The sequence below is a fragment of the Pseudoflavonifractor sp. AF19-9AC genome, assembly GCF_003478995.1.
In the GTDB taxonomy this organism is placed as follows: Bacteria; Bacillota; Clostridia; order Oscillospirales; family Oscillospiraceae; genus Lawsonibacter.
On the sequence record NZ_QUGI01000007.1, the window covers coordinates 56,346 to 168,552 of the forward strand.

The following is a 112,207-nucleotide window of genomic DNA, read 5'->3' on the forward strand; positions in this document are numbered from 1 at the left end:
GGGCCGTCAGACCCGCCCCGACCTGAAGCTGGGCATCTGCGGCGAGCACGGCGGCGATCCCTCCTCCGTGGAGTTCTGCCACAACGCGGGTCTGGACTACGTGTCCTGCTCCCCCTTCCGTGTGCCCATCGCTCGTCTGGCTGCCGCCCAGGCTGCCATCAAGAACCCCCGTAAGTAAGAATTTTGTCCTCTGCCATCGGGTTTGATAAGGCGCAGGCCTTATGAAGTCCATGGTTATCCGGACGACATGATTTGACCTTGGAGGTTCCCATCTAAGCAACAAAACCCCCGCACATTCCCAATTGGGAAATGTGCGGGGGTTTTTGTTTGGGGTGTTCTTCTTCGTCTGGCACCCCTTTATACATTTTTAAAGGGCTTCCCTTCCCTCTTGTGCGCGCAGAAACCGAACCGCCACCAGCTGATGGAAGATCGCTGCGAAGACCAGACCGAAGGTTACCCCCAGAATCGTATCCGCAATACGGAGGATCACAGCACCCTGGATTCCGTATATCCCGGCCGCCAGCATCAACGCTCCAAAACAGTTCATGGCTGTCTTATACCGGTAATCGGTGCAGAAGCCCAGGCACAATCCGCCCAACGGCCCCAGCAGGGAGCGCATCGACTCCGGCACCATCCAATACAAAATAAAAAACAGGGCAGAACCTGCAATTGCACCCACAATCCGCTGCCAGAAGCGGGGAAATCCATTGCCGGAATACGGATATTCCGACAACAGCGATGCGCAGACAAATCCCATCCACATAAACCGCTCCACGCCCAGAACCTGCCCCGCCGTCATGACCAAGCTTACACCAAGCGCCATGCGCAGCTGCCACAGGCAGACCGGCCTGGACAAATGAAACGTTCCCACCACATGGTGAAACCGCACCACTTTATGCTGATGCCGGTGCTTGACAAACAGGACGACACCGCAGATCAAATATCCGGTCAGTGCCAACAGCCCGCGGCGCACCAAAGCCTCTCCCATAACCGGGTTTCCCGTGAGATAGACGTAAGCAAAGCTGTATAGACCACCGTTTCCCATCTCGGGCCTCTGCGTTGTGATGCAAAGGAGTCCCAAAAAGCAGATAAAGTGCATGGGGACCAAAAAAAGCGGCGGAAGGACCGTGGCCGCACTTGGCGCCAGCACCAGAATGGCCAGGGCTGCTGCCAGCGTGAAAAGGGAGTCTCCGACGCAGTACTCAAAATTGACAAAGCGGATACCCAGAAGGATGCAGAATAACACCACCGCCATAGGTGTGTTATCCGAACCAAACAGTCCGGACAGCAGGCTGATGACAACAATGGCAAACGCCACGATCAATATGGAGCGGACAGCCATGGCTCCCCAGTAATACAGCTTGTCCTGCTTAGTACTGCAAGCGGCGATTTTCTGCTTGAGCACCACAGGATCCATCTGCAGCGCATCATAAAATCTCATTTTCAAGCCTGTTTCCTTGTCCTTTCTCCAGATGTCCAGCCAGCTTATCTGCATAATGCATGAACATCTCAAAATCCTCACCCGCACTGCGCCACAGGTCATAAAAGGGCTGCAGAATACATTCATACCCTCTTTTTAGCTCCGCAAGTCCGGTATCGGTCATAAATAGCCGGTAGCTCCGCTCATCCGTGGTGCTGCGCTGTCTCCGGATGCAGCCCTTTTCATAGAGGGCCTTCAGGCAGCGGCTTACCGCCTCTCGCTTCATCCCAGTTCCTTTGCTGAGCAAAACAGGCGTGTTTTCTTCCGGCTGCAAGTAGAGGTGTGCCAATAGCTCACATTCGCTGACCGTCAACACGGAAGTGCGTTCCGGAAGCAGAGAGCGCATCATTTTTTGCATCAGCTGCTGGTAGTGAACCATATCTGTCCATTCCATGGAAATCTCCTCCACATATAGTTAACGTTGTTAATCATATAGCGTAGAGCTGGATTTGTCAACTACACCCACAGAACATTTTCCGCTTTTCCCCAATTGCATAACATCTCCCAGCCTCCTCACTGCCTCCCCTGTGCAAATTCCTTGCATTTCGGGGCCGCGCTGTGCTATGATGTCGGTGCACAACCTGCACCCAGAGCGGGAATTCTCTGGGGTGCCCCATTCAGATCCACAGAGAGGAAGATCATCGCCATGGACCGCGCCATCGTCATTCACCCCCAATTTCAGACCGGACAGCGCATCATCGCCGTCAGCGACATCCACGGCAATCTGCCCTTTTTCCAGGCACTTATGGACCAAATCCAGCTCACCACCCAGGATGCCCTGGTGCTGGTGGGAGACATGCTGGAAAAGGGACGGGACAGTCTGGCTCTTCTGAGGCACCTGATGGAGCTGTCCAAAACCCACCATCTCTACCCCCTGTGCGGCAACTGCGACGGGCTGGTGCTGCGCTTTTTTGAGACGGACGCCCTGGACGACCGCTTCTTTTCCTCCTATCTCCCCCAGCACCCCGAGTCCACCCTGCGGCAGCTGGCCCGTGAGGGAGGCTTTGAGCAGCTGGAGGACCTGCCCAAGCTACGCCAGGATCTGCGGGCGGCCTATCCGGAGATCCGGGCCTGGCTGCAGAAGATGCCCACCATTCTGGAAACGGAGCATCTGGTGTTTGTCCACGGCGGCGTTCCCTCTCTGTCCAACATGGAGGAGCTGGAACGGTGGCGCTGCATGAAAAACGACGATTTTCTCGGCCAGAACCGCTCCTTCGACAAGTGGGTCATCGTGGGCCACTGGCCGGTGACCCTCTACAATCCCAACATTCCCTCTGCCGCCCCCATTCTGCTGCGGGACCGGAAGATTGCCTCCATCGATGGAGGCTGTGTGCTGAAAATGGATGGGCAGCTCAACGCCCTCATCCTCCCCTCAGAGGACTCCCAGGACTTCTCCTGGCAGGCCTGGGACGGTCTCCCGGTGGTGAAGGCGCTGGATCCCCAGGAGGCCTCTGCCGACTCGGTCAACGTCCGCTGGGGCCGCAGCGCTCTGGAGCTTCTGGAGGAGGGGGAGGAGACCTCCCTGTGCCGCCATCTGGAGAGCGGACGGGTCCTGCCCATTCTGAACCGCTACCTGCGCCGGGACCAGCGCGGGCTGTGGTGCGAGGACTCCACCGACTACCGTCTGCCCGTCTCCCCCGGAGACCATTTGTCCCTGGTTCAGACCACAAAGCAGGGTTTTTTGTGCAAAAAAGAGGGGGTTACAGGGTGGTATTATGGTCGAATATCGGATATAATGTAGAGCGACTAAACCAAACGATAAGGATTTTTTACTATGCTGGATTTTCATCCCCTGCAGCTGCAGGATCTCCCCAAACTGCGTCAATTTTTCGATTACAGCGGAAGCCGCATCTGTGACACCACGCCCGGCACCTGCTTCATCTGGCGGGACATGTACAAGACCGAGTGGGCTGTCTATGACGGCTCTCTCTATTTCAAGGTGTACTACCCCGGCCTGGGCTACACCTTCACGCTCCCCCTGGGGGGCGGCCGCAACGAGCACTACCGCCAGATCTCGGACTACTGCTGCCGCCGGAAGCTGCCCATTGCCTTCTACCCCGTCCCCAAGGACGAGCTGGAGCGCATTCAGGAGTTCTTCCCCAACAGCGCCGCCATCCCCGAGCGTGACAACTTCGATTACCTGTACCGGGCGGAAGATCTGAAGTACTTCCGGGGCAAAAAGCTCAGCGGACAGCGCAACCACGTCAACAAGTTCCTGAAAACCTATGGAAACTGGACCTTCCGGGTGATTACTCCCGAGGACATCCCCGTGGTCAAGGCCTTCCTGGACCGGTACGCCAGCCGGGTGGACAAGGCGGCGGCCTCCTTCCACGAGGACATCGCCAAAACCCACGAGGTGCTGGACAATTACACCACCTATGACATGCTGGGCGGCATGCTGCTGGTGGATGGAGAGGTGGTGGGCTTCTCCCTGGGTGAAATCATCGGCGACACCCTGTTCACCCACATTGAGAAGGCCGACCGCACCTATGAGGGCTGCTACCAGATGCTGGTGGCCCAGTTTGCCCAGCAGTTTGCCCATGAGGGCGTCCACTTCATCAACCGCGAGGACGACGCCGGCGATCTGGGCCTGCGCACCAGCAAGCTCTCCTACCATCCGGTGGCGCTGCTGGAAAAGTACACCGTAACGGTGGAGGAGCCCTGCTCCTTCTGCTAAACTAACAAAAAAAGGGACGGCCTATGGCCGTCCCTTTTTCAGAGGTAAAAATCGTGTCCGCCGATGCTGGTGTAGTAGGTGCGGTTATTGACAATCCAGGTCCCTTCGGACAGGGCGGGGGCAAAGAAATAGAGGCTTTTCCCCACCACCTGGGCCCCCTCCAGGGTCATCTTGGCCGCCAGAACAGAGGACTGGGCAGGCTCGTTGTAGACCGTTCCATTGGCCACCGGCTCAAACTGTACCGCGTATTTGGTGTCAAAAATGACGTCCTTAATGGTGTCCGGAAACTGTTTGTCCGCCACCCGGTTCAAAACCACATTGCCCACGGCAATCTGGCCCACCAGAGGCTCCCCCCGGCTCTCCGCCGAGATGATGCGGGAGAGCCAGTAGAGATCCTCCTCATTATAGTTTGCCTGGGGCGCGGATGCGCCGGTCAGCCCCAGGGACGCGGTGGCTGTTTTAGGGTTCCAGCCCAAGGATCCCCCTGTGGCTGCGGCCACCACCCGCAGGGGCAGCGTCAGTTTGCCGTCCACCACCCGTACACCGCCCTCCACATAGAGGGCGCGGTCATTGCTCAATATGTACAGATCCCCTGGCCGGGCGGACAGCTCCAGGTCCTGCCCCTTCAGCCAGGCGCGGCTCCCGTCCCAGCTCAGCTCATAGTCCGAGTGCTGGGCCAGGGCCCGCAGGGTCATATAGCTGGTTCCGTCTTCAATCCATCCTTGTTCGGCGGTGAGAGGCTGACCGTTGGCCTCGACGGACGCTCCCCAGGCCGGAACAGTCAGGGCCGCCGCGGTCATCAGGGCAGCAGCGGCCCCCTTCCATCGTCGGTTCATGTTGTTATTTCCTCCTATGCAGGTTTATAACAAGATTGTAACCGACTGCCCCCCAGAAAGACAAGCTGTAAGTTTTTCCACCTATTTCAACAAAAAATGCCGTTTGGAGCACTCCAAACGGCATTTTTGATTCTTTATTTGCTGCCCACGGCATCCTTGGCGGCCTGGACGTCGTTGGCCACGACCATCAGCACGGTATTGCCCCGCTGCTCCACCCAGGCTCCTTCCAGCTTGGGAATTTCCGCCGGGCGGTAATCGGTATTGGAGGCAATCTGACCCTCCAGATAGGTCTGGAGAGACTGGACGGCAGTCTCCGCCGCCTTCTCGTCGTCAAAAATCAGCACAGCCAGCTCCTCGCAGGTAGCGCCCGCAGACCGGCGGACCAGACCGCCAGTCAAATTCTCCCGGCTCAGTCCCCCGTCCTCCAGCTTATAGAGCAGAAAGGCGGTGTCCAGATCCAGCTCCTCCAGTTCCTCGGAAAAGGCGCCGGAGCTGAGAATCTCCTGCCCGTGCTCCTCGGTCCAGGAGGCCAGGCTCTCCTTCTGGCTGCCACAGCCGACCAGGGCCATGACCAGCATTGCACCGGCCAGCAATAACATCCACTTCTTCATGGTGATCTCCTCCTATGCAAGTTCCGTCTGACCCTGATCCACCGCTCCGCCGGATCCGTTCCCGGAGGGGTACAGGGTCTCATAATCCACCGTGTGGGTCTTTAAGTAAGCCAGCCACTGCCGGCACCAGTCGCCCCGGAGATGGACGCCATCCTTGCTGGCCTCGGCGGGCAGCTCTCCGTTGGCATCCACAAACTCCGAATACAGATCCAGGAACACCACGCCCTCCTCCTGGGCCGCCTTGCGCATCAGGTCGTTGTAGACCCGCAGGTGCTCGTTAGTCAGATAGCGGGACCCGCCTGTCTTCGCGATCACCCCTTCGTTCAGGGGAATGAGCCCCTGGATGTAGATGACCGCGTTGGGCTGCAGCTGGCGAATGGTCTCAATGGCGTCACAGTAGCTGTTGTAAAAGCCCTTGTCGTTGTTGTAGCCCAGCTCATTGACTCCCAGGGAGAGATACACCTTTCCGTACTGCTCCAGGGCCAGGGCCTCCAGAAGAGTGTACTTTTTCCCGTCAATGGTCAGTGCCTTCTTCTCCTTCAGCTTGAAGATGGACAGGCCGTTGGAGGTCAGGTTCTTGCCGTGGCCGATGCCGCTGTAAATCATAAAGCCGTCGGTGCGGGAGTCGCCGATGAAGGCGGCGTCTGCAAAGTAGCTGTTGTCCACCTCCGGACTCTCGGGCACGGGCTGGCTGAAGTCGTAAGAGCTGCCCTCCGTTCCCGGGACCTGTACTTCGCCGTGATCCGCTTTTTGCTCCGGCTTGTCCTGGGCCGCTTCGGTCTCGTGAACTGGGGCGGTTTCCCCCTCCTGCTCCGGCTTGTTCTCCTGGGGCGGCTGGGGCTCCGTCGGCTCAGGACTCTCTGTCCTCTGGGTGGATTCGCCCTCCCCGTCAGGTTCCGTCACATCCGGCGTTTCATTTTGGTTCTCCCGGGATACCGGCGGCTCCACCGCCGTGCTCCCGCTGGTTTCCGCCGAATAGCCTCCGGCGCGGTCAGCCCGTGCACATCCTCCGGCTGCCAGCAGCCCCAGGATGCACAGGGTAAAAAGTGCCGTTCTCCAACGGCTTTGTGTGATACGCATGTGTGTCCTCCGCTTGGAATTGAGTTCTCAGGTCCCTCCCCGGCGGAGATGGGGCAGTAGGGCCCGCAGCACCGAGGTGGTCAGCATGGCTCCCACCGACAGGGCGGCGGCAAAGCCAAAGGTGTGCAGCAGGGTGGACAGGAACAGCTGGGTCTCTCCCTCCACGCAGTACTGCATGGTGTAATAGATGCCCGCCCCCGGCACCAGCGGCAGCAGAGCCACCTGGAGGTAACCCGTCACCGGACAGCGGCGGATGCGGGCCATGACCTCCGAATAAACTCCGATGACAATGGCAGCCAGAAAGGCAGCAAAGATATCTCCCATTCCAAGGCGCACCGTCAGCAAATAGGCCAGCCAGCCCAGCCCAGCCCCAAAGCCGCAGATCAGCACGCCCACGCCCTGGATGTTGAACACCAGGCCGAAGCCCACACAGGCCAAAGAGGCCCACAGGCAGGGCAGTATATAACCCGTCATAATTTCGCCCATTTTCCCAGCCTCCTCACAGATACTGCCCCAAAACCAGGGGGATGGCGGTACCCAGCGCCATGGCTGTGGCCACCAGAAGTACCTCCGCCGTGCGGTTGAGGCCGGAAAAAATGTCCCCCGCCATGATCTCCCGCATGGCGTTGGTCAGGGCCCGTCCGGGTACCAACACCATGAGGGTGCCGATGGTAATGGCCTCCAGATTTTGTCCCACACCGATCCGCACCAGCACCAGGGCCAGAACAGCCGCCACCGCGGCCTGAACCACCGTGCAGAAGAAGATGTTGGACCCGGTCAGCCACTGGCCGTAGAGAATGCAGCCGCCCACCGCCATACCGCACAGCGCGGCGCTGATGCAGTCCCAGAAGCCTCCGCCGAAAAACAGGGCGAAAAATCCCGTGGTCATCATGTAACCCAAAAGCAGAACATAGGAGGGAAACTGCCGGCAGTTTGACAGCTGCTCCATCATCCGCTCCGCCTCCTCCACCGGGGCAGGGTCCCGACACAGCCGGCGGCACAGCTCATTGCACCGCTCCAGCAGTTCGATGTCCGTTCCGTGGGCCGGGATGCGGCACATACGGGTAATGGGGTGACCCTGGGGGGTAGTGACACTGACGATGAGGCAGTTGGGAATGGCAAAGATCTGGGGGTCCAGGCCGTAGGCCTTCAGAAGCCGTTCCACCGACTCCTCCACCCGGTAGATCTCTGCGCCGCTTTCCATCAGCCTGCGGCCCAGCTCCACGCCCAGGTTCAGCAGCTTATCATAATCCATGAAAGGTTCCCCTCTCTTTAGACAGAATATCATGTTTCCCGGAAAAAACAAGGGACAAGGGGGTTACAGTTTCTCCTTTAAAAGTAACAGCTCTGTTACGGGTTGTCCAGTCCCTCGGGCAAAAAAACAGCGCCGGAAATCCGACGCTGTTTGGCCGCTTAAAAAACGGACCGGCGCAGAATTCCCACGCCGATGGGTGTTGGGCCGGTGTGAACGCCGATGGTCACACCAATCTGATAGGGCTCCGAGACAGGTACTTCCCAGCCCCGCTCCCGCAGCCCCGCAAAGAGCTCGGCGGTAAACTGGTCGTATTCCTCCCGGTCCAGTCCAAAGCCGGTGACCACCCGCCACTGCTTCAGGTCCAGCTCCTCCCGCTCCACATAGCGATAAAAGAGCTCCCGCACCCGCTGCAGAGACTTCTTCCGCCCCTGGGCAATGCCGTCTGAGATCAGTCCCCGGTTGTGATAGCCGATGAGGGGCTTCACCTTCAGAAGGGCTCCGGTGGTGGCCGCCGCCTTGCCAATGCGGCCGCCGTGGCGGAGGTAATCCAGGTCATTGGTGGTGAAGAAAATCCGGCCGCTCTCCCGGATGGGCTCCAGAGCCGCCACCGCCTGCTCCAGCGTGCAGCCCTGATCCCGCAGGAGGACGGCCTCCTCCACCAACTGCCCCTGAAGTACGGTGGCCAGCTGGGAGTCCATCACGTAAATCTCCGCCTGAGGATACTCCTCCAGCAACACCTCCCGGGCGTTGCGCGCCCCCTGGATGGAGCCGCTGAAGGGCTCGTTGAGGCAGATGCACAAAACCGGCACGCCCTCCCGCACCGACGGCTCAAAGGCCTCCAGATAGTCCTCCACCGTGGGCATGGAGGTTTTGGGAAAATCCCCCGGGCGCTGGGCCATCATGCGATAAAAGTCCTGACTGGTGATGTCCCGTTCCTCCCGGTAATAGGGCTCTCCCTCAAAAGCCACATAGAAGGACACCAGGGTAATCCCCATTCGGCTGGCCCGCTCCTGACCCAGATCGCAGGAGCTGTCGCTGACAATATGAAACTTCATCGTTCTCTCCTTCGCTGGCATCTGTCGTCCGGCACCTGGGCAAATGGCTCCGTCCGGTTTCCCTTGACCCCTGCCGCCACGGGGGCACCGGCCTTATGATATAGTAAATATGATATACCAAATTTAAAAAATCCACAATAAGATTTCAGAAAGACGAAATTTCTTTTCCTTTTTCTTTTCTTTTTTCACTGTTCTGGCTTATTTATCCCTTTTATGTTATACTGAAGTCCCGGTTTTCAGGGCAATTACAGCTTTAGAGGGTACAATGGTGTCACATCAACGCACCGGGAGGCTTTTTATATGCGCGTTTTAATTATTGAAGACGAGGTCCGCCTGGCCGAGACTCTGCGTCAGCTGATGAAGGAGCTGCTCTATCAGGCCGATGTGGTACACAACGGACAGGATGGGCTGGACTATGGCCTGGCAGGCCAGTACGATCTCATTCTGCTGGACGTGATGCTGCCTGGCCTGGACGGTTTCCAGGTGGCCCGGCAGCTGCGGGCGGCCCGGATCTCCACCCCCATTCTCATGCTCACAGCCCGGGATGAGGTGGCCGACAAAATCAACGGTCTGGACTGCGGCGCCGACGACTATATGACCAAGCCCTTTGACACTGGCGAGCTGCTGGCCCGGGTTCGGGCCCTCACCCGCCGCCAGGGCGAAATTCTCAGCGATGTGCTCACCATGGGCGACCTCTCCCTGGACTGCAACTCCCACGCTCTCTCCTGCGGCGAGCGCTCCTTGCGCCTGGGCTTCAAGGAATATGAGGTCATGCGCCTTCTGCTGGTGAACCAGGGCAGCGTCATTGCAAAGGAGACTCTGATCACCAAGGTCTGGGGTATGGAGTCGGAGGCGGAGGACAACAATGTGGAGGTGTATATCTCCTTCCTGCGGAAAAAGCTCTCCTATCTCAACAGCAAGGTGGTCATCAGCACCATCCGTAAGGCGGGCTACTTTCTGGAAAACAGCCAGCCCCAAGAGGAACCCTCATGCTGAAGAAGCTGCGGCGGAAATTCATTGCCATCAACATGATTCTGGTCAGCCTGGTGCTGATCATCGTCTTCGCCTCCCTGGTATTCTCCACTGCAAAGCAGCTGGAGCAGGATGCCTTCACCGCCCTTGAAATCGCCCTGCGCTGGGAGCGTCCCGACGACCCCAGGCCCTTTACCTTTGGCCTTCCCCCACAGAATTCAGAGGGACGAAGCCGCCTCATCCCCGTGTTCTGCGTCACCGTCTCTCCGGAGGGTGACCTGGACACCCTGACCTTAGGGAACGGTGCCAATGTCTCTGACGAGGTTTTGAAGCAGGCAGTGGAGGAGGCCCTGGCCAGCGGAGAGGAGCGGGGCATTCTGGAGGAGATGGGTCTGCGCTTCCGGGTCCGCACCATCTCCGATGGCAGCCGCATCGCCTTCTCCGACATGAGCTGGGAGCGCTCCTCTCTCACCCGCCTGATTCTCACCTCGCTGCTGACGGGACTGGCTGCCATGGTGTGCTTCTTCCTCATCAGTGTTCTCCTCTCCCGCCTGGCCCTCCGCCCGGTGGAGCGGGCCTGGGAACAGCAGAACCAATTTGTGGCCGACGCCTCCCACGAGCTGAAGACCCCCGTCACCGTCATCCTGGCCAACACGGGAATCGTGCTCTCCCACTCCGACCAGTCGGTGTCCGACAACCAAAAATGGCTGGAATATATCCAGGCGGAGGGGCAGCGGATGAAGGCCTTGGTGGAGGATCTGCTTTTTCTGGCCAAAAACGACGCGGCCGGACTTCCCGCCACCCGAACTATCAATTTCAGCGATCTGACCGAGGGGTGCCTGCTCCGCTTTGAGTCGGTGGCCTTTGAGCAGGGGGTGGAACTCACCAGCCAAGTGACCCCCGGCCTTACTCTGGTTGGGGACAGGGCCAGTCTGGAGCGGCTTGTGATAATCCTGCTGGACAACGCCATCAAATATGCCGGTCGGGGCGGCACAGTCTCCCTTTGTCTGGAGCAACAGCAGGACCGGGGGGTACTGACCATGGTCAATTCCGGTCCCCCCATCCCTGCGGAGCATCTGCCCCACCTGTTTGAGCGCTTTTACCGGGCGGACAGCTCCCGCAGCCGGGACCAGGGCGGCTATGGCCTGGGATTGCCCATTGCTCAGGCAGTGGCCCAGGCCCACCGGGGCTCCATTACGGTAACCAGCAGCGCCGCCCAGGGCACCGTGTTTACCGTAACCCTCCCTTTGACACGCTCCTGATCATTGAGCTATACAGAAAAGCCCCCGCGCTTTGTGGCGCGGGGGCTCTTTCTTATTCCGCAGCGTCAGACAGAGTTCTTACTTCCAAAAGATATCGATGGCTTTCTCGTCCAGCTCGTGGGGCAGCTCCGCTCCCTGGAGGGCCAGCGCCTCGTCCAGCTCGTCCCGCTTCATGCTCTGGGTCACATAGGGACGCAGGTCCTCAGCGGTGTAGTTCTCCTCGGGATCGAGACGCAGGAACACGGTGATGCTGTTCTCATTCTCCAGCACGGAGCAGGCTCCGTACTCCGTGCCCCGGAGCACCTCCATGGCGCCCTCGCTCAGGTTGGCCTCCCAGTTGTCCGGAGTATAGAGGTTGGCGTAGACATAGCTGTCCAGATCGTCCTCCTCCCACTCCCGGCCGGTCAGCGCCAGCACCTGGGGAAGCTCGGCCTTGGCCGCTGCCCGCAGGCTGTTTCTGTCTCCAGCGGCCTGTTGGATCCGCTGGGCGGCACTGAGGGCCTGCTCCCGCACCGAAGCGTCCGTTTCTCCCTCCTCCCCGCTCAGAGGCAGGTAGACGCACACGCCGTAGTAGAGCTGCTCCCGGGCGTAGGACAAAATCTCCTCCTCCGACACCGGCTGCTCTCCGTCCGCTCCATACACCATGGTGAGCAGGTTGTCCTCCCGATAGAGGTTGGCCACATACTCTTCCAGAGTGGCCTCATCCACTCCGTTCTCCTCCATCTCCGCCTGGGACTGCTGCCAGATGGTGGGGGCATACTGGTCCACATAGGCCTGGCCCTCCTCCCCCAGCTCACCGCCCAGCTGCTGGAAGCGTGCCTCCACGGCGGCATAGTGCTCCATCTCCGCCAGCACGGCCTGGCGCAGCTCCTTCTCCCCGGCATCTGGGTTGGCCCGGGTCACATTCAGCTGAAGCAGTCGATAGAGCTTGCCGCTGAAGGTGGTCTCACCAATGGAGCCCACGGTCTCCGGATCGGGCTGAGAGGTTCCGCAGGCGGTAACCGACAGCAGCATCAGGCCGCACAGCATGAGGGATAAAACTCGTTTCATGGTATGCTCTCCTTTTGAACACTGGGGTTAGGCCACCGCATAGGCCGCAATGGCGGCAAACAGGGCCATGGTACAAATGGTATGCGCCGAGAGGGTAGTGGAAATATACTCGCCGTCCTCACCCACATCGGCAAAGAGAGGAATGATGAAAGGCGCGGGCAGGGAATAGAGCACCATCAGAGCCAGCATCAAATCCTTGGAGAAGGGAATGATGCGGAACACCACTGTGCTCACCAGCACCAGCAGGCCGCCCATGACCAGCAGGCGCAGCGCCACCGTGGTGAGCACCGGCCGCAGCAGGCGGCGGCTCAGGTTCAGCTCATAGCCCACCACCAGCAGCACCAGGGCGCTGGTGGGCGCGGTGATCATGGCAATAATCTGCCGCACCAGCTCGCCCAGCTGGCTGGACAGCACCAGGCCGCCCACACCCGTGGCACCCAGAATAATGCCCAGCAGCATACCCAGGAAGCAGCGGTTGCCCGCCATGATTTTCACCATGTCCTTGGGGCTCAATGCGCCGCCGTCTACCGCCTTCAGGGTGCCCAGGAAGGCGGTGTAGGCAAAGACGGTCTGGCCCAGGTCCACGGCGGCAAAGCCGCTCTGCTCACCGGTGAGAAGGCCATACAGGGCATAGCCCAGCATCCCGCCCTCGGCACTGGCCATCAGGAAGGGGAAGAACCGGCCATAGGGCGCCACCAGACGGCGCAGCCCGAAGCCAATGGCCAGAGCAATTCCAAAGCCTGCATAGACTGCCACAAACAGCAGAACCACCGTCATGCTGTACTGGGCGGTGAAAAAGGCGTTGAACAGCACCACTGGCAGAAGAATATCTCCGATGACCGACTTGATGCCCGCCAGGCCCTGCAGGTCAAAGACCTGTGTTCGGTTGCTCCAGCACCCGATCCCCAGCAGAATCAGCACGGGCAAAACCATCTCTGCGACGCGCAGCAGCATATTGCACCTCTCCTTTACCCATTCAAAATGGAAATGGGGGCAGGCCCCATGGCCTGCCCCCTCTGTCTCCAGTGTTATCCGTTGATGCTGTCGAGGTAGAACTCGTAAGCTTCCTTGTCGGTGAAGCCCTCGTGGACAACCTTGTTGACCGCCATGGCCATCTCTACGGGATGCTCGCTCTGGAAAATGTTGCGGCCCATATCGACGCCGCGGGCGCCCTTCTGAATGACCTCGTAGGCCAGAGTCAGAGCGTCAGCCTCAGCCAGCTTCTTGCCGCCGGCCACCACGATGGGCACGGGGCAGGCAGCCACGACCTCTTCAAACTTGTCGCAGTTGTAGGTCTTCACGATCTGGCAGCCCATCTCAGCAATGATGCGGGTGGCCAGCTTGAAGAAGCGATCGGTACGCTCCATGTCCTTGCCCACAGCGCACACGCCCAGGGTGGGAACGCTGTAACGCATACCGGCGTTAATGACCTGGTTCAGGTTGTCCAGGCTGGACATCTGACCGTCGGCGCCGATGAAGGTCTGAACGGCCATGCAGTCGGCGTTCATGCGGATGGAGTCCTCAATGTCCACGGCCACGACCTCGTGGCTCAGGTCATCCTGCAGCATGCTGGAGCCGGAGGTGACGCGCAGCGCAATGGCGTTGGTCAGCTCGGGGGGGCAGCAGGTGCGGATGGCGCCGCGGGTGCCCATGAAGCAGTCAACATAGGGGGCCAGCTTGGGCAGCAGCAGGTCCAGACGCTCCAGACCGGCAGTGCTTCCCATAAAATAGCCGTGGTCAAAGGCAAACATCACAGTGTTGCCGCTCTTGGGATTGAAGATGTTGGCCAGGTGGCGCTTCATGCCCCACTCCAGGCTGTTGGAACCCTTGAGATAAAACCCGTTCTGATTGGCAAACGGTACGTTAACATGATAATCCTTCGCGACCTTCAGGCCCTGCAGATCTGCCATAATAGTTTCCTCCTTTAAACTATGTATCCAATGATACAGTTGGACAAGTAAGCGGAATGCTCCGCTCCCGCAGGCGCACGAACGTCATGCGTCTGCGGCAGCGGAGCACGGCCAGAGGCCGTGCTCCGGAAGAGGTACTCCTCTTCTTATTATGCGCCTTTTTCAGTGCGATTGCAATTAGAAATCGTACTGATCCATGTTCTCAGCGGTGAAGACAACGCGCTCGGGCAGCAGCACCACGCCGTTGTTGGTCTCAGCAGTCTCAGCACCCTCGGAGATGCTGTCGTTGGCCATGACCTCGCACTCGCCGATGCCGGGGATGTCGATCACGTCGCCCACCTTAACGGTGTTACCGGCAGCCAGGTAAGCGGCCAGGTAGCAGCCCATGCCGCCCTGAACAGCGCAGTCCCACAGGCCCCAGTTATACAGAGTGCCGTTGGAGCAGTACTCCTTGATGGAGTTGGGGGTAGCAAAGCCGGTGATGGTGATGGTGTCCTTGTTGTAGCCCTGGTTCTCGGCAGCCTGCAGCTGGCCGGGCAGAGCGGTGGAGTCGTTGCAGATGATCAGGTCGATGTCGGGGTGAGCGGACAGAACGGCCTCGCCGACAGTGATGGCCTGCTCAGCATCCTGGTTGGAGTAGTAGTTGTCAGGAGCAACGTTGGTCCAGTTGGGGTACTTCTCAGCGATGATGGCCTCACCGGCGACCTGCCAGCTGTTCTGGTCGGTCACGGTAGCCTGGGAGTAGTGCCAGCAGTAAGTAACCTCGTCCTTGGTGGGATCCACGCCGCGGGCCTCCAGGCCGGCAACGGCCATGTCGACCAGCATCTGGCCCAGAACCTCAGGAGTGCCCTGGGAAACCATCAGGGTACGGTCAGCAGGATTGGCGTCGGAGTCCCAAGTGGTGACCACAACACCAGCCTCGCTGGCGGACTTCAGAGCATCGGACACGCCGGCGGCGTCCACGGTGGAGATGCAGATAGCGTCGGTGCCGGAAGCAACAGCGGTGTTGATGACCTGAACCTGGTCAGCCACGGCGGCGTTGGCGCTGCCCTGGTAGTCAACGGTGATGCCCCAATCCTTGGCGTACTCCTGGGCGCCGTTGTTGGCCACCTCAAAGAAGGCGTTGCCGGTTACCTTGGGGATAAAGGTGACGGTCTTGCCCTCAACGGACTTGACCTCGCCGCCCGCGGAGCTGCTGGCATCGGTCTGAGAACCGCTGGCAGAGGAACCGCCGGACTGGCTGCCGGAGTCGTTGCTGCTTCCGCAGGCCACCAGAGACAGGCTCATGGCCAGCGCGAGCGCCAGTGCAAGTGCTTTTTTCATTTTCATTACCTCCTGTTTTTATATTAGAACGGAAATTTCCGATCTAATTCAAGAATTACTGGGCCGCTTTGGCCTTAGGCTGAAACTTACCTTTCAGCTTGGCCATAAACACGGCGGTGCCGGGCATATTGAACACGGCGCGGCCCACGACCACCACCACCAGCAGGACACCGATGGGGATGTCCAGATACTGGGTGTTGATCTTGAAGCACAGGGGAAGACCGAAACGCAAAAGGCCAATGATGAGAGAAGCCAGTGCGGTACCGATGGCACTGCCCTTGCCGCCGGTGGACAGAGTGCCGCCCAGCACGCAGGCAGTGATGATGTTCATGGTGAGAGTGCTGCCCAGATCGCTCTTGGCGGTGCCCAGATAGGACGTCAGCACGATGCCGGCAATGGCGGCGCTAATGGCGCTGAGCACATAGGTGGACAGAATAATCAGCCGGGAATTGATGCCGGAGAACTCCGCCGCCTGGGGATTGACGCCCACCAGGAACACCTTGCGGCCATACTTGCTCTTGTGGAGCAGCAGATAGGCGATGAAGGTCATGGCGGCGAAAATCAGCAGCTGAGAGGGAATGACATCAAAGAGCTTGAACTTGGTCAGAGCCTTAAAGCTGTCGGGGAAACCGCTGATGCCCTGATAGCTCTCGGTGGAGCTGAGGGTGGACACCAGCAGGGCCAGGCCGGCATACAGGAAGCTGCCGCCCAGGGTCACCACCATGGCCTGCACGCGGCAGTAGGCGATGAAGAAGCCGGACAGGGCGCCGCACAGAGCGGCGGCCACAATGGCCAGCACCACGGCTCCCCAGATGTTGAAGCCGAAGTCCTGCCAGGCCACACCGATGATGATGGAGGTCAGACCCACGATGGAGCCGGCCTGAATATCGATGCCGCCGGTGATCATGACAAAGGTAACAAACAAGCTGATGAGGCAGATGGCAATAAAGTCATTGACACTGGACAGCAGCAGGGGAATCCGCAGGAACTTGGGATTGGCTGCGCCAAAGATCACAAACTCCAAAATCAGGATAACCACCAGGAAGGTATTCCAGTTTTTCAGCAGGCTGCCCACCTTGCTGTGAGAATGGGAATCTAACTTCTTCACTGGGAATCGCCTCCTTCCATCGCGTTGGCTGTGCGGGCCATCAGGCGCTCGTGGCGGCTGCGCACGGCGCTGCGGTTCTGCATCAGTGCATCAATGACAACGATGGCGATGAGGATGATACCGGTGATGGCGTTATCGTAGTTGGACGAGAAGCCCATAAAGACCAGCAGATAGCTGATGGAGCTCATGATGACTGCGCCGATGGCCGCGCCGATGACGCTGCCCACGCCGCCGCTCAGGCTGATGCCGCCCAGCACGCAGGCGGCCACGGCCTTCATCTCATAGCCGTTGCCGGACAGAGAGGTGACAAAGCCGATACGGCTGCAGAAGAGGATGCCGGCGATGGCGGACATGATGCCGCAGATCACATAGGCCAGCACCTTGGTCTTGGTGGCGGAGATACCCACCAGAGTGGCACCGCCGGCGTTATCGCCCACAGCGGTGAAGTAGCGGCCCCGACGGGTGCGGGTCAGCAGCACATGGATAATCGCTACCACAACCACGCAGGCGCAGAAGTAAACGGTGAGGTCACCCACCAGAGTCTTGGAGGAAAAATCCTTGAAGGACTTGGGCAGGTTCTCCACCCAGGCGCCGCCGGCATACACATACATGCTGCCGCGGAGGATACCGTTGGTACCCAGGGTAAAGATCAGGGAGGGGACCCCCATGACCGCCACGCCCCAGCCGTTGAACAGGCCGATGACGGCGCCAATGAGGATACCCACGGCAAAGGCAACCACCCAGTTGCTGCCGTCACGGAGCATGCTGCCCACGACCGTGGCCACAATGCCCAGAATGGAACCCACAGAAACATCGATCTCACCCACGATGATGGCAAAGGCCATACCGATGGCAATGAGGATGTACACAACCGCGGAGTTAAAGCAGGCGGAAATGTTCTCCGAGGAGGCGAAGGTGGGGTTGATGATGCTGACGATGATAAACAGGGCTACCAGGAACAGAAAGCTGCTCAGCTCCCGGGCCTTCAGAACTTTTTTCAGCGCGCTCATGCCTTTTCCTCCTCCTTTCGGATCAGACCAAAGGCGGCGCTGGTCAGGTTGTCCTGATTGACATCCTCCTTGGCAAATTCACAGTTGACCCGGCCCAGGTAGATGCTCATGGCCCGGTCGCTCAGCTCCACAATTTCTTCCATATCGGAGGAGATGAGCAAAATGGATACGCCCTGATCCCGCAACTGATGGATGATGCTGTACACATCGCCGCGGGCCGCCGCGTCAATGCCGCGGGTGGGCTCGTCCAGAATAACCAGCTTGGGGGCAGTGGAAAGGCTGCGGCCAATGACGATCTTCTGCTGGTTGCCGCCGGACAGGCTGCCGGTGAGCTGATCCTGACCGGTGACCTTGATGCGGAAGTCATCCACATACTGCTGGGTGACCTTCTTCTCCTCCTTACGGTTGAGGAAGAAGCGGCCCATCTTGGGGTTACTCAGCAGAGCGCTGGTGGTGTTGCAGGCCACGTCGCTGATCTTGAACAGGCCGTCTGCGTGACGGTCCTCAGGCACGTAGTTCAGACCGGCCTTGATGACGTCCGCGGTCTTCAGACCGGTGATGTCCTTGCCGTCCAGAATCACGTTACCGCCCAGGACCTTGTCCCGGCCGAAAATGGTCATAGCCATCTCGGTACGACCCGCGCCTACCACGCCGGCCAGGCCCAGGATCTCACCGGGATAGACCTTCAGGGAGATGTCGGTAAAGCCGTAGCCGCTGAAGTTGCGCAGCTCAAAGACAGGGGGTTTGGAGTAATCCACCTTGCTGACCACCTGAGTCTTGCGCTGGCAGGAGTCAGTGGGCAGCAGGCCGCACACCAGGTCGTCCCGGGTGAAGTCGCTCACCGGGCCGTCCAGAGTGATGACACCGTCGCGCATGATGGCCACTGTGGTGGCAATCTCAAAGACCTCGTTGAGGCGGTGGGTGATGTAGATAATGCCGATGCCCTGGCTCTTCAGGTCCTCCACACATTTAAAGAGGCTCTCTACCTCTTTAAAGGTAAGGGCGCTGGTGGGCTCGTCCAGAATCAGCACCTTGGCGTGACGCAGCAGACCGCGGAGGATCTCCACCAGCTGCTGCTCCGCGATGGACAGGCTGCTGGCCTTCCGCTCCAGAGCGATGTGCCAGCCCAGATTGTCCATCCGCTCCACCAGTTCCCGGCGCAGCTCGGCCCGGGGGCGGTCAAAGCCGATGAGGATGTTCTCCTCCACCGTCATATTGGGGAACAGCAGGGGCTCCTGGGGCACCATGTAAACACCGTGCGCCAACGCCTCGGCGGGCTTGCCCACCGTCATTTCCTTACCGTCTACAAAAATCTCGCCGCTGTCATGGCTGTAGATACCCATGATGATCTTCATCAAGGTGCTCTTTCCTGCGCCGTTGCCTCCGATAAGGGCCAAAACCTCGCCCGGAGCCAGGTCCAGGCTGATGCCCTTCAGAACGGCGTTCAGGCCAAATGACTTGTAGACATTGCGAACCGACAGGAGCTTCTCCACGCCGGATGAAGCAGTCATGTTTTCCAAGTCGATACCTCCCACTGTACGCAATCACAAAAGTTAATGCTTCGTATATTTTGTTATGGGCTTAGAATACTGGATTTTTTTCGCTTTGTCAACAGGAAATGTCAAACAGCCCAGTCGTTTCAAGCGAGTTTTTTCGTTGTTCCGCCCTAAAATATCAGAATTTTTTCAGCTTTCCAGGTGAAAAAACACAAATATTTGGCTCATTTGCACATATGTAATCGCATTTATTTGGCTATAACATACAATTTTGGTGTCTATCCTTAACATTTTGAAATACGCATTGACATCCACTACCCCGCAATGCTATACTCATTTAAGTAAACATTTGATTCAAGTTTAAACTTTTGTTCTTTTTTATTCTAGCTTTTTCCCTTCTAAACTGCTCGTATGCCAAGGAGTCGAAACCATGAACGGAGATTTCAATTACGAAGAGATTCTAATGGTAAAAACGGCGTGGTATTACTACATTGAAAACTACACCCAGCAGAAAATTTCCGAGCTTCTTGGCATCAGCCGCATCCGGGTCATTCGGCTTCTGGAAAAGGCCCGGCAAAACGGCATCGTCAGCTTCCGCATCCGTCAGGACAACAACCGGCGCATGCAGGTGGAAAAATCTCTGATCACTCAATTCGGCCTGAACGATGCCTTCGTGATTCCCGTGGGCAGCGACGCCTCTGAGCTCAACGAAAGCCTGGCCCAGGCGGCCGCCATGTACATTGCCGACCGGCTGTCTGACAATACCTTTATTAATATGGGCTACGGCGATACCCCCAGCCGGATCCTCAATCACCTGGCCCGGTCCACAGAGCACCCCATCAACGCGGTGTCCCTCACCGGCGGCGTGAGCTACTACCTGCCCAACACCCAGTCCAGCGTCTTCAACGCCAGGCTGCACCTCATCCCCTCCCCCCTTCTTCTGGGCAGCCCCGAACTGGTCCAGGTCATGTTTCAGGAGGAGTCCGTCCAGCGCATCCAGCAGATGAGCCGGATGGCCAAAATGACGGTAGTGGGCATCGGCAGCATGGGGGCCAACGCCACCATCATCCAAAACGGGATTCTCACCAAGGCCGACTTCCTACTGCTGGAGATGCAGGGAGCCGTGGGCGACATTCTCAGCCACTTCATTGACAAGGACGGCAACCCCATCCAGAGCAGCGTGGAGCAGCGTCTGCTGAGCACCCCGCTGCAGGAGCTGCGCCAGATGAACAACGTCATCGGTGTGGCAGGGGGCGAGGACAAGATAGACGCCATTCACGCGGTGCTGAAGGGCCAGTATCTGGACACCCTCATTACTGATGAGGTCACGGCGGAAGCCCTCCTGGCCCATGGATGATCCAGGTCCAGAACCCCGTCTCCATATTTCTTTCGTGAATCGATCCCCCGGGATTTCTATAGCTTTGAATTTTTATTTTTAAGGAGTTGATGGTTCTTATGTCCAAATATCTGATGGCAATTGACGCCGGAACCGGCAGCGTCCGCGCGGTATTGTTTGACCTGGACGGCAACCAGATTGGCTGCGTTCAGGAGGAGTGGACCCACAAGGAGGACCCCCGCTTCCCCGGCAGCATGGATTTTGACTGGGAATTCAACTGGAACCTGGCCAGCGGCTGCGTCCGCGGCGTACTGAAGGAGACCGGCATCGATCCCGCCGATGTGGCCGCCGTCTCCACCACCTGCATGCGGGAGGGCATCCTCCTCTATGACAAGGAAGGCAAGGAGATTTGGGCCTGCGCCAACGTGGACGCCCGCAGCACCGACGAGGTGGCCCGGCTGATCCAGCAGGACCCCCAGCTGGAGAAGGAGCTCTACGATCAGTCCGGCCAGAGCTACGCCCTCAACGCCATCCCCCGCATCCTGTGGGTGAAGGACAAAATGCCCGAGATTTACGAGAAGACCGCTGTGGTGGGCATGTTCAACGACTGGCTCATCTACAAGCTCACCGGCGTGCTGGCCGTAGAGCCCAGCAACGGCTCCACCACCGGCCTTATGGACCTGCAGAGCCGCACCTGGGATCCCTCCATTGCCCGCCGCTGCGGCCTGCGGGATGATATCTTCCCCGCTGTGCTGGAGTGCGGACAGATTGCCGGCAAGGTGAGCGCTCAGGGCGCCGCCCAGACCGGTCTCGCCGAGGGCACCCCCGTGGTGGTGGGCGGCGGCGACTGCCAGCTGGGCACCATCGGCGTGGGCGCCTGCGACCCCGGCCAGGCGGCCGTGTTCGGCGGCAGCTTCTGGCAGTATGAGTTCAACACCGACAGCGGCAAGACCGACCCCCAGGGCCGGGTCCGTGTCAACTGCCACGCCGTCCCCGGCGTGTGGCAGTATGAGGCTCTGGCCTTCAAGCCCGGTCTGGTGATGCGCTGGTTCCGGGACGGCTTCTGCCAGCTGGAGAAGCAGCAGGGCGCCGCAGAGGGCGTGGATCCCTATGACCTCATGAACCGGGAGGCGGAGAAGATTCCCGCCGGTTCCTATGGCATGATGTGCTGCTTCAGCGACGTGATGAACTTCATCAACTGGAAGCACGCCTCCCCCACCTTCACCAACTTCGAGCTGGAGCCCGAGAAGTTCAACCGCTACACCTTCTACCGCGCCATTCTGGAGAACACCGCCCTCATCGTCAAGGGTCACATCGCCCTGGTGAAGGAGGCTACCGGCAACGAGCCTGAGGAGCTCATCTTCGCCGGCGGCGCCTCCAAGAGCCCCCTGTGGTGTCAGATTCTGGCCGACGTTACCGGCAAGAACGTGCGCACCCCCGTGGTCAAGGAGGCCACCGCTCTGGGTGCCGCCATCCTGGCCGGCTACGGCGTGGGCATCTACTCCAGCATTGCCGAAGGCGCTCAGCGCACTGTGCGCTTTGATCATACTTACGTTCCCAATCCCGACAATTATGCCGTCTACGAGGACATGTACAAGGTTTGGCGCCAGGTTTACGCCGCTCAGCTGGAGCTTTGCGACCGCAAGCTGACCAAAAATATGTGGATTGCCCCCGGCCTGTAAGCCGACAGTCCCAGTATAGAATGGAGAGAGATCAATGTTTGTAATCAACGAAAACGAGAAGGAGTACCGCTTTGGCGACAGCGGTCCCAAGTACCTCATGAAGGGCCCCCGCATGAACTTCGCTCTGGTGCAGTTCATGCCCGGCCAGGACTTCCGCGCCCACTACCACAACGTGATGGAGGAGAATTTCTTCATCCTGGAGGGTAAGATCGACATCGTGGTGGACGGCACCGTCCACACCCTGAGCAAGGGCGACCTCATCCACATCGAGCCCGGCGAGGTTCACTACTGCCGCAACGCCTATGACGTTCCTGTGAAGATGGTCTCCACCCTGGCCCCCTATCAGGAAGTGGACAAGGTGGAAGTGGAAAACCCCGTCTATTAAGTTTTCCCTTTTCCGGACCGGTTTCTTCCGGTCCCCCTCTCATGACTGAAAAAGCACCGGGCGCCATTCCATTGGAATGGCGCCCGGTGCTTTTGTTGTTGGATGAAAAACCTGCCCGCTTAGATGAGGGACAGGGCCTCCTCGTCAGCCACCAGGATAAAGTCGGGGTGGTACTGGAGGATGGAGGCGGGCACCTGGGGGGTCACAGGGCCGAAGAAGGCGTCCTTGATGGCCTGGGCCTTGTTGGCGCCGGAGGCCACCATCACCACACGGCGGGCCTGGAGAATGTCCCGCACGCCCATGGTATAGGCGTGGGTGGGCACCTCGTCAATGGAGGTGAAAAAGCGCTTGTTGGCTTCCCGGGTGCTCTCGGTGAGGGTCACCTTGTGGGTGCCCAGGGAGAAGTGGTCGTCGGGCTCGTTGAAGCCGATATGGCCGTTGACGCCCAGACCCAGCAGCTGCAGGTCGATGCCGCCGAAGTCGGCGATGAGCTTGTCATAGCGCTCGCACTCCCCGTCGCCGTTGACGCCGGAGGGAACATTGGTGTTCTTCTGGTCAATGTTCACGTGGTCAAAGAGGTTGTGGCGCATAAAGTAGGCGTAGCTCTGGTCGTGGTCGGGGGTGAGGCCGGCGTACTCGTCCAGGTTCACCGAGCGCACCTGGGAGAAGTCCAGCTCGCCCGCCTTGTTCCAGGCGATGAGGTTCTGATAGGCACCCACCGGGGAAGAACCGGTGGCGAGGCCCAGCACGCAGTTGGGCTTCAGGGTAATCTGGGCGGCAATCAGCCGGGCGGCGGCGGCGCTCATGGCGTCGTAGTCCTTGGTTCGAATAATTCTCATGGCAGTCATTCCTCCATATTGATATCGTATGATCCGCTCTTTTCGAGCAGTCAGCACGCTTGTTCGCCCTCTACATAGACGGCCTTCAGCTCCAGGTCCTTGGACAGCAGCAGGAAATCTGCCCGTTTGCCCACCGCCAAGGAGCCGATCTCACCCTCCAGCCCCACCGAGCGGGCGGGGGCCAGGGTGGCGGCGGTGATGGCGTCCTCCAGGGACAGCCCGTAGGAAACCACGTTCTTCACCTCAGTGAGCATGTTGGTGGAAGAGCCGGCCAGGGTGTCCGTCCCCTTCAGGGTGGCCCGGCCGCTGTGCAGCTCCACCGGCTGTCCGCCCAGCTCATAGTCGCCGTCGGGCATATCCGCGCAGCGCATGGAGTCGCTGATCAGCACCAGCTGCTCCCCAAACATGCGGTGGGTGGCCCGGATGACCGCAGGGTGGATGTGCATGCCGTCGCAGATGAGCTCCACCGCGGTGCCGGCGTCCAGGGCCGCCCCAATGACTCCGGGCTCCCGGTGGTTCAGGGGGGGCATGCCGTTATAGAGGTGGGTGGCGTGGTTAGCACCCGCCCGGAAGGCCTCCATAGCCAGGTCGTACCCGGCGGTGGTGTGGCCCAGGGAGACGGCGCACTCCTTGGACACCTCCTCGATGAAGGCCAGACAGCCCTCCTCCTCGGGAGCCACCGTGATGAGGCGCACCTGTCCTCCGCTGGCCTCATTGAGGCGGCGGAACATGGCCACATCGGGCTTGTGCAGGTTGTCTGCAGCCTGGGCGCCCCGCTTGGCGTAGGACAGGAAGGGGCCCTCCAGGTGGATACCGGCGCACTTGGCGCCGTCCTTGGGACGGGCAAAATCCCGGATGGTGTGCATGGCCCGGGTGAGCTCCTCCTCGGGCAGGGTCATGGTGGTGGCCAGGAAGGAGGTCACTCCGTGCTGGGCATAGTGGCGGGCCATGACGGGCAGGCCCTCGGGATTGCCGTCAGAAAAGTCGTGGTTCCGGGCACCGTGGGTGTGGACGTCCACAAAACCGGGCACCAGGTACTGTCCCCCTGCGTCCAGCTCCCCGGGGGCATCCGCCGGACCAATGTCCGTAATGACGCCGTTCTCAAAGGCCAGAGAACCGGGACGGAAGGCTCCGTCCACGAACAAAAGGGCATTTGTAATTCGCATAGATCGCTGCACCTCCATAAAAAAGGGCGGCGGTGAATTGGCCGCAGCCCCTTTTTCAGTCGTTTTTTCTCCCGGCAAACACGCCGGATATACAGGTTTTCCGAAGAAATATGCAGTTTTCCCTGTTTCTCTGTAAAAAGGTGAAATTTTGGTGTAAATTTATGGAATTTTATCCATTTTCCATCTCACAGGAAACATTTTCTGCACATTCATTGTACCATGAAAGGGTCCGCTTGTCACGCACAAAAACCGTGTACTGCCCAAGGACCGTTTTCTAGGATTACGGCGTCTCCGCCCGCTTTTTCACCTGGGCCGTGCTGCGCAGCTGGTTCTGCTCCCGGCCGCCGCTCTGGTTGTGCCGCCGGATGAGGTCGGAAATTTCGCCCTGAGCCTGCTCCACCTCCGCCTTAAAGGCCCGGGCGGACAGCCGCAGGGCCCCGTGGCCCAGGATGATGAGCTGTTCCAGCCCGTCTGAGGTAGCCACCCGCACCCGATGCTCCTTTTGGAGGTCGTAGGTGGCCTTCTCGATATAGGCGTCGGCGGTCTCCGCCTCCTTGGTGTACACCACATAGATGTTGTTTACCTTCTCCACCGAGCCGGGATTGCCCTTCACCTTGTAGGCGTCAAAGACCAGGATGACTACGCACTTTCGATAGCCCTGGTAATTGGACAAAATGTCCGTCAGCATGGCCCGGGCGGCGGCTACATCCTGCCGGGCCACCGCCTCCAGCTCCTCCCAGGCGAAGATGATGTTATAGCCGTCCACCAGCAGGTATTCCGGCCCCGTCTTCTGGTTCCGGATGTGGTACTTGCCCTCGTCCAGACTGGTGCGGGCGGGCTTCTTCTGGGGCTGGAAGGCCTGGCGCTCCACCTTGCCGTAGGTGCGCTCAAAGATGGCCTGGAGCTCCTTGTCCTGCTCCAGGGACCCACCCCGATAGGCCCGTTCTCCTCCGGCGGGGGCGGCAGGCTCCTCTTCTTCCGGCTCCTCCCCCAGGCGCAGGCCGCTGTCCACGTGCATATGCTCCCGCACCTCGTTCCACTTCACCACAACGCCTGCGCCGTGGTCGCAGAACACCGAATCGGCGGGGTTGTCCACGTCCCGCTCCGGGTCGTAGCCCAGCTCCGCGGCCACTTCTTCCTGGCTGCGGCAGGGCGCATAGCCTCCCGCCGTGCAGCTCAGCCGCCCCCGGCCCCGGGTATAGGCAGCCACCTGCTGGCCGTAGTCCCGCAGACCGGCCACTGGGGCCTGCCCGGTGAGGGTGACCAGCTCCTCCCCATTCTCTGGGGGCTCCACCGTCCCGCCCATGTTCTGCAGATCGGTCATGGCCCGTCCCACACAGTCCACGGGCACCTCCAGGGTGAAGTCGTAGACGGGCTCCAGCAGAATGGTCTCTGCCTGCATGAGGCCCTGGCGCACCGCCCGGTAGGTGGCCTGGCGGAAGTCGCCCCCCTCGGTGTGCTTGTTGTGGGCCCGCCCCGCCACCAGGGTAATCTTCACATCGGTGAGGGGGGAACCGGTGAGCACCCCCGGATGCTCCCGCTCCAGCAAGTGGGTGAGCACCAGCCGCTGCCAGTTCAAATCCAGCTGGTCGGCGGAGCAGGCGGAGGCCACCCGCACGCCGCTGCCCCGCTCCCCCGGCTCCAGCAGCAGGTGGACCTCGGCGTAGTGGCGCAGGGGCTCAAAGTGGCCCACGCCCTCCACCGGGCCGGTGATGGTCTCCCGGTACACAATGCCTCCGGTGCCGAAGTCGGCCTCCAGGCCGAAGCGGTCGGACAGCACCCGGCGCAGCACCTCCAGCTGCACCTGGCCCATGAGCTGGAGGTGGATCTCCTTCCACCGCTCGTTCCACACCACCCGGAGCATGGGGTCCTCTTCCTCCAGCTGGCGCAGCTTGGGCAGAACGGTGTGGGGGTCGACGCCCTGGGGAAGAATCAGCTGATAGGACAGCACCGGCTCCAGCACCGGCCGGGCGCCGTCCTCCTCCGCCCCCAGGCCCTGACCGGGGTAGGTGCGGCTCAGGCCGGTGACGGCACACACCGTCCCTGCCGGGGCCTCCTCCAGGGTACGGAACTTCTCCCCGGAGTAGAGGCGCAGCTGGTCCACCTTTTCCTCCCAGCGCTCCTCTCCCGCTCCGCCCCCGATGAGTTCCTTGGGCCGCAGGGCGCCGCCGGTGACCTTCAGCCAAGTGAGCCGCGCCCCCTGGCTGTCCCGGGAAATTTTAAAAACTCTCGCTCCGAAGGCCCGGGGATACTCCTTCCCGGGCAGGCCGGTCTCCAGGCCGGACAGGAGCGCCTCCACTCCCTCCAGCTTCAGTGCCGAGCCAAACCAGCAGGGAAAGAGCTTCCGCTCCCCCGTCAGCCGGGCCAGGGTGTCCTGGGAGACTGCTCCCGTCTCCAGAAACTCCTCCAGAGCCTCTTCCCCGCACATGGCAGCGGCCTCGTCCCGCTCTTCGGCCGGGGCCGTGAAGTCCACAAAGCCCCCGTCCAGCTTTCCCAGTTCCTCCAGCACCCGCTCCTTGTCCGCCCCCGCCAGGTCCATCTTGTTCACAAACACAAAGGTGGGCACCTGGTAGCGCTGCAGCAGCCGCCATAGGGTGCGGGTGTGGCTCTGCACCCCATCGGTGCCGCTGACCACCAACAGGGCTCCGTCCAGCACCTGGAGGGTTCGCTCCATCTCCGAGGAGAAGTCCACGTGGCCCGGGGTGTCCAGCAGGGTCAGCTCCACGTCCCCCAGGGGCAGCACCGCCTGCTTGGCAAAAACGGTAATGCCCCGCTCCCGCTCCACCGCGTCCGTGTCCAGAAAGGCGTCCCCGTGGTCCACCCGGCCCAGCCGGCGCAGGGCTCCTCCCACATATAAAAGGCCCTCGGCCAGGGTAGTCTTCCCCGCATCCACATGGGCCATAACTCCGATGCAAATTCGTCTCATGTCCTACAACCACTCTCGTCCCGTTCCGCATCCCTTCCCGGATGCAAAGTCCCTCTTATTATGACAGGTTTTCCTCCGTTCTTCAATCCTTAACCACGGCTGCCGCCCTCTTCCCCGGCAAAAACCGCCCTTCCCCACACCTCAGTGTGGACTTTTCTTCCAAAAAGAGTTATACTGTACTGTAAAATTTTTTCAGGGAGAATATACCCTATGTATCTGATGCTGTGGATTTTTTTCGCCTATGCGTTTCTGGGCTGGTGTACCGAGGTGAGCTTTGCCGCCCTGGTCAGCGGCAAATTTGTTAACCGTGGATTCCTTAACGGCCCGGTCTGTCCCATTTACGGCTTCGGCGTGGTCATTGTCCTGGCCTTTCTGGAGCCGCTGCGCCACAATCTTCTGCTGCTCTTCCTGGGCTCTGTCCTCCTCACCTCCGCGCTGGAGTGGGTCACCGGCTTTGCCCTGGAGAAGATCTTCCACCAGCGCTGGTGGGACTACTCCAATGAGCCCTTCAATCTGGGGGGCTATATCTGCCTGCGCTTTTCCATCGCCTGGGGCCTGGCCTGCCTGTTTGTGGTGAAAATCCTTCACCCCTCCATTCTGCTGGCCATCCGCCTCATTCCAAAGCCGGTGGGCATCGCCCTGCTGGTCATCCTCAGCCTCATTATGGCGGTGGATCTGGTGGCCACAGTGCGCACCATTGCCAAAATCAACCGCAGCCTGGGCCAGATTGACGAGCTGGCTGCCAAAATCAAGTCCGCCTCCAACGAGTTCGGAGAGAATCTGGCGGACAAGGTACTGGATGTGGCGGAAAAGAGCGCCGACTTCCGGGAGGAGCTGGCTGATCGGAGCGAGGATTTCCGGGAAAACCTGGCCGACCTGAAGGAAGATCTCACCGACCACTGGGAGGAGCGCCAGATGGATCAGGCCATACGCCGGGCCGAACGTCAGGAAAGCCTGGAAGAGCTGCGCCGCCGTCTGAGCGAGGTAATGGACCAGAGCTTCTTCGGCCAGCGCCGTCTGCTCTCCGCCTTCCCGCAGATGCGGTCCCTGGACCACAAGCAGGCGCTGGAACAGCTGCGCCGCCGGATGGAGCAGCTGCGGGAGGAGCGAAAGCGCTGAGGTTCGTTGCAATTTTCGCTATGATGTGATATCATGTTCATTATCACAAGAAGGAGCGTATGGTGCATGGAGGAACTGCTGGATTTAAAGCGTCGGATGGAAGAGGAGCGCCCCACCCCCTGGGAGGAACTGCCTGATTTGGCCCTGTACATGGACCAGGTCATCTCCTATATGCCCCGGCAGCTGATCCATTTTGACGACGGAGAGGCTCTGACCTCTGCCATGGTGAACAACTATATCAAGGATGGTCTGGTGCCCCGGGCCGAGGGCAAACGGTATGGCCCCGTCCATCTGGGCTATCTTACCGCCGTCTCCGCCCTGAAGAAAATTTTGTCTGTACGGGACACCGGGGCGCTCATCGCTGCCGGTCAGGCCCGGAACAAAAATCCCCAGGACCTGTATGCCTACTTCTGCGGTGCGCTGGACCGCGCCCTGTCTGGGACTGCCCAATCCATCAACGAGAACGCCACCCGGGAGGATCTGGCCCAGCTGGCCCTGGATCTGGCCCTGCGCAGCTACGCCAATCAGCTGGCCTGCGCCCGGATTCTGGACATCTTACAGTCCGATTCCTCTGATGGCAGCAAAAAAGCCAAGAAATAACGGAGTCCGATCCCCTGTGTCAGGGGGACGGTTTGCCGATTTCACTTTTAATATTCAGTGTTTTGACAAGGAGTGTGTATTCCATGTCCGATTTTGTTATTCTTACCGACTCTTCCGCTGACTTAGGCGCGGATCTGGTTCAGCAGCTGGACGTCCAGGTGCTGCCTCTCAGTTTTACCATTCAGGACATCACCTATCACAACTACCCCGACAATCACGAGATGGATCCCGCCGCCTTTTATGCCTTGCTGCGTAAGGGGGAGCAAGCCACTACCTCTGCAATCAACGTTGCCCAGTACACTGAGGCTCTGGAGCCCCTGCTCCAGGCCGGCAAGGATGTGCTGGTGCTGGCTTTCTCTTCCGGCCTGTCCGCCACCTACAACTCCTCCCGCCTGGCGGTGGAGGAACTGAAGGAGAAGTACCCCGACCGGAAGCTCTATACCGTGGACACTCTGTGCGCCTCCCTGGGCCAGGGCCTGCTGGTCTATCTGGCCGTCAAGGAGCGTGAAAAGGGCAAGTCCATCGAGGAGGTCCGGGACTGGGTGGAGGCCCACAAGCTCAACCTGTGTCACCAGTTCACCGTGGATGACCTCCACTTCCTCAAGCGGGGCGGCCGCATCTCCGCCACCACCGCCGTACTGGGCTCCATGCTGCAGATCAAGCCCGTCCTCCATGTGGATGACGAGGGCCACCTCATCAACATCTCCAAGGCCCGGGGCCGTGCCGCCTCCCTAAAGGCCCTGGTGGACAAGATGGAAATTACCGCCATCGACCCCAAGGACCAGATCGTCTTCATCAGCCACGGCGACTGCCTGGCCGACGCAGAGATGGTGGCCCAGATGGTCAAGGACCGCATGGGCGTACAGCAGGTCTATATCAACTACGTGGGCCCCGTTATCGGCGCCCACTCCGGCCCCGGCACTCTGGCCCTGTTCTACGTGGGCACCGAGCGCTGAGGACCTTACTTCACCACAAAGGAGACACTCCCATGGATGAGATCAAGTGGCTGGAGGTGGCGGTCAACACCACCCAGGAGAAGCTGGACGAGGTGTGCGCCAAGCTCACCGCCGCCGGCATGGACGCCCTGGTCATTGAGGACGAGGGGGATTTTCTGAACTTTCTGGAACAGAACCGGCAGTACTGGGACTATGTGGACCAGGAGCTGCTGGACCGCATGAAGGGGGTCACCCGGGTCAAGTTCTACGTCTCCGACGACGAGGACGGCCGGGCAAAGCTGGAGACCTACACCCGGGGTCTGGGCTGGGAGTACACCGTCACTCCCCTGGCCGACAACGACTGGGCGTACAGCTGGCAGAAATACTATAAGCCCCTGGCCATTGGCCAGCGGCTCTACGTGGTCCCCCAGTGGGAACGGGAGGAGCCCGTCCCCGAGGGCCGCTGTCCCCTGTACCTGAACCCCGGTCTCACCTTCGGCACCGGCTCCCACGCCTCCACCCAGCTCTGTCTGGAGGGGGTGGAGGAGCACACCGTCCCCGGACGCCCGGTGCTGGACTTGGGCTGCGGCAGCGGCATTCTCTCCATCGCCGCCCTGTGTCTGGGCGCCAGCCACGCCATCGGGGTGGACATCGACCCCAAGGCGGTGGACGTGGCCTATGAAAACGCCGCCCTCAACGGCATCGGCCGGGACCGGTACACCGTGCGGGCGGGAGACGTCATCTCCGATTCCGCGTTGGCTGCCGAGCTCAGCCAGGAGCGCTATCAGATGGTGCTGGCCAACATTGTGGCCGACGTCATCATTCCCCTGTCTGCCCGAGTGCCTCAGATGCTGGCGGAGGACGGGGTGTTCCTGTGCTCGGGCATCATTGACACCCGGGCCCACGAGGTGGAGGCCACACTGGCCCGCAACGGCCTGACTGTCACCCAGAAGCGGGAGAAAAACGGCTGGGTGGCTCTGGAGGCCCGGCTGAAGGGCTGATTTTAAAGCAACACACAAAGGCCCCGGCATTCCAAATCGGAATACCGGGGCCTTTTATTACATTTCGTCGTTCCACCACACCACAGTTCCGGCCTCCCGGGAGGCGTGCACATCGATGAGGCGCTGGTTGGCCGAGCCTCGGAAGCGGAGGGACAGCTCCTTCTGCTCCAGCACAAAGGGGCCGTCCACCAGCACGTCCAGCTGCTCCAGCAGTTCCCGGCTGTGCTCCCCCACTTTTCCGGAGAGCAGATCCTCGTAGAGGTAGCCGGTATAGCACCAGATGTCCTTCCCGGGATACGCCTCCCGCACCCGCTTCACCAGCTCCAGCACCGCCGCCTGGTTGGACGGGTGGAAGGGCTCACCCCCCAACAGGGAGAGGCCCTTTACATAGGGCTTGGCCAGATGGGTCAGGATGGCGTCCACCTCATCCTTGGTAAAGGGCTGGCCGTAGCCAAAGTCCCAGGCCTCGGGGTTGAAGCAGCCCGGGCAGGCGTGGGTACAGCCGGAGACAAACAGGCTCACCCGGATCCCCGGTCCGTTGGCCACATCGATGGGGCGAATGTCGGCGTAATTCATGGAAAAACCTCCGGTTTTCAGAAAAGGCGAGAAGCGTGGAGCGTTCTTCCCGCTCCACGCTCAACGCTTCATTCTTTTTTACAGGTGGAGCACCCGGGACTTGATCTCCTTGGTCTTGCCCACGTTCCAGTAGTTCTCACCCAGGTAGCCGCAGGTACGGCGGGTGACGTTCATCTTGGAATGGTCCTTGTTGTGGCAGGCGGGGCACTCCCACTGGTTGTCGTCGTTGATGATGATCTCTCCGTCGAAGCCGCACACCTGGCAGTAATCGCTCTTGGTGTTGAACTCGGCGTACTGGATGTTGTCGTAGATGAAACGGACAACCTCCTTCAGAGCCTCCAGGTTGTGGCGCATGTTGGGAATCTCCACATAGGAGATGCAGCCACCGGTGGAAATCTTCTGGAACTGGGACTCGAAGGTGAACTTCTCAAAGGCGTCGATGTGCTCCCGCACGTCCACGTGATAGCTGTTGGTATAATAGCCCTTGTCGGTTACATCGGGGATTGTGCCGAAGCGCTCCTTGTCGATGCGGGCGAAGCGGTAGCACAGGCTCTCGGCGGGGGTGCCGTAGAGGGCGAAGCCGATGTTGGTCTGGGCCTTCCAGTCGTCGCAGGCCTTGCGCAGCCGGTTCATCACCTTCAGGGCAAACTCGGTGCCGCCGGGCTGGGTGTGACTGACGCCGGTCATCAGCTTGGTGACCTCATAGAGGCCGATGTAGCCCAGGGAAATGGAGGAGTAGCCGCCGTAGAGCAGGGGCTCGATGGGGGCACCCTTGGGCAGGCGGGCGATGGCGCCGTACTGCCAGTGGATGGGAGAGGAGTCGGACTTCACGTTCTTCAGGGCGTTGTGGCGGCACATAATGGCCTCAAAGCACAGCTGCAGGCGCTCCTCCAGCAGGGACCAGAACTTCTCCTGGTCGCCCCGGGCCAGAATGCCGATCTGGGGCAGGTTCAGAGAGACCACGCCCTGGTTGAAGCGGCCCTCAAACTTATAATTGCCGTTCTCGTCCTTCCAGGGAGCCAGGAAGGAGCGGCAGCCCATGGGCGAGAACACGTTGCCCTCGTAATTCTCCCGCATCTTCTTGGCGGAGATGTAATCGGGGTACATGCGCTTGGCGGAGCACTTGACGGCCAGCTCGGTAATGTAGTCGTACTTGCCGCCCTTGAGGCAGTTGTGCTCGTCCAGCACGTACACCAGCTTGGGGAAGGCGGGGGTGATGTACACGCCCTTCTCGTTCTTGATGCCCTCCAGGCGCTGGCGCAGCACCTCCTCCACGATCATGGCGTTCTCCTCCAGGTAGGGGTCGTCCTCCCGGAGGTTGAGGAACAGGGTAACAAAGGGGGACTGGCCATTGGTGGTCATGAGGGTGTTGATCTGGTACTGGATGGTCTGCACGCCGCTCTTCAGCTCGTCCTTCAGGCGGTCAGCCACCAGACGGTCCAGAGTGGCCTCGTCCACCTGGCCGGCGCACTCATAGGCGATGTGCTTCTTGAATTTCTCCTTGCTGCGGCGGAGATACTTGCCAAGATGGCTCATATCCACACTCTGGCCGCCGTACTGGTTGGAGGCCACGCAGGCGATGATCTGGGTGGTGACGGTGCAGGCCACCTGGAAGCTCTTGGGGGACTCAATGAGCTTGCCGTTCATCACGGTGCCGTTGTCCAGCATGTCCCCAATGTTGATGAGGCAGCAGTTGAAGATGGGCTGAACAAAGTAGTCGGCGTCGTGGAAGTGGATGGCGCCCTCGTCGTGGGCCTTGGAGATGTACTCGGGCAGCAGGATGCGCCGGGTCAGGTCACGGCTCACCTCGCCGGCAATGTAGTCCCGCTGGGTGGCGGCGATCATGGTGTTCTTGTTGGAGTTCTCCTCGGCCAGCTCCTTGTTCTCGTTGCGCAGCAGGGAGAGGATGGACTCGTCGGTGGTGTTGGCCTTGCGCACCAGGGCCCGGTTGTAGCGGTAAATAATATAGGTCTTGGCCAGGTGGAACTTGTTCTCGGCCACCAGCCCCTGCTCCACCAGGTCCTGGATGTCCTCCACCAGCATCCGCTTCCGCTTCATGCCCTCGATGCGGTCGATGATGGCGTCAATCCGCTCCCGGTCCAGCTGTTCCTCGGGGGAAACCTCGGCATTGGCCTTCTCAATGGCGGTTACGATCTTGCTTCGGTCATAATCTACAATGGTCCCGTCTCGCTTGACCACTTTCATGCTCATGGTGCACTCCTTTTTCTCCAGTAAATCATGTCAATCTCTTTGTTCTCGTAAACCGGCTTTCTGTGCCGGACAGTGTCCAGGTGCAGATTATAGCATAGCTCATCCGGTTTGTCACTAGATATTGTGCCTGAATTTTTTCTTTTTTCGCGAATTGTACAAGATGTGCAATACCCTCTGTATTGTCCAGCGGATGTTCTGTTCTCCCGCCATCCTGTGGGGCAGGCGCTTCATTTAGTTGCCCCAAGGCGTAAAGTATGATATACTTTTGGTTGAATTTTCTCCCGAGGAGGATCTTAGCATGCATGCAAGGGCCGCTGTGGCCATGAGCGGCGGAGTGGACAGCTCCGCGGCCGTCTGGCTTTTGAAGGAACAGGGCTATGAGCTGACGGGCGTCACCATGGTGCTCTTTCCCGGCGGCCAGGATTGCGGAGCGGAGGCCGCCCTGGCCGCCCGTCAGCTGGACATTTCCCACCACGTGCTGGACCTGTCCCAGACCTTCCGCCAGGAGGTCATGGACGCCTTTGTCCAGGCCTACGAGGCCGGCCGCACCCCCAACCCCTGTGTGGTGTGCAACCGGAAGCTGAAATTCGGCGCTCTGCTGGACAAGGCCCGGGAGCTGGGCTGTGACAAGCTGGCCACCGGCCACTATGTCCGTCTGGAGGAGGACCGAGGCTCCGGCCGCGTTCTGCTGAAAAAGGCCCTCCATCCGGAGAAGGACCAGAGCTACGTCCTCTACTCCCTCACCCAGGAGCAGTTGTCCCACAGCCTCTTCCCCCTTGGGGGTCTCACCAAGGATGAAGTAAGGGCTCTGGCCCAGGCCCACGGCCTCACCTGCGCCCAGAAGGGGGAGAGCCAGGACATCTGCTTCATTCCCGACGGGGACTACGCCGCCTTTATCCGCCGGTACACCGGCCGCAGCTACCCCTCCGGCCCCTTTGTGAACGAAGCGGGCCAGGTCCTGGGGGAGCACACCGGCATCATTGGCTACACTGTGGGTCAGCGCCGGGGGCTGGGGGTATCCTCCAACCAGGGACGGCTCTATGTAAAGGAAGTCCGGCCCTGTGACAACACGGTGGTGCTGTCGGACAACCAGAGCCTCTTTGCCCGGGCCCTCACCGCCCGGCAGATCAACTGGATCGCCTGCGATACACCCAGCGCTCCCCTGTACCTGCGGGCCAAGGTGCGCTACCGCATGACGGAGCAGCCCTGCACCTTGGAGCAGATCGCCCCCGACCAGGTCCGGGTGGTCTTTGACCAGCCCCAGCGGGCCATCACCCCCGGCCAGGCTGTGGTCTTTTACGACGGCGACACCGTGGTGGGCGGCGCTGTCATTGAGAAAGGAGAATCCCTATGAGCAAGAAGAAAAAACGTCATCCCCAGCCCGCACCCAGCGCCCGAACCCGCTCCCAGGGGGCCACGCTGGCTGACGAAAAGAAGCAGATGGGTAAACGCTTCAAGCCCGCCGCCCGGAACCTGCTGCTCCTCAACCTGGTGTTTTTGGCCGTGGCTCAGCTGCTGTATAACAACGAAATGATCTCCCTGGCCGCTTCCAGCCTGTGCACCATTCTCGGAGTGATTCTTTTGTTCGTAGCCCTGTGGATTCAGTTCGGCAACGGTCCTTCCGGTGACTCCACACCTCGCCCGCCCCGCCTGAAATAAAGTTGATTTTTTTACCACCCTGGTATATCATGGTGGGTACGACTTCCTTTTGATAAGGAGATTCTGCATACGATGCGTAAGGATATTCTTTTGCCTGTGCTGGCCGTAGGCGGAGGCGCCGGGTGTCTGGCTCTGCGGCAGTGGCAGCTTCGTTCGGCCTACGACGCTGAAACCCAGCTGTTTGCCCATGGAGCTCCCGCCACCTACGCGCTGCTGGCCCTGACTGTGGTGCTGGCCGTCCTGCTGGTGGTTCTGGTCCAGAAGGGGGAATCTCCCTCGGACTTTCTGGCCGCCTTCCGCTGCCCCGCTCCCCTCTACATGGCGGGAATGGCTGCCGCCGCCTTTCTGTTCTTCGGCGCGGGGGTGCTGGGGCTGCTGTACGGCCTGGATGAGCTGACCCTGTGGCGGGTGGACCCCAAGGGCCATCTGCTCACTTACCCCGCCGCCCTGTTGCTGTGCGCCTTGCTGTGCTTCCCCGCCGGTCTTGCCTGCCTGCAGGTGGGCAAGGGGGCCTATCGTGGCCGGCCGGCCCAAAGCTCATCCCTGACGGCCCTGTTCCCCGCCTGCGCCGGACTGGTGTGGCTGTTTGCCACCCATTTGGCCCACAGCACAGACCCCATTCTCATGGGCTACGGCTTCTCCCTGGCGGCCGCCGCCCTGCTGATGCTGGCCCACTACGAAGTTGCCGCCTCCTTCCACGGACGGCCCCATCCCCGCCGGGCCCTGTTCTTCGCCCTCATGGGGAGCGTGCTGGGCCTCACCTCTCTACTGGACGGTCTGCCCCCCTTCTTTACGGTGCTCACCGCCGCCTTTCTCCTCTCCGCCCTGTCGGGTTCCTGTGCGCTGGCCCGCAATCTGTTTGGCCCGCCCTGGCCCCGCCGCCTGCTGAGCGAGCGAATGCCCCTTGGGGCTGAGGAAGAGGACGACGAGGAAGAGGTTTCCCATCAAGATGATACGGAGGAGTTATAATTATGGAACGCAAACGTTTTTATATTACCACACCCATTTATTACCCCAGCGACAAGCTGCACATCGGCCACACCTACTGCACCGTGGCCACCGACGCCATGGCCCGCTATAAGCGCCTTTGCGGCTATGACGTGCTGTTTCTCACCGGTACCGACGAGCACGGCCAGAAGATCGAGGACAAGGCCAAGGAGGCCGGCGTCTCCCCCAAGGAGTTCGTGGACCGCATCGTGGAGGGCCCCCAGGGCGTCAAGGATCTGTGGAAGCTGATGAACATCTCCAACGACCGCTTCATCCGCACCACCGACGACTACCATGTGGCCTCCATCCAGAAGATTTTCAAGAAGATGTACGAGAATGGGGACATCTACAAGGGCAAGTATGTGGGTAAGTACTGCAAGCCCTGCGAGTCCTTCTGGACCGAGAGCCAGCTGGTAGACGGCAAGTGCCCCGACTGCGGCCGGGAGGTCCAGGACGCGGAGGAGGAGGCCTACTTCTTCCGTCTCAGCAAGTACGCCGACCGCATCCAGCACCTGCTGGAGGACACCGATTTCCTGGAGCCCCGCTCCCGGGTCAATGAGATGGTGAACAACTTCATCAAGCCCGGCCTGGAGGACCTGTGCGTCTCCCGCACCAGCTTCACCTGGGGCGTACCCGTGGACTTTGACCCCGGCCACGTGGTCTATGTGTGGGTGGATGCCCTCTTCAACTACACCACCGCTCTGGGCTTCCTCAACGACAAGTATGACGATTATGAGAAGTTCTGGCCCGCCGACGTCCACTTCGTGGGCAAGGAGATCGTCCGCTTCCACTCCATCATCTGGCCCGCCATGCTCATGAGCATGGGTATGCCTCTGCCCAAGAAGGTCTTCGGCCACGGCTGGCTGTTGCTGGACGGCGGCAAGATGTCCAAGAGCAAGGGCAACGTGGTGGATCCCTATCTGCTGGCCCAGCGCTTCGGCGTGGATGCCCTGCGCTTCTTCCTGCTGCGCACCTTCCCCTTCGGCTCCGACGGCAACTTCTCCAACGAGGCCCTCATCAACACCATCAACGTGGACCTGGCCAACGACCTGGGCAACCTGCTGAGCCGCACCGTGTCCATGGTGGGCAAGTATTTCGGCGGCACCCTGCCCACCGAGCAGGTGGAGGACGCCGAGAAGGACAAGGAGCTGGTGGAGCTGGCCTCCACCCTGCGCACTCGCTACGAGGAGCAGATGGAGAAGTTCGCCTTCCAGAACGCCCTGAGCGAAATCTTCAAGGTCATTGACCGGGCCAACAAGTATATTGACGAGAACGCCCCCTGGGTGCTGGCCAAGGATATGGAGGCAAACGGCGCCCGTCTGGCTCGGGTGATGTACAACCTGCTGGAGGTGCTGCGGATTGCCGGCATCCTCCTCACCCCCTTCATCCCCGACTCCGCCGCCGAGGTTTTGAAGCAGATCGGCGCCTGCGAGGCCTGCTCCACCTGGGAGAGCGCGGGCGTGTGGGGCTCTCTGCCCGCTGACGTCACCGTCACCCGGGGCGAGAACCTGTTCCCCCGCATCGACATGGAGAAGGAGCTGGCCGCTCTGGAGGAGATCGCCGCCCAGGCCAAGAAGACCGCCCTGCCCGCTGTGGAGCTGGAGCCCCAGCTCACCGAGAAGGTGGACTTCGATACCTTCTGCAAGAGCGACTTCCGGGCGGTTAAGGTAAAGGCCTGCGAGAATGTGAAGAAGTCCAACAAGCTGCTGAAGTTCACTCTGGACGACGGCACCGGCACGGACCGTCAGATTCTCTCCGGCATTGCCGCCTTCTATAAGCCCGAGGAACTGGTGGGCAAGACCCTCATGGCCATTGTCAACCTGCCCCCCCGCAAGATGATGGGTCAGGAGTCCAACGGCATGCTCATCTCCGCCGTCCACACCGAGCACGGCGAGGAGCGCCTCAACCTGTTGATGCTGGATGACAAGATCCCCGCCGGGGCCAAAATGTGCTAATTGTTTCGGAGGACGGGCCCCGGCCCGTCCTCCGCTGTCTTTTATAAGGAGGCCTCCTCATGGACACCTTTGCCCGGATTTACGCCTTGACGGCTCAGATTCCCCCCGGCCGAGTCACCACCTATGGACAGTTGGCCCGGCTGGCGGGCAATCCCCGCCTGAGCCGCATTGTGGGCTGCGCCATGCACGCTGCCCCGGCGGGTCTGCCCTGCCACAGGGTGGTGAACCGCCTGGGTGGACTGTGCGACGCCTTTGCGCCCACCGGTCGGGACAGCCACCGCCTGCTGCTGGAACAGGAAGGCGTCCCCTTCCGCCCCGATGGCAGGGTGGATTTGGCCCGGTGCATGTGGTATGGGCCGGAGGATTCTGCCCCAGGGCAGGATTGAAGCGAGATATTCTCGCTTGCCCCTTGTGGGCTGACTTTCGTTCTCCCGAAATCTGCAAGGCAAAACCTATAAATCGCCTGTTCCGTCTCCTATGAGCACCCGAGAGCTGCAATTTGTAAATAGACAAAAAAGGGGCCTGCTGCGAATGGCAGCAGGCCCCTTTTAGCTCTGTATTTTAGATTTGATCAAGCGCATATAACATTCAAAGACTGACGGAGAATAGGCATTCAGCATCTGGCATCCCCGTCGTCTGCTTTTTCCCGATCCGTGTCAAGTGAACTGTAAAATGCCGCTTTTGCCTGATACATTTGCCTGTCCGCTTCGTCAAGCTGTTCCTGCATGTTACAATGGCCGCCCCTCCAGGATATTCCCACCGAAACGCTGATACCATCTTGTTCCATATTCTTTTTCGTTGTATCAACTGCTTTTCGAAACGCCTCTTCTTCCATCTTCGAATCAATGACTACAAATTCATCGCCGCCGATTCGGTAGCATCTGCCCGCAAACATACTGGCGATATGGTTTGCTGCACGGCAAATCAGATGATCTCCGGCGCTATGTCCCATGCGGTCATTGACCCGCTTCAGCCCGTTCAAATCGATGGCAGCCACACCCAACCTGGAAAGCAGGATTTTCTCAAAGTCCTGCATGTCCAGGTTAAATTTATTTCGGTTGAACAGTCCCGTCAGAGAATCTTCAAAGCTCAGTTTTTCCAACTGCTTGGTCTGTTCTTCAATCGTTTTTTGTACTCATCAATACATTTATGAAGATATTCGTATGTGTACTTTCCAACCTGGGTTGGAAATCCTACATCCTGCTGGGTCATTTCCGAATATGGATTGGAAATATGAATATGGCAGCAGCGGGGTGTACCGTCTACCCAGCGAAAAACAGCCGTAATACGCTGATGGACACGCAGATAGACCTCCGTGGAGGGATCGGTGGCGATCCATGCTCTGCCGGAGCAAACATATATATCTGGTGAAAGGTCGATCACATCGTATTCTTCGTCCCAGATGTTGCATTTTGGAACCTTATCTACAAACTGCCGAAAAATGCCGGAAACAGTTTCAGTTCCTACATTATATTCATTTTCACCTGCACCAAACCAGCTCAGCCGATCGTCAAACAGTTCGATGATCGACTCTACGTCGTTTTCGCAATAGTGCTTGTGAAATAACAAACTGGTCAATTTCCTGACCGTTTGTATCCTTTTGTCTCTGTCGAGAGATTGCGTCATCCATTATCCCTCACTTTTGAAGATCTTTTCTGAAAACAACTTCTGCCCGCTGCATATTCCAAGGTTCCATAAATTGACCGAGCAGGCCAAATATTTCTCTACTCGCCGTCAATTAATGATAATCATTCTCGCTAATTATATAGTAGTCTCTTTTTCTTTTTCTGTCAACGCTCAACCCAAATATTTTCACTCTCAACTCAAATCTTGGGCACGAAAAAGCCCCGTAAACAAGCTGTTTACGGGGGCTTTCGGCCTTATATTTTGTTAAGGCAATCTGGTTGCGGGGGCAGGATTTGAACCTGCGACCTCCGGGTTATGAGCCCGACGAGCTGCCAACTGCTCTACCCCGCGATATTGGTGCCGGAGACCGGGGTCGAACCGGCACGGGATTTCTCCCACGGGATTTTAAGTCCCGGGCGTCTGCCAATTCCGCCACTCCGGCATGGGTGGCTTTCCGGTCTCGTTCCTGACGGTTTTTTAATATTACCACACTTACCAGCCCTTGTCAAGGTATTTTTTTGCCACCGGCTCAGAAACTTTTTTCTCCTCGGTGTACAAAAACCGGCACATATCGCAGCCTGTCCCACATATACTGGTATGTAAATTCCTTTTTCAACTTACGCCGCCTGACGGCGGAGTTTTTCGTTCAGGAGGTCAACAACATGATGAACGAGCACAGCACCCCTATTTTAAATCTGCCCCCCCGCCCCGCACCCCGGGATGATCTGGACGACCTGATTTTCCGGGAAGAGGGCTGGTTGGTCAGTGACCGCTGAGGGCCGTCTCCCTCCGGGGAGACGGCTTTTTGCTGCCCGCACCGATAGGTTTTCCTTTACTTTTCCTTCGGTCTCATATATAATAGTTGGGCTTATAATATGAAATACCCCGATTTCGGGAGTTTACAGGAAAGAGTGAGGACCCTATGCTCCAATTTGACGAGTACAAAGTCAAGCTGAACAATCTGGCCCCCACCCTGAAGGAGCTGGCCGATGCCCTGGATTTGGACGGGGCGGCCCGGGAGCTGGACATGCTCCAGGCTGAGTCCGCCGCCGACGGCTTTTGGGACAACCTGGCCAAGGCGCAGAAGGTGCAGCAGCGCATCAAGAACCTTCAGGACAAGGTGGACAGCCAGACCAAGCGTCAGCGTCAGTGGGACGATTTGATGGCCCTTTGCGAGATGGGCAACGAGTTCGAGGACGAGTCCCTGGTCCCCGAGCTGGAGGAGGGCTTTGCCGCCCTGGAGGCGGACATGGAGTCCGCCCGGCTCCAGACCCTGCTCTCCGGCGAGTATGACAGCTCTAACGTCATTCTCACCATCCACCCCGGCGCCGGCGGCACCGAGGCTCAGGACTGGGCCCAGATGCTCTATCGCATGTACACCCGCTGGACCGAGCGCCACGGCTTTACCTACCAGATCATGGACTATCAGGAGGGTGACGAAGCCGGCATCAAGTCCGCCACCATCATGATCGAGGGCGAAAACGCCTACGGCTTCCTCCGGGGCGAGCACGGCGTACACCGTCTGGTGCGTGTCTCCCCCTTCGACGCCAATGCCCGGCGGCAGACCTCCTTCGCCTCTGTGGAGGTCATGCCCGACCTGCCTGAGGACGTGGAGATTGAAATCCGCCCCGAGGACATTGAGATGCAGGTCTACCGCGCCTCCGGCGCCGGCGGCCAGCACGTCAACAAGACCTCCTCTGCCGTCCGTCTCATTCACAAGCCCACCGGCATTGTGGTGGCCTCCCAGCAGGAGCGCTCCCAGTTCCAGAACAAGGACAACTGTATGAAGATGCTGCGCGCCAAGCTGGTGGAGCTGCAGATGCAGGAGAAGGCCGAGAAGATCTCCGATTTGAAGGGCGTACAGCTGAAGATCGAATGGGGCAGCCAGATCCGCTCCTACGTCTTCATGCCCTATCAGCTGGTGAAGGACAACCGCACCGCCTACGAGACCAGCAACATTGGCGCCGTCATGGACGGCGATTTGGATGGCTTCATCAATGCCTACCTCACCTGTGAGGCCACCGGCAACTGGGCCAGCAAATAAAGAAATTCGATGAAAAATCCCCCGCCTGGATATCCAGGCGGGGGATTTTTTCTTTGTAAACCGGACCAGAGCTTACACATAGCCATACATACCCCGGACCGACACCTCCCCGGCGGACAGGGCCTTCCGGCTTCCGTCGGGCAGCTCCACCACCAGGCGGAACTGGTCATCAATTTCCAGGGCATAGGCCTCCTGGCGAGAAACGGGGGTGATGAGCTGCACCTGGTTGCCGGGGGTGAGGCAATCGGCCCGATACTTGGCCAGGTACTCCGCCTTATTCTCCGGGAATCCGGCGTACATCTTGTCCAGGGCCCGAATGAGCTGGATGGCCAGCTCGGTGCGGCGCACGGGATGACCCAGCTGCTGCTGAAGGGAGGTGGCCATGTCCCGGATCTCCGGGGTGAAATCCTCCGGGCGGTGGTTGGCGTTGATGCCGATGCCGGGCACCAGATACTCCAGGGCGTTGCTCTCGCTCTCCAGCCCCATCTCCGTGAGGATGCCCACCAGCTTTTTGCCCCCCAGGATAATATCATTGGTCCATTTGATCTGAGGGCGGACGCCGCAGGCCGCCTCAATGCCGTCGCACACCGCCACCGCCACCCAGGCGGTAAAGTCGGTCACCTGGGCGGGCTCCAGCTTGGGCCGCAGGAGAGCGGACAGGTACAGCCCGCAGCCCTTGGGGGACTGGAAGGTGCGGCCCAGCCGTCCCCGGCCGCCGGTCTGCTCGTCGGCGATGACCACCAGGCCCTCCTCCGCGCCGGCCATGGCCTGGCGCTTGCACTCGGTGTTGGTGGAGTCCACGGTGTCCAGACACAGCAGCTTCCGCCCCACCAGGCACCCTTCCAGGGGGCCGGCCAGCTCCCCCTCCCGCAGGCGGTCGGGGGCTCCCTGCAGCCGGTAGCCCCGGTTGGGGGCGGAGGCAATCTCATACCCCTCCTGACGCAGGGCCTCAATGGCCTTCCACACCGCCGCCCGGCTGATGCCCAGCTGGCGGCTCATGGCTTCCCCGGACAGATATTCCCCACCGCTCTCCCGCAGCAGGGATAATACGCGCTCCCGGCTCATGGCTGTTTCGCTCCTTCTCTTCTTTCTGTTCTGGGCCTTTGACTCCCGGTCAAGGCCGAAAAAAGGGGGCGGCTGTGCCGCCCCCTTTGCATGTCTTTCTTACTGCTCGTCTTCAATGAGGCCGTAGTCCCCGTCGTAGCGGCGGTAGACCACCGCGAAGGCCCCGCCCGCCTCCTCGTCCTTAAAGGCGAAGAAGCTGTGGCCCAGCAGATTCATCTGCAGAATGGCCTCGTCCCGGGTCATGGGCTTGAGGGGGAAGGTCTTGCTGCGCACAATGCGGTACTCGCCTTCCTCGGGCTCATCGGGCGCGAAGGAGGAGAATTCCTCCACATCCAAGGCCCGCTCAAAGGCGCCCTGGCGCAGCCGCTTCTCCAGACGTGTCTTGTTCTTGCGGATCTGGCGCTCCAGCGTGGTGACAGCGGCGTCGATGGAGGCGTGCATATCAGAGGTGCTCTCGGACACCCGGAAGATGGTGCCGTTGGACCGGATGGTGATTTCCACCTTATTGAGCCGGTCCTTCTCCACACTGAACGTGATTGCGGCGGTCGCATCCTCTCTGAAAAAACGGTCCAGCTTTCCTACCTTCTTCTCCGCATAAGCGTGGATGGAGCCCGGCAGGTTCACTTTCTTGTCCGTAAACACATACTTCATACTTGTTCCGCTCCTTTCGCCCCGAAGGGCTGGTATGGGGGAGGGGGAGGGTTCCCCCTCCGTTAACTTATTATACCATACAGGAGGGAAATTACCAGAGGCTTTTGTGAATTTTTTCTAAATTCGCTCCTTGGAATTTTATCCACTTACCCGGACGCCGTTGATAAACACGGCTTTGACCCGGCTGAGCAGGTTGATGGGGTGGCCGGTGGTGATCACCAGATCGGCGTCCTTCCCCGGGGCCAGGGAGCCCACCCGGTCATCGATCCCCGCGATTTTGGCGGCATTGATGGTGATGGCAGCCAGGGCGGCCTCGGGATTCATGCCCCCCTTTACCGCCAGACCGGCGCACAGGGGCAGGTACTGAATAGGCACCTCCGGGTGGTCGGTGCAGATGGCGGTCTTCACTCCCCGCAGGGTGAGCACCGCCGGAGATTCAATGGTCATGTTGGCCAGCTCCGGCTTGGAGCGGTCCCCCAGGGCGGGGCCGGTGATGACGGGGATGCCCTCCTGCTCCAGAAGCTCCGGGATAAGGTGAGCCTCCGTGCCGTGGACGATGACGCACTTGAGGCCAAACTCCTTGGCAATGCGCACGCCGGTGGCGATGTCGTCCGCCCGGTGGGCATGGATGTGGACGGGCAGCTCCCCCCGCACCACGGGCAGCAGGGCCTCCAGCTTGGCGTCGTAGTCAGGCTTGTCCTCCTCCTCGTCCGCCTCCGCCTTCTCCAGTTTCTCGGCGTACTCCAGGGCCTTGTGCAGGTTCTCCCGGATGATGGCGGCGGTGGCCATGCGGGTAACGGGGGTCTCATGGCGCTCGTTGTAGACGCACTTGGGGTTCTCCCCCAGGGCCAGCTTCATGGCCACGGGGGCCTTGAGCACCATCTCATCCACCCAGCGCCCCGCCGTCTTGATGGCGGCAAACTGTCCGCTGATGGGGTTGGCGGAGCCGGGGCCGGTGAGAACGGTGGTCACTCCCGCCGCCCGAGCCTCCTGGAAGCAGCGGTCCAGGGGGTTGATGGCGTCGATGGCCCGCAGGTGGGGGGTACAGGGGTCGGTGGCCTCGTTGCCGTCGTCGGCCTCGAAGCCCTGGGCGTCTCCGAACATGCCCAGGTGGCTGTGGGCGTCCACAAAGCCGGGCAGCACATGGCCCTGGGCCGCGTCCAGAGTCTCCCCCTCCCAGTGGTCGGGGGCCTCCTCCATGGGGCCCACCTTGGCAATCTTGTCCCCGGACACGGCCACGTAGCCGTTGGGAATGGTCACACCCTCCATGGTGTGCACGGTGGCGTTGATGATGAGCATGGCAGTTCCTCCTGTTTTGGCCCCGCCTTCCTTCGACAAAGGTTCCCATTGCCTTGGGCCCTCCTTTGTGGTATGGTAACAGGGCAGCTCAACCAATATGCTTTCTGCGCGCCTTTGGCGCGGGCGCCCCTCGGGGCGTCTTTTTTTTGCAAAAAAAGGGCTGCGCGCCCACGGCGGCAGCCCTTTGGGGGTTGGATTTACCGACGGCCGCCGCCCCGGCGGTTGCCGCCCTTCTTTTCAATGTAGCGCAGCTCAGACAGCTTGCTGTCAGAGGACTGCATAAACTGCTTGAGCCGGTCCTCAAAGTCAGTGGGCTCCTTGGGCGCGGGACGGACATAACCCATGGGTCTGGGGCCGCCGCCCTGGTGGGGCCGCCCTCCGCCCGCGGGCCGCGGGGTCCGCTGAGGGGGAGGAGTAACCTGCTTAATGGACAGATTGATGCGGTTGGACTGGTCAATGCCGATGACCTTGACCTTGACCTCCTGTCCCTCCTTCAGGTGATCGGAGACCTGATTGACATAGGAGTAGGCAATCTCCGAAATGTGGACCAAGCCGGACTTACCCTCCGGCAGAGCCACAAAGGCGCCAAATTTTGTAATTCCCGTAACCTTTCCGTCCAAAATGGACCCAACACTGATCTCACTCACTGAGCGCTGTATCCTCCCTTGTTAATTTCTCCCGCCGGCGCACACACTCCGCCGACCGGGCTGTGTCCTCAATTTGCCACGTCGATGTACAACACTGCGTTTTTGTCCTGATAGCCCTTCTCCCGGGCGACCTCCTCAATGACCTCGGGGTCGTCGCTGTTTTCGATGGCGTAGGACTTTTCCTCGTTTTCCTGACGCAGATCGGCCACCTGCTGCTCCTTCCCGCTTAGCTCGCCCTGGAGAGACTGAATCTGTCCCCGCAGGTCCAGCAGAGAAGTGGCCAGATAAATCAGCAGAACCAGCACTACAATTTTGGTTAAAAAGCTGGCGCGTTTGAAGCGCATGGTCCCTCTCGCTCCTTTCTCTGGCGCTGCGGCGCAGGACGGCCTGTTCCATCGCCTTGGTTTTCCGCTTTATTTTATACCATTTCTCCGCAGAAAGGAAGGTGTTTTTCATAAGTTTTCTGATTTTTTTCAAAATGCCCCGGAAAACCCGCAGCGGTAAGGTCAAAATTCCCAAAAGCAGGGTGGTGAGATCGGCCAGGCGATAACCGATCCAAAGAAAAACCGGGCTAAGCAGCCAGAAATAGGCTCCTCCTCCCAGCAGGCAGAACAGGGCCCCATAAAACCGCACCTCTCCCCCCCAGGCCCCCTGGGACCAGAGGAACAGCGCCGCCCCCACCACCAGCCAGAACAGCAGGTCCAGCACCGGCTCCAGCAGCTTCCGCCGCACCCGCACCCGCAAAATGCGGAACAGGTCGTACAGTACGCCCAGCCCCGCTCCAATGCCCAGGGCCTGGCACAGCGCCGCCCACTGGGCCGCCACATCCACCGTCATCCGCCCAACAGGCGGCTGAACAGTCCGCCCCGCTCCCGTCGCTCCGTCTGATAGATGAGGGCGCTGACCTGTCCCTCCACCTTCAGATCGCCCCCGTCCAGGGACAGCTTTTCAATGTGCAGCCCCTCCCCCTGGATCTCCAGATCTCCGTGGGCGGTGGTGAGCAGGATGGTGTTCTCGTCAAAGCTCTCCACCTCCTCCACGCCGGAAATGGTGAGCTGCTCCCGGTCCTCCAGCACAATCCGGTGCTCCCCCGGGGCCCGCAGTTCCTCGTATGCCATGCTATTCCCTCCTTCTGTCTCAGTCCATTCTATGGACGAGGCTGACGGAAAAGACGTGAAACTTTTTCCCAAAAGGGCGGTTTTGTGGAGGCCTGTCCCCCCTTTTTCCTCCGGGATTGTCCAATTCGCACATGGAAATATGCCAAAGGGTGTTGTACAATAAGGGCGCATATTACCGGCGGGCCTGTTCTCCGCCGGCAGGAGGAACCAAAATGACAAAAGCCATTTTTTTCGATGTGGACGGCACCCTGGTCAGTTTTCAAACCCACCAGGTCTCCCCTGCCGTGGTGGACGCCCTTCATCAGCTGCGTGCCCAGGGAATCAAGCTCTTTCTGGCCACCGGCCGCCACCCCGCCATGATCGGCAACGTCCGCTCCCTCTTCCCCTTTGACGGGTACATGACCCTCAGCGGTCAGCTGTGCACCGTGGGGGACCAGGTGGTGCACAGCTCTCCTATGGAGCCCCAGGCCGTGGAGGAGCTGGTGTCCGCCGCCCGGGACGGCGCCTTCTCCTGTCTCTTTCTGGAGGAGAAGGACATCTACCTCAACCTGGTCAACGACCTCACCCGCCGGTTTATGGGAGATCTGAATCTGGACATGCCACCCGTCAGGGACCCCAGGGAGGCCCTGGGCAAGCCCCTTTATCAGGCGGTCACCTTCCTCACCCGGGAGAATGAGCACCTGCTCCTCAGCCGCGCCCCCCACGTGAAGACCACCCGCTGGCACCCGGAGTTTCTGGACGTCATTCCCACCTCCGGCGGAAAGGACCAGGGCATGGAGGCCATTCTGAATTTCCTGGGCATCCCCCTGGAGCAGTCCATGGCCTTCGGGGACGGGGAGAACGACCTATCCATGCTGCGCCACGCGGGCATCGGCGTGGCCATGGGCACCGCCAGCCAGGAAGTGCGCCAGGGCGCCGACTACGTCACCGGCACCGTGGATGAGGACGGGATCGTCACCGCCCTAAAACATTTCGGCCTGCTGTAACCTTTTTGCCATTGTTCACAATTTGCTGTGGAATTGCTGCCCTTTGTGGTGTACAATAGAGACAACTTTTGTACCATTTACCAGAGGAGGCGTTTCCATATGAAGCTAAGCTTTTTCGGCGCGGCCCACGCGGTCACCGGCAGCTGTCACTGCCTGGAGGTAAACGGCAAAAAAATTCTCATCGACTGCGGCCTGCAGCAGGGCCGGGATGAGCACGACGACAACGCCCTGGACTTCGCCCCGGGCTACATCGACTGCGTGCTGGTCACCCACGCCCACATCGACCACTCGGGCCGCCTGCCCCTGCTGGTGAAGGAGGGCTTCACCGGCCCCATCTACACCACCCGCCTCACCGGGCAGCTGCTGTCCATTATGCTCCGGGACTCTGCCCACATCCAGGAGAGCGACGCCCAGTGGCAGAACCAGAAGGGCAAGCGCGCTGGCCGGGCTGAGGTGGAACCTCTGTACACCGTGGCCGACGCCGAGGCCGCCATACAGCAGCTCCAGACCGTGGAGTACGGGCAACGCTTTGAGCTCTTCCCCGGGGTAGAGGTGCGCTTCAACGACGCCGGCCACCTGCTGGGCTCCTCCACGGTGGAGATCTGGATGACCGAGGGGGAGGTCTCCAAGAAGATCGTCTTCTCCGGTGACCTGGGCAACGTGGACCAGCCCATCATCCGGGACCCCCAGTATGTGGACGAGGCCGACTATGTGGTCATGGAGTCCACCTACGGCGACCGCAACCACGAGCCCCCTGAGAGCTATGTGGATGCCCTGGCCGCCCTCATTGACGACGTTTTCTCCAAGGGGGGCAACATCATCATCCCCTCCTTCGCCGTGGGCCGTACCCAGGAGCTTTTGTACTTCCTACGGGAAATCAAGTCCGAGGGACTGGTGAAGAGCGTCCCCAACTTCACCGTCTGCGTGGACTCCCCCCTGGCCGCCGAGGCCACCCGGGTCTACTCCGGCAACCTCCACGGCTACCTGGATGAAGAGGCCATCGCCGTCCTCCAGGGGGGCGACAACCTCTTTACCTTCCCCGGCCTCACCCTCACCCAGTCCACCGAGGAGTCCAAGGCCCTGAACATGGACAAGACCCCCAAGATTATCATCTCCGCCTCCGGCATGTGCGACGCGGGCCGCATCCGCCACCACCTGAAGCACAACCTGTGGCGTCCGGAGTGCGCAGTGGTCTTTGTGGGCTACCAGGGCGAGGGCACCCTGGGCCGCCGTCTGCTGGACGGGGCCAAGACCGTCAAGCTGTTCGGCGAGGAGATCGCCGTCCGGGCCCGCATCGTCAACTTCAGGGGCCTGTCCTCCCACGCCGACCGGGATCACCTCATCGACTGGGTGCGGCACTTCGCTCCCGCGCCCCAGCAGGTCTTTGTGGTCCACGGCGACGCCCCGGTGACCGAGGTGTTTGCCCAAACCCTCAACGACCTGAACATTCCCGCCCACGCCCCCCTCTATGAGGAGGTCTACGACCTGGCCCAGGGACGTATGCTGGCCAAGGGCGTGGTGCTGGAGACCAAGCCCAAGACCTTCGGCGCCTCCGCCACCTCCCCCGCCTTCATGCGGCTTCAGGACGTGGCCAAGGAGCTGGAGCTGCTCATCAGCCGCAGCCGGGGCCGGCCCAACAAGGACCTGGCCAAGCTGGCGGACCAGCTGCGCCAGGTCATGGACAAGTGGGACGGCTGAGTGTCTTTCCCACCTCACTACTACTAGGATCGGAGTTTCACACATGGGTATTGACCGCAGAGGGCTCAAACGCCAAGCCAGAGAGGATATGGGCCTTCCCAGTCCCAACTTCCGGGTTGTCACCCTCCTTTATATTCTTATGACCGCAGGGGTATCCATCCTGTGCAGCCTCATCCCCCTGCCCGCCGGCTCTGAATATGGGGCCAGCTCGGTGACGATGTTTCTGTCCCTGCTGCTGGCTCTGTACGGCACGGTGGTGGCCTTTGGCTACACTCTGTGGGCCCTGTGGGCCAGCCGGAGGCTGAACCCGGGCCCGGGCGCCCTCATCCAGGGCTTCTCCGTGGCGGGGCGCGTCATTCTCATGCGTCTTTTCATCCTCGTCCGGCTTCTGGGCGTCTGCCTCATCGTTTCCCTGCTTGTCCCCCTGACTCTTATGGCCCCTCCCTTCCTGACCACCACGATCCTGCTGCTTGTGCTGGCGGCAGCCCTGCTGACGGTCTCCCTCCGCTATGCCCTGGCCCCCTACCTGCTGGCCGACCGGCCGGACGACGGGGCGGGCGCCGCTGTGCGCCGCAGTGCCCAGCTGATGCAGGGCTGGAAGTGGGAGCTATTTAAGCTGGAGCTGTCCTTCTGGGGCTGGGTGCTCCTTCGTTGGCTGCTCATGGCAGCGGCCTACGGCTTTACCTTCTGGTACAGCGGCCTGTCCCAGGCCATCGCCACCCTAGAGTCCGCGGATCTGGCGGTGTGGATCTATTTGGTGGCCAACAGCCTGATGGCCTTTGCCCTGTCCACCGCGCTCACCCTGCCACTGGACCTGTGGCTCACCCCCTATCAGGAGGTCTCCCGGGCCCGCTTCTACGGCTTCCGCCTCCAGGCACAGCAGGCCTCCGCTCCTCAGCTGTAAGAAAACGTCCCCCGGTTTGGGGGACGTTTTTTTGTGCAGTTTTGGAACGTTTGTTTGACATTTCTGGGGATGTATGGTATAATGCACCCAACACTAGGATATTCTCCTCCCCTTCGAAAGGAGTTTATACGCTATGGCCAAGCTCACCGCCAAGCAGCAGCAGATCTACGACTACATCCTCGCCTTTACCTCTGACCACGGCTATCCCCCCTCCGTCCGGGAAATCGGCGCGGCAGTGGGACTGAAGTCCCCTTCCACCGTCCACTTCCACATGAAGGGTCTGGAGGAAGCGGGCGTCATTGTGAAGGCCGAGGGCAAGACCCGGGCCATTACCCTCCCCGGCGTCCCCTTCGGCGGCGTGGCGGAGGAGGAGAACCCCCACGCCAATCAGGTGCCCATTCTGGGCAACGTGGCCGCCGGTTCCCCCATTCTGGCCCAGGAGTGCATTGAAGATTACCTCACCTTCGACACCGACGGCCTGAGCGGCGAGCACTTTGCCCTCCGGGTGCGGGGCGAATCCATGCTGAACGCCGGCATCCTCCCCGGGGATCTGGTGGTGGTCCACCGCCAGCAGGACGCCCACAACGGGGAAATTGTGGTGGCCCTCTTTGAGGACGAGGCCACGGTGAAAACCCTCCAGCGCCGGGACGGCCATACCTGGCTGCTGCCGGAAAACCCCGACTACCAGCCCATTGACGGTACCAATGCCGAGATTCTGGGTAAGGTGGTGGCGGTGGTGCGCCGCTACTGAGGTGCTCTTCCATCCTACATACAAAAACGCCTGCTCTTTTGAGCAGGCGTTTTTTCTATCCCATTAAAACTGGAAGACCGCACCCACCACCGCGGCGATGGCGATAAAAACGATGGGGTGGAGCTTTTTCATGGGGGTCCACTTCATGGCCACAAAGATGACCACAGCCAAAACAATGGCGGGCCAGTGGGCCACCAGGACGTGCTCCTCCAGCCCCTCCACCGTCACCAGCACCGAGGCGGCCACCGACAGCCCCGCCGAGGCAATGAGGGCCGTGGAGGCGGGACGCAGACCGTAGAAGGTAGCCTCCACTGCCTTGGAGCTGCGGAACTTCTGCAAAAAACCGGCAATGATGAGAATGACAATAATGGAGGGGGTAATGAGTCCCAGAGTCGCCACAATGGCCCCGGGAATTCCACTGGTGGAGAAGCCCACATAGGTGGCCATGTTCACCCCCATGGGGCCGGGGGTGGACTCGGAGACAGCGATCATGGTGGTGAGCTCTGCGTCGGTAAACCAGCCGGTAACCTCACCCATGTGCTGGAGAAAGGGCACGGTGGCCAGACCGCCGCCCACGGCAAACAGTCCCACCTTGGCAAATTCATAAAACAGACGGAGCAGAATCATGCTGCGCTCCCTCCTTTCCCCAGCTTCAGCAGCTGCCGGGTCACATAGCCCACCAGGCCAGCTCCCACAATGAGCAGCGCCGGAGACAATCCCACAAAGAAGGCCAGAACCAGCACCACCACAAAGATACACGCCGTCAGCACATCTTTGACGGTGGTCTTGCTCAGCTTCACCACGCTGGAGGCAATGAGGGCCACCACACAGGCGTTGACGCCCGCCAGGGCGTGCTGCACTGTGGGAATATCCGCAAAGTTGCTCAGGAAGGCGGCAATGGCGGTAATGATCACAAGAGAAGGGAACACCAGGCCGATGGTGGCCACCACGCCACCCAGCCAGCCCCGGTATTTGTGGCCGATAAAAGTGGCGGTGTTCACCGCGATGATGCCCGGGGTGCACTGGCCGATGGCGTAGTAATCCACCAGCTCCTCCTCCGTGGCCCACCCCTTCTTGTCCACAACCTCCCGCTGGAGGATGGGCAGCATGGCGTAGCCTCCGCCAAAAGTACAAACTCCCATCTTTGCAAAGGTGAAGAAAAGATCCAGATAGATATTCACAACGTTCCTCCCCAAAATTCAGGAAGCAGGAAACGGGCCAGCACGCCGCCCCGTTTCCTGCTTTGTTGCACAGACTATTACACGTTGAAGCGGAAGAGAATGATGTCGCCGTCCTGCACCACATACTCCTTGCCCTCGGAGCGGATGAGGCCCTTCTCCCGGGCGGCGGCCATGGTGCCGCAGGCCATCAGATCCTCATAGGACACCACCTCGGCCCGGATGAAGCCCCGCTCAAAGTCGGAGTGGATCTTGCCGGCAGCCTGGGGAGCCTTGGTGCCCTTCTTGATGGTCCAGGCCCGGCACTCGTCCTCGCCGGAGGTGAGGTAGGAGATGAGACCAAGCAGGGTGTAGCTGGCCTTCACCAGCCGGTCCAGACCGGACTCCGCCACCCCCAGGTCGTCCAGGAACATCTGCTTCTCCTCGGGCTCCAGCTGGGCGATCTCCGCCTCCAGCTTGGCGCACACGGGGATGACCTGGGCGCCCTCGGCGGCGGCCCGCTCCTCCACCTGCTTATAGTAGTCCACACCGTGGGGGTCGGAAAAGCCGTCCTCGTCCAGGTTGGCGGCGTAAATGACCGGCTTCAGGGTCAGCAGCTCACAGTCGGGGTACTCCTCCGCGATGTCCACCGCCTGGTAGGAGCGGGCGGACTTGCCGTCGTTGAGCCAATCCCGCAGGCCCTCGAAGTCGGCGGCCTCCTGCAGGAACTTCTTGTCCCCCTTGGCGGCCTTCTTGGCCTTGTCGATGCGCCGCTCCACCATCTCCAGGTCGGCCATCACCAGCTCCAGGTCGATGGTGTCAATGTCCCGGATGGGATCGGTGGAACCCTCCACGTGGATGACGTTGTCGTCGTCAAAGCACCGCACTACATGGACAATGGCGTCGGTGGCACGGATGTTGCCCAAAAACTTGTTGCCCAGGCCCTCGCCCTTGCTGGCGCCCTTCACCAGGCCGGCGATGTCCACAAACTCAATGACGGCCGGAGTGGTCTTCTTGGGGTGATACATCTCGCTGAGCTTGTCCAGGCGGTAGTCGGGCACGGCCACCATGCCCACGTTGGGGTCAATGGTGCAGAAGGGGTAGTTGGCGCTCTCGGCGCCGGCGTTGGTAATGGCGTTGAACAGGGTGCTCTTGCCCACGTTGGGCAGACCCACGATACCTAATTTCACGGCAATTCCTCTTTTCCGCTGTCAATTTCTCAAGTTGGCCCAAATATTATATCTGGTTTCCCAAAAAGTTGCAAGGGGGACCGCTCAATCCTCTTCCAGTTCCTCGGGCAGAGGACGTCTCCGGTGCTCCACCGGCCCCCATTCCGGCAGGGGCAGGCGCTGCATGGCGCCAAAGGCCCGGGCCTTCAGGCCGGGATAGCGGCCCTGGAGCTCATAGATGAGCTCCTTGATCTCCTGGCGCTTGGTGTTGCCGTTGGCGGGGCAGGGGTTTTCCACCACGGGCAGCTCCAGGCGCTGGGCGGTGTGGCGGATCAGGTTCTCCCCGCAGTAGAGCAGGGGGCGGATCTGGGTAATATCCGTGCGGTCCAGATAGGTCACCGGCTGGAAACAGGACAAGCGCCCCTCAAAAATCAGGGACATAAAAAAGGTCTCGATGGCGTCGTCATAGTGGTGCCCCAGGGCGATTTTGGTCAGTCCCCGTTCCTTCATGGCATTGTGCAGAGCGCCCCGGCGCATCTTGGCACACATGGAGCAGGGATTTTTCTCCCGGCGCACATCAAAGATGATGTGGTGGATCTCACTATTTAATATGGTATAGGGCACTCCCAGCTCCTCACAGAACCGGGCAATGGGGGTAAAGTCCATCCCTGACCGGCCATCGGCGTGGCCCATATCCAGGGTGATGGCCTCCACCTCAAAGGGAATGGGGTAAAATTCCCGCAGCTTGGCCAGAGCGGCCAGCAGCATCAGGGAGTCCTTGCCCCCAGATACCCCCACCGCAATCCGGTCCCCTGGTGCAATCATCTCATAGTCCTCCACGCACCGTCGGACAAGAGAGAGAATCTTATTCATTGTACGCCTCCTTCGGGAGAAAATAGGGAAAAATCTTTGCCGGAGCCCCACTTTTCTCTGGTTTTCCGCATCATTTCCCCGAATTTTCTTTGTTCAAAAACGAAAATCGAAAGTTAGATTTCAAGAGTATTTATGAGCATTCGGGAGAAAACGAGAGTTTTCAGAATCTCAGGTGAAAAAAATCAAAAATTCCGTTGACACCAGGCCACCCCCGTACTATAATACAAAACGCTCCGCTTGTACAGTGCGGAGGCATACTATTTTTATCACAAACCGAATTGGTTGAGATAAGTAGAGGAAAATGGAGGTTTCACCTATGTCCACATTCATGGCCAACAAGGGGAACATCGAGCGGAAGTGGTACGTCCTGGACGCCGCCGGCAAGCCCCTGGGTAAGACCGCTGCTCTCGCCGCCGACCTGCTGCGCGGCAAGCGGAAGCCCGAATACACCCCCCACGCCGACTGCGGCGACTACGTCATCGTCATCAACGCCGAGAAGGCTGTCCTCACCGGCAAGAAGCTGGACCAGAAGTACTATCGTACTCACTCTGGCTGGGTGGGCGGTCTGAAGGAAGTCAAGTACCGCACCCTGATGCAGAGCAAGCCCGAGCTGGCCATGAAGCTGGCCATCCGCGGCATGATGCCCCGCAACATCATCACCAAGGACTCCCTGACTCGCCTGCACATCTATCGCGGCGGCGAGCATGAGCATGCCGCCCAGAAGCCCGAAGTCTGGGCCGCCGAGTAAGAGGAGGATTTGAATCATGTATAAGAGCAAGAAGCCTTATTTCTACGGCACCGGCCGCCGGAAGTCCTCTGTGGCCCGCGTGCACCTGTTCCAGAACGGCACCGGCGCCATCACCATCAACGGCCGCGACATTGACGAGTACTTCGGTCTGGAGACCCTGAAGCTCATCGTTCGTCAGCCCCTGGTTGCCACCGAGCAGCTGGGCAAGGTGGACATCGTTGCCACCGTCACCGGCGGCGGCGTCACCGGCCAGGCCGGCGCCATCCGTCACGGCATCGCCCGTGCTCTGCTGCTGGTCAACGAGGAGTTCCGTCCCGCTCTGAAGAGCGCCGGTTACCTGACCCGCGATCCTCGTATGAAGGAGCGTAAGAAGTACGGCCTGAAGGCTGCCCGTCGCGCTCCCCAGTTCTCCAAGCGCTGAGTTTTCCCTTTGCTTTTCCAGTGCCGCCCATTGGGCGGCACTTTTTTCATGCCTGCCCCGGGGTGAGCAGCCGACCCGCGGAAAATTCCTTGCATTCCATCTGAAAGCATGTAAAATGGAGGTATAGGACCCCATTATTTTTACAAGGAGGGCCACTATGAGCAGCAGACCGTGTCACCGCTGCGGCGAATCCATGCCCGACAACGCCAAATTCTGCCCCGGCTGCGGCGCAGCCGTTCCCCCTGACCACTCGCAGCCCCGCTTTTGTCCCCAGTGCGGCAGCGAACTGGCAGAGGGCGCCCGCTTCTGCCATCAGTGCGGTTGGCGGACCGCCCCCGCCGGCGGAGGCGCCGCCCGCCGCTCCATGAACCGAGTGACCGCCCTTTTGGTGGTGCTGGCCCTGGCTGCAGCGGGCTTTGCCGGCCTGCGCCTGTTTTGGCCGGACGCCGCCTCCTCCGACGCCTCCGGAGCCCCGGGGAGCAGCCAGTCCGCCCCGTGGAGCTCCCACTCCATCACTACGGCAGACTGGCGGGACAACCGCCTCATGGCCGACCCGCCCCAGGAGGACTCCTCCTCCGATGCCCCCAGTTGGTCAGCTCTGGGCGGGCCGGTCACCCGGGGACAGGTGGCCTCCGTCACCTTTTTGGACAGTCTGGAGAACCTGCCAGAGGGGGCCTGGGACGTCTCCGCGGGCAAGGACGGCTCCGTCCAGGCCTGGACGGAGGAGAACGGAGAGCGCTATGATCTTTTCATCGCGGCCCCGGGAGGAATGGCCGCCCCCGAGGACTGCACCGGCCTGTTCCTGGGCTATGAGAACGCGGAGGCCATCCGCTTCAACGGCGCTTTCCATACGGAGGGCACCACCTCCATGCAGTCCATGTTCCAGGACTGCCGCAGCCTGGAAGAGCTGGATGTCTCCAGCTTTGACACCGCCCAGGTCACTACCATGAGCAGCATGTTCGACTACTGCCAGGCCCTGGAGGAGCTGGATGTCTCCGGCTTTGATACTGCCCAGGTCACGGACATGAGCACCATGTTCAACTACTGCGAGAAGTTGGACGGACTGGACGTCTCCGGCTTTGACACCGCCCGGGTCACTAATCTGCTGGGCATGTTCTCCGGCTGCAAGTCCCTCTCCTCCCTGGACGTAAGCAGCTTTGACACGGGAAGTGCCACAGTGATGAGCTATATGTTCTGCGAGTGTCAGTCCCTGGAAACACTGGACGTGAAGAACTGGGACATCTCCAACGTCACCGCCATGGCGGGCATGTTTTCCCTGTGCCCCCGGCTGTCCTCCCTGGACGCCTCGGGCTGGGACGTGTCCCACGTGACCCACACCCGCCATATTCTCTCCGACACTCCCGCCACAGCCGCCTCCTGCGGTATCACCGGCCTGCCCGCCTCCGAGGACCAGCCCGCCCAGAGCGGCGGCAGCGGCACAGGGAACAGACCCTCCTCCAACTCCGGGAACGGGGGCTCTACTGGCGGCTCCGACATCATTACCTCCGACCGGGAGCGGACCTGCTCAGCCTGCTTCGGCGCGGGAGAGTTAGACTGCTCTGAGTGCGGCGGGGATGGCCGTGTTACCTGCTCCTACTGCGGCGGTGCGGGGGGCGAGTACGAACTGGACCTCAGCACTCCCCTCTACGACGGTGTGGGTACGGGCGACCGTGGCCGGGTATGGGAGGACTGCTCCCGCTGCCGGGGCAGCGGCGAGCAGGACTGCCGCACCTGTCTGGGCCGGGGGACGGTGGACTGCTGGGGTTGCTGACCCTCCGCCTCCTCTTAGAAAAACGGAACGACAAGCAACAAAGGCAGCCGGCCTGTTAGCCGGCTGCCTTTTATTTCAGTCCTCAATGACCACTCGAGTTCCCACATTGTTGCGGAAGAAACCGGGGAAATTGGCCTCAAAGTACGCGCCGGCCCGCTCTCCGCTGCAGTGACAGGCACCCAGCCGGCGCACGCCCCGCTCCTTCAGCAGGCGGCAGGTGGCCTCAATGCGCTCGTCTCCGGCGTTCATCAGGTGGGTGCCGCCCACAAAGTCGGTCACCGGCCGTCCGAACAGCTCCTCCACCCGGCGGCACATGTTCAGCACCCCCACGTGGGAACAGCCGGACACCAGAACCAGATGAGCGGGGGTCTTCAGCACCAGGGCCACCTCCTCTTCAAAGGTGTCCACCTCCAAATGGCCGTTTCGGCGGCGCAGCAGCCGAGGGGACGGCGTCTCCACCGGCTCCCCCTGGGTGAATCCGGAAACCAGCCACATGCCCTCCGACAGCTTCACCGGCTTCTCCCCCACCACATGGCAGGGAATCCCGACCCGGGTCATCCAGCTCTCCTCCAGCAGGGGGGAGATGTCCATCAGGCCGTCCTCCTCCTTGCCCACACGGGGCTGGAAGAAGTTTCGTCCCAGCCAGACCCCTCTGGGCGGCCGGTTCTGCATCAGCAGAGCGGCGGCGCCCCCGGTATGGTCATAGTGGCCGTGGCTGAACACCACCGCGTCCAGGTCCGCCAGATCCGCCCCCAGAGTGCCCGCATTCTGCAAAAAACGTGGAGAGCCTCCGGTGTCGTACAGCACCCGGCGGCCCGCTCCCTCAACAAGCAGGCTCAGGCCGTGTTCACAGGCCAGATCATCCCGTCCGGTGTGGTTCTCCATCAGGGTCAAAATGGTGAAAGCCATGGTGTTCCTCCTTCTCTCCGCCCCGCCGGGCAGCGCTGTTTGTCTGTCTCCATGTTGCCAGAGCTTCCCCTCCTTGTCAACCTAAATCATGCCAGCTGGGCAGTTAAAATTTCAGCTCACTTTGGTCACTCCGGCAAAAAGTGTAAACAAATTTTGAACCTCGACGGGAAGCTCTTGACTTTCTCCCCTCCGATGCTAAAATGGTTCACGCATTAACCGTTAATGGGTTAACATTTTAAAAAGAACCCATTTTCCATCATCCAAGAAAGGAGGGGCATCAATGGTATCTCCCCGTGAGATGGAGCTGCTCACCCGGCAGCTTAATCAGGCCCACCGCGCCGCGGTACAGGCGGAGCTGGCTGCGGCAGGCTTGGGCGAAATCGGACACCCCATGCTGCTGGCCATTCTCCACGGCTCCTGTCAGGAGGATGCGGACGGCTTCTGCCACGCCCAGCGGGAGCTGGCCGAGCTTCTGCATATCTCCCCTGCCGCCGTGGCAAACTCACTAAAATCCCTGGAAAAGGGCGGCTACGTCCAGCGCAGGCCCGGCCCAGGCGACGCCCGGCGCAACCAGGTGCTGCTGACCGAGAAGGGCCACCAGGCGGTAGCGGCCTGCCAGAACGCGCTGGAGTCGGTCTCCCGGCGCATGCTGGACGGCTTCACGCCCGCCGAGCAGGAGCAGTTGCTGGCCTTCCGACAGCGAATGCTCCGCAACCTTCTGGGCGACGAGCCCAAATCACCCGCAAAGAAGGAGGAACCCTGACTTGTTTTCCCTGTTTATGACCCACCTCCAGGGCTACAAGAAGGACGCCGTCAAGGCGCCCATTCTCATCATTCTGGAGGTCATCTGTGAGCTGCTGCTCCCCCTGGTCATGGCTGAAATTGTGGACACGGCCATTCCCTCGGGAAGCGTGCAGTATATCTTCCAGATGGGCGCTGTTATGCTGCTCCTGGCCGGAATCTCCATGCTCTGCGGTGTATTGGCGGCCAAGTATGCCGCCTTTGCCAGCCAGGGCTTCGGCGGCAACCTGCGTCAGTGCCTCTTTGACAAGGTGCAGGAGTTTTCCTTTGCCGACATTGACCGCTTCTCCTCCGCCTCCCTCATCACCCGCATGACCAACGACGTCAACGCCATGACCATGATGCTGGCCATGGGCCTTCGCATGCTGGTCCGTGCCCCAGTGATGCTGGTGGCCGCCGTCATCATCAGCGTCTCTCTTAACGCCCGGCTGGCCCTGATCCTGTTGGTGGTCATCCCCCTGATGGTGCTGGTTATCGGCATTCTGATGAAGATGTGCACCAAGCTCTTTGAGATCATGCAGACCAAGATCGATGGTCTGAACAACACCCTTCAGGAAAACCTGGTGGCCATTCGGGTGGTGAAGGCCTTCGTCCGGGAGGACCATGAGCGCAAGAAGTTCAAGAAGGCCAACGACGACCTGATGGACGCCGCCCTGGCGGTGGGTATGCGGGTCATCGCCATTCTGCCGGTGATGATGCTGGCCATGAACGGCGCCACCGTGGTCGTTTTGTACTTCGGCGGCCGGATGGTCATGGGCGCCACCTTTGATCTGGGACAGCTGCAGGCCTTCATCAACTACATCTTCCAGATCCTCATGAGCGTCATGATGGTGGCCATGTCCCTTCTGCAGCTCTCCCGTGCCCAGGCCTGTGCCCACCGAATTAACGAGGTTCTGAACACCGAGCCCTCCGTGGAGGACAAGGAGAGCGCCGCTCAGACCCAGCTTCCCGCTCCCCGTGGCCAGGTGGAGTTCCGGGACGTCTCCTTCAAGTACGTCACCACCGGCAGCGGCGACGACGTGCTCTCCCACATCAGCTTTACCGTTAAGCCCGGCCAGTTTGTGGCCATCGTGGGCGGCACCGGCACCGGCAAATCCTCCCTGGTGAACCTCATCCCCCGCTTCTACGACGTCACCGGCGGACAGGTGCTGGTGGATGGAGTGGATGTGCGGGACTACCCTCTGGAGGAGCTGCGCAGCCGCATCGGTATGGTGCTCCAGACCAACGTCCTCTTCACCGGCACCATCCGGGAAAACCTCCTCTGGGGCAACCCCGACGCCACCGAGGAGGAGATCATCCAGGCGGCCAAGGACGCCCAGGCCTACGACTTCATCATGTCCTTCCCCGACGGCTTTGACACCTACCTGGACCAGGGCGGCGTCAACGTCTCCGGCGGCCAGAAGCAGCGGCTCTGCATTGCCCGCGCCATGCTGCGAAAGCCCGCCATCCTCATTCTGGACGACTCCACCTCCGCCGTGGACTCTGCTACGGAGGCCGCCATCCGGGAGTCCTTTGCCCGGAACCTGAAGGACACCACCGTCATCATCATCGCCCAGCGTATCTCCTCGGTCCAGTACGCCGATGAGATCCTCATTCTGGATGACGACCACATTGTGGGTCAGGGCACCCATGAGGAGCTGCTGGCCAGCAACGAAATCTATCAGGAAATCTATCAATCTCAGCAACAGGGGGTGCAGGAATAATGCCGGGACCCAACCACGCCCCCCGCGGGGGCTATCAGAAGCCCAAGAATCTGGGCAAAACCATTTCCCGTCTGGTGGGCTACCTCACCCGGAGCAAGCTGCCGCTGCTGTTTGTTCTGCTGTGCCTGCTTGTCTCCGTATGCTCCAACATCGGCGGCTCCTATATGATGCGGGGCATCATCAACAACTTCATCTGGTCGGGCTGCACTGACTTTGCCGGTCTGGCTCTGGCCATCCTCCAGCTCATCGGCGTCTACCTCATCGGCTGTGTGGCCACCTACTGCCAGTCGGCCGCCATGGTGCGCCTGGCCCAGCGGGGCGTCAACCGTCTGCGCAGCGACCTCTTCGACAAGCTCCAGGGCCTGCCTCTGAGCTACTTTGACAAGCACCCCCACGGCGAACTCATGAGCCGCTTCACCAATGACGCAGACAACGTACAGCTGGCCCTGGAGCAGAGCGTAGTCTCCATGTGCTCCAGCTGTCTCATGTTCGTGGGTCTGGTGGCCATGATGCTCTTCATCAACTGGAAGCTGTTCATCGTCACCGCCCTCATTCTGGTCCTCACCATGACCCTCTTCAAGAAGCTGGGTGGCCGCAGCCGCCGCTACTATCAGCAGCAGCAGTCCGCTCTGGGTCAGGTCAACGGCAACATCCAGGAGATGATCGAGGGATTGAAGGTTGTCAAGGCCTTTACCCATGAGGAGCAGGCCAAGGCCGACTTCAAGGTGCTCAACGAGGCCTACCGGGATGCCGCCCAGAAGGCCAATTTCTACTCCACCATGATCATGCCCGTCTCCGGCAATCTGATGAACATCAGCTACGCTCTCACCTCCGCGGTGGGCGGCCTGCTGTCCGTCCTCCAGGGCTTTGATCTGGGCGGTCTGGTGGTCTACCTCAACTACTCCAAGCAGGTGGGCCAGCCCCTTAACCAGATCTCCCAGCAGATGACCACCCTCCTGTCCGCTCTGGCGGGCGCCGAGCGTATTTTCGAGGTCATGGACACCCAGCCCGAGGTGGACGAGGGCTCCATCACCCTGGTCCGCGCCCGGAAGGAAAACGGTCTGCTCATCCCCATCCCCTTTGAGGAGGGCCGCACCGGCACCTGGGCCTGGAAGGTACCCAAGAGCTGTCCCATGGAGCTGGTGCGGGTGCTGAACCTGCCGGACAAGACGGCGGTGGAGCTGCCCCGGGACTCCGACCAGGGTGGTCCCAACACCGGCTGGGCCTGGAAGTACCCCGGCCCCGACGGCACCGTGGGTCTGCACCCCATCCGGGGCGCGGTGCGCTGCAAGGAAGGCGAGGACTTCACCTACACCGAGTTGAAGGGCGCCGTCCGCTTCTCCCACGTGGACTTCTCCTACGTCCCAGGCAAGCAGATCCTCCACGACGTCAGCGTGTACGCCAACCCCGGCCAGAAGATCGCCTTTGTGGGTTCCACCGGCGCGGGCAAGACCACCATTACCAACCTCATCAACCGTTTCTATGAAATTCAGGGCGGCCTTATCACCTACGACGGCATCGACGTGAAGTCCATCCGGAAGGATGACCTGCGCCGCTCCCTGGGCGCGGTGCTCCAGGACACCCACCTCTTCACCGGCACCATCATGGACAACATCCGCTACGGCCGGCTGGACGCCACCGACGAGCAGTGTATTGCCGCCGCCAAGAGCGCCAACGCCCACTCCTTCATCCGCCGCCTGCCCAACGGCTACCAGACCATGGTCACCGGGGACGGCGCCAACCTCTCCCAGGGCCAGCGTCAGCTGCTGGCCATCGCCCGGGCCGCCGTAGCCGACCCGCCGGTGATGATTCTGGACGAAGCCACCTCCTCCATCGACACCCGTACCGAAGCGCTCATCCAGAAGGGCATGGACGCCCTCATGGAGGGCCGGACGGTGTTCGTCATTGCCCACCGCCTGTCCACCGTGCGCAACTCCAACTGCATTGTGGTTATCGAGCACGGGGAAATCGAGGAAAAGGGCGACCACGAGGAGCTGCTGGAAAAGCAGGGCCGTTATTACCGGCTCTACACCGGACAGTTCCAGCTGTCCTGAACGTATCTTCCAACATGCAGCGAGGCTCCCCCGCGTTTCAGCGGGGGAGCCTCGTTTCTGTTCTGTCTATAAAAAAGACAAGCCATATTTCAGCTCCGCTTTGCCCAGAGGAATCCAACCAAACTGCCCAGCACCAGCCCCAGCACCATGGACAGGGTCACAATTTCCCAGCTCAGAAGGGTCAGCTGCCTGAAGGGGCCTCCGTACCGCCACGCCTCCCACACCCGTGCGGCCGGGAGGGCAAGGAGGGCCACCGGCAGAAGGCGAAGAGGCCAGAAGCGATGCCGGGTCAGGCGGAACATCAGGCACTCCAGTCCGAAGGCAGCTACACCGGGTCCCACAAACACCAGCGCAATAAAGAGCTCCGCACTCATATTATCCTCCTGTCGGGCGGACACGCCGCAAGCAAAGGCCCAGCAGATTGCCCCCCAGGGCGGGAACCGCCGTCAGGAAGCAGTGAAACAAGGCCGAGGAATTGTAAAGGACAAACACCACAAGCAAATAGCACACAAAACAGGCCACTGGAAACAGGGGGCACAGGCCCCGCCGCTTGCCCAGGGAGAGCCCCACGCAGAAGCTGGCCACGGGCAGAATCAGCATGGGATAAATAATACCCGTGAGAGCAGGGATATCCGTTCCCATTGCCCGCTCAATGCCCCGCAGCGCCAGGGGAGCCGCCGTGCACAAAAGAAGGACAAAGGGCAGGTAGGGCAGGGTCTCTCTCCACTTTAAAGGTGTGGGTCCAGGGTCCAGTCCCAGCAGCTCCCGCAACTGGGACACCTCCGCATACCATCCAATCCACCGTCCCAGCCAGATGAGGAGATACAGCAGGGCCAGCAGGCTCTCCCAAAACAGCACCCCCATCCAGTCCCAGGCCATGTCCAGCTCCACCACCAGCAGGGCAAAAAAGGCGGCGGTGATGACAAAGTGGCCGCCGGACCGCCAAAGCAGCTCCCGGCCGCTCTCCGCAAAGGGCTGGGTGGCCAGACCGGCCATAGCGCCCAACCCCATACAGGCTACCAGGGCCAGGGGCGGGCACTCCCGGCTATACATCATGTAGGGCACCAGGATGATTCCCACCAGCAGGCCCAGCACGGCGCCCGCCAGCATCCGGATCCGCTCGCTCTTTTTTTCTGCGCTCATCCCTTCCGCCTCCTTTCCAGCTGCAGCGTCTCCTTGATCTTCTTCACATACCGCCGGGACACATAGGCGTGAATCCCACCGGTAAGGGTCATGCGGATGGTACCGGCCAGAGACAAATCCAGGGCGGTCACTTGGTCCAGGTTCACAATCTCCGAATTGGAGATGCGCACAAACCGCCGCCGGTCCAGCCGCTTCTCCAGCTCATAGAGGCGGAGGCCCACGGTGTACACCCCCTCCGCCGTCTGGGCGGCCACGCCTTTGCCGTCCGTATAGAAGCGGAGAAAGTCCCCCTGGGGCAGGAGCCGGGTCCGCTCCCCCTCCCAGACCTGAATGGGTCCCAGGGCCAGTCCGGTCAGCTCCTGTACCAGCTGCTGAAGCTGAGGGCTGTCCTCTCCCGCCACAATGATCACCTTGGGCTCCTTCCGCCCCGGCTCTATGTTCAGCTCCACTTCCATGGACAAGCCCCCTTTCTCCCTGCCATTTGGTTCAGGTCCAGTATAGCGGGTTTTGTTCCCTGTCGTCCAGTCTTTTGGGATAATCGGTCTCTTTCGCCGGATATCCGGCTGAAATTTGGTCGTTGACACACGTTCAGCCGTGGGCTAAAATAGGAGGGCATTCATCTGCCCCGATAGCTCAGCAGGATAGAGCGTCCGCCTCCTAACAATCGAACCGTTCGAATCCCGGAGCCTTGTATAACTGAATAATTTCTGTATATGCCCCCGTACCTCACCAGGATAGAGGGTCCGCCTCCTAAGCGGAATGTAGTGAGTTCGAGTCTCGCCGGGGGTGCCAAAATAACCGCTGTAAGCCGTTTTTGATGGTTTACAGCGGTTTTTTGTTATCATTCCTTTTGAACAGTCTTGCCGCTCTGCCGGAACGATTTTATTCATTTTCCGCTGTATTCCTGCTAATTGGCTTCGAACATTTTTTCCGGGTTTGCTAATGAAAATCGGGGATTTGCTAACACGATTTTTCCGAACTATTTTCCGGATGGGGCCGACGCCAGCAATGCGGCCAGTGTGTTGGCCAGTTCCGGCGATTTGCGGAGCTGTTCCACCAGGGCCTCCAGGTCCAGCGACACACTCTCCGGCTCCTTCGGCCCCCTGGTCTTTGCCGGAGGGCGCACCGTCCGCAGGTCGGGATTGGCGCTGGCGTAGAAGGCGTCCTCGAACTTCTGGGCGTTTACCTTTCGGTCCTCGTCCAGAATGTGGGCATACACGCTGGTGATCATGTCGATCTGGGCGTGGCCCGTATCACCCTGGGTGGCCTTCAGGTCGCCGTGGTTGAGTTTCAGCTTGTAGGTGGTGCTGGAATGACGGAGGGAATGAAAGACCACTTTGGGAAGCCCTGCCTTCTCCCGCAGCTTCTCAAACGACTTCAGGATGATACGGTCCTCACAGGGGCGGCCATTGGCCAGCGCCACCACCAGGTCGTAGTCCTGGTACTCGTCACGGAGCAGCGCCCGCAGCTCGTCTTGCGCAGATTTCCATTCCCGCAGGATATAAGCCAGGGTCTTGGGCAGCCACACCTTGCGGATACTGGAATCGGTCTTGGGCTTCTTCAAGATGATCCTGGTGCTGGTGTTTGGAAATAGCGGCGTGAACACATGATAGATGTCTTTTTGCCCCAACATCTCAATGGCCCGCTTGGAGGCCCGCGTCAGCTCCTTGTCGATGTAGACATAGGCATTGTCAGCGGCGATGTCCTCGTCGGAGATGTGGACATTGCTCCAGGTCAGCCCCATGATCTCACCCATGCGCAGCGAACAGGCAAAGGCCAGATTCATTGCCACATAGAGTTTCCCGTCCGTACACTGATCCAGGGCGGTGCGGATCATATCGGCAGTCCAGATGTCCCGCTTTTTATGTTCCACTTTGGGCAGGATCACATTGTCGAAGGGGTTCTTAGGGACCAGCTCCCACCGGACCGCCTGCTTGAAGGCGCAGCGGAGGAGCTTGATGATCTTGTCAATAGTGGCGTTGGTCACGAACTCTGTTTTGGCATGGTGGTTCTTGGTGTTCACCGCAGGGGTTTTCTGCAAGGTCTGGATGTACTTGTCCACCACACGGGGCGTGATGTCCTGCACTTTCATGTCCCCGATGATGGGGTTGATGTAGTTGGCGATCAGGGAGTTTTGGCTGTCATACATGGAAACGCCCCACCGCTTTTCGCCGTAGAGGGAGACGAAGTCCAGCAGGAACTCCGAGATACTTTGATTGCTGGGCGGGAGAAAAGACCGGGTGGTTTTCTGATTCTCCACTTCCGCCTTGCGTTTCAATGCGTCCTGATAGCTGGAGCGCGTCTCCCACTTCTGCTTGGTCTCGCCGTTCTCGTCCACATAGGTGTAGACGATGGAATAGTTTTTCTTTCTTTTGATAATGGATGCCATAACGAACCTTCCTTTCTTGTGTCACAGGTCAAGTGACTCCAGCCAGTGGTCGAACGACCGCTTGGAAATCCGTATGGCGTTGCCAATTCGTACGCTTTTGAAAAGGTCCTCCTGCACAAGTCTATATGCCCGTGCCTGGCTGACGCCTAAGATCTGGGCAATGTCATTGACCGTATAGGCGCGGCACTCCAGAGGCCTTTTCTCCGTACCGTTCTGAATTTCTGACACAGCAGCCTCCTTTCCAGTCAGAAACGGCACGCAAAAGGGTGTTCACTCATAACTTCCACCCTCATTGTAACGCGCCGTTTTGGGTTTGTCTGCTGCTAATAGAAAGTTTACGAACTATCCGTAAACAGAAAAGTAGAAGATTGATCTGAAAATAAAAGAGGCAGAAAACGGATGGCTGCCGGCAATTACCTGAAGGTATTTCCTTCGGTCACAGCTCCACGGGAATCTCACCCCGGCCCATGCTGATGGGTGCGCCGCGCAATGCTTTGAGGGCGTTCAACGCGGGAGTCTCATTATCCTGCCTGCGCGTCCTCGCCCACAGGCTGCCACACCTGTTTTGCGGCCTGGTGTTCGTCGCTCTCCTGTTTGGTAGGGGTCCCGTCCTGCGGACTTGCAACAGGGTCATGGCGCACCGGCCGACCGGCTCGGCGCAGACAGATCGTATCCGTCTGCCTGATACTGCCCGGAGGCTTTCTTTGTCAAGGTGGGGTCAGTCCCCGGCATCGGCAAAGGAGGAAAGGGTAAGCCGATTGCCTTCTGCCAGGGCTGAAAGGATCAGGCGCGCATCACTGCCCGGATCAGTCGAATTTCCAGGCATCGCTTCATGTAGGTATCCACGCACACATGAGGGGTTCCGTCCTTGTCATAGAGGGTGCGGGTGCACAGACGGCTCATATAGTCATCGTAGTACCGCAGCACTTGCTCCATGGCCTCGCTGTCACCGCCGGAGGCCGCGTGGATCACCCAAACGTGCGGCAGATCCTTTCCTTTGTGAATGGGTTCTGTCATCTTCTTCAGCCTCCTTTCGGCATCAGCGCCGACAATGCTTCGCGCAGCGCCTGCAGCGCCCTCGTCCGGTGCCGCTGAACGGCGCTCCGGGACATCCCAACGAGACTGCCGATCTCACCGTCTGTCAGGTCCAGAGTGCAGTGCAAAATCAAAACGCTCTGCTCTGTCTGCGGCAAAGCGGAAAACGCCTCAGCCACAAGCTCGTTGTCGATATGTAGATCGCAGCCATGCGACGAGAACACGATGCTGTCGCTGGGGTAACGATCCACAACGCAGAGCTTGTCCAGCTCGGCCTGGGACAAGTCGCTGAACAGGGCTTCACGCTCTCTCTGGCGTTTCATGTTCCGCAGGCAGGCTCTGGCCTCGTTTCGCAATACCTTCTTGCAAAAAGCATCGAACCGGCATTGCTCGCCATAGTCGCGGGGGTTAGATTCCATCAGTTTCACCCCCTTTCCGTGGGGGATCAGGTGGTTCTCTCCCTTTCCGCTACTACCAATCCTGCGAGAGCGTGTTCTGCCCGCTAAACGCCTCCTTTTTAAAGAAAATTTGAGAAAAGCAACGGCCAGCCATCCCGACCGCAGGAAACGACAAAAAGCGCCCGGTAGGTCACAGACCCACCGGGCGCAGCGGCATATGATATGAAGTTTATTTACATGGTATAGTTCATACTCATGGTCGAACCCGTCCGACGAATGGAACGGGCTTTTTTTGAGCGGCTGGCCCTTGTCAGATCAGGCGGAGAGAGCATCCGGCGCAGCATGGCGGCATCCTCCTTCTATGCCGCCGTGGAAACTGTCAGGGCAAAAGGAAACGGCGGCTCGAATCGAACCGCCGTGAAGAAAGTACTTTTGCGCGCAGAAAACCATCTGCCCCGCGGCGGTTTTTTTCTTTTCTGCCGCCGGGCAGATCATAGAGAATATAAAGACAGAGCCGATAACCTTAGAGGTTTTACCTCAGGATTATCGGCTCTGCGTCTTAGCGTCTGGCTCTTGGATGATGGATAGATTCAGTTGTCTTACCGCAATCAAGGTTTCATGTTTGCACTTGGGGCAATACAGCGGGAAGTTTTCCAGGACTGTATCATGGCGGATCTTTAATCGCGTTTTACTACCGCAGACAGGACATAATATCCACTCAATATGACTCATATTCCTATTCTCCGCAGTCAGCAATTCGATATTCTTTTATTTGACCAGAATAAGAATGTACTTTGTCCATAAGCGGACCTTTTGCCCCCATCGTAAATGCAATGTCGCTACTTTTGATAGCCATGAGAATATCCCCACAGGAAAGATTCAAATATCGCATCGTGTTTTCAGGCAACCTCACAACACCGTCTTGAGAAATATACAGCCAAGCATAGCCCCGTCCTTTATAGCGAACGAATTCTCCTTCATCAAGCGTGTACTGCGACAATGCGGGACAATCAGCTAATATATGCTTCAGTTTTGATTGCTCAAGTAATTGTTTGCTGGTAACACAAAATCCGCCCGTGATTTTGCTCCCCGTGAAAATAATAATGCGTCCTTCTTGTTGAACAGGATATTGCAAAAGGGTCTCGGCAGGAAAAAGGATCTCGTTTCTATTGCTGATAGCCGAGAGTCCGAATACATATTTTCCACCCTTGTTCAGTTGCGGCATTTTACTCCCCCCTTGTGTTTTGATTTTATTTATGGTATAGTAATAATACAATATTATAGTACTATATATATAGAGTACCGCATCTTACAACGAATGTCAAGGGGTATACACTATGCTCTCGAAATCTGCCACCATGTTATTGGGCTTAATCAATCAAAGGCCACTTAATCCTTATGAAATTACTAAACAGTTACAAATCATGAATGTTCATCGCTGGTACAACATTGCAAACTCGACAGTCTATGCCACACTTAAGGTTTTAGAGAAAAAAGAATATATTTGTGGCAACATTGAAAAGGGCGGAAATATGCCCGATAAGACGGTCTATTCACTTACTGATAAAGGAAAACAAGAATTTTTAAAAACATTGAGGCAATCCATTTTGTCTTTCGACTATGACACTAATATTTTTTCAATTGCCGCATTTTTTATCGATGCATTAGATGATCCACAAAGTCTACTTTCACAGCGTTTGATGCTATTAAATAATTATCTTAAAGGAATTGATCTGCAGATAGCAACTATAAAAGGTGACATTCCTTCCATTGCAGAGGCTAATATTGAACGAGCTAAATTTATTGTTGAAGCAGAAATTGCGGGTACTGAAAGTTTGATCCGGGCAGTATCACAGTGACTACTAAAACCTACTTGGTGTCTGGAACATGAGATGTATCAGACAATTATGAATCATAAAATGTAGTTAGAGCGCATATAGCAACATTCCACGAGCAAAGTATGAAATATACAATGTAAGTGGGTGATGTTATATGGCGAATATTGAAGATTGCCCCGGTTTTGAAACTTTCGGTGCCGATGTAAAAGCCGCACGGAGCGCAAAGCATCTGTCGCGCAAGACATTGGCGGAGATTGTCAACATCGACTCCCGGTATCTCGCAAATATCGAGAACGAGGGTACGATCCCCAGTTTGCCGGTTATCATACAGCTTATCAAAGTGTGTGGACTTCCTGTAGAACAGTACTTCAATCCAGAGATTATGCGGGAGGAAAGCGCACAGCGGCAGCGTATCAGCCATAAACTGAAACTCTGTCCGGAGCAGTATTTGACCATCATCGAGGGTGCGCTTGACGGGGCGTTGAAAATTGAAAATTCAGCAGATGAAACGGAGGGTGTGTGAGCACCCTCTGTTTTCGTTTTCCAGGGCGGCTCTGTCGCCCTTTTCTTTTTGAAAAATCCGGGATTTTGCGGGCAGATGAAGGTGTTTCCGGCATTGTATTTACGGGGGAAATAGCGTAGAGCAAGCACAGCAAGTGTAGCCACACTTGCGAATTTTTGCTTTAGGGAACCCCTTTCCCCTAAACACAAAATTGCTTGTTGGGATACTCCCAAACCCTTATGCAGAAAGGAAGGTGTCGCCCTATGGTAAATCGAAAACGCCCCATCATCCTGCGCTGCCCGGTAACAGCGGAAGAGCGCACCCTAATCGAGCAGAAGATGGCCCAGCTCCAGACAAAGCGGATCGGTGCCTACCTGCGGAAGATGGCGATTGACGGGTACATCATCTATGTGGACACCAGGGACATCAAGGAGATGAACAAGCTCCTGTCCGCCATTGGCCGGAACATCAATCAGGTCGCCAAGCGAGTCAATGCCGGAGGCCCCACCTATCAGGCCGACATGGAGGAAATCCGGGAAAGGCTGGATCAAATATGGCAGTTACAAAGACGCATCCTATTAAGTCAACGCTGAAAGCGGCCATTGACTATATCTGCAATCCCGATAAGACAGATGGAAAACTGCTGGTGTCCTCCTTTGGCTGTGCCGCCGAAACCGCCGATATTGAATTTGAATGGACACGCCGCCATTCCATCGATAAGGGCACGCATCTGGGTCGCCACCTGATCCAAGCCTTTGAACCTGGGGAGGTCTCCGCCGAGGAAGCCCATGAGATCGGAATGCAGCTGGCAAAAGAAATATTGGGTGGCAAGTACGAGTTTGTACTTACCACCCATATTGATAAGGGGCATATTCACAACCATCTGATTTTCAATGCGGTCAGCTTCACCGACCATAAGCATTACCATTCCAACAAGCGCAGCTATCACGAGATACGCCTGACCAGCGACCGGCTGTGCAGAGAACACGGCCTGTCCGTCATCGTCCCCGGCCGGGACAAGGGCAAGAGCTACATTGAGCATCAGGCCGCACAAAACGGCATCAGCTACAAGGCAAAACTGAAAGCCGCCATCGACCGACTGATCCCTGTGTCCTCCAGTTTGGAAGATTTGCTTGCCCGGTTGCAGCAAGAAGGATACGAAATCAAGCGGGGAAAGTATATCTCCGCCAGAGCACCGGCTCAGGAGAGGTTTACCCGGCTCAAAACCCTGGGCGCCGACTACACGGAAGAAGCCGTTGCCTCCCGCATTGCCGGAGGCCCCCGTCCCTCCAGACAGCCCCGGCAGCGCAGAGGGAAGGTCAGCCTGCTCATTGACATTCAGAACAATATCAAGGCCCAGCAGAGCGCCGGATACCAGCGGTGGGCGACCATTGAGAATCTGAAACGAGCGGCTGCTACCATGAACTTTCTCACCGAACATGGCATCGGCAGTTATGAGAAATTGGTGGAACGGTGCGACGCCGTTGCTGCCGCCTCCATCCGCACCAGGGAGGGCCTGCGGGATACGGAACAACGGATTGCCGACCTTGCCCTCCTGGGAAAGCAGATCGACACCTACCGCAAGCTGAAACCTGTCTATGACCGATACAAAGCATCAAAGGACAAGGAAAAATTCCTGCGTGGGTTTGAGAGTGAGATCATCTTGTTCGAGACGGCGGCCAGGGAGATCAAGAAGGCCGGGCTAACCAAACTTCCTTCCACCGAGAAGATGGAAGCAGAACTGGACAGGCTCACCGCCCGCAAGACCACCTTGCAAGCGGAACTTCGAAAGATACAGCGGGAGGAAAAGGAATGCGACATACTAAGAAAGAATATAGGCAAGTTAATTCGATTACCTTATAAAGAACTAAGCAAAGAACGGGCTCATAGTATATGAATAAAATAATTATAACCACGATAGTATTTGAAGATTTGATTCCGGGAAAAAGGTGGGATGGTACAATGTCCCATCCCACCTTTTCATTTGCCAATTATAGACTTAAGTTTGTACTCGTTAAAAGCGGGAATTGCATCTAATGTCCCATCAAATAATGCAGCATACACTTTTTTGTCTGCTCTGAGTTGGTACTTCTCGAGTGGATTAATAATGGAAGCCCCATTATTATCTTTACTAACAAAGCATATTTCATCATTACGCAAGAAATCTGCCGCCAGGAGCCGCGACTCATGCGATGTAATAATTAATTGAGTATTTCTTGTTTGGGCCATTTTTAGGAATAGTTCTATTATTTTCACAGTCATTGCTGGATGCAAACAGCGATCAATCTCGTCAATTATAAAAATACGGTTGTTGGAAATTTTAAAAAGAATTTCAATCAAATCTAAAAGTCTAGCTGTTCCATCTGATTCCTCGTTCAAGTCAAAGTAAATGTTTTTTCTTTCATGGCTAAATTCTATTGTTGTAATTTTGATATTGTTTTCGCGATCGATTTCGAAGGTATAGAATTCTTTGTAAGAACGAACCATGATTTTAGGAGAATCATCTTCATCAGAATTATTGCGAGTGTTTGCCTTTTCTAAATCGGAAGTAATTTTGGTATATAGTTCATCTGGAATTTTACTTTTAATTACTTCTATAGGAACCTCAACTACTTTTAGTTCACTAATTCCAGTTCCCAGAGCATTTAATAGTTCTGCTATTTCTTCAAGATTGGAATCTGTAAAATATGGATATCCAGTCAGAATACTATCGGGAAAACTAATATTTAGTTTAATTGCAAACCATTCAAAAATATCACGAAGAATCTTTAGTTCTGGTAGGTCTGCAAACATTTTTCCTTTGTTTTTATTAATTATTGATAGAAAAAGTGTCTCGCTATCAGTAACACTATCTTCTCCGTAATTGTTTAGCTTTGCAATTGAATCTGCTTGCTTAAAGTATTGTCCAACAAAAAACGTTTCTGCAACAGTATCTCTTTCATACAATATCTTTTGTGAATCTCCGCTATTCTTTTCATGCAGATATTCCTTCAAAACACTTCCCGTTGATAAAAGAATAGAAAAACCATATGAAAAGATTTTTTTATTACAAAGTATTTCTATTTCAAATTCAGTTGGGGTGTTTTTCATTTCCGGGTCTAACCTGTAGTATTTATTTGAAAAGCCTCGTGGAAGCCCGGTCAGAATCATATGTTGCATAAACTGAAATGCAGATATTAGGTTTGATTTTCCGGAGGCATTGGCTCCAAAAATCACTTCACATTTGGTGAGTTTAATTTTTTTATCATGGAAAATGCGATCAGAATATTTTCGTGCCTTTCCAGCTGCCATTGAAAAAGTTTCTTTTTTGTCAAAGGACAAAAAGTTAGAAACAGAAAATTGAATTAACATGGTAACTTCTCCTATTCAAAAGGGCTAATTTAGTTTACAATGAAAAAACGATTTTGTCAATTCTGTAAACATAAAATTGCCCTATTCTTCGCATCTACTATTTAGTTAAAACGAATTTTTCGATAAATCATTGACTTTTCGGCTGGCGTATGTTAAAGTGTATGGCATAGTAAGCACTCTGTAGAGATGAGTGCTAATGCCAAATTAGAAAGAGAGGTATTCCTGTGAAGAATATTTCCGCCCGTCAGAACGATATCCTATCAATCATCGCCAGCCTTGACATTTCGCCGACAATGTTCAGGAATGCCGATGAAAAATACAAGGCGATTACAAAGTTTCTTGCAGATTGTGGAATTGAAGCTGATATGTATCCGCAAGGTTCTTTCGCCTTTGGAACTGTAGTGCGGCCAAATGCCAAAGATCCTGCTGCTAGCTATGACTTGGATTTTATTTGCCAAGTTAAAGGCAATCGCAATGACCATACTCCCAGTGAGTTGCGCAACAGAATTGAGGAAGCGCTAACTTCCAGCAAGGTCTACGGTGGAAAGCTTGAAGTATATAAGGAGTGCTTTACCATTGAGTATGCTGACATCAATGGAGTCGGATTTACAATTGACATTGTTCCCGCCACTGATGAAGCATCCGAAAATAAAAGCCGCCTTACCCAAAAAAGTCTAGTCCCCCAATTGATTGGAACAGCAATTGCTGTTCCAAAGCACAACGGAGAAAGAAATTACTCTTGGTTGACTAATAATCCAAAGGGCTTCAAAGCCTGGTTCGACCAAATCAATGAGCCATTTCTCAGCTTCTCTAGGACAGCCTATCGGCAGAATCTCTTTGAGCAAAATACAGCACTCTTTGCCTCTGTTGAGGAGATCCCACATGAGTTGGAGCGTTCTGCCCTTCAGCGTGTCATTCAGATTTTGAAGCACCATAGAGACGTTTATTATGCTCACTTTGAGGACGGTGATGATATCAAACCAATTTCCGCAATACTCAATGCTGTTGTAGCCCAGATTTCATCAAAATATACCCCGGAATGTTCTGTCTTTGAGTTGCTGGAATTTGTTCTTAATGAATTTAGTATTTATTCTCTGCAGCAGAAGCTTACGTTTAAAGAGTTTGCTCAAAAGTATGGAGAACGCACCGTTTTTTCTCGTCAGGATGGGAAGTGGTACATATCCAATCCTGCGAACCCCGAAGATAATCTGGCTGATAAATGGAACTCTAATAGCAAAATTCCAGAGTGCTTTTTCCGTTGGGTAAGTGCTGCTAAGACAGACCTGATTGATGGTCTACAATTAGACGATGACCGACAGTTCAGAGCATTGCTTGAGAGTGGATTTGGGGAAACCACGGTCTCCAATGTTTTGGGCAAGAAATACTGTGGAGAAACTCCTCCCCGCTTGGTTGTACCCAAAACTGCGGCAAAACCCTATCGAAGCCTATGATTTTCTCCAAAGAAGTGGCGGTGCAGCAGGTTGCAAACCTGCTGCACCGATATAACGGTCTTTATGTTAACTCAATGAGCGAAGAAAAAATTTCCCTAATGGGTTCTATTACGATTAACATGAGTTCGCTAGGATTTACACTGTATAAAACATACCGGGTAGAAATCATTATTCCACTAGATTCAGATGAACTCCCGTATGTTTTAGATGTTGGAAATCAAATCGACGGTAGTTATCCACATCGATATGTGGAAGGTAAACTTTGCCTAGAAACTGATACCAATATCAGGATACGTTTTATTGATGGATTTTCTTTGGAAACATGGATGTCAGAGTATGTTGAGACATATTTTTTCTCATATGAGTTTTATCAACGCTATGGAGAGTTTCCATTTGGTGAGCGCGGACATGGTTGGGATGGCATCATTCAAACTTATTCAGATTTCTTCAATGAAGCGGATGGTGCCAAAACAATTAAAATAATGGCGTCTATATCAAACGGCAAATACCGGGGCCACGCATTATGTCCGTGTGGATCAGGCCAAAAGCTTCGTTCCTGTCACGGTCCATATATTATGAAATTTTACACGGATAATCGGCTTAAAAGCATTGTGAGAAAGGACTTTTTCTTGTTACAGGAGGCGGTTCAAAAATACAATGAACAGCAACATAATACAAGAGCGGCAAAACGATGAAGCCTTATTAAAAATTCAATATGCTGCTCGTGTGAGTTTTAATTCCGCAGAAAAATTCCACCATTTCGCTTGGATCGCATGTATAGTATCTGCATTTTCCGTTTTTCTTCCTAGCAGTTGGCCCATGTACATTATAAACGGAATACCCTGTATAGCTGATATCTTTGCTTTTCTATTTTCTATCATAACATCTCAAAAAGTGAACCTGGCATCTACCCTTCGCAAATACTTTGATTCCTATGTACTCGATATACAGCTAAATCAGTTTTCGGAAACTGAACTTCGTAAGATACGAGAGCAAACCGAAAAAATATATTTGAAATCCCCTATCAATGCTGCCATCCAAATGTCCAACACAGGAAGTGATTCACCTCCCGGTGTTCGAAACTGGTATACATTTTCAGAGTTTTATGATGGATTAGATGCCCAATTTGAATGCCAACGGCAGAATACCTGGTGGAATTCAAAAATGGTTATGATACGGACCATTGCAACGGTTGTTGTGCTGTTTGTTGTAGGGGGCATTTTTATTGCCCTTTTACTTAGCAACAATATACTAAACATCCTACTCTGTTCTGCCGGAATTCTCATTAAGATTTGTGAACGCATTATCGAGAATTGGCGATACCTTTGCATTTCTCGTCAAATTGATGGATCACAGCAGACAATTGAGGTTCACCCCACAAAAGAAGGAATAGAAAAATTACAGAATCTAATTGATGAGCGTCGTTCTATTAATGTTTTAGAACTTGGATGGTTTCATAATAAACTTGCAAATAAGTTCTCGAAATTGTATGAAAAACTAGTGTCATAACGACGGATTTGGGCTTTATAAAGTCCTATCTTTGTCTATAAAAAGAAAGGAGCGCCGCCACCGGACAAATATCCGATGACGGCGCTCTTTTCTTGTTTACAAAAGGTAAAAATCCGGTACTTTTCCTATGTAGAAACGCCCTGCCGCCTCACACGGAAAAATCATACTGCCCCTACACGGAAAAGCCGACACAGGCGGTTTCTTGACCCGTTTTGAACCCTAATTCCTGCACTTTTGGGAACGGCGGGAAAGATAGTGCGGGCAGGACACCACCACCGCCCGGAAACTCTGCTTGCAGGGATGGACACAGCCCTTGCAGAGCTTATTATACTGGCGTCTGCCGTTCTCGCCCAGGAAGAACGCCCATTCCAGACGCCATTTCTTGCTCCGGCTCATAAGTCGCCCAGCTCCGGGGGCTTCTTCTGCGGGGCAGGCTTGTCCGGGCCTTTCCGTTCCGCGCACTCCCGTTTCGCGTCCTCCAGCCGCTCCCGGATGGAAGGCTTTTTCTCCGGCGTGGTCCTGCGCGCCTCGGTCTGGGCTTTCTCCAATTCCTCACCACGGCGGCCGTTGTTGATGATCCCGTCGATCATGCCGTAGTCATCCTCCAGGGTCATTTCCGCCGTGCGCAGCGGGTTTTCCGGCTCCACGGGGACAGATACGATCTGCCCGTTGATGCTGGCGAACAGCTCCGGCCACTTGAATTGCTCGGTGTACTTCTGGATCATGTCCGGGGGCAGGGATGCGAAGCTCTCCGGCCCCAGGCCCACCACCAGGAAGGTGCCTGCCACAATGTCGTAAATCTCACCATGCTCGTCCCGGAGGGAACGGTTCAGGTCCAGACCGATGAGCTTACCTTCATCGTTCAGCACCAGCCCCACCGGATCGTCAAAGGGATAGGAGGCGGCAATGTCGCCGCCCACCTCCGCTTGCAGCGCATGGAGGCCGGGGTCGATCTCCTTCACATAGGGTTCCTTCATGGGCTCCACCACCAGAACAGTCAGCTTCTCCGGCGCGGTATGTTCGGGGGCGTCTCCGTTGGGGATGGCAAAGGCGCGGCTGCCGTTGGCCATGATGAGATACTTCCCGTCCTCGGACTCGTGGTGGAAACCGTATCCGGCCGCCTCCATCTGTTCCCGGCTCATATCCGTCACATGGAAGGTGCCCCTGGGGGTTCGCACCGTCTCGCCGGTCTCTCGGTCATCCGGGGTGGGCGCCGCTTGCTGCCCGTACAACTCCGCTTCATACTCCCGGTTTGCCTGTTCCGCAAAGGACAGCATCTGATCCACATGGGACTGATCCGGGTTTTCGATGGCCTCCCGGATCGCCTGGGGGTCTACATCCAGAAATTCCTCATAGCCGGTGGCGTCCTTGAATTTCTCGATCTCCGAAGGAAGATAGTCCTCCTGGGTCTGCCCCAGAGCGGCCAGCTTCTCGTCCAGGGCAGAGATACGCCCGGCCATCAGATTTTCGTAGATTTCTTCCTTCGCCGCGTGTTCCTCCGGGTGCTCGGCGGCATACTGCGGGTCGTGCTGCCGGAAAAACTCGTCCATATCGTAGGCAAGGTCCATGGCCCATTCCGAAATTTCTTCTTCGGGGATGTCGTCCTGGAAGGTCATCACCCGGTATTCCTCCGGGATGCTGCCGCGCTCGCCATCGTAATACTCATGGAAGCTGTCCCCGGTATCCCGCACATAGCCCAGGTCGGTGAACTGGCCGCTTTCCTCCAGAGCGATGTCCCGCCCGTAGGCCTCATAGTCGATGTAATTGCGCAGATGCTCCGGCACCTGCATGGCGTCCAGTTCCTCGATGTAATACCGGCCCAGATCGTCGTGGTCGTGGATGTCGGGGTAAATATCGTAGCAGTCCAGGTTCTCCGTCAGGTTGATAAGTTCCTGGATGCTGCCCGTGTGGTCGCCGATTTCCATAGCAGCCTGGAACCTCTCATATTCATCCTGGCTCATATCATCCAGTTTGGAGGCCAGGTAGTTCAGTTCATCCAGGTTGGCATACTCGCCCAGCAGGTCATAGAGGCCGTCCACATAGCAGTCGTAGTCCGTGATGAACCATTCCTCATAGGTCTGCCCAAATTCGTCCTTCGACCCAATCCCGATGCGCTCAAAGACTTTTTTCAGTTCCTCCGCCGTGGTGGGGAACTTCACCCATTCGCCCACAAGGGCGCCCTCGTTGTACTTACCCAGGTTGGTGATGAAAGCGGCAAAGGGATAATCTTTGTCATAGTCATAATGGGGCATAGCGACACCTCCTTATCGCTCCGGCGCAGGCTTTTCCCGATGGGGCTGCGCCTTGCTCTGGTTGGCACATTCCTTCCGGCTCTGCTCCAGCCGCTCCTTGATGGAGGGTTTTTTCTCCGTCTGCTTCTCCCTGGGGCGCTCATGCTCCCACTCGTCGCCGGAAAGGGTGAGATAGCCTCGGCTCGTAAAACAGCCCTGTTCCTCCCGCATGGCGTGATTGCCGAAGGGAACGGGATCAATGGCGTCCAGCAGCTCCGGGGGCAGAAGGACATCCAAATGCTGCGCCAGATAGCGCCAGCCCACATCCTCCACCTTACGGATGTTGGGCTCCAGGACAAAATACTCGGTGTTGGCAGGGAACTCCCGGAACTGTTCCAGGGTGGTCAGGCGGTAGGGCGACTCCTGGACAGCGTCCAAGAGGTCACAGTCCTCCGGGGAAAGTCCGGCAAGCGCCTGGGCCACCGCCTCCAGCTCGCTTGCGTCACCGACTGCGGGGAGCAGCGGTTTCAAATGCTCCATGAAATTGGGTTCGGTTTTGCTCAAAGACATCATCCTTTCTGAAAATAGGTAAAAGAAAAGCAGGAAACCCGGAAAGGTTTCCTGCTTGGTGCCGCCACCGGCGGCTGCTATTTTGTTGTGGTATGTAGTCTATCCCTTCAGGTTCTCCAGCGCAGCGGGATCGTTGGAAAGAATGGCGCCGACCGTCTGGCAACTTTCCAATTCAGGACAGTTGCCACAGGTTGTCACGCCTTTTTGCAGGGCGCATTGGCGAATACCGCAAAGGCTTTCACAATACACCGTTTTTACCCCATCCGTACGGCAACCTTGACAGTTGATATGCTCCGGAAGAATGGGCGCATGATTTAATTCAGACCATAGTTTTGCGGTTTTCTCGCGCAATGCCTGATCGTCGTTGATCGTTGCAAGATAAGCGTCGCACTTCTCACAGTCCAGCCCACAGTATGCAATCATATCCCTCACGGCTATTCACCTCCTGCAAGATGTTAGCCTTATTATACAGCAATCCGTTACTCTTGGATAGAGCGAGAAGGAAGAACGACACGATACTTATTTCTCGATGCGGTAATTCACATATTTTCCTCCGGTATCGGCCAGAACGATTGTCCCGTCATAGGTTTTCCCGGTACGCAGGGAACGCAGCCCCTTGACCTTTGCCTTTCCGTCTTTGAGCAAAGCGGCGGCGATCTTGGACGTAAAGGCCTTTCCACGCTGCTCGAAAAAACGGTCATTCTTCCACATGACAAACTGGCAGGCTCGGTCCGAACAGGCGAAGTTCTTCTTGCCCTCATAGACCGGCTTGCCGCAGCGGGGGCAGAGGCCCACCGTCTCCTTCTCCGGTTGGAACAGCTTTTGCCCATTCTCGGAAATGTGGGAGTAGTTCCGCACCAGCTCCGCCGCCATCGCCTCGATCCCGTCCATGAAGTCCTCCGGCAACGCCTGGCCCTTTGCCACCTCGTTCAACCGCTGCTCCCAATCCGCTGTTAGCTTGGGAGAGGTCAGCAGCTCCGGAAGCACCGTGACCAGGTTGACACCCGCCTTTGTGGGGATCAGGCTCTTGCCCTTGCGCTCCACGAACCCACCGGACACCAGCTTTTCGATGATGGCCGCCCTGGTCGCCGGGGTTCCCAGGCCCTTGTGCTCTGCCTCGTCCGGCATTTCTTCCTTGCCCGCGTTCTCCATGGCTGACAGAAGGGTGTCCTCGGTGTAGGGTTTGGGAGGCGAAGTGAAGTGCTCGGTGACGGAGGCGGAGACCGGCTCAAAGACCTGCCCCTCGGTCAAGGCGGGAAGGACACCCTCGGTATCTTCATCCTCCGGCTTCTCCTTCAGAGAGGAACGGAACACCTCCTGGATGGCTTGCCAGCCCTGGGAAAGCACCTGCTTTCCTTTTGCCGTGAAAGTGTGGCCACCGCAGTCAAAGGTAGCCGTGACCACCTCATACACAAAAGGCTCTGCCGTCGCACACAGCAACTTGCAGCAGACCAGCAGAAGGATATTGCGCTCGCCCACAGGCAGCGCAGGCACATCCGCCTTTTCCAGCTCCAGGGTGGGAATCAGGGCGTGGTGGTCGGATACCTCCTTGTCGTTCACCAGCGCCAGAACATCGGGGAAAAACTCCGGGCGGGCATCGAAGGGCGTCACCCGTGCCGCCAGATGCAGGACCACGGAAGCGGTCTCCGCCATATCGCCGGTCAAATACCGGCTGTCTGTCCGGGGATAGGTCAGCAGCTTCTTTTCATAGAGCGACTGGGCATAGTCCAGGGTTTGCTTGGCCGTGTAGCCGAACACCCGGTTTGCCTCCCGCTGCAAGGTGGTCAGGTCATACAGCTTGGGCGGCTTCTCTGTCTTTTTTTCCCGCACCAGGGATACACACACGGCCCGCTGCCCGTCACAGGCGTCCCGGACGGCCTGGGCGTCCTCCATAGCCGGGATTTTTTCAGAAACCGCCTCGGCTCCCTCCAGCGCCAGCCGCACATGGTGGTATTTCTCCTTGCGGAACAGGACAATCTTGCTGTCCCGGTCGGCCAGCATCGCCAGGGTGGGCGTCTGCACCCGCCCCACATTCAAAGTGCGGTGGTAGAGGACGGAGAACAGGCGGCTTGCGTTGATGCCGATGAGCCAGTCCGCCTTTTGGCGGCAAAGCGCCGACTGATATAGAGGATCATAATCCCTACCAGGGCGCAGATCGGCAAAGCCCTCCCGGATCGCCGCGTCCTCCATCGAAGAAATCCAGAGGCGGGAGAAGGGTTTTGTGCATCCGGCGGCCTCATAGACCAGCCGGAAGATCAGCTCGCCCTCACGCCCCGCATCGCAGGCATTGACCAGCTCCGTCACATCGGGGCGCTCCATCAGGGAACGGAGAATGTAGAACTGGGCAGCCTTTTCCTCGGACACCACATAGCGGAAGGGGTTAGGCAGGATGGGAAGGTCCTCATACCGCCACTTCTTGTAGCGGTCATCGTAGGCAGCCGCATCCGCCAGTCCCACCAGATGCCCGATGCACCAGGAAATGAGCCAGCCGCCGCCCTCAAAATAGCCGTCGGCCCTGGATGTGACACCCAGGGCCGACGCGATACTCTTTGCTACACTTGGTTTTTCACAGATCACCAATTTGCTCAATTCTGGTCCTCCTGTTCTTCCTGTTCAGGAACGTCCTCGTTTTCGTATTCCTCGTCCTCGAACTCATAGTCGTCCGGGTCGGCGCTGACCTTTGCGCCCTGTTTGGGCTTGATGAACTTGATGTAGGCGAAGGCTCCTCCGCCGCCCAGGGCCGCCAGCAGCAGGATCAGCACCAAGGCGCCGCCGCTGCCGGACTCTTTCTCCGGCTCCGGTTCGGGCTCCGGCTCCACCTCCGGCGCTTTCCCGGCGCACTCGCTCATATTCACCACACAGACCGGACAGGCGGTATTCACCGCACCGGCCTGGCACTTCTCGGCGCAGGTACAAGCAGCGGGCTTTTCCTCCGTCTGTCCATCTTCCATCAACGCCATCAAGTCGGCTTCATCCACCTGGTTCAAGAAGTGAACGGCGGTCTCCTTGTCCTCGTTGGCCCGGTCGATCAGGATGTAAAAATAGTTGCCCGCTTTCGTGGTCACGGTGATAAGCTGCTTGTCGCCGTAATAGTCGTCCACCAGCGTGGCGTTGCCCTCCGGGGTCAGGGGCTGGCCCTCCGGCTCCATGCCCCCGGTGGCGGGTTCCTCGGTGGGGTCGGGGGTCGCCTCAGCGGGCTCCCCGGTGTAGTAGTCGCCATCCCCACCGCCCGCAAAGGCGGTGACAGAGAAGGCGGTCATACACAGGATCACCACCGTCAGGGCCGCCAGAAGGCGAAAAACTCTGTTACGCTTCATCTTCGCCATCCTCCATTCCTTCCACATCCGCGTCGTCGGGGTCCGCCGCTGCCTCCGCTTCCATCATCCCATCGGGCAGGGTGATCAGGCCGCTAGCGTAGGCCTTCAGGAAGGCGGTCAGCTCCTTGTTGTCCATCCGCACCGCCTTGACCATGCGGACAATCTCCAGGTTTTCTTCCTCGGTGAGCTGCGCCTCCAGTTCCCGAAGGCGCTTCTGCTGGGCGGAGATCTTCTCCTTCGTCTTTTCGATGTCCTTGCGAATCTTCTCAACCGTTGCCATGTGTGCAAAGCTCCTTTCCAAATCGTTCTCTCCAGGAATAGTTCCGCCCCAGGCCCTTGACCGTTTTCAGGTTTTTCCGGGCGTTGTCCTCCAGCGCCAGGGCGCGGCGGAACAAATCGGGATGCTGCTCCCGCAGGGCGGTGATCTCGTCGGGTTTCATGCTGGGGCAGAAAAAACAGGACGATTTTCCCGGCTGGGGCAGCCCTGCTGCCTCGATCTGCCGGATGCAATCGTCCCGCGTCCATCCCCATTCCATCAGGGGATACCACTTGCTGTATTTTCGGTCGGCCAGGTCCCCCAGCAGCACCTTGTCGCTGCGGTAGCCCTCGCCTGCGTCGTAGCCGATGAACTTGACCACCCGTTTGCCCGCCGCCCAAGCCTTTTGACACGGTGGGTAATGATTGCAGAACTTTTCCTGCGGCCCGATCTTGTGTTTCAGGGAACACCGCTTGAAGCCGTAGGCGATGGATGGTAGGCTGCAACTTTGCAGACATTCATCCTCCAGCGTCAGCCGTTTCCCGTCACGGGTGGTCTTATACACTCTGGTAATGGGAGGCATCCCGTGGTCCTTCAGCCAAGAATCCATCACCTCCAGATAGGCGTAGGTATGGGGATGCTCTGCCCCCGTATCCGCAAAGAGGATCAGGTCCACCGGGATACGGTGCTGGTGCAGCCCAATCAAAAGGGCGGTGCTGTTGGCGCCGCCCCCATAGGAAACCATATTGATGCTTCATCACCTCCATCAGTTGTACGGCGGTCTGCCGTATGCGTAGAAATGGGACTGCCAGTAACTTGTGTTCAGGTTGGAATACTGGATGGGGTCGCCACAGTGCAGCATCATCCCGTCGCCTACATAAATGCCCACATGGGACACGCCGCTGGTATCATAGGTCCCCACGAAGAACACCAGATCGCCGGGCTGGGGGTCGGATACTGGGGTGGAAATGTTGTAGAGCCCCTGAGCGCCCAGCCGCCCGGTATTGCACAGGCCGCTGTTGGTCAGCACATAGCTGACGAAGCCGCTGCAATCAAAAGAGGTGCTGGGGCTGCTGCCGCCCCATACATAGGGATAGCCCAGGTATTTTTCCGCCTCGGTAATGAGGGTGTTGAACCGTTCGTCCGTGAGATATTCAGCGGGAATCTCCCAGGCGGTGGGCGGGTTCTCGATGTACTTGTTCACATACCCGGAGGACGGGAACAGATCGGGGCGGTTGCCCAGGGTGGACATATAGGTGGCATACAAGGAAAGCTGTTCCTCACCCATCATGTAGACCGGCACATGGGAGAGGTCGAAGTTCTCCAATGTCACGGTACAGATATACCAGGTGTACGGAACTTCCACCTCATACTCATTGCCTTCGCTGTCCGTCCGTGCCTCCGTCCGATACCGGGTCTCCGTGGTCACGGTTTCGGTGAGAATGTATTGCTTGTCAAAGAGGGTTTGAAGGTCACCCTGTACCTGGTCAATGGTGAACACCCCATCATGGAGCGCCGACAAAATAGAGATCAGCACATAGGGGTCGTGCTCGATCTCGTCCAGGTCGAAGTGATACTCGTCATAGTCGTGGGTGGCCTCGTAGGTATCCAGGTACTCCCGCAATTCATCCTCTTTGGCGCAGTAGGCTTCTTCCGCCGCCAGCATATCGGAATCCTCGGAGAGATAGGAGGACGCCATGATGTTGGACACCCCGCCGCCGAACATGGAGGAACAGGATTGCAGGGAGCCCAGCAACATCACCAGCAGAAGGCCAATACCGCCCACAATCAGCGCGCCCTTCCAATGCCGTTTCAGGAAAAGGGCGGTGCGCTTGGACTCCTGGGCGGTTTTCTTGGCCGCCTTTGCCGTGGCCTCCGCTGTTTTCCCGGCTTGGACGGTCTTGCCCGCCGTCCGGTATGCCGCCGCATATCGCTTTTGCAGCTTCCGTTTCTGCCACAGGCGGGAGACGGGATTGGATGCAAGCTGGGGGTTCTCCGCCACGGCTTTCCGATAGTAGAAATCCGCATTGGCCTTGACCGCCGCCTGCTCCGCCTTTGCCGCATCCCGCCAGGGTTTCAGCTTGCGTTCTGCTCGCCAGTTCTGGACACGGCGGTTTCCGTAGCCCACAGCCTTCTCAAAGCTGCGTTCCCCCAGGTGGCCCGACTGGACGCCGGAATTTTCCTGCTCTACCTCCCGAATCTTGCCGTGGATTGCCGCGCCTGCCTCCTGGATGGGGCGGGACAGCGGGTTGGTATGCTGGGGGGATGGCGGTTTGGACGGAACAGCAGCCTTTGCCGCGTCCAGCCGGTCCGCCGCCTTATCCGACTTGCGAATGGCCCCTTGCAGCTCCGGCACCGCCCGGTCTGCCTCGGAAAACTGCAATCGGGAGGATGGGCGGCTTGCCGCCGCCTCGCCCTCCCGATAGGCTCTGCGCTGTTTTCGGCGCTTCTTTTTGGCTGCTGCCTGTTCCCGGTGCAGTTCCGCACGGTCCACCACTTTTCCAGCGGCGCCCGCCGTGTCGCCGGATGCGGAATGGTCCTGCTCCGGCGTCCGATCAGAGGGATAGGTGGTCTCGCCCGTGACCAGATTGACGGATACCGCCCCGTCACGGGTCATCTTCTGCGCCTCCTTTTCGGGGGCTTTCCATTCTTTCAAGGTGCGTCACCTCCTGTTCCATAGGGGCAGATGTCGGCACACGCCCCGGTTTCGATCATGGCGATGTACTGGAAAATGGGATAGGCCTGGGGCGGGCAGACCGCGTTCCCCAGGGTTTTCAGCCGCAGCGCCCGGTTGTCGGTGTCCTCGGTCATGCGGGGGACTCCTTCGGGCTCGGCACGCCATAGGATGCGTCCGTCCATTTCGGGGGGAATCCCATGAGCCATTCCACCCAGTCCGGGTTCAGCGCCGCCTTCTCGGAAAGGGGCTGCTCCTGCCGGATCACCTGAGCCGACAGGTTGGAGGACGGGGACTTGTCCCGGAAGGCCGACGGTTTCAGGGTGGAACGGTAGCCCTCTGACGCCGCCGGGGTCAGGTAGAACACCGCCGCCGATAGGCTGAGGCTCCAGATCGACCCATCCTTGTTCCGTTTGCGGAATATCCCATTGTCCGACAGGAACACATCCAGGTTGGCAGCGTCCCGCCCCGTGGATTTGTCGGAGGCAAGGGGTGTGGGAAACATCAGCCGCGACGATAAAAGTTCGCTGGCGCTCATGCCATGCGCCGACGCCGCAAGCCGGAAATACGAATGGGAGAACAGCGTATCCCGCTTTTGCCAGGTCAAAAATCGTTTTGTCGAGCCCCATATTGATGAAGCCAGCAACATTTTCCCCAAGCACCCAACGGGGCCGCAGTTCGGCAATAACGCGGCACATCTCCGGCCACAGGTAGCGTTCATCCGCAAAGCCCCGCCGCTTTCCTGCGGTGGAGAAGGGCTGGCACGGGAAGCCGCCAGAGAGGATTGTGATGGTTTCAAGTCCTGTTTTCTCAAAAAACGCCTCCTTCGTGAATGTGGTGATGTCCCGGAATTTCGGCACATCCGGCCAATGCTTTTGCAGGATAGAATAGGGATAATCCGCCCACTCGCATTGACAGACCGTTTCAAAGCCTGCCGCCTCCGCCGCCAGGTCCAGCCCACCGATGCCGGAAAACAGGCTGACATGGGTGAGACGGTCAGGCATGGGGCTGATCCTCGTCATCCTCGCCCTCCACATAGAAGGCGTCCAGTTCACACAGCTCCAGGGCCTTCAGCCGGGCAAGGTCGGCCTTGTCGCCGAACACCAGATAGCGGCCGGGGATGTCCCAACGGTCAAACATCTGGTCGGCGATCTCGCCATATCGCCGGGCGGTGTCGATCAGGTTCTCCATGTCCCGGCGGTCCTTGATCTTCTCGGCAAGAAAGGCCAGCTGGTGCAGCAGCCCGTAGAGATGAACTTCCTCGTCGATGTGCGCCTCATAGGTCTTTTCCTCGATGACATACAGCTTTTCCTGTTCCATATCCTTATCCCATCCTTTCCTCATGTTCCACCTCGCTGGGCTTGGTGGTGAGCAGTTTGTAGAGTTCGGTATCCTTCGGGAAGTCATCTGCAAAAGGCAGGATGACATTGTTGAAGAACAGCAGCCCATGGCCCGGCTCGGAGTTGGTCACATAGGCAAGCTGCTCCGAAGAAATGTTCAGCCGCTCCGCCAGTATCTTCCGGTCGCCCGCCGCCTGATTGAGCATATAGATGAAATCGCTGTTCTCCAGGATGTTTTCGATCTCCGGGGAGGAAAGCAAGTCTTTGGGGTTCTGGGTCGCCCCGGTGGGGATGCCGCCCCACTTTCTGAACCGCTTCCAAATCTCGGCGCTGTACGCCGCGGTCTGTTCCTCCTTCAGCAGAAGGTGGAACTCGTCCACGAAATACCAGGTAGACCGGCCAATCGCCCGGTTGATAGTGACGGTGTTCCACACCGCGTCCTGGACAATGAGCATCCCCGGCTTTTTCAGGTTCTTGCCCAGGCCCTTGATGTCAAAGCAGACAAGGCGATTGGAGATGTCCACGGTGGTGCGGTGGTTGAAGAAGTTCAGCGAACCGTTCACATAGAGGTCCAATGCCTGGGCCACCCGGTCGGCCTCCGGGATGTGCTGGGATAGCAGGGCGTTCATCAGGTCGCCCAAAATCGGCATATTCTCCGGCCGGGGATCGGCAAAGTAGGGCTGATAGATCATCTGCACCGCCCGGTCGATGACGGTTTTCTCGATGGCCTCCAGCCCCGTCTTGCTGCCCATGATGAGCTCACAGAAGGACAGTACGAAATCGGATTTCAGCGCCAGCGGATTTTCTTCCTCGGAGTAGTTGAGGTTGATGTCCAGGGGGTTCACATAGTCGGTGCTGGACGGGGAAAGCCGGATCACCTGACCGCCCAGCCGCTTCACCAGGGGCGAATACTCGTCCTCCGGGTCGCAGATAATAACATTATCCTGGGTCATCAGCATGATAAAGGTGATCTCCCGTTTGCAGCTCATGGATTTGCCGCTGCCGGGCGTGCCGAACACAAGGCCGTTGGGACAGCGGGATTGCTTGCGGTCCAGCAGGATCATGTTGTTGGAGAGGGCGTTGAGACCGTAGTACATGGCGTCGCCGCCCATGAACACCTCCTGGGTGACAAAGGGGACGAACACCGCCAGGGCCGATGTGGTCAGGCTCCGTTCAATCTTGATGCGGTTGAGGCCCAACGGAAGGCTGCTCATAAGCCCGTCCTCCTGCTGGAAGTCCAGCCGGGTCAGAAGGCAGTTGTAGGTCTGGGCGACGCTGGCCGCCTGGGACACGGCAATCTCCAGCTTTTGCCGGGTCTCCGCCGTGTGCAGCACCAGGAAGGTCATGTTGAACATTCTCTCGTTGCGGGATTGCAGGTCGGTGAGAAGGTCCTTTGCCGCGCCGCCGTAGGTGGAGAGATCGGAAGGAAGGATGTCCATATCGTAGCCGCTGCGCACCGCCCGCTTCTGCTCCTGTATCTTCATGGCGTCCAGGTCGGTGATCTTCCGCTTGACCATTTTGATGGCCTCGTTCTGGTTGATGCCCCGGATGTGCATGGTGACCATGATATTTCCGTCCGCCTCCATGAAGTCGGTGAGGATACGGTCGTGCATCTCCGGCGCCAAAATTTGCAGGAAGGAAACCGCCCCGTACCGTTTGCCGATGCGGAAGGTACGAGTCTCCCCAAAGTGGAAAGAGGACGGAGAAATGAAGTCCTTCACCGAAAGGCCGCTGGCCGGGAGCCAGTCCCATTCAAAGGCGAACTGCCCTCCCTCCGGGTGGAGGATGTTGTAAAGCAGCTCCAGCCGTTCCTTCCCGTCCAGCACATGAGCCGCCGCCCCCATGACCTTGAAGCGGTTGAGAGTGTCGGTTTCAATGCGGGCAAACCGCGCCCGGGCCGCCGGAAGGTTCTCCGCCTCGATGGTCAGAGTCACATACTTGGTTTTCACATAGCCGTTGTTGCCCCGCTTGTACTGCATCCGCAGGATGTCCACCGCCTCGTCCCGGATGGGGTCCAGGTCGTTGCCCTGCCTGCGGATGCCGAACATTTCATCGGCGGCGCTGCCTCCGCTGCGGCTGTCCAAAGAAACCTGGACGCCGATGGAGGGGTCGTAGCCGTTGTAGAAGTCGCAAAGGCTTTCAAAGATGCTCCGCTGGTCCTCCGGCCCCGCCAGGCGGTAATTCACATCCTCAAAGGCAATGGTTTTGGAGAAGGTGCCGCCCTCCAGCCTGCACAGGCCGTCGGGAAACATATTTTGAAACGGGATGCTGTCCTGCACGGTGTGGGCTTTTCCGTCGCCCTTTGCCTGCCGGATCACCGCCTCGATCTGCTTGCGCTCGGCACGGGTGAGCTTACGCTTTGCCGGTCTTTCTGCCTCTTCTCGCAATCCGCTTCACCTCCTGTTCCAGTTGGGATTGCCGCACCAGGGCGGAATAGAGATTGTTGGTCCGGTAGATGCGCACCTTCGGCCGGATGAATTTGTTCTGGATCAGATGGCCCAGGAACACTTCCAGCGGCTGTCCGTTCTTCTCGTACATGGCGAACAGGAAAAAGGGCAGCATCACCAGAATCATGCACAGCGCCGCCGTGGTGGTCCCTAGGCTCGCCTTTGCCAAAAAGAAAAGCGGCACGCCTATCAGCGCCGCCGCTCCGAAACAGATCACTTGTCGTTTGGTCAGCCCGAACAGGACCTTGCTCTGTATCCGGCTCAGGTCCTTCGGGATCGTTACATAAGCCAATGTTTCACACCTCCTTTAGTGGGCACCGAACAGGGATTTTGCAAGGCTGCCGGTCTTGAACAGGGTGTAGCACAGTAGGACCGTATAGCCCATACAGCCCCAGATGGCTGCGGATATGTTGTCGCCGGATGTGGAGATGCCCTCCACCAGCACGGCATAGATGCCCACACAGATCATAATGAGGAAGGCCTGGAAGCCCAGGGCCAGCAGAGAGCGAAGATAGTTCTGCCCCGTGGAGCCCCATTCCCGGTTGACCATCGTGGCAAAGGGGATGGGGCCTATGGAGGTCACCAAATAGACCTCAATCATTCTGCCGTAGATCACCAGGAAGATGCAGATGGAAAGTATCTGCGTACACAGCCCCACGAAAACGCTCTGGAACCACAGCCCCAGCAGAGCGCCCACGCTCCAGTCGGCAAGCTGGGTCTCCAGATCGCCCACCACGCTGGAGATGTCGATGCCCGCGTCCGAGATAATGACCCCCGCTGACTGGCTGACCACATTCTGCGCCACATCGAACACCGCCATGACGATGTTCCAGGTGTTCGTGACGATCAGAACCGCACAGAAGGTCTTGAAAATCCACTTGAAGAAAATCCAGGTGTCGAAGTCGTGGAGGTTATTTTTCTCGATGATGAGCTGGATCAGCTCGTAGCACATGACGAAGGTGAGGATAATGCCCGCGATGGGGACGATCACCGTCTCCGAGAGGTTGCGGATCATGTTGAAGATGCTGCTGTTCCAGGCGGCGGGCGTCATGCCGACCTCCCCGGCGATCTCGCCCACCTTTGTGTTCAGGGTATCAAACATGCCGGTCAGGTTTGAAATGATACCGTCAATGAGCAGTTCCTTGAACCACTCTTGGATCATATCCAATATCAAGGGAGATCACCTCCTTTGCGGGGGCTCCCGCTATCAAGCGAAAGCCCCCGCCGGTTTTGGAGAAACATCAGGTGGTGGACAGCAGACCGGACAGCAGGGGAATCAGGGTGATGCCGATGAGGGCAACGCCGCCGCCCGCCATGAGCTGCTTGATGCCCTGGCTTTTTGCTAATGTGCGATAAAGAAGTAATAGAAGTGTAAAAAATTTTGCCGTTCCTATCCGGCACTTAGGGCTGTGTCGGATAGGTCAGGCGTTAGGCTTCCGGCAAGTCTATCTTGCCGACAAAGCTGTAATAAATCTCAATGTCCTGCCTGCGGGTGCCGTTCTCGTCATAGCTGCACTCATGCACGACGATTTTCTCAATCATTTCCCGCAAGAGGGTGGGGGTCAATTCTTCAAAAGCAAGGTGCTTTCTCACAATCCCCATGAATTTCTCGGCGTTGACGGTGGCGGCCTGCGACTTGGAAAGTTCCTCCTGCAAAGCGGCAGCCCGGTCTTTCAGTTCCCGCTGCTCCTGCTCATAGTCCGCCGACAGCTCCATGAAACGCTCGTCGCTGATTTTGCCGCTTACATTGTCCTCATACAGCCGCTTGATAATGCGGTTCACTTCGGCAATGCGTGTCTGGGCCTGTTCAAGCTGCTTCGTGGCTGCGGCGGTCTTTCTCTTGCCGCCGATTTCGTTCTGCTGGATGAGCAGCTTTACAAAGCGGCTCTCATGCCTGGCGGCGTATTCCGTCACTTGCCGGAGATTGGAAAGCACGCCCGCCGTCAAAAGGTCGGTGCGGATAAAGTGTGCCGTACAGTCACGGGTACGCTTCTTGTAGCTGCCGCAGATATAACAGTCCTGCTTGCGGTTCTTGTTCTGATACCGCTGCTGATACAGCACATGGCCGCAGTCGGCGCAGAACAGCATACCAGAGAACAGCCCCACTTCATCATAGCGGTTCGGGCGTTTTCGCTGCTTGCGTAACTCCTGCACACGCTCCCATGTTTCCGTGTCGATAATCGGCTCATGGTGATTTGGGAAGATAGCCTGCTTCTCGATGGGGTTCTCAACGCTGTGCTTGACCTTGTAAGAGGGCTTCTCCGTCTTGAAGTTTACCAGACAGCCAGTGTACTCCCGGTTTTCCAGCAGATGGACGACGGTGTTTGTCGCCCACTTGCACTCATAGCCGGGGTGGTAGCGTCGGGTGCTGCCCGTCCTGCGGTATTCCAGCGTCCCCGGCGTGGGGATTTGCTGCTCCGTCAGCATACGGGCAATCTTGGTCGGGCCATTTCCCGCAAGGCAAAGCTGGTAAATCTGCCGGACAACCGGGGCGGCTTCCTCGTCAACGATATAGTTCTCGTCCTTGTCCATGAGATAGCCATAGACTGGCTTGCTGGTTACAGGCTTGCCGCTCATGCCTTTTGCTTTCTTTACTGCCTTGATTTTCTTGCTCGTATCTCTCACCAGCCATTCGTTAAATAAGTTCCGCAGAGGGGTAAAATCATTGTCCATGCCGCCGTTTGCGCTGTCCACGTTGTCATTGACAGCGATAAAACGCACGCCCTTTTGAGGGAACAGCATTTCCGTGTAAAATCCCACCTGCAAGTAATTACGCCCCAGCCTGCTCATGTCCTTGACTATGACGGTGCCGACTTTCCCGGCTTCAATGTCTGCAAGCATGGCTTGAAATCCGGGCCGCTGGAAGTTCGCACCTGAGTAGCCGTCGTCGGTGTACCAGCGCAGATTGGTAAAGCCGTTCTGCTTGGCGTAGGCTTCCAAAATCCGTTTCTGGTTGGAAATGGAATTGCTCTCGCCTTGCAATTCGTCCTCATGGGACAATCTCGGATAAAGGGCGGTAATGAGGTTTTGGGTGGCTTGTCTTAACATAAAATCCTCCGTTTCCGACAGCCAGCCCCACTATTCCGTGGTTTCATTGTACCACGGAACAGGGGCGGCTGTACAGCGGTAAAAGTGATAAATCTGCTTCTTTACAGCTTGTCAAATCGCCTTTTTTTGTGTAGCAGCGGCTTCCGCTTCCAGTACCCTCGCCATCTTGTCGGCGGCGGTGCTGGTGGTGTCTTTCTTGAAAAAGCCGGACACGACAAGAACGGTATTCCCCATGCGGATTTCCGTCACGCAGTCGGGGCGGCGGGTGGTACGGTGGTCGTGCTGCTTGATATTCTCCATAGGCAATACTCCTTTCATTCAGCCAGCAGTTTCTTCATGGTTTCCATTTTCCGCTTTGCGGTTTCCTGCCGGAAGTTGACGCCAGTAAAGCGTATCGGGACGCACATGGACAGCAGTCGGTCATAAATCCGGGAATGGGCCGTGTCTGTCGGCTTTTTCAACTCGTCCAGCGGGCGGTTGGTGGTGGCGATCAGCGGCTTGTTGCTGCGGTATCGGGTATCAATCACATGGAATACCTGTTCCAGTCCATAGTCGGTGCCACGCTCCATGCCGAAGTCGTCAATGATAAGCAGCGGATAGCGGCAAAGGCGGGAAATATACTCATTCCGGCCTGTAAAGCCGGGAGAGAGGTCGCCCAGGATAACGGCGAAGTTCGTCATATATACGGGGACTTCTTTCTCCATGAGGGCGTTTGCGATACAGCCCGCAAGGTAGCTTTTCCCGTTGCCGACGTTCCCCCAGAACAGGCAGCCGATGTTTTCGGCCTGCATTTCTTCCCAATGCTCCGCATACCGCCGGGCAATCCCGGTCTGCGGGTTTCTGCCGTTGTCGTTCTCGAATGTCCATTGCTGCATGGCTGAGTCGGCAAAAGCCCTCTGTTTCAGATTTTCCACGGCTTCCACATGGCGGCGGTGTTCCTCGGCGGCCTGCCGCTGCTCACGGGCGGCTCTCTGGCAGTCGCACTCTGCCGGGTGGCGGTCACGGCCAAACAGCTCCTTACCCTCCGGGAAGTAGGCTTCTTTCGGCGTATGGCACTTTCCGCAGTAAAGCAGTCCGTCCTCGCCGATATAGTCCTCCATCTCCGGGGCGGCGGTTGTCATGTTCTCCAAAATATCTTTGATTTCACTTGTCATAAGCTTTCTCCCTCCATACAGGTATAGTCGGGGATGCCCTGTTTTACGGCTCCCTTTTTGTCATTGGCCGCCCATCTGTGCAAGGCGGCGGCATAATTCTGGTAGGCTTTCCCGCTGGCGGCAAGGTAATGGCTCATTTCCTCAATCAGCCGTTCCAGCCTGTCCGGGTATTCTGCCTGTAACTCGTCATATTCGTCCTTTGACAGAAAAATATTCTCATATCGGCCATAAGCTGTGGGCGGCTCCCCACTCGCTCTCATTGTTTGGTTCTCTATTAAGTTGTTTATATTAGTTTTGTTAGGGGTCGGTTTTCCGACCATCATAGGGTCGGTTTTCCGACCGTCATAAGGTCGCTTTTCCGACTGTATGAGGGTCGCTTTTCCGGCCATCAGTTGGTCGGAAAACCGTACCACTGGGACAGGCGGCACTTTCACATAAAGCCGATTGGGTGCGGAGAAGCCCCGCCGTTCCCGTTCTAAAAGCCCGGCTGCGTCCAGTTCTTTCAAGGCTCCCTTGATGGCGGTACAACCCTTGTCCAGCATTTCCGCTATCTCCGCAACGGGGTAGACAATGAATATCCTGCCCTCGCCGTCCTGCCAGCCGTTCTTCTGTGACAGGGTGGAGCGGTCTAATAAAAGCGCATACAGCAGCTTGGCGGTCTGTGAAATCTCCATTTTCAGCAGGAAACGGGGGTATGGAAGATAGGCGGGCAGCGTGGTGTCTGCCCTGATATAATCAGCGATAGTATCACCTCCCTCTGTGTTGTGTCGTTTTTGGGCTTTGTCACGCATTAGGACGGCATTTCCGGGGGGAAAGGATAAATGTATCGCATACCCTTTGACACCCACGAAAAAAGCCTTGATTTATGCGGGTTTGAAAGGCTCTAAAGCGTGACATTTCTGCCTTTGTTTCCGCTTTCTCTCGGCGGCTTTGCGTTTCTTCATGCACCCGGCGCAGCCGGGGCAGTATTTCCCCCGGTTGGATTTGGGGACAAAGGCCGCCCCGCAGACCGCGCAGCGTTTCCGGCTCCCCCGGTACAAGAGGGCTGCGGCCAGCTCCCCGTCAAGGGGCAGGACAGCCACACGGAACCAGCGGCACATGAGGGAATAGGAAATGCTCTGGACGCACACGCAAGGCTCCCCGTCGTCTAACAGCAGGCAGTTCCCCTCGTCGTAGTTACAGCACTCATGCACAAGGCGGCGGGCTGCCTGGTGCTGGCGGTAGTCCATGCGGGACGGCTTATCGTTCATGGCTCTGCTCCTTTCTGCGGTGCGGCTCTTCCCGGCGCAAAATCTGGTCGATGTTCCGCTTGACGGTCTGCAACTCCCTGAACCGCTGCTTCTGTTCGTGATAGGTGTTGTACAGGCCGTCTTTCTCGGAGATAAGCTGCTCGATCTCGGCCTGCAACGCTTTTCGGCCGGGCAGCTTGGTAAGCCCCTGTGCCTTGAAATACCGGGCGGCGGCTTCGGCTATGATAAAATCGCTCTCGTTTGCCTGGCGGTATGCGGCGCGGGCTTTCTCGGATTTCTGCGCTTTCAGCCCCTCGCGGATGGGCTTGGTCTTGGCATAGGCAAGTACCTGTTGCCGCAACTCCCTTTTCCCTTGCAGCTTCGTTTCCAGTGCTTTCAGTTCGCCGCTGGTCTGGCGCATTTCCTGATAGGCGGTAGCAACGGCGGCTTCAAGCTGTTCCGGGGAAGAAAAGCCGTACTGTTGGTAGATGGTCAGGGTCTTGGCGGCCTGTTTCAGATTGTGTATCTTCGCCCATCGTTCATAGCCTTTGCCCTTGCCCTCGGCCATCTTCTGCTCAATGTCCACAAGCCGCTGCACACTGTCCTGTCTGGGGTCGATTTTCCCTGTCTTTTCGCCCTGTAAGCGGCCTTTCCCGGCGTGTAGGTATTCGGGTATGGCTGCGGTCTGTTCGGCGGCTCTGGCGGCTTGGTGCTGCGGGGTGTAGCGAACCGTTACGCCCCTCTGGGCGTTCTGCTCCAAAACGGCAAGGACGGCGGTGCGGTCAAAGTCGCCGCCCAGCTTCCGGGCGGTGATAGGCTTCGTCCTGTCTGGCGTGAGGTAGGACAGCCGCCCCCGGCTCTCCTTGACGGTCACACCCTCCCGCAACAGCAGAGAGGAAAACTCGTCAAAGCTGGCAGCGGTGGCAAGGGCTTTCCGTAGGGTCTGCCGCAGCTTCTCCTTGTTCGTTTCAAACTTGGTCTGCCGGGGCGTGATACCGCCTGCAATCATGGGGGCGTTCTGCTTGTCCAGTGCGGCCTGTCCCTTTTTCTGCGCCCAATATTCCCGGTCTGTGACACGGTTCTTGCTGCCGTTCAAGAGGTCGATTTGGTAAAGTCCTTCCCGGTGGCACATCTCCATGACCTCGGACTTGAAGTAGCGTAGGGCTGCGTCGGTGCAGCGGTGCTTGCACCCGGCTTTCGTGTCCGCTGGCCTGTCCATGTAGGGCAGGAACGGCACTTCCTCTATCCGCAGGCTGTTAATGACGATATGCACATGGATGTTGCCGCTGTGGTTATGCCCGTCCGGGTGGGTGCAGACAAGGGCCTGATGGCCGGGGAAATGCTCTTTACAGAATTGCTCCCCCAACGCCTGCGCCCGGTCTACGGTCAGGCCGTTGTCCGGCCCGTCCCGTGGGTCAAAGCTGATGATATAGTGGTGGCTTTTCACATCCTCCCGCCGCTGATTTTTCTCATAGCGGAGATTGGAGCGCATACACGCAACGGCAAAATCCTCGCCGCCGCAGTTCAGCGTGGACAAGCGATAATCCTCACGGGGGATAAGCCTGCCGTTTTCATCAAGGACGGGCTTCATAGTAAATTCGTCATGCTCAAAGAGCAGGTATTGTTCGGCGGCTCCGTAGTCGGCGTTCTTAGAGCCTAAATGCTTGAGTGTTGCCAACGGCGTCACCTACTTTCTTTAGGACTTCATACTTGAGGGCGGCAAGGTCGGCGGCCGCTTCCCGCAATTCCTTTGCCATAGCCGGGTAGGGGCTATGCCACTCGTTGAGGGTGCGGGCAATCTGGTTGAGATTGCCGCCAATCCTGCCGTACTCGGCTGTGAGCTTCCCGACAGCGGAGAGCAGCTCGTCATTGACTGACGACACATGGAGTACGGGGCGTATGGTAGTGCGCCGGATGGCCTGCCGGAGAAATTCGGACTGACTGATACCATAGGGCGCAAGCCGTTCTGTGAAGTCGGCGTATTCTTCATCGGTCAGCCGGGTTTTCACAACATGGCTGCGGTGGGGGGTGTTGTATCGCTTCGGCATGGGCTGTAAACCTCCTTTCACTTATCACAAAAAATGGGCTGGTCTGTTAGCTATTTTCGGGGCATTTCCTGTCTGCCGGACAGAAATATTTTTGCGGCGTAAGCCGCATAGCAGGGTTTGGGGAAGGCACTCCCCAACAAGTTTCCCGCGAGGGGCAAAACCGCAGAATTGCGGATTTTGGCACCGTGGTAGAAACTTGCTCTAAGTAAGCCGTAGATTTCCCCTTGCACTTACTACTCGTATAGCTGCCGCCTGTTTTGGCCGGATTTCTGCAAAAATCTTACGGCGTGGGGCGATTTTTACCCGCAGTTCTTTCTTTCCGCTAAAGATACATTTCAAAGGCCGCCAGCTACCCGCTTGCCGGGAATTTTCTCAAATTTTCCTTTGCCTTAGAAATACAGAAAATGCAGATTTGGCTACCGCCGCAGAAAATTTTTTGTTTCCGGCTTCACCTACCTACTACGGATGACTTTGCGATTTTGCCAAACGGATAAAGAAAAAAGCAGCAAATCTTTTTCAGACTTACTGCTTTCGCTGGCCGCCGATGGGCGGTGGATATTCAGTTTTGAAAGTTCAGGTCAGGTTGGCCCGATGATGGATAGCACAATAAATTCCTGTTTTCCCTTTAAGGCATTGTGCATTTTTTCTATTTCTCTTGATGATTATTTTTTTCATAATCAATCAATGTACCTATAACAATTCCAATCAACATTCCGATACCTGCACAAATAGAAATAGCAAAAAGATTTTGCAAAAACGCCCATGCCAACACACCTATGCAACCACCGACAATAAATCCTGTTAATAAGCCAATAGTTAAGTATTTATTACTTTTCATATTGCTATATCTCCCCTAAAAGTATATTTGTCGTTGGTTCTATTATACTATGACCTGCTTCCTTTAGGAATAGATGAATTGTAAACTGGCTGGAGTGAAACCGCTAATGACAGCCAGTGTTTGTTCTTTGTTTATCGGTCAAAGCGAAATTTGAACAGGGCGGCAATGAGCTGTTGCTTTATATGTTCCTCAACTTCGGCGTTGACTTTCCCGTGTACTTTGGAACAGTAGCGGATATATCCGGCATAGTGGGAAAGAATGGTGTCGATTGCGTCCGGGTCGCCCTCATGGGCTTTGACGATTGTTTCATAGGGGAGAAGTTTACTCATAGTCATTTCCCTCCATGAGCCGCCTTAACCGCTGCAAGGCAAGCCGGATATGCCGCCCCGCTGTGCTGCGTGTCCGGCCAATATGTACGCCGATCACTCGCTGCGGCTGGCGCAGGAAATAGTAACGAAAAATTTCTTCCTGCGTCTGCTCCGGCAAAAGGGCAAGGGCGGCGGCAAGCTCCGCATGATACAGAACGGCGGTCTGGCCGCAGGCGGTAAAAAGATATTCTTCAAGCTACTCCGGCTCGGCAAGCTGGACAAACTTTTCACTCATCAGATAATCAAGGGAAACTTCCCGTTCCCACCTCCGGCGCAGCTTCAAGATTTTATCTATGGCTGCGTGACGAATGACTACCTTGCAAAAGGCATTGAATGTGTACTGGATATGCACCTTGTAGGCTTCATCTTCGGTCATGGAAATTCCCCCTCTCTGAATAATAGTGCGGGGCGGCAGTACTCCTTGCTGTCGCCCCTTGATTGCCTACCAGCAAAGACGGGCGGGGCTGTCAACGACGGCGCGAAGCGGCGTTCATTTTATCGTTGACTGGCTCGGCTGGGTTTGCTATTTACCCGACAAACTTGAATTTATTTTAAGCTATCACGTTTTACCTTCTTAAGCCTTACTATCATTACCATAGGAATTTCTTTGTTGGTTTTGAAACATTCTTCATAAAATCCATCAATGACAAATCCAGCTCTAAAACAAAGGTTAAAAATATCTTGTATGGAACGATGATAATAAATCTGCTCTTTCGGTTGCCCTTCAATCGCTATATCATAGTAACTGTGCGGTGTCATATATTTTTCAGTCAACGTGACAAAACAAGGGTGTTGCGTTGCAAAGACAAAAATTCCGCTTTCCTGCAACAGTTCATAAACAGCCATAAGAAGTGGTTCAATGTCCGTAATATCCATAATTGCCATATTAGAAACTGCTTTCGTAAAGGCTCGATTTCTTTTTAATTCTAATATACTTTTTCTATCGGTCGCATCCGCCACACAAAATTCAATTTGTTTTGCATATTGTGATTGCCGTCTTTTAGCCAATTCTATCATTTTTTTGCTGTAATCAAAAGCGACAACCGAAGCACCTCTTTGTGCAAGATACGAAGAATAATTTCCATTGCCACACGCAATATCCAAAATGTAATCCGCTGATTGTTGCCGTCTTGACGATTATGTATCTTTACATTACCTTCTGAAACATATGGCGCACCTTGTCCAGGCGGCTGTTTGGACGGCGGGGCTGGATGACCGGCTGACCGACAGCGGCCTGATATCCTTTCAGCTCTGTAAGGCATACGCTCCGCCCGTTGGTGTAAAAGGCCAGATCAGTACGGTATGCCTGTATACAGCGGGCGGGAATCTCGCCAGTAAAGACAACTTCATCCTTTTTTACCTGGGCCGTTTCGATGGTGGCACAGTATTTCGGTGCATCATGATAAGCCCTGGAAAGGTATTCCTGGGGCGCATAGAGGATGAAGGAGAGATAAGGTTCCAGCAGCTGCGTCCCCGATTCCTTCAATGCCTGTTCCAATACAATCGGGGCCAATGAGCGGAAGTCCGCCGGCGTGCTGACCGGACTGTAATAAAGCCCGTATTCAAAGCAAATCTTACAGTCCGTTACGTTCCAGCCGAACAAGCCCTGCTCCAGCCCGTAACGGATACCATCCCTGACAGCGTTTTGAAAACTCTGGTTCAAGTATCCCAGCGAAACCCGGCTCTCGTATTGTACACCGGAGCCAAGCGAGAGTGGTGTAACAGACAGTCCTATGGATGCCCAAAACGGGTTGGGCGGCACCTCGATATGGATGGTGTGGCTGGCTGCTTTGAGCGGCCGCTCCATATAAATGACGGAGGGTTCCTTTACCACTGTTTCAAGCTTGTATTTTTCCGACAGCAAAGCGGAAACAACCTCCAACTGCACCCGGCCCAAAAAAGAAAGAATGATCTCATGGGTGATGGAATCCACTTCGCAACGCAAAAGCGGGTCAGTATCCGCAAGTTGCGTAAGAGCGTCCAGCAGCCGTTCTCTTTGCGCTGCCGTTTTCGGCGCAATCGTCGTCCGCAGCATGGGGAGGGGGTCCTCGCGCCACCTTTTACGAGGGAGCCGGGTTTGGTCCCCTAATACATCGTTTAACCTCACGCTGTCGCTGGGAAGGATAACAATTTCACCCTGATAAGCGGTGTCTGTCCGAACAATTTCCCCTTTGGATGGAATACGCATCTCTGTGATTTTCAGCTTTTCTCTCCCGGCCAGGGCCACCGTATCCCGCAGGCGCAGCGTTCCGCTGTATAACCGTAGATAGACACGCCGCTGGCCGCAATCGGTGTACTCAACCTTGAAAACGCTGCCGCATAGGGCGGCGCTCCCCTGTTCCCCAATCGGTTGGAACAGCCCTGTCACCGCATCCATCAACGGTTGAATGCCAAGGCCCTTTTTGGCGCTGCCATAATAGACCGGGAACAGGGAGGCGTCTTGAACCCGCCGCTGTTCCTCCCGCACAAGTTTTTCCCGGCTGATTGGTTCTCCTGCGATATACTTTTCCAATAATTTATCGTTATTTTCGATGACCGCATCCCATGCTTCTATGTCGGTATTTTCCTCCAGGACTATTTCCGGGGACAGCGACACCGTCTGCTTGATGATAATATCGGCGGAGAGCTTATCCCGAACAGACTGAACCACGCTCTGCAAATCAACGCCAGCCTGGTCGATCTTGTTGATAAAGATAACGGTGGGAATGTTCATTTTCCGCAGGGCATGGAACAGAATACGGGTCTGGGCCTGCACGCCATCTTTAGCGGAGATCACCAAGATGGCCCCATCTAAAACAGCCAAAGAGCGGTACACCTCCGCCAAAAAATCCATGTGGCCGGGCGTATCCACAATGTTGACTTTACATCTGTGCCACTGGAAGGAAGTGACTGCCGCTTGAATGGTAATCCCACGCTGCCGCTCCAAAAACATGGTGTCCGTCCTCGTTGTCCCTTTTTCGACGCTCCCCGGTTCTGAAATGGCTCCGCTGGCATATAGCAGGCTCTCCGTCAAGGTCGTCTTTCCAGCGTCTACATGGGCAAGAATTCCAATATTGATTATTTTCATGTGATTGTCCTCCCTTTACTGCCCCGAAGGGCATAAAAATCCCCAGCAGTAAAATACTTTTACCACTGGGGATGATAATTTGCGGACATACACATATACAGCATACACCTGTTTGTGAGTGCTGTTTTTGGGGATATGTCAAAATTGATAAGGCAAAAGTATTCTTAAATTGGGTACAAAAAACTAAGCCCCTACAAAAGGGACTATCATAATCCTTTGTTCCCACTATTTGATTATAGTTTTATTTAAGAATACCTTGCCGCATATTTTTTACTCCTTTTCTGGAATGGAATTATTATATCACATCAGTTTTAGGAAAACAAGTATCTAAAAGAAATTTTTCTTCCCCTTATATGTAACAATCATACCGGCTTCCTAACGTTCAGAATGGTTTCTACTGTCTGCTGCGGTGTTTGGTTGGAATTGTCCAGCCAAAAGCCGATCCGTGGTGTTGTCTGCATTTTACTAAATACAAATTCAATGTATACAGAAAGAAATATATAAGGAGTGGGAGGGATTCCGCCGTAGTCGGCATTGTAGGAAAATCCAAAAGTTTAGATTTTCTCAAAATGCTTATCTTTTGGTCTTTGGTTCGGAATAGTGTAGTGCTGGCGGTCTATCTATTGTTTTCGGTTGCTTGCTTCTTTACCGTACATGAGCATTGGAGGCAGGGTTGTCCTGGCCGTAACCTTCCAGAAGGTTGATGCCGCCCCACACGCACAGACCGCCGCCCAGGGCGATGACCAGAGTCTGCAAAACGTCGATAGCGTTAGTAAAAAAGCTCATATTCACAGTTCCTTTCGTTCAGTTGAATTGTTGGGTTGAAGATCGGTGGCTTTCAATTCGTACAGATCGAAAGGCTCGTCCGGCTTCACGATGGCCGGTCTGCGTTTCATGTACCGTTCAATGTCAAAGGTGTTTTTCTTGTCGGCGTCGGCAAGGTATTTGTAGCGGGGGTGCTTGGTTATATCAAACTTGTCGCTGAAAAACGGCCGCACCCCTCGAAGCTGCAAGATACACTTGCCTCCGTCCATCACCGCAATCTCGTCCTGAGTCATCAGCTCCTTTCCTAATTTCTGATAGTTGAGGCCGTGGGAAACCTGGCTGCCCCGGTTCTCGGATTGATTGAAGCTGTCGATGGTCTCCTTGCCCAGCAGCTCCGAGATTTCTTTCAGGGTGGATTTCTCCTTGCCTCCCAAAAACAAGGTGGTGTCGCAGTTGCCCACAATGGTATCCGCGGCGTCCTTGTAGATGGTCTTTAACTGGCTTTGGGACTGCAAAATAATAGAAGCCGAGATTTCCCGGCTTCGGATGGTGGCGATCAGCTTGTCAAAGTTGGGTATCTGCCCGATATTGGCGAACTCGTCTAGGAGGCACCGTACATGGACGGGCAGCCTGCCGCCGTACACATCGTCCGCCTTGTCGCAAAGGAGATTGAATAACTGGCTTTGCAGCATGGCGATAACGAAGTTGAAGGTGGTGTCCGTGTCGCTCATAATGAGGAACAGCGCCGTTTTCCGGTCGCCCAGGGTATCCAGCTCCAGTTCATCGTCAGACATGATCTCCCGAAGCTCCGCAATATCGAAGGGGGCAAGGCGGGCGCCGCAGCTAATCAGGATGGATTTCAGGGTCTTGCCAGAGACGAAAAGTCAAGGACTTTTTTATCAAATTCAAAAAGAAGTCACATTTTGCGGACTTCCTCACGGAGCAGACGCTTGATTTTGTCCTCCATCGTCTCTTTTGCGGTCTGGCTGAAATGCACACGGACGATATAGGTGGTCTTGCCGATCTGCTTTCTGACAGTCGGGCAAGTGGCGGTGTTGGTTGCGGTATTGTTCATTCAAAATCCTCCTGTAAATGAAAAATGCCCGGTGACTGTTCATCATCGGGCGGCGTCGGTATGAGGGAACAAGGCAAGGCGGCAACATTAAGGTATCTATAAAAACCTTGCCGTCTTTGCCACGCTTGCCGTGTTCCTGTTGTCAGTTGCGGAGATAGCAGACCCATGCTGTGCCATCTTTCTCGGTCACAAGTCTGTCCCCGATACGGCTCTTCGCCGTTCTCATGGTGCGTGAAGAAATCCCACGCTCATTGACTGCCTTTTCCAGCTCTGCGCTCGGCATACGCTTTCCATCTGCCAGCAGTTCCAGAATGAGCATTTGTGCTTGTGCGGTCTTGCTCTCGGTCTTGGCGGTGTCTGCCCCGGCAAGAAGCTCGTCAGCGGTAATGTCATAAGCTCCTATCCATTCAAAGCCTTTCTCGTCTCCCAGAGAAAAGGCAAGGGACTGTCCGGGCGGCGCAAGGGAGCTTTTCTCATGGATAAGCACCCTCGTTGTGGGGCTGTCCTTCAGCTTGCCGATAAAAAGCAGACTGCGGACTGCCGCCGTAATGTCGATAGACCCCAATCCCCGGTAGGTGCTTTGCGTTCCTGCGGCTTTGTTGAGGTGTCCGATCAGCACGATAGCGCACCCGGTAGCCTGTGCAATGTCTCCCAGACTGCGGAAGATGGGACGGACTTCATTTGCCCGGTTCATGTCCACATCTGCGCCCAGAAACGCCTGCACCGGGTCAATGATAACCAGCCTTGCGTTGTTCTCACGGATTGCCCTTGCTATGCGCTCATCGGCAAGGGTCAGCGGCGTGTCTCTATCGTCAATGACAAGCACTCGTTCAAGGTCTGCGTCCGCTTCCATCAGCCGGGGCTTAACGGTATCGCCCAAACCGTCCTCGGCGGTCTGATAGATGATATTAAAAGGCTCAATTGTTTCCATACCGGGCAAGGGCTTTCGGTTGGTGCAAGCCGCCGCAAGACGCATGGCAAAGTAGGTCTTGCCCTCGCCGGGATTGCCCTGGATAATTGTCAGCTTTCCAAATGGGATATAGGGAAACCATAGCCAATCCACGCTCGTCAGCTCCACATCTGCCATGCGGAGCATGGGAACAGGCTGGGCGGTGGGCAGCTCTCGCAGCGTGATTGTCTCGGCTATGAATTTGCGGCTGGGAATGTCCCCTTGCTGACGGAGAACATCGTTCCAGTCTTTCCTTGCCGGGACAAGGCGAATGACGGCGATCTCGCCGGGAATGGACTGTGCCAGTCGGGTACAGGCTTCGCTTCCTGCGGTGTCGCTGTCAAGGCAGAGGAACACTTTTCGGGTGTCCTTGCGTTCAGAAAGGAAACGGTCAAGGGCTTTGCCCGAAACGCCGCCCAGCGCAAGATAGCTTCGGCTTTGCCAGTCCTGCGGATAAAGGCAGATGAACGATAACAGGTCTATCGGTGCTTCAAAGACAAAGAGATGGTTGCCGTTTCCCTCATAGCGGAACGGATAGGACTTGTCAGACCCGGCAATGTCCTGTCTGAATGGGTCTGCCGTTCCTCGCACATGGGCGTATCTCGGCGTACCGCTTCGGTCTCTGCCGACAAACACAACATTGTGCCGCTTTGCGTCCTCGTAAATATCCCCGGAAAGAAGAAAAGCCTCAACCAGTTTCGGGTTGAGACCTCGGCTTTCTGTGAGATATTGGATTGCTCTGTCGGCTGTTCGGTTGTGCAAGGGCAAGTGGAACGCTGTGGGCGGTGCTGTGGTGGCTTCGGTCTGTCCCTCGGCGCTTTCGCCGGTTAAGAGCTGGACTGCTTCGGGAAAGGACTTGCCGTAAAACTCCATGACAAAATCAATGGGATAGCCGCCCTTGCTCTGGCTGTGGCGAAACCACTTGTTTCCCCGGACGGTCAGGCTGTCATGTTCTTTCCAGCGGTATTCCCGTCCGCTTTTGATAAGCGTCTCTCCCTGTGTACGGAGAAAATCTTCCAGACTGACGGCATTTGCCCGGTCAATCTGCGCTTGGGTATAATTCATCGGGATAGTTCCTCCTTTTTCTGTCGTGTTTGGGGTCGATTTTGGAGCTTTTGTTCCTCTGTACGCTCGTTAAATCGGGCGGCAGTATCTACACATGACTTGACCTTCCAAAGGCGGTGTAAATCGTCTCTGACAGCCTTAAACTCGCCGTAGGTGCTTTCGTGTGCCTGTTCCAGCTCGTCATACTCGTCGGACAGCTTTTTCATATCCACCTTGCCGTCCGGGAACTCCTCGGTCAGCTTTCGTCTGGCGGCGTAGAACTGTATCAGTTCCGCTTCATGCTCTGCCTTGTACTTGACTCTGGGCTTCTCAAACTTGATTTTCTGCAAGCCGTCATAGACAGGCTTCAAGCTCTGGAAAGCAGCAGAGCTGTCATAGATCTGCTTAATTGCTTTCATTCGGGCGGTCTGTTCGTCCAGCGTTTTCTTCAAGCTCTCTGTGGCAGCACTGTGTTCGCTGACACGGCTTTCCAAATCTTCAAGAGTGTAAATGCCGTTTGCCCGGAGATAATTGAAAGTCTCGTTCATCTCCTTTAGGTTGCTGATTTTGCCTTTCTGGGAATACACCCCGGCTTTGCGCTGGGTGTAATAGGCGTTCAGCAGAGAAACAAGGTCGGGTGCCTGTGGCTTGGCAAGCTCGGCTTTCATATCCGCTATCCAGCCCATAAGCAAAGTGATTTTCTTCTTGATGTCCCGGATCACGGCGTTGGTGGCTTTGATCCAGCGGTTGAACTCGCCTTTCTCGGTGCGTATGCCTTTCTTCTCCATTGCCCGGACGGTTGCGCCCTCATGGACGGTGGGAAGAAGCTCCACGCCCTGACGCTCATAGCTTCGGTGGTCGATACGAACATCAAGCCCTTTCTCCGCAAACTTGGCGTTGCATAGTTCCGCCCATGTCTGCCGCCAATGTTCCAGCGTTTCGGGACTGCCCCAGTCGGTAGTGGGAACGGCGTTGAACACAAACTTTCCGTCTGCGTCTCGGATACGGTTGCCGTCCTCGTCCAGCTCATACACCCGGCGTTGCTTTAGTCCCCATTTGCCGTTCTGCTTGATGGGGCGGATGGGGCAAAGCACATGAAAATGCGGGTTTGGTATGCCGCCGTCCTCCCGGTCTGGCTGGTGTACGGCGAAGTCAACCACCATGCCCCGGCTTACAAAGTTCTCCAATAAAAATTGCCTTGCAAGAGCGATGTTTTCCTCAAGGGAAAATTCATTCTGCAAGGCAATGTCAAAGCTGTATGCAAGCTGGGCGTTCTTTCCACGCTCGGCTTTTTCCACGGCGTTCCATAGGGTTTGGCGGTCTGCGTATTCTGGCGGTGCATGGGACGGCAAGAGAATGTCAGAGCAGATCACGCCGCCCTTGCGGGTGTAGTCGCTGTATTCGCCGTAATACTCGCTATACAATCGCTCCCCGGCTCGGTAGGCAGCAGAAGCGATAGCGGACTGTCCTGCGCTTCGCTTAGTCTGCGTGACGCTCAGATGAAATAGTGCCATCGGCTCTCAACTCCTTTTCTCTGTTTGCTTGGCTGATGTGGGTAATCGTCATGTGACGGACGGCTCGCTGGACTTCGGACAAAGAAAAGATTTGTTCCATCAGCTCTGTCATTTCGGTGCGTGTGAGATCTTTGACCTCCGGGGCAAGGCTCTCAATCGTGCCGCCCAGATTGCAAAGACGGTGGGTGCGCTTTTGTCTCTCGCCTTTCTCCAGATACTTCTTTCTGTTCTCCAGACGCTCCAGCTTGTGCTGTTCCTGTGCAAGCTGTGTCTCGACCTGTTCCTTTTCGGCTCGGAGCTGTTCAAGGTTTTTCGGTTTTGCCATTTTTCGTGACCTCCTTTTTTGAAAATGGGGATAAAAAAAGACCGTCAACTTTTCGCAGATTGCGACCAGTCAACGGTCAGTTTTTCGGTATTCAGTTGTTGTGTTCAGTTCGGTAAATTGAAGTTGGTCAAAGTTGTTGGCGAAGATATTCCACAACATTTCCATTCGTATCATAGAAACAGATGTTTCCTACATTGAGGGGCAGGACAATGGCGAAAGGCTTGCCACTATCAATATCAATCACCTGAATGCCGTTGCCATCATCTACTTCAAGTCGAACAATATTTTGGGTATTCATTGAGATAAATGCCCTTTCGTTATTTCCCTCAACAACAAACTCTGCAATGTAATCATCAACCTCAACTATATCTCCACCACCACGGAAGAAATATCCAAAAGACAAGCCAGGGCGATTTACATAGACAGAAAAAGTGTGGTCTGTCTTGTCCTGTGGGTAAGAAATAAATGCAGCCATTGTGTCGGAAATGCTTCCATCAACAATCCAATCATCCAAAATTTTTTGAGATTGGCGAATGTCTGCTTCTAAACTGTTTGCGGTTTTACCAATGTCATTGTTTGCATAAAGGAAACCGAAAACCAACACACAAGCCAAAATAACACCCAAGAGGATTATGGGTAATTTCTTTTTCATAGAATCACACTCCTTTATCAAATTAAGATTCTTGATTTTCAAACTTGCTGGCGGCGAACGGTTTGTCAAAACCGTTTGCGGACGGCAAGTCCACAGGGGATAGCCGCTTTAGCGGCGCAAGGGGGTGTAGCCACCTTGACGGAACGAAGTGACGCAACATTCTCGGTCATGCAGTTTTCTTCTGCTGACGGAGAATGAAGCTCCGCAGGACGCACTACTCTCGACAGAGAGTATAGAAGTGCGCCCTTAGAGTTCTAAGGGTATTTTTAGATAATTGGGAATGTTTCTTTGTCAAACTGCGTAACATTGAACACGATACGCCACTCGACATCATCACCAACCGGTTCAAAGTGCAGAGCAGAACAAGCAGCATGAAGTTTTTCTTGTGAATTTGTTCCATATATAACTGCTGTCGGACCATCTGCACCACCAATAACACCAACAACAAAACAGGAACTACTGCCAACTGGACGGAACGAATGATCGTCTGGTGTAACTTCTATCGGTCTATCGCCTTCATCACAGTCAAAAACCGAAATGTTCTCCATCGGTTCAGGGGTAAGTGTATAACTCATGGCAATATAATGTGTCGGATAAATCCAGCGATCAGAACCAAAACTATTTTGAGGAACTGTCTGCTGTTCTATTTCCTGCACGGTCAGTGTATGGGTTATTCCGCTAACAGGATGGGAAAACATAAATGAATCTCCGGGTGCGTGAACTTTGAAATGTGAGCCTGGAACTTGTCCTGGTTGCTGCTCCATTGTAAGAAAAAGTTTATTGATTTCAGGGTGATGCTTGGTTCCCCAAGGAAATACGTCTCTGCATATGACCCAGCCATAAGTACTATCCAGCCCATAATGGTCGATTGCCCATTTTGCTTCCAACTCATTGATAACGCCATCTGGCAGACAAGGATTAAAGCTCACAGCGCAGCCATGGGTTGTCTGTAATATTTTCTCGTTTAACTTCAAGCAAGGTTTGAAGTTAAAACAAAGTGGGTTTTCCCATTCCATCTGCATCTGTTGCTCACGGGTAAAATTTTCACATGAGTCATTTTCCCAGTCCAGATTCCATTTTTTCATGAAGTCACGGATGCTTTCTGAATCAACTCGCATACAAAAATCAACGACAAGTCCTTTGCTACATGAATAAGCTGCCGGAATTACCCAATGATATCCAGCCCAATCGAATTGTTTATCCAGCTTGATCTCTTTTCCGGCACGGTCTTTACCTCGATGTCCCCAGAAATCTCCATCAAAGTAGACCTTCCATTCAGGGGCAACCAATTCTGCTTCTGAAGTCATATCATTATCGTAATAATCTTCTGTGTATTTAATCTGACTGTAATCAAAGGAAGATTGCAGGTTTTTGATATATGTCCACGGTTGTTCCATAGGCAACAAATTCATCTTCTCTGAAATTTCCGATAAAGTTTGCTGTTGTTCCTGGGTTGTAGGGTTTTCATTGAGAAAGGCTTCAAACTGTGCTTCGTTCCACATCCACGCTTGTTCCACTGCCGCCACATCACCACAAGCCAGTATAAGCCGCAGAAAGTCGGTAAAATTTTCAGCTACTGGATGAACATAATCAGGAGAAGTATTCATGGGGCTGACAGAGAAAACCATCTCTCCAAATCCACGAATGAAACAGAAGTGGATACCATCTATCCCTGCCCATCCAAAAACCGATGCCCCTTTTGGGGTACAAAAATAATTTGTATTATCCTCACGGAGTTCAACTCCCACAGGACTTAAATCGACACCCCGCTGTAAAAATTTTTTCAAAATTCTATTCATTAAGCATCCCCCCATAAAATTAGTGCTATCACGCTCTTGATTGTAGTAAATTTTATCACAAGAGTGTGAATAAATCTACTGGCGAATGCTGAAACCGCCCGAACAGTTTCTTTCTGCTCAGGCGGCTTTCTTCATCCATTTTTCTTTCTTCTGCTGCACTTGTTCATGGGCTTCCTGCTGAACATCAGCCCAGCGGAAAAGCCATACTTGAAGTGACTTTCACTTTCTTCACATTGGGCGATTGCTGTCTGCGCCCGGAGTTCCTGCACCAGCTCATAGTCCTCTTTGCTGAGCCGCTGGGACAACTGCTCCATGAGCTTTTCACAGGCTATGACTGCCTTTCGGTATTCCGGTGATGTAGGTACAACTGTCTCGCAGGGATAAAACTCCCCATTATACATGGCTTCCAAAATCATAGCTTTACCTCTCTCAACAGTAGATTAGTTCCGTCTTGATGATTTCCTCTGCCCGGCAGCGGATGGAGTTCATTGACTGCACCCATAACATCTGATTTTCCGCTTTCATGGCTTCGGTCACGCCCTCGGCTTTCATCATCTGCCGGATAATCAAGTCCAGCCTGTCTGCCGCCTGCTCGTTCAGATCGGCAACGACGGTGTGGAGGCTGCCGGACAAAATTAGCTCGTTGTAAAGCATGGGACGGTGCAATTTCAGATAGGACTGGTGCAAGCGTCCCCAATGCCCAATAGGCCGGCGTTCCTCCGGCAGCTTCAAGTCCGGCACATAGTAGTCGCCCACCAACACATAGTCCATACCGTTCTCATGGATTCTCGGTTTCAACTCTTTCATAAAATCACGCTCCCTTTCTCGGTCCCAGCTGCGGCAAACTGCTCACCGGGATAAATACCCCTCTGGCAATATCCTCGGTGCGGATTGCCTGTTTTCTGGCTTCAATCTCCGCTTTTTTCTTGGCTTTCGTGCGCTCCTCATACTCTTTCTGTTTACCATTGGCTTTCCGCTTCAAGTAGTTCTGGTGGAGCCTGTCCTTGCGTTCCTCACGCTTGCGGATTTCCTCTAATTCCTCCGGGGTAAGCTCCACTTCGCCAAACGCAGGGGGAACGAAACGACCCACGAAATTGAAGTAAATCTCGACCTCCTGTGTGGTCTGAATACTGCCCTTGCGGTCACGCTCATGCACAAGGATTTTCTCAATAAACTCATTGAGCATGGCAATCGTCAGCTTGTCGAAGTTCTCATACTTGTCAATCAGAGCGATAAAACGGTCAGCGTCCTTTTCGTGCTTCTCGTAGCTCTTGATAGCCTTTTCCAGATCGGAGATTTCAACGGTAAGCTCGGACTGTTCCTTTTCGTATTGAGCGTCCAGAGTGGCGTATCTGCTGTCGGACAGCTTTCCTAAAATGTTGTCCTCATAGATTTTGCAGAGCAGGACTTCCAGCTCGGAAACTCTCTGCTTTGCGGTGGCAAGGCGTGTCCGCTGTTTCTTGACCTCTGCCGTCTGCTGGCTGGACTGCGCTTCCTGCACCACACGGACAAACTCGGCTCGGTCATGCTTCGCATACTCGGCAATGGCTTTCAGCATTTCAGAGACAAGGGACAGTACCACATCTTCATTGATACGGTGCTGTGTCGTGCAGAGCTTTCCAACTGGGACTTTGCTGTATTGGGAACAGGTATATTGAGAAATACGCTTGCCGTTGTTGGTGCGGTGGACATACATCTTGCCACCGCAATCGGCGCAATAGAGCAAGCCCGTGAGGGGAGCTGCTTCGCCCCAGCCGTCTGGGTAGCGTCTGACATTCCCACGGATTTTCTGCACAAGGTCAAAGGTCTGCTGGTCAATGATAGGCTCATGGGTATTCTCGAAAATTGTCCATTCGTCCTCCGGGACATAATGGCTTTTCTTGTCCTTGAAGTGCTTTCGGGTCTTGAAGTTGATGGTGTGTCCCAGATATTCACGCTTTTCAAGAATGTTGCAGATGGTGGAAGAACCCCAGCCGTACACATCTTTGAAGGCCTTATTTTTGTTCACGCCCTCGCCGTGCCGGGCAAGGTAAGCGGACGGAATGAGGACTTTTTCTTCTTTCAGCTTGCTGGCGATCTGATACGGACCGTAGCCGTCAATCGTCATGGCAAAGATGCGCTTGACCACCTCAGCGGCTTCGGGGTCAACCAACCATTGGTCTCTGGCTTCGTTCCAAAGATAGCCGTAAATGACCGTGCCTGTGAGGTGCTTGCCGGACTTGCCTTTGGACTGGAAAGTGGAACGGATTTTACGGCTGGTGTCTCTGGCGTAGTATTCGTTCATAATGTTGCGGAAAGGGGTAAAATCATCGTCCCCTCTGGCACTGTCCACGCCGTCATTGATGGCGATAAGGCGAACGCCACGCTGACGCAGGATTTCCATAATCTGACCGACTTTCAGATAGTCACGACCCATGCGGCTCATGTCCTTGATGCACAAATACTCCACATTCCCGGCTTCCACTTCTTTCATCATTGCTAAAAATCCGGGACGGTCAAAGCAAGTACCACTAATGCCATCGTCCGTGAAATGGACAATGTTTGTAAAGCCCTGCCGTGCGGCGAACTCCTCCAACATTGCCTTTTGATTGGATATGGAATTGCTCTCACGCTGTTGGTCATCATCTTTGCCAAAGTCATCACGGCTCAGTCGTTCGTACAGAGCTGTGATTTTCTCATTTTTTCTCATAACTTGCGCTCCTTTCTTCGGTTTTAGGTTGTGTGTTCTAAGAGACTTCCCAACCGCTTGATTAAGAAGTCTTTTAGAGCATACAACACCGGCGGCTAATTTGAATTTGCGGTACTGCTTCACAGCGAAGTGGTCCGGGTGCTCCTTCTCCAATTTGGAAAAGAGCAGGTCAACGGGGCTTTGAAATTCCTCGTCGTCCTCTCTGGCCTCCGATGCGTTGATGAGCTCCAGCAGCGTGAGGAAGTTCTTTTCCTCCGGCTCCGCCTCGTACCAGATGTACCCGATCAGGGCGCAG

General features: G+C 56.9%; 113 protein-coding genes, 3 tRNA genes and 4 pseudogenes (2 of these 120 only partly in view). 37 read left to right on the forward strand and 83 right to left on the reverse strand.

Features of this window, described 5'->3' with window-relative positions; translation table 11 throughout:
• Nucleotides 1–178 carry the end of a pyruvate, phosphate dikinase gene (gene ppdK / locus DWX58_RS12090; RefSeq protein WP_118644174.1) on the forward strand. 2,456 nt of this gene lie to the left of the window's left edge, so 178 of the gene's 2,634 nt are visible here — the last part of the coding sequence; its start codon lies beyond the left edge, outside the window; its stop codon occupies nt 176–178.
• A 189-nt stretch (nt 179–367) separates the two neighbouring features.
• Here ppdK and DWX58_RS12095 read toward each other — a convergent pair whose 3' ends face one another.
• Both DWX58_RS12095 and DWX58_RS12100 read right to left on the reverse strand, forming a co-directional pair.
• Nucleotides 368–1,441, reverse strand: coding sequence for an FUSC family protein (locus DWX58_RS12095; protein WP_118644176.1), 1,074 nt, complete (start codon nt 1,439–1,441; stop codon nt 368–370).
• Nucleotides 1,428–1,874 (reverse strand): helix-turn-helix domain-containing protein, encoded by a 447-nt coding sequence (locus tag DWX58_RS12100; RefSeq protein WP_118644178.1) that lies wholly within the window; start codon nt 1,872–1,874, stop codon nt 1,428–1,430. The genes DWX58_RS12095 and DWX58_RS12100 overlap by 14 nt, the downstream gene beginning before the upstream one ends.
• A gap of 252 nt (nt 1,875–2,126) precedes the next feature.
• Between DWX58_RS12100 and DWX58_RS12105 the strand changes: the two genes are divergently transcribed.
• A complete protein-coding gene (locus DWX58_RS12105; protein WP_118644180.1) occupies nt 2,127–3,221 on the forward strand; it encodes a metallophosphoesterase in 1,095 nt (364 codons plus the stop codon).
• A 33-nt stretch (nt 3,222–3,254) separates the two neighbouring features.
• Nucleotides 3,255–4,157, forward strand: a complete 903-nt coding sequence (locus DWX58_RS12110; RefSeq protein WP_118644182.1) for a phosphatidylglycerol lysyltransferase domain-containing protein — start codon at nt 3,255–3,257, stop codon at nt 4,155–4,157.
• 38 nt (nt 4,158–4,195) lie between these two features.
• Here the strand turns inward: DWX58_RS12110 and DWX58_RS12115 are convergent, their stop codons facing one another.
• The 6 genes from DWX58_RS12115 to DWX58_RS12140 form a co-directional block, all read right to left on the reverse strand.
• Nucleotides 4,196–4,993: a cell wall hydrolase gene (locus tag DWX58_RS12115; protein WP_118644184.1), complete on the reverse strand. Its 798-nt coding sequence runs from the start codon at nt 4,991–4,993 to the stop codon at nt 4,196–4,198.
• A gap of 134 nt (nt 4,994–5,127) precedes the next feature.
• Complete coding sequence (locus tag DWX58_RS12120; protein WP_118644186.1) at nt 5,128–5,604, reverse strand: DUF4358 domain-containing protein; 477 nt, start codon at nt 5,602–5,604, stop codon at nt 5,128–5,130.
• Between the two features lie 12 nt (nt 5,605–5,616).
• Nucleotides 5,617–6,684, reverse strand: coding sequence for a GDSL-type esterase/lipase family protein (locus DWX58_RS12125; RefSeq protein ID WP_118644188.1), 1,068 nt, complete (start codon nt 6,682–6,684; stop codon nt 5,617–5,619).
• Nucleotides 6,685–6,711: 27 nt separating this feature from the next.
• Entirely contained in the window at nt 6,712–7,170 is a 459-nt protein-coding gene (locus tag DWX58_RS12130; RefSeq protein WP_118644190.1) for a threonine/serine exporter family protein, read from the reverse strand.
• A gap of 13 nt (nt 7,171–7,183) precedes the next feature.
• A complete protein-coding gene (locus DWX58_RS12135; protein WP_243093477.1) occupies nt 7,184–7,939 on the reverse strand; it encodes a threonine/serine exporter family protein in 756 nt (251 codons plus the stop codon).
• A 158-nt stretch (nt 7,940–8,097) separates the two neighbouring features.
• Complete coding sequence (locus DWX58_RS12140; RefSeq protein WP_118644192.1) at nt 8,098–8,994, reverse strand: DegV family protein; 897 nt, start codon at nt 8,992–8,994, stop codon at nt 8,098–8,100.
• A gap of 300 nt (nt 8,995–9,294) precedes the next feature.
• Between DWX58_RS12140 and DWX58_RS12145 the strand changes: the two genes are divergently transcribed.
• Both DWX58_RS12145 and DWX58_RS12150 read left to right on the forward strand, forming a co-directional pair.
• The gene (locus DWX58_RS12145; protein ID WP_118644194.1) at nt 9,295–9,990 is read left to right on the forward strand and encodes a response regulator transcription factor; all 696 of its coding nucleotides are present in this window, start codon (nt 9,295–9,297) and stop codon (nt 9,988–9,990) included.
• The gene (locus DWX58_RS12150; protein ID WP_118644196.1) at nt 9,984–11,228 is read left to right on the forward strand and encodes an ATP-binding protein; all 1,245 of its coding nucleotides are present in this window, start codon (nt 9,984–9,986) and stop codon (nt 11,226–11,228) included. Before DWX58_RS12145 ends, DWX58_RS12150 begins: the two co-directional genes overlap by 7 nt.
• 78 nt (nt 11,229–11,306) lie before the next feature.
• On the opposite strand, the gene DWX58_RS12155 is transcribed toward DWX58_RS12150, so the two are convergent.
• The 7 genes from DWX58_RS12155 to DWX58_RS12185 all read right to left on the reverse strand — a co-directional run bounded on the left by DWX58_RS12155 (nt 11,307) and on the right by DWX58_RS12185 (nt 19,140).
• Nucleotides 11,307–12,278 (reverse strand): hypothetical protein, encoded by a 972-nt coding sequence (locus tag DWX58_RS12155; protein WP_118644198.1) that lies wholly within the window; start codon nt 12,276–12,278, stop codon nt 11,307–11,309.
• A gap of 27 nt (nt 12,279–12,305) precedes the next feature.
• Complete coding sequence (locus DWX58_RS12160) at nt 12,306–13,232, reverse strand: AEC family transporter (protein WP_243093479.1); 927 nt, start codon at nt 13,230–13,232, stop codon at nt 12,306–12,308.
• A gap of 74 nt (nt 13,233–13,306) precedes the next feature.
• Entirely contained in the window at nt 13,307–14,188 is an 882-nt protein-coding gene (gene lsrF / locus DWX58_RS12165) for a 3-hydroxy-5-phosphonooxypentane-2,4-dione thiolase (RefSeq protein WP_118644200.1), read from the reverse strand.
• A 177-nt stretch (nt 14,189–14,365) separates the two neighbouring features.
• Nucleotides 14,366–15,511, reverse strand: coding sequence for a substrate-binding domain-containing protein (locus tag DWX58_RS12170; RefSeq protein ID WP_118644202.1), 1,146 nt, complete (start codon nt 15,509–15,511; stop codon nt 14,366–14,368).
• A gap of 55 nt (nt 15,512–15,566) precedes the next feature.
• Complete coding sequence (locus DWX58_RS12175) at nt 15,567–16,619, reverse strand: ABC transporter permease (protein ID WP_118644204.1); 1,053 nt, start codon at nt 16,617–16,619, stop codon at nt 15,567–15,569.
• The gene (locus DWX58_RS12180) at nt 16,616–17,629 is read right to left on the reverse strand and encodes an ABC transporter permease (RefSeq protein ID WP_118644206.1); all 1,014 of its coding nucleotides are present in this window, start codon (nt 17,627–17,629) and stop codon (nt 16,616–16,618) included. The genes DWX58_RS12175 and DWX58_RS12180 overlap by 4 nt, the downstream gene beginning before the upstream one ends.
• On the reverse strand, nt 17,626–19,140 hold the full coding sequence (locus DWX58_RS12185; protein ID WP_118644423.1) for a sugar ABC transporter ATP-binding protein: 1,515 nt from the start codon (nt 19,138–19,140) through the stop codon (nt 17,626–17,628). The genes DWX58_RS12180 and DWX58_RS12185 overlap by 4 nt, the downstream gene beginning before the upstream one ends.
• Nucleotides 19,141–19,555: 415 nt before the next feature.
• Here DWX58_RS12185 and DWX58_RS12190 point away from each other — a divergent pair, with 415 nt between their 5' ends.
• The 3 genes from DWX58_RS12190 (at nt 19,556) to DWX58_RS12200 (ending at nt 22,528) form a co-directional block, all read left to right on the forward strand.
• Nucleotides 19,556–20,482 carry a sugar-binding transcriptional regulator gene (locus tag DWX58_RS12190; RefSeq protein WP_118644208.1) on the forward strand — a complete coding sequence of 309 codons (927 nt, stop codon included), beginning with the start codon at nt 19,556–19,558 and terminating at the stop codon, nt 20,480–20,482.
• A 98-nt stretch (nt 20,483–20,580) separates the two neighbouring features.
• Nucleotides 20,581–22,143, forward strand: coding sequence for an autoinducer-2 kinase (lsrK, locus tag DWX58_RS12195; RefSeq protein ID WP_118644210.1), 1,563 nt, complete (start codon nt 20,581–20,583; stop codon nt 22,141–22,143).
• Between the two features lie 34 nt (nt 22,144–22,177).
• The gene (locus DWX58_RS12200) at nt 22,178–22,528 is read left to right on the forward strand and encodes a cupin domain-containing protein (protein ID WP_118644212.1); all 351 of its coding nucleotides are present in this window, start codon (nt 22,178–22,180) and stop codon (nt 22,526–22,528) included.
• 119 nt (nt 22,529–22,647) lie between these two features.
• On the opposite strand, the gene nagB is transcribed toward DWX58_RS12200, so the two are convergent.
• The 3 genes from nagB to DWX58_RS12215 form a co-directional block, all read right to left on the reverse strand.
• The gene (nagB, locus tag DWX58_RS12205; RefSeq protein WP_118644214.1) at nt 22,648–23,367 is read right to left on the reverse strand and encodes a glucosamine-6-phosphate deaminase; all 720 of its coding nucleotides are present in this window, start codon (nt 23,365–23,367) and stop codon (nt 22,648–22,650) included.
• A 50-nt stretch (nt 23,368–23,417) separates the two neighbouring features.
• Nucleotides 23,418–24,533 carry an N-acetylglucosamine-6-phosphate deacetylase gene (nagA, locus tag DWX58_RS12210; protein ID WP_118644216.1) on the reverse strand — a complete coding sequence of 372 codons (1,116 nt, stop codon included), beginning with the start codon at nt 24,531–24,533 and terminating at the stop codon, nt 23,418–23,420.
• Between the two features lie 280 nt (nt 24,534–24,813).
• Nucleotides 24,814–27,459 (reverse strand): TetM/TetW/TetO/TetS family tetracycline resistance ribosomal protection protein, encoded by a 2,646-nt coding sequence (locus DWX58_RS12215; RefSeq protein ID WP_118644218.1) that lies wholly within the window; start codon nt 27,457–27,459, stop codon nt 24,814–24,816.
• Nucleotides 27,460–27,669: 210 nt separating this feature from the next.
• On the opposite strand from DWX58_RS12215, the gene DWX58_RS12220 reads away from it, so the two are divergent.
• The 4 genes from DWX58_RS12220 (at nt 27,670) to prmA (ending at nt 31,114) form a co-directional block, all read left to right on the forward strand.
• Nucleotides 27,670–28,578 (forward strand): putative ABC transporter permease, encoded by a 909-nt coding sequence (locus DWX58_RS12220; RefSeq protein ID WP_118644220.1) that lies wholly within the window; start codon nt 27,670–27,672, stop codon nt 28,576–28,578.
• A 66-nt stretch (nt 28,579–28,644) separates the two neighbouring features.
• The gene (locus DWX58_RS12225) at nt 28,645–29,178 is read left to right on the forward strand and encodes a DUF1836 domain-containing protein (RefSeq protein ID WP_118644222.1); all 534 of its coding nucleotides are present in this window, start codon (nt 28,645–28,647) and stop codon (nt 29,176–29,178) included.
• Nucleotides 29,179–29,261: 83 nt separating this feature from the next.
• Entirely contained in the window at nt 29,262–30,134 is an 873-nt protein-coding gene (locus tag DWX58_RS12230) for a DegV family protein (RefSeq protein WP_118644224.1), read from the forward strand.
• Nucleotides 30,135–30,166: 32 nt separating this feature from the next.
• Nucleotides 30,167–31,114 carry a 50S ribosomal protein L11 methyltransferase gene (gene prmA, locus DWX58_RS12235; RefSeq protein ID WP_118644226.1) on the forward strand — a complete coding sequence of 316 codons (948 nt, stop codon included), beginning with the start codon at nt 30,167–30,169 and terminating at the stop codon, nt 31,112–31,114.
• Nucleotides 31,115–31,171: 57 nt separating this feature from the next.
• Here the strand turns inward: prmA and nrdG are convergent, their stop codons facing one another.
• Both nrdG and nrdD read right to left on the reverse strand, forming a co-directional pair.
• On the reverse strand, nt 31,172–31,690 hold the full coding sequence (gene nrdG, locus DWX58_RS12240) for an anaerobic ribonucleoside-triphosphate reductase activating protein (RefSeq protein WP_118644227.1): 519 nt from the start codon (nt 31,688–31,690) through the stop codon (nt 31,172–31,174).
• Between the two features lie 78 nt (nt 31,691–31,768).
• The gene (nrdD, locus tag DWX58_RS12245) at nt 31,769–33,895 is read right to left on the reverse strand and encodes an anaerobic ribonucleoside-triphosphate reductase (RefSeq protein WP_118644425.1); all 2,127 of its coding nucleotides are present in this window, start codon (nt 33,893–33,895) and stop codon (nt 31,769–31,771) included.
• A 304-nt stretch (nt 33,896–34,199) separates the two neighbouring features.
• Between nrdD and mnmA the strand changes: the two genes are divergently transcribed.
• The 5 genes from mnmA to DWX58_RS12270 all read left to right on the forward strand — a co-directional run bounded on the left by mnmA (nt 34,200) and on the right by DWX58_RS12270 (nt 38,888).
• Nucleotides 34,200–35,255, forward strand: coding sequence for a tRNA 2-thiouridine(34) synthase MnmA (gene mnmA / locus DWX58_RS12250; protein ID WP_118644229.1), 1,056 nt, complete (start codon nt 34,200–34,202; stop codon nt 35,253–35,255).
• The gene (locus DWX58_RS12255) at nt 35,252–35,560 is read left to right on the forward strand and encodes a hypothetical protein (protein WP_118644231.1); all 309 of its coding nucleotides are present in this window, start codon (nt 35,252–35,254) and stop codon (nt 35,558–35,560) included. The genes mnmA and DWX58_RS12255 overlap by 4 nt, the downstream gene beginning before the upstream one ends.
• Before the next feature lie 72 nt (nt 35,561–35,632).
• Complete coding sequence (locus tag DWX58_RS12260) at nt 35,633–36,529, forward strand: hypothetical protein (RefSeq protein ID WP_118644233.1); 897 nt, start codon at nt 35,633–35,635, stop codon at nt 36,527–36,529.
• 2 nt (nt 36,530–36,531) lie between these two features.
• Nucleotides 36,532–38,502, forward strand: coding sequence for a methionine--tRNA ligase (gene metG / locus DWX58_RS12265; protein ID WP_118644235.1), 1,971 nt, complete (start codon nt 36,532–36,534; stop codon nt 38,500–38,502).
• 59 nt (nt 38,503–38,561) lie between these two features.
• Nucleotides 38,562–38,888, forward strand: a complete 327-nt coding sequence (locus DWX58_RS12270; RefSeq protein WP_118644237.1) for an MGMT family protein — start codon at nt 38,562–38,564, stop codon at nt 38,886–38,888.
• 227 nt (nt 38,889–39,115) lie between these two features.
• Here DWX58_RS12270 and DWX58_RS12275 read toward each other — a convergent pair whose 3' ends face one another.
• The 4 genes from DWX58_RS12275 to DWX58_RS12290 form a co-directional block, all read right to left on the reverse strand.
• Nucleotides 39,116–39,604, reverse strand: coding sequence for a GGDEF domain-containing protein (locus DWX58_RS12275; protein WP_158579281.1), 489 nt, complete (start codon nt 39,602–39,604; stop codon nt 39,116–39,118).
• A complete protein-coding gene (locus DWX58_RS12280) occupies nt 39,592–40,080 on the reverse strand; it encodes a nuclear transport factor 2 family protein (protein ID WP_199648816.1) in 489 nt (162 codons plus the stop codon). Before DWX58_RS12280 ends, DWX58_RS12275 begins: the two co-directional genes overlap by 13 nt.
• Before the next feature lie 323 nt (nt 40,081–40,403).
• A tRNA-Met gene (locus DWX58_RS12285) sits at nt 40,404–40,479 on the reverse strand.
• Nucleotides 40,480–40,483: 4 nt separating this feature from the next.
• A tRNA-Leu gene (locus tag DWX58_RS12290) sits at nt 40,484–40,570 on the reverse strand.
• Nucleotides 40,571–41,050: 480 nt separating this feature from the next.
• Between DWX58_RS12290 and prfB the strand changes: the two genes are divergently transcribed.
• Nucleotides 41,051–42,172 (forward strand): peptide chain release factor 2, encoded by a 1,122-nt coding sequence (prfB, locus tag DWX58_RS12295; RefSeq protein ID WP_118644243.1) that lies wholly within the window; start codon nt 41,051–41,053, stop codon nt 42,170–42,172.
• A gap of 72 nt (nt 42,173–42,244) precedes the next feature.
• Here prfB and DWX58_RS12300 read toward each other — a convergent pair whose 3' ends face one another.
• The 6 genes from DWX58_RS12300 to yabP form a co-directional block, all read right to left on the reverse strand.
• Complete coding sequence (locus tag DWX58_RS12300; RefSeq protein ID WP_118644245.1) at nt 42,245–43,237, reverse strand: biotin--[acetyl-CoA-carboxylase] ligase; 993 nt, start codon at nt 43,235–43,237, stop codon at nt 42,245–42,247.
• A 99-nt stretch (nt 43,238–43,336) separates the two neighbouring features.
• Entirely contained in the window at nt 43,337–43,888 is a 552-nt protein-coding gene (gene raiA, locus DWX58_RS12305; protein ID WP_118644247.1) for a ribosome-associated translation inhibitor RaiA, read from the reverse strand.
• Between the two features lie 138 nt (nt 43,889–44,026).
• Nucleotides 44,027–45,187: an amidohydrolase gene (locus DWX58_RS12310; RefSeq protein ID WP_118644249.1), complete on the reverse strand. Its 1,161-nt coding sequence runs from the start codon at nt 45,185–45,187 to the stop codon at nt 44,027–44,029.
• 197 nt (nt 45,188–45,384) lie between these two features.
• Nucleotides 45,385–45,834, reverse strand: coding sequence for a S1 RNA-binding domain-containing protein (locus tag DWX58_RS12315; protein WP_118644251.1), 450 nt, complete (start codon nt 45,832–45,834; stop codon nt 45,385–45,387).
• 68 nt (nt 45,835–45,902) lie between these two features.
• Complete coding sequence (locus DWX58_RS15710) at nt 45,903–46,178, reverse strand: septum formation initiator family protein (RefSeq protein WP_243093482.1); 276 nt, start codon at nt 46,176–46,178, stop codon at nt 45,903–45,905.
• 489 nt (nt 46,179–46,667) lie between these two features.
• The gene (gene yabP / locus DWX58_RS12325; protein WP_118644255.1) at nt 46,668–46,952 is read right to left on the reverse strand and encodes a sporulation protein YabP; all 285 of its coding nucleotides are present in this window, start codon (nt 46,950–46,952) and stop codon (nt 46,668–46,670) included.
• Between the two features lie 212 nt (nt 46,953–47,164).
• Between yabP and DWX58_RS12330 the strand changes: the two genes are divergently transcribed.
• From DWX58_RS12330 to lexA, 4 genes are all read left to right on the forward strand, one after another.
• Complete coding sequence (locus DWX58_RS12330; RefSeq protein ID WP_158579284.1) at nt 47,165–47,938, forward strand: Cof-type HAD-IIB family hydrolase; 774 nt, start codon at nt 47,165–47,167, stop codon at nt 47,936–47,938.
• Nucleotides 47,939–48,037: 99 nt separating this feature from the next.
• Nucleotides 48,038–49,636: an MBL fold metallo-hydrolase gene (locus DWX58_RS12335; protein WP_118644259.1), complete on the forward strand. Its 1,599-nt coding sequence runs from the start codon at nt 48,038–48,040 to the stop codon at nt 49,634–49,636.
• A gap of 43 nt (nt 49,637–49,679) precedes the next feature.
• Nucleotides 49,680–50,540, forward strand: coding sequence for a DUF975 family protein (locus DWX58_RS12340; protein WP_118644261.1), 861 nt, complete (start codon nt 49,680–49,682; stop codon nt 50,538–50,540).
• A gap of 133 nt (nt 50,541–50,673) precedes the next feature.
• Nucleotides 50,674–51,291, forward strand: a complete 618-nt coding sequence (gene lexA, locus DWX58_RS12345) for a transcriptional repressor LexA (RefSeq protein ID WP_118644263.1) — start codon at nt 50,674–50,676, stop codon at nt 51,289–51,291.
• Nucleotides 51,292–51,354: 63 nt separating this feature from the next.
• On the opposite strand, the gene DWX58_RS12350 is transcribed toward lexA, so the two are convergent.
• The 4 genes from DWX58_RS12350 to DWX58_RS12365 form a co-directional block, all read right to left on the reverse strand.
• Nucleotides 51,355–51,918, reverse strand: a complete 564-nt coding sequence (locus DWX58_RS12350; RefSeq protein WP_118644265.1) for a chromate transporter — start codon at nt 51,916–51,918, stop codon at nt 51,355–51,357.
• The gene (locus DWX58_RS12355; RefSeq protein ID WP_118644267.1) at nt 51,915–52,472 is read right to left on the reverse strand and encodes a chromate transporter; all 558 of its coding nucleotides are present in this window, start codon (nt 52,470–52,472) and stop codon (nt 51,915–51,917) included. Before DWX58_RS12355 ends, DWX58_RS12350 begins: the two co-directional genes overlap by 4 nt.
• Nucleotides 52,473–52,549: 77 nt before the next feature.
• A complete protein-coding gene (gene ychF, locus DWX58_RS12360; RefSeq protein WP_118644269.1) occupies nt 52,550–53,638 on the reverse strand; it encodes a redox-regulated ATPase YchF in 1,089 nt (362 codons plus the stop codon).
• An 84-nt stretch (nt 53,639–53,722) separates the two neighbouring features.
• Nucleotides 53,723–54,490: an ATP-binding protein gene (locus DWX58_RS12365; RefSeq protein WP_118644271.1), complete on the reverse strand. Its 768-nt coding sequence runs from the start codon at nt 54,488–54,490 to the stop codon at nt 53,723–53,725.
• A 316-nt stretch (nt 54,491–54,806) separates the two neighbouring features.
• Between DWX58_RS12365 and rplM the strand changes: the two genes are divergently transcribed.
• The 3 genes from rplM to DWX58_RS12380 all read left to right on the forward strand — a co-directional run bounded on the left by rplM (nt 54,807) and on the right by DWX58_RS12380 (nt 57,430).
• Complete coding sequence (gene rplM, locus DWX58_RS12370; protein ID WP_118644273.1) at nt 54,807–55,238, forward strand: 50S ribosomal protein L13; 432 nt, start codon at nt 54,807–54,809, stop codon at nt 55,236–55,238.
• A 16-nt stretch (nt 55,239–55,254) separates the two neighbouring features.
• Nucleotides 55,255–55,659: a 30S ribosomal protein S9 gene (rpsI, locus tag DWX58_RS12375; protein WP_118644275.1), complete on the forward strand. Its 405-nt coding sequence runs from the start codon at nt 55,255–55,257 to the stop codon at nt 55,657–55,659.
• A gap of 157 nt (nt 55,660–55,816) precedes the next feature.
• Complete coding sequence (locus DWX58_RS12380; RefSeq protein WP_118644277.1) at nt 55,817–57,430, forward strand: BspA family leucine-rich repeat surface protein; 1,614 nt, start codon at nt 55,817–55,819, stop codon at nt 57,428–57,430.
• Between the two features lie 75 nt (nt 57,431–57,505).
• Here the strand turns inward: DWX58_RS12380 and DWX58_RS12385 are convergent, their stop codons facing one another.
• On the reverse strand, nt 57,506–58,339 hold the full coding sequence (locus DWX58_RS12385) for an MBL fold metallo-hydrolase (protein ID WP_118644279.1): 834 nt from the start codon (nt 58,337–58,339) through the stop codon (nt 57,506–57,508).
• A gap of 280 nt (nt 58,340–58,619) precedes the next feature.
• Between DWX58_RS12385 and DWX58_RS12390 the strand changes: the two genes are divergently transcribed.
• Genes DWX58_RS12390 through DWX58_RS12400 form a run of 3 tightly spaced genes read left to right on the forward strand, consistent with a single transcriptional unit; the run spans nt 58,620 to nt 62,897 of the window.
• Nucleotides 58,620–59,102: a MarR family transcriptional regulator gene (locus tag DWX58_RS12390; RefSeq protein ID WP_118644281.1), complete on the forward strand. Its 483-nt coding sequence runs from the start codon at nt 58,620–58,622 to the stop codon at nt 59,100–59,102.
• A 1-nt stretch (nt 59,103) separates the two neighbouring features.
• Complete coding sequence (locus DWX58_RS12395; RefSeq protein ID WP_118644283.1) at nt 59,104–60,843, forward strand: ABC transporter ATP-binding protein; 1,740 nt, start codon at nt 59,104–59,106, stop codon at nt 60,841–60,843.
• Nucleotides 60,843–62,897, forward strand: coding sequence for an ABC transporter ATP-binding protein (locus DWX58_RS12400; protein ID WP_118644285.1), 2,055 nt, complete (start codon nt 60,843–60,845; stop codon nt 62,895–62,897). The genes DWX58_RS12395 and DWX58_RS12400 overlap by 1 nt, the downstream gene beginning before the upstream one ends.
• Nucleotides 62,898–62,986: 89 nt before the next feature.
• Here DWX58_RS12400 and DWX58_RS12405 read toward each other — a convergent pair whose 3' ends face one another.
• Genes DWX58_RS12405 through DWX58_RS12415 form a run of 3 tightly spaced genes read right to left on the reverse strand, consistent with a single transcriptional unit; the run spans nt 62,987 to nt 64,495 of the window.
• Nucleotides 62,987–63,271, reverse strand: coding sequence for a hypothetical protein (locus DWX58_RS12405; protein WP_118644287.1), 285 nt, complete (start codon nt 63,269–63,271; stop codon nt 62,987–62,989).
• A 1-nt stretch (nt 63,272) separates the two neighbouring features.
• A complete protein-coding gene (locus DWX58_RS12410) occupies nt 63,273–64,040 on the reverse strand; it encodes a DUF3021 family protein (protein WP_118644289.1) in 768 nt (255 codons plus the stop codon).
• A complete protein-coding gene (locus DWX58_RS12415; RefSeq protein ID WP_118644291.1) occupies nt 64,037–64,495 on the reverse strand; it encodes a LytTR family DNA-binding domain-containing protein in 459 nt (152 codons plus the stop codon). The genes DWX58_RS12410 and DWX58_RS12415 overlap by 4 nt, the downstream gene beginning before the upstream one ends.
• Nucleotides 64,496–64,755: 260 nt before the next feature.
• Here DWX58_RS12415 and DWX58_RS12420 point away from each other — a divergent pair.
• Nucleotides 64,756–64,832: transfer RNA gene (locus DWX58_RS12420), tRNA-Arg, on the forward strand.
• Nucleotides 64,833–65,019: 187 nt separating this feature from the next.
• On the opposite strand, the gene DWX58_RS12425 is transcribed toward DWX58_RS12420, so the two are convergent.
• From DWX58_RS12425 to DWX58_RS12440, 4 genes are all read right to left on the reverse strand, one after another.
• The gene (locus tag DWX58_RS12425; protein ID WP_118644293.1) at nt 65,020–66,429 is read right to left on the reverse strand and encodes a site-specific integrase; all 1,410 of its coding nucleotides are present in this window, start codon (nt 66,427–66,429) and stop codon (nt 65,020–65,022) included.
• A 21-nt stretch (nt 66,430–66,450) separates the two neighbouring features.
• Nucleotides 66,451–66,657, reverse strand: coding sequence for a helix-turn-helix domain-containing protein (locus DWX58_RS12430; protein WP_118644295.1), 207 nt, complete (start codon nt 66,655–66,657; stop codon nt 66,451–66,453).
• A 555-nt stretch (nt 66,658–67,212) separates the two neighbouring features.
• Nucleotides 67,213–67,446 (reverse strand): helix-turn-helix domain-containing protein, encoded by a 234-nt coding sequence (locus DWX58_RS12435; protein WP_118644297.1) that lies wholly within the window; start codon nt 67,444–67,446, stop codon nt 67,213–67,215.
• Nucleotides 67,447–67,451: 5 nt separating this feature from the next.
• Nucleotides 67,452–67,883: a sigma-70 family RNA polymerase sigma factor gene (locus DWX58_RS12440; RefSeq protein ID WP_199648817.1), complete on the reverse strand. Its 432-nt coding sequence runs from the start codon at nt 67,881–67,883 to the stop codon at nt 67,452–67,454.
• Nucleotides 67,884–68,117: 234 nt separating this feature from the next.
• On the opposite strand from DWX58_RS12440, the gene DWX58_RS15430 reads away from it, so the two are divergent.
• Nucleotides 68,118–68,450, forward strand: coding sequence for a hypothetical protein (locus DWX58_RS15430; protein ID WP_199648833.1), 333 nt, complete (start codon nt 68,118–68,120; stop codon nt 68,448–68,450).
• On the opposite strand, the gene DWX58_RS12445 is transcribed toward DWX58_RS15430, so the two are convergent.
• Both DWX58_RS12445 and DWX58_RS12450 read right to left on the reverse strand, forming a co-directional pair.
• A complete protein-coding gene (locus tag DWX58_RS12445) occupies nt 68,406–68,594 on the reverse strand; it encodes a cysteine-rich KTR domain-containing protein (protein ID WP_118644299.1) in 189 nt (62 codons plus the stop codon). The two genes, DWX58_RS15430 and DWX58_RS12445, sit on opposite strands and share 45 nt — an antisense overlap.
• 4 nt (nt 68,595–68,598) lie before the next feature.
• Nucleotides 68,599–69,087, reverse strand: a complete 489-nt coding sequence (locus DWX58_RS12450; RefSeq protein ID WP_118644301.1) for a hypothetical protein — start codon at nt 69,085–69,087, stop codon at nt 68,599–68,601.
• Between the two features lie 112 nt (nt 69,088–69,199).
• Here DWX58_RS12450 and DWX58_RS12455 point away from each other — a divergent pair, with 112 nt between their 5' ends.
• The 4 genes from DWX58_RS12455 (at nt 69,200) to DWX58_RS12470 (ending at nt 72,099) form a co-directional block, all read left to right on the forward strand.
• Nucleotides 69,200–69,721 carry a PadR family transcriptional regulator gene (locus DWX58_RS12455; RefSeq protein ID WP_118644303.1) on the forward strand — a complete coding sequence of 174 codons (522 nt, stop codon included), beginning with the start codon at nt 69,200–69,202 and terminating at the stop codon, nt 69,719–69,721.
• Between the two features lie 133 nt (nt 69,722–69,854).
• Nucleotides 69,855–70,223, forward strand: coding sequence for a helix-turn-helix transcriptional regulator (locus tag DWX58_RS12460; protein WP_118644305.1), 369 nt, complete (start codon nt 69,855–69,857; stop codon nt 70,221–70,223).
• Nucleotides 70,224–70,465: 242 nt separating this feature from the next.
• Nucleotides 70,466–70,795 carry a plasmid mobilization relaxosome protein MobC gene (gene mobC, locus DWX58_RS12465; protein WP_118644429.1) on the forward strand — a complete coding sequence of 110 codons (330 nt, stop codon included), beginning with the start codon at nt 70,466–70,468 and terminating at the stop codon, nt 70,793–70,795.
• A complete protein-coding gene (locus DWX58_RS12470; RefSeq protein ID WP_118644307.1) occupies nt 70,756–72,099 on the forward strand; it encodes a relaxase/mobilization nuclease domain-containing protein in 1,344 nt (447 codons plus the stop codon). The genes mobC and DWX58_RS12470 overlap by 40 nt, the downstream gene beginning before the upstream one ends.
• An 83-nt stretch (nt 72,100–72,182) precedes the next feature.
• On the opposite strand, the gene DWX58_RS12475 is transcribed toward DWX58_RS12470, so the two are convergent.
• Nucleotides 72,183–73,553 carry an AAA family ATPase gene (locus DWX58_RS12475; RefSeq protein ID WP_118644309.1) on the reverse strand — a complete coding sequence of 457 codons (1,371 nt, stop codon included), beginning with the start codon at nt 73,551–73,553 and terminating at the stop codon, nt 72,183–72,185.
• A 224-nt stretch (nt 73,554–73,777) separates the two neighbouring features.
• Between DWX58_RS12475 and DWX58_RS12480 the strand changes: the two genes are divergently transcribed.
• The 3 genes from DWX58_RS12480 to DWX58_RS12490 are packed head-to-tail and all read left to right on the forward strand — an operon-like array spanning nt 73,778 to nt 76,513.
• On the forward strand, nt 73,778–75,004 hold the full coding sequence (locus DWX58_RS12480) for a nucleotidyltransferase (RefSeq protein ID WP_118644311.1): 1,227 nt from the start codon (nt 73,778–73,780) through the stop codon (nt 75,002–75,004).
• Nucleotides 75,001–75,699: an SEC-C domain-containing protein gene (locus DWX58_RS12485; protein WP_118644313.1), complete on the forward strand. Its 699-nt coding sequence runs from the start codon at nt 75,001–75,003 to the stop codon at nt 75,697–75,699. The genes DWX58_RS12480 and DWX58_RS12485 overlap by 4 nt, the downstream gene beginning before the upstream one ends.
• Nucleotides 75,662–76,513: an S-4TM family putative pore-forming effector gene (locus DWX58_RS12490; protein WP_147382274.1), complete on the forward strand. Its 852-nt coding sequence runs from the start codon at nt 75,662–75,664 to the stop codon at nt 76,511–76,513. The genes DWX58_RS12485 and DWX58_RS12490 overlap by 38 nt, the downstream gene beginning before the upstream one ends.
• 219 nt (nt 76,514–76,732) lie before the next feature.
• Here DWX58_RS12490 and DWX58_RS15435 read toward each other — a convergent pair whose 3' ends face one another.
• From DWX58_RS15435 to DWX58_RS12690, 38 genes and pseudogenes are all read right to left on the reverse strand, one after another.
• Nucleotides 76,733–76,909 (reverse strand): hypothetical protein, encoded by a 177-nt coding sequence (locus DWX58_RS15435; RefSeq protein ID WP_199648819.1) that lies wholly within the window; start codon nt 76,907–76,909, stop codon nt 76,733–76,735.
• Nucleotides 76,906–78,765 carry an antirestriction protein ArdA gene (locus DWX58_RS12495; protein WP_118644317.1) on the reverse strand — a complete coding sequence of 620 codons (1,860 nt, stop codon included), beginning with the start codon at nt 78,763–78,765 and terminating at the stop codon, nt 76,906–76,908. Before DWX58_RS12495 ends, DWX58_RS15435 begins: the two co-directional genes overlap by 4 nt.
• A gap of 12 nt (nt 78,766–78,777) precedes the next feature.
• Nucleotides 78,778–79,314: a hypothetical protein gene (locus DWX58_RS12500; protein WP_199648821.1), complete on the reverse strand. Its 537-nt coding sequence runs from the start codon at nt 79,312–79,314 to the stop codon at nt 78,778–78,780.
• A 99-nt stretch (nt 79,315–79,413) separates the two neighbouring features.
• Complete coding sequence (locus DWX58_RS12505; RefSeq protein WP_347559177.1) at nt 79,414–79,737, reverse strand: DUF3795 domain-containing protein; 324 nt, start codon at nt 79,735–79,737, stop codon at nt 79,414–79,416.
• Between the two features lie 96 nt (nt 79,738–79,833).
• Nucleotides 79,834–81,903: a DNA topoisomerase 3 gene (locus DWX58_RS12510; protein ID WP_118644321.1), complete on the reverse strand. Its 2,070-nt coding sequence runs from the start codon at nt 81,901–81,903 to the stop codon at nt 79,834–79,836.
• Complete coding sequence (locus DWX58_RS12515; RefSeq protein ID WP_118644323.1) at nt 81,900–82,631, reverse strand: DUF4366 domain-containing protein; 732 nt, start codon at nt 82,629–82,631, stop codon at nt 81,900–81,902. The genes DWX58_RS12510 and DWX58_RS12515 overlap by 4 nt, the downstream gene beginning before the upstream one ends.
• Nucleotides 82,621–82,911 (reverse strand): DUF4315 family protein, encoded by a 291-nt coding sequence (locus tag DWX58_RS12520; RefSeq protein WP_059004492.1) that lies wholly within the window; start codon nt 82,909–82,911, stop codon nt 82,621–82,623. The genes DWX58_RS12515 and DWX58_RS12520 overlap by 11 nt, the downstream gene beginning before the upstream one ends.
• Nucleotides 82,898–83,638, reverse strand: a complete 741-nt coding sequence (locus DWX58_RS12525) for a phosphoadenosine phosphosulfate reductase (protein WP_118644325.1) — start codon at nt 83,636–83,638, stop codon at nt 82,898–82,900. The genes DWX58_RS12520 and DWX58_RS12525 overlap by 14 nt, the downstream gene beginning before the upstream one ends.
• 15 nt (nt 83,639–83,653) lie before the next feature.
• A complete protein-coding gene (locus DWX58_RS12530; protein ID WP_118644433.1) occupies nt 83,654–85,504 on the reverse strand; it encodes a C40 family peptidase in 1,851 nt (616 codons plus the stop codon).
• Nucleotides 85,505–85,539: 35 nt separating this feature from the next.
• A complete protein-coding gene (dcm, locus tag DWX58_RS12535) occupies nt 85,540–86,565 on the reverse strand; it encodes a DNA (cytosine-5-)-methyltransferase (RefSeq protein WP_118644435.1) in 1,026 nt (341 codons plus the stop codon).
• Complete coding sequence (locus DWX58_RS12540; RefSeq protein WP_118644327.1) at nt 86,558–86,881, reverse strand: hypothetical protein; 324 nt, start codon at nt 86,879–86,881, stop codon at nt 86,558–86,560. The genes dcm and DWX58_RS12540 overlap by 8 nt, the downstream gene beginning before the upstream one ends.
• Nucleotides 86,882–86,885: 4 nt before the next feature.
• On the reverse strand, nt 86,886–89,219 hold the full coding sequence (locus DWX58_RS12545) for a PrgI family protein (protein WP_347559178.1): 2,334 nt from the start codon (nt 89,217–89,219) through the stop codon (nt 86,886–86,888).
• Nucleotides 89,220–89,253: 34 nt separating this feature from the next.
• Nucleotides 89,254–89,640 carry a PrgI family protein gene (locus DWX58_RS12550; protein WP_118644331.1) on the reverse strand — a complete coding sequence of 129 codons (387 nt, stop codon included), beginning with the start codon at nt 89,638–89,640 and terminating at the stop codon, nt 89,254–89,256.
• Nucleotides 89,641–89,655: 15 nt separating this feature from the next.
• Nucleotides 89,656–90,522 carry a VirB6/TrbL-like conjugal transfer protein, CD1112 family gene (locus DWX58_RS12555; protein WP_243093488.1) on the reverse strand — a complete coding sequence of 289 codons (867 nt, stop codon included), beginning with the start codon at nt 90,520–90,522 and terminating at the stop codon, nt 89,656–89,658.
• A 67-nt stretch (nt 90,523–90,589) separates the two neighbouring features.
• A pseudogene (locus DWX58_RS16000) lies at nt 90,590–90,691 on the reverse strand (Maff2 family protein); the annotation flags it as partial.
• Between the two features lie 85 nt (nt 90,692–90,776).
• Complete coding sequence (locus tag DWX58_RS12565) at nt 90,777–92,396, reverse strand: recombinase family protein (protein WP_000945966.1); 1,620 nt, start codon at nt 92,394–92,396, stop codon at nt 90,777–90,779.
• 111 nt (nt 92,397–92,507) lie between these two features.
• Nucleotides 92,508–92,696, reverse strand: a complete 189-nt coding sequence (locus DWX58_RS12570) for a transposon-encoded TnpW family protein (RefSeq protein ID WP_000427739.1) — start codon at nt 92,694–92,696, stop codon at nt 92,508–92,510.
• A gap of 14 nt (nt 92,697–92,710) precedes the next feature.
• Entirely contained in the window at nt 92,711–93,550 is an 840-nt protein-coding gene (locus DWX58_RS12575; protein ID WP_000200031.1) for an ATP-binding protein, read from the reverse strand.
• Entirely contained in the window at nt 93,547–94,341 is a 795-nt protein-coding gene (locus DWX58_RS12580) for a replication initiator protein A (RefSeq protein ID WP_001205019.1), read from the reverse strand. The genes DWX58_RS12575 and DWX58_RS12580 overlap by 4 nt, the downstream gene beginning before the upstream one ends.
• A 72-nt stretch (nt 94,342–94,413) precedes the next feature.
• On the reverse strand, nt 94,414–94,800 hold the full coding sequence (locus DWX58_RS12585; RefSeq protein ID WP_000998386.1) for a cysteine-rich VLP domain-containing protein: 387 nt from the start codon (nt 94,798–94,800) through the stop codon (nt 94,414–94,416).
• Nucleotides 94,790–96,457 (reverse strand): relaxase/mobilization nuclease domain-containing protein, encoded by a 1,668-nt coding sequence (locus DWX58_RS12590; RefSeq protein WP_009249723.1) that lies wholly within the window; start codon nt 96,455–96,457, stop codon nt 94,790–94,792. Before DWX58_RS12590 ends, DWX58_RS12585 begins: the two co-directional genes overlap by 11 nt.
• Complete coding sequence (locus DWX58_RS12595) at nt 96,429–96,827, reverse strand: plasmid mobilization relaxosome protein MobC (protein WP_001126628.1); 399 nt, start codon at nt 96,825–96,827, stop codon at nt 96,429–96,431. The genes DWX58_RS12590 and DWX58_RS12595 overlap by 29 nt, the downstream gene beginning before the upstream one ends.
• A 646-nt stretch (nt 96,828–97,473) precedes the next feature.
• Nucleotides 97,474–97,665, reverse strand: a complete 192-nt coding sequence (locus tag DWX58_RS15715; RefSeq protein WP_000841357.1) for a hypothetical protein — start codon at nt 97,663–97,665, stop codon at nt 97,474–97,476.
• A gap of 131 nt (nt 97,666–97,796) precedes the next feature.
• Entirely contained in the window at nt 97,797–97,994 is a 198-nt protein-coding gene (locus DWX58_RS12610; protein ID WP_001909500.1) for a helix-turn-helix domain-containing protein, read from the reverse strand.
• A pseudogene (locus DWX58_RS15720) lies at nt 97,987–98,409 on the reverse strand (sigma-70 family RNA polymerase sigma factor). Before DWX58_RS15720 ends, DWX58_RS12610 begins: the two are co-directional and overlap by 8 nt.
• A gap of 170 nt (nt 98,410–98,579) precedes the next feature.
• Nucleotides 98,580–99,149: pseudogene (locus DWX58_RS12625) on the reverse strand (class I SAM-dependent methyltransferase); the annotation flags it as partial.
• Nucleotides 99,150–99,180: 31 nt separating this feature from the next.
• Entirely contained in the window at nt 99,181–101,100 is a 1,920-nt protein-coding gene (tet(W), locus tag DWX58_RS12630; protein ID WP_117715369.1) for a tetracycline resistance ribosomal protection protein Tet(W), read from the reverse strand.
• Between the two features lie 645 nt (nt 101,101–101,745).
• Entirely contained in the window at nt 101,746–101,886 is a 141-nt protein-coding gene (locus DWX58_RS12640; protein WP_082425512.1) for a Maff2 family mobile element protein, read from the reverse strand.
• A gap of 2 nt (nt 101,887–101,888) precedes the next feature.
• Nucleotides 101,889–102,740 (reverse strand): annotated as a pseudogene (locus tag DWX58_RS12645) (TraM recognition domain-containing protein); the annotation flags it as partial.
• Between the two features lie 41 nt (nt 102,741–102,781).
• Entirely contained in the window at nt 102,782–102,940 is a 159-nt protein-coding gene (locus DWX58_RS12650) for a transposon-encoded TnpW family protein (RefSeq protein WP_006428300.1), read from the reverse strand.
• Between the two features lie 142 nt (nt 102,941–103,082).
• Nucleotides 103,083–104,954: an AAA family ATPase gene (locus tag DWX58_RS12655; protein ID WP_118644335.1), complete on the reverse strand. Its 1,872-nt coding sequence runs from the start codon at nt 104,952–104,954 to the stop codon at nt 103,083–103,085.
• Nucleotides 104,951–106,447: a MobQ family relaxase gene (gene mobQ / locus DWX58_RS12660; RefSeq protein WP_118644337.1), complete on the reverse strand. Its 1,497-nt coding sequence runs from the start codon at nt 106,445–106,447 to the stop codon at nt 104,951–104,953. Before mobQ ends, DWX58_RS12655 begins: the two co-directional genes overlap by 4 nt.
• Complete coding sequence (locus DWX58_RS12665; RefSeq protein WP_118296913.1) at nt 106,413–106,772, reverse strand: DUF3847 domain-containing protein; 360 nt, start codon at nt 106,770–106,772, stop codon at nt 106,413–106,415. The genes mobQ and DWX58_RS12665 overlap by 35 nt, the downstream gene beginning before the upstream one ends.
• A 127-nt stretch (nt 106,773–106,899) precedes the next feature.
• Nucleotides 106,900–107,424 (reverse strand): hypothetical protein, encoded by a 525-nt coding sequence (locus DWX58_RS12670; RefSeq protein WP_015516227.1) that lies wholly within the window; start codon nt 107,422–107,424, stop codon nt 106,900–106,902.
• 266 nt (nt 107,425–107,690) lie between these two features.
• On the reverse strand, nt 107,691–109,223 hold the full coding sequence (locus tag DWX58_RS12675) for a hypothetical protein (RefSeq protein WP_015573038.1): 1,533 nt from the start codon (nt 109,221–109,223) through the stop codon (nt 107,691–107,693).
• 131 nt (nt 109,224–109,354) lie between these two features.
• Complete coding sequence (locus DWX58_RS12680; protein ID WP_021630766.1) at nt 109,355–109,639, reverse strand: DUF6809 family protein; 285 nt, start codon at nt 109,637–109,639, stop codon at nt 109,355–109,357.
• A 13-nt stretch (nt 109,640–109,652) separates the two neighbouring features.
• Nucleotides 109,653–110,030: a TnpV protein gene (locus tag DWX58_RS12685; RefSeq protein ID WP_021630767.1), complete on the reverse strand. Its 378-nt coding sequence runs from the start codon at nt 110,028–110,030 to the stop codon at nt 109,653–109,655.
• A gap of 4 nt (nt 110,031–110,034) precedes the next feature.
• On the reverse strand, nt 110,035–112,207 hold the 3' portion of the coding sequence (locus DWX58_RS12690) for a DUF4368 domain-containing protein (RefSeq protein WP_118644339.1). 809 nt of this gene lie beyond the right edge of the window; only the last 2,173 of its 2,982 coding nucleotides appear in the window; its start codon lies off the right edge, out of view; the stop codon is at nt 110,035–110,037.

Excerpts from the sequence above, each read along its gene's own strand:
- DWX58_RS12540 (WP_118644327.1), bottom strand. The coding sequence starts at position 86,881 with ATGGAACAGGAAAAGCTGTATGTCATCGAGGAAAAGACCTATGAGGCG.
- DWX58_RS12105 (WP_118644180.1), top strand. The coding sequence starts at position 2,127 with ATGGACCGCGCCATCGTCATTCACCCCCAATTTCAGACCGGACAGCGC.
- raiA (WP_118644247.1), bottom strand. The coding sequence starts at position 43,888 with ATGAAGTATGTGTTTACGGACAAGAAAGTGAACCTGCCGGGCTCCATC.
- DWX58_RS12670 (WP_015516227.1), bottom strand. The coding sequence starts at position 107,424 with ATGAAAAAGAAATTACCCATAATCCTCTTGGGTGTTATTTTGGCTTGT.
- DWX58_RS12185 (WP_118644423.1), bottom strand. The coding sequence starts at position 19,140 with ATGACTGCTTCATCCGGCGTGGAGAAGCTCCTGTCGGTTCGCAATGTC.
- DWX58_RS12495 (WP_118644317.1), bottom strand. The coding sequence starts at position 78,765 with ATGCCCCATTATGACTATGACAAAGATTATCCCTTTGCCGCTTTCATC.
- DWX58_RS12135 (WP_243093477.1), bottom strand. The coding sequence starts at position 7,939 with ATGGATTATGATAAGCTGCTGAACCTGGGCGTGGAGCTGGGCCGCAGG.
- DWX58_RS12130 (WP_118644190.1), bottom strand. The coding sequence starts at position 7,170 with ATGGGCGAAATTATGACGGGTTATATACTGCCCTGCCTGTGGGCCTCT.
- DWX58_RS12160 (WP_243093479.1), bottom strand. The coding sequence starts at position 13,232 with ATGCTGCTGCGCGTCGCAGAGATGGTTTTGCCCGTGCTGATTCTGCTG.
- DWX58_RS12200 (WP_118644212.1), top strand. The coding sequence starts at position 22,178 with ATGTTTGTAATCAACGAAAACGAGAAGGAGTACCGCTTTGGCGACAGC.
- DWX58_RS12260 (WP_118644233.1), top strand. The coding sequence starts at position 35,633 with ATGCGTAAGGATATTCTTTTGCCTGTGCTGGCCGTAGGCGGAGGCGCC.
- DWX58_RS12505 (WP_347559177.1), bottom strand. The coding sequence starts at position 79,737 with ATGATTGCATACTGTGGGCTGGACTGTGAGAAGTGCGACGCTTATCTT.
- DWX58_RS12215 (WP_118644218.1), bottom strand. The coding sequence starts at position 27,459 with ATGAGACGAATTTGCATCGGAGTTATGGCCCATGTGGATGCGGGGAAG.
- DWX58_RS12455 (WP_118644303.1), top strand. The coding sequence starts at position 69,200 with ATGCTCTCGAAATCTGCCACCATGTTATTGGGCTTAATCAATCAAAGG.
- DWX58_RS15715 (WP_000841357.1), bottom strand. The coding sequence starts at position 97,665 with ATGAAAAGTAATAAATACTTAACTATTGGCTTATTAACAGGATTTATT.
- nagA (WP_118644216.1), bottom strand. The coding sequence starts at position 24,533 with ATGCGAATTACAAATGCCCTTTTGTTCGTGGACGGAGCCTTCCGTCCC.
- nrdD (WP_118644425.1), bottom strand. The coding sequence starts at position 33,895 with ATGAAAGTGGTCAAGCGAGACGGGACCATTGTAGATTATGACCGAAGC.
- DWX58_RS12180 (WP_118644206.1), bottom strand. The coding sequence starts at position 17,629 with ATGAGCGCGCTGAAAAAAGTTCTGAAGGCCCGGGAGCTGAGCAGCTTT.
- DWX58_RS12155 (WP_118644198.1), bottom strand. The coding sequence starts at position 12,278 with ATGAAACGAGTTTTATCCCTCATGCTGTGCGGCCTGATGCTGCTGTCG.
- DWX58_RS12470 (WP_118644307.1), top strand. The coding sequence starts at position 70,756 with ATGGCAGTTACAAAGACGCATCCTATTAAGTCAACGCTGAAAGCGGCC.
- DWX58_RS12380 (WP_118644277.1), top strand. The coding sequence starts at position 55,817 with ATGAGCAGCAGACCGTGTCACCGCTGCGGCGAATCCATGCCCGACAAC.
- lexA (WP_118644263.1), top strand. The coding sequence starts at position 50,674 with ATGGCCAAGCTCACCGCCAAGCAGCAGCAGATCTACGACTACATCCTC.
- DWX58_RS12475 (WP_118644309.1), bottom strand. The coding sequence starts at position 73,553 with ATGTTAATTCAATTTTCTGTTTCTAACTTTTTGTCCTTTGACAAAAAA.
- metG (WP_118644235.1), top strand. The coding sequence starts at position 36,532 with ATGGAACGCAAACGTTTTTATATTACCACACCCATTTATTACCCCAGC.
- DWX58_RS12255 (WP_118644231.1), top strand. The coding sequence starts at position 35,252 with ATGAGCAAGAAGAAAAAACGTCATCCCCAGCCCGCACCCAGCGCCCGA.
- DWX58_RS12095 (WP_118644176.1), bottom strand. The coding sequence starts at position 1,441 with ATGAGATTTTATGATGCGCTGCAGATGGATCCTGTGGTGCTCAAGCAG.
- DWX58_RS12650 (WP_006428300.1), bottom strand. The coding sequence starts at position 102,940 with ATGAACAATACCGCAACCAACACCGCCACTTGCCCGACTGTCAGAAAG.
- DWX58_RS12585 (WP_000998386.1), bottom strand. The coding sequence starts at position 94,800 with ATGAACGATAAGCCGTCCCGCATGGACTACCGCCAGCACCAGGCAGCC.
- DWX58_RS12445 (WP_118644299.1), bottom strand. The coding sequence starts at position 68,594 with ATGAGTCATATTGAGTGGATATTATGTCCTGTCTGCGGTAGTAAAACG.
- DWX58_RS12110 (WP_118644182.1), top strand. The coding sequence starts at position 3,255 with ATGCTGGATTTTCATCCCCTGCAGCTGCAGGATCTCCCCAAACTGCGT.
- nagB (WP_118644214.1), bottom strand. The coding sequence starts at position 23,367 with ATGAGAATTATTCGAACCAAGGACTACGACGCCATGAGCGCCGCCGCC.
- DWX58_RS12400 (WP_118644285.1), top strand. The coding sequence starts at position 60,843 with ATGCCGGGACCCAACCACGCCCCCCGCGGGGGCTATCAGAAGCCCAAG.
- DWX58_RS12440 (WP_199648817.1), bottom strand. The coding sequence starts at position 67,883 with ATGGAATCTAACCCCCGCGACTATGGCGAGCAATGCCGGTTCGATGCT.
- DWX58_RS12300 (WP_118644245.1), bottom strand. The coding sequence starts at position 43,237 with ATGAGCCGGGAGCGCGTATTATCCCTGCTGCGGGAGAGCGGTGGGGAA.
- DWX58_RS12350 (WP_118644265.1), bottom strand. The coding sequence starts at position 51,918 with ATGATTCTGCTCCGTCTGTTTTATGAATTTGCCAAGGTGGGACTGTTT.
- rpsI (WP_118644275.1), top strand. The coding sequence starts at position 55,255 with ATGTATAAGAGCAAGAAGCCTTATTTCTACGGCACCGGCCGCCGGAAG.
- DWX58_RS12460 (WP_118644305.1), top strand. The coding sequence starts at position 69,855 with ATGGCGAATATTGAAGATTGCCCCGGTTTTGAAACTTTCGGTGCCGAT.
- rplM (WP_118644273.1), top strand. The coding sequence starts at position 54,807 with ATGTCCACATTCATGGCCAACAAGGGGAACATCGAGCGGAAGTGGTAC.
- yabP (WP_118644255.1), bottom strand. The coding sequence starts at position 46,952 with ATGGCATACGAGGAACTGCGGGCCCCGGGGGAGCACCGGATTGTGCTG.
- DWX58_RS12390 (WP_118644281.1), top strand. The coding sequence starts at position 58,620 with ATGGTATCTCCCCGTGAGATGGAGCTGCTCACCCGGCAGCTTAATCAG.
- DWX58_RS12340 (WP_118644261.1), top strand. The coding sequence starts at position 49,680 with ATGGGTATTGACCGCAGAGGGCTCAAACGCCAAGCCAGAGAGGATATG.
- dcm (WP_118644435.1), bottom strand. The coding sequence starts at position 86,565 with ATGCCTGACCGTCTCACCCATGTCAGCCTGTTTTCCGGCATCGGTGGG.
- DWX58_RS12365 (WP_118644271.1), bottom strand. The coding sequence starts at position 54,490 with ATGAATAAGATTCTCTCTCTTGTCCGACGGTGCGTGGAGGACTATGAG.
- DWX58_RS12415 (WP_118644291.1), bottom strand. The coding sequence starts at position 64,495 with ATGGAAGTGGAGCTGAACATAGAGCCGGGGCGGAAGGAGCCCAAGGTG.
- DWX58_RS12520 (WP_059004492.1), bottom strand. The coding sequence starts at position 82,911 with ATGGCAACGGTTGAGAAGATTCGCAAGGACATCGAAAAGACGAAGGAG.
- mobQ (WP_118644337.1), bottom strand. The coding sequence starts at position 106,447 with ATGGCACTATTTCATCTGAGCGTCACGCAGACTAAGCGAAGCGCAGGA.
- DWX58_RS12565 (WP_000945966.1), bottom strand. The coding sequence starts at position 92,396 with ATGTTAAGACAAGCCACCCAAAACCTCATTACCGCCCTTTATCCGAGA.
- lsrF (WP_118644200.1), bottom strand. The coding sequence starts at position 14,188 with ATGGCAGATCTGCAGGGCCTGAAGGTCGCGAAGGATTATCATGTTAAC.
- DWX58_RS12500 (WP_199648821.1), bottom strand. The coding sequence starts at position 79,314 with ATGTCTTTGAGCAAAACCGAACCCAATTTCATGGAGCATTTGAAACCG.
- DWX58_RS12485 (WP_118644313.1), top strand. The coding sequence starts at position 75,001 with ATGATTTTCTCCAAAGAAGTGGCGGTGCAGCAGGTTGCAAACCTGCTG.
- DWX58_RS12125 (WP_118644188.1), bottom strand. The coding sequence starts at position 6,684 with ATGCGTATCACACAAAGCCGTTGGAGAACGGCACTTTTTACCCTGTGC.
- DWX58_RS12330 (WP_158579284.1), top strand. The coding sequence starts at position 47,165 with ATGACAAAAGCCATTTTTTTCGATGTGGACGGCACCCTGGTCAGTTTT.
- DWX58_RS12270 (WP_118644237.1), top strand. The coding sequence starts at position 38,562 with ATGGACACCTTTGCCCGGATTTACGCCTTGACGGCTCAGATTCCCCCC.
- DWX58_RS12685 (WP_021630767.1), bottom strand. The coding sequence starts at position 110,030 with ATGAAAGAGTTGAAACCGAGAATCCATGAGAACGGTATGGACTATGTG.
- DWX58_RS12435 (WP_118644297.1), bottom strand. The coding sequence starts at position 67,446 with ATGACAGAACCCATTCACAAAGGAAAGGATCTGCCGCACGTTTGGGTG.
- DWX58_RS12335 (WP_118644259.1), top strand. The coding sequence starts at position 48,038 with ATGAAGCTAAGCTTTTTCGGCGCGGCCCACGCGGTCACCGGCAGCTGT.
- mnmA (WP_118644229.1), top strand. The coding sequence starts at position 34,200 with ATGCATGCAAGGGCCGCTGTGGCCATGAGCGGCGGAGTGGACAGCTCC.
- DWX58_RS15435 (WP_199648819.1), bottom strand. The coding sequence starts at position 76,909 with ATGAGCCGGAGCAAGAAATGGCGTCTGGAATGGGCGTTCTTCCTGGGC.
- DWX58_RS12680 (WP_021630766.1), bottom strand. The coding sequence starts at position 109,639 with ATGATTTTGGAAGCCATGTATAATGGGGAGTTTTATCCCTGCGAGACA.
- DWX58_RS12190 (WP_118644208.1), top strand. The coding sequence starts at position 19,556 with ATGAACGGAGATTTCAATTACGAAGAGATTCTAATGGTAAAAACGGCG.
- DWX58_RS12675 (WP_015573038.1), bottom strand. The coding sequence starts at position 109,223 with ATGAATAGAATTTTGAAAAAATTTTTACAGCGGGGTGTCGATTTAAGT.
- DWX58_RS12595 (WP_001126628.1), bottom strand. The coding sequence starts at position 96,827 with ATGCCGAAGCGATACAACACCCCCCACCGCAGCCATGTTGTGAAAACC.
- DWX58_RS12410 (WP_118644289.1), bottom strand. The coding sequence starts at position 64,040 with ATGAGCGCAGAAAAAAAGAGCGAGCGGATCCGGATGCTGGCGGGCGCC.
- DWX58_RS12655 (WP_118644335.1), bottom strand. The coding sequence starts at position 104,954 with ATGAATTATACCCAAGCGCAGATTGACCGGGCAAATGCCGTCAGTCTG.
- DWX58_RS12405 (WP_118644287.1), bottom strand. The coding sequence starts at position 63,271 with ATGAGTGCGGAGCTCTTTATTGCGCTGGTGTTTGTGGGACCCGGTGTA.
- DWX58_RS12220 (WP_118644220.1), top strand. The coding sequence starts at position 27,670 with ATGTATCTGATGCTGTGGATTTTTTTCGCCTATGCGTTTCTGGGCTGG.
- prfB (WP_118644243.1), top strand. The coding sequence starts at position 41,051 with ATGCTCCAATTTGACGAGTACAAAGTCAAGCTGAACAATCTGGCCCCC.
- DWX58_RS12150 (WP_118644196.1), top strand. The coding sequence starts at position 9,984 with ATGCTGAAGAAGCTGCGGCGGAAATTCATTGCCATCAACATGATTCTG.
- DWX58_RS12310 (WP_118644249.1), bottom strand. The coding sequence starts at position 45,187 with ATGCTCATCATCAACGCCACCGTGCACACCATGGAGGGTGTGACCATT.
- DWX58_RS12225 (WP_118644222.1), top strand. The coding sequence starts at position 28,645 with ATGGAGGAACTGCTGGATTTAAAGCGTCGGATGGAAGAGGAGCGCCCC.
- DWX58_RS15710 (WP_243093482.1), bottom strand. The coding sequence starts at position 46,178 with ATGCGCTTCAAACGCGCCAGCTTTTTAACCAAAATTGTAGTGCTGGTT.
- DWX58_RS12385 (WP_118644279.1), bottom strand. The coding sequence starts at position 58,339 with ATGGCTTTCACCATTTTGACCCTGATGGAGAACCACACCGGACGGGAT.
- DWX58_RS12530 (WP_118644433.1), bottom strand. The coding sequence starts at position 85,504 with ATGACCCGTGACGGGGCGGTATCCGTCAATCTGGTCACGGGCGAGACC.
- nrdG (WP_118644227.1), bottom strand. The coding sequence starts at position 31,690 with ATGAATTACGCCGACATTCGCCCCATCGATGTGGCCAACGGACCGGGG.
- prmA (WP_118644226.1), top strand. The coding sequence starts at position 30,167 with ATGGATGAGATCAAGTGGCTGGAGGTGGCGGTCAACACCACCCAGGAG.
- DWX58_RS12490 (WP_147382274.1), top strand. The coding sequence starts at position 75,662 with ATGAACAGCAACATAATACAAGAGCGGCAAAACGATGAAGCCTTATTA.
- DWX58_RS12230 (WP_118644224.1), top strand. The coding sequence starts at position 29,262 with ATGTCCGATTTTGTTATTCTTACCGACTCTTCCGCTGACTTAGGCGCG.
- DWX58_RS12145 (WP_118644194.1), top strand. The coding sequence starts at position 9,295 with ATGCGCGTTTTAATTATTGAAGACGAGGTCCGCCTGGCCGAGACTCTG.
- DWX58_RS12450 (WP_118644301.1), bottom strand. The coding sequence starts at position 69,087 with ATGCCGCAACTGAACAAGGGTGGAAAATATGTATTCGGACTCTCGGCT.
- DWX58_RS12115 (WP_118644184.1), bottom strand. The coding sequence starts at position 4,993 with ATGAACCGACGATGGAAGGGGGCCGCTGCTGCCCTGATGACCGCGGCG.
- DWX58_RS12100 (WP_118644178.1), bottom strand. The coding sequence starts at position 1,874 with ATGGAATGGACAGATATGGTTCACTACCAGCAGCTGATGCAAAAAATG.
- DWX58_RS12580 (WP_001205019.1), bottom strand. The coding sequence starts at position 94,341 with ATGCGTGACAAAGCCCAAAAACGACACAACACAGAGGGAGGTGATACT.
- lsrK (WP_118644210.1), top strand. The coding sequence starts at position 20,581 with ATGTCCAAATATCTGATGGCAATTGACGCCGGAACCGGCAGCGTCCGC.
- DWX58_RS12515 (WP_118644323.1), bottom strand. The coding sequence starts at position 82,631 with ATGAAGCGTAACAGAGTTTTTCGCCTTCTGGCGGCCCTGACGGTGGTG.
- DWX58_RS12640 (WP_082425512.1), bottom strand. The coding sequence starts at position 101,886 with ATGAGCTTTTTTACTAACGCTATCGACGTTTTGCAGACTCTGGTCATC.
- DWX58_RS12570 (WP_000427739.1), bottom strand. The coding sequence starts at position 92,696 with ATGGAGAATATCAAGCAGCACGACCACCGTACCACCCGCCGCCCCGAC.
- DWX58_RS12140 (WP_118644192.1), bottom strand. The coding sequence starts at position 8,994 with ATGAAGTTTCATATTGTCAGCGACAGCTCCTGCGATCTGGGTCAGGAG.
- DWX58_RS12425 (WP_118644293.1), bottom strand. The coding sequence starts at position 66,429 with ATGGCATCCATTATCAAAAGAAAGAAAAACTATTCCATCGTCTACACC.
- mobC (WP_118644429.1), top strand. The coding sequence starts at position 70,466 with ATGGTAAATCGAAAACGCCCCATCATCCTGCGCTGCCCGGTAACAGCG.
- DWX58_RS12120 (WP_118644186.1), bottom strand. The coding sequence starts at position 5,604 with ATGAAGAAGTGGATGTTATTGCTGGCCGGTGCAATGCTGGTCATGGCC.
- DWX58_RS12610 (WP_001909500.1), bottom strand. The coding sequence starts at position 97,994 with ATGAGTAAACTTCTCCCCTATGAAACAATCGTCAAAGCCCATGAGGGC.
- DWX58_RS12170 (WP_118644202.1), bottom strand. The coding sequence starts at position 15,511 with ATGAAAAAAGCACTTGCACTGGCGCTCGCGCTGGCCATGAGCCTGTCT.
- DWX58_RS12575 (WP_000200031.1), bottom strand. The coding sequence starts at position 93,550 with ATGACAAGTGAAATCAAAGATATTTTGGAGAACATGACAACCGCCGCC.
- DWX58_RS12665 (WP_118296913.1), bottom strand. The coding sequence starts at position 106,772 with ATGGCAAAACCGAAAAACCTTGAACAGCTCCGAGCCGAAAAGGAACAG.
- DWX58_RS15430 (WP_199648833.1), top strand. The coding sequence starts at position 68,118 with ATGGTCGAACCCGTCCGACGAATGGAACGGGCTTTTTTTGAGCGGCTG.